The 88,784-nt window shown below is 39.0% G+C and carries 65 protein-coding genes, 4 pseudogenes, 1 riboswitch and 3 other annotated features; of the genes and pseudogenes, 46 read left to right on the top strand and 23 right to left on the bottom strand.

What is annotated here, in order from left to right:
- Positions 1 to 115: 115 nt before the first annotated feature.
- The 11 genes from V7150_RS02285 to lacD all read left to right on the top strand — a co-directional run bounded on the left by V7150_RS02285 (position 116) and on the right by lacD (position 14,760).
- Positions 116 to 847 carry a GntR family transcriptional regulator gene (locus V7150_RS02285; protein ID WP_335513229.1) on the top strand — a complete coding sequence of 244 codons (732 nt, stop codon included), beginning with the start codon at positions 116 to 118 and terminating at the stop codon, positions 845 to 847.
- Positions 848 to 1,546: 699 nt separating this feature from the next.
- Entirely contained in the window at positions 1,547 to 5,968 is a 4,422-nt protein-coding gene (locus V7150_RS02290) for a discoidin domain-containing protein (protein ID WP_335513231.1), read from the top strand.
- 322 nt (positions 5,969 to 6,290) lie between these two features.
- Positions 6,291 to 7,016, top strand: a complete 726-nt coding sequence (locus tag V7150_RS02295) for a GntR family transcriptional regulator (RefSeq protein ID WP_335513232.1) — start codon at positions 6,291 to 6,293, stop codon at positions 7,014 to 7,016.
- A gap of 217 nt (positions 7,017 to 7,233) precedes the next feature.
- Positions 7,234 to 7,707 (top strand): PTS N-acetylgalactosamine transporter subunit IIB, encoded by a 474-nt coding sequence (gene agaV / locus V7150_RS02300; RefSeq protein ID WP_335513234.1) that lies wholly within the window; start codon positions 7,234 to 7,236, stop codon positions 7,705 to 7,707.
- A gap of 16 nt (positions 7,708 to 7,723) precedes the next feature.
- Positions 7,724 to 8,497, top strand: a complete 774-nt coding sequence (gene agaW / locus V7150_RS02305; RefSeq protein WP_335513236.1) for a PTS N-acetylgalactosamine transporter subunit IIC — start codon at positions 7,724 to 7,726, stop codon at positions 8,495 to 8,497.
- Positions 8,487 to 9,356, top strand: coding sequence for a PTS system mannose/fructose/sorbose family transporter subunit IID (locus V7150_RS02310; RefSeq protein ID WP_335513238.1), 870 nt, complete (start codon positions 8,487 to 8,489; stop codon positions 9,354 to 9,356). The genes agaW and V7150_RS02310 overlap by 11 nt, the downstream gene beginning before the upstream one ends.
- A 28-nt stretch (positions 9,357 to 9,384) precedes the next feature.
- Positions 9,385 to 9,807 carry a PTS galactosamine/N-acetylgalactosamine transporter subunit IIA gene (gene agaF, locus V7150_RS02315; RefSeq protein ID WP_335513240.1) on the top strand — a complete coding sequence of 141 codons (423 nt, stop codon included), beginning with the start codon at positions 9,385 to 9,387 and terminating at the stop codon, positions 9,805 to 9,807.
- A gap of 572 nt (positions 9,808 to 10,379) precedes the next feature.
- Positions 10,380 to 11,546, top strand: a complete 1,167-nt coding sequence (locus V7150_RS02320; protein WP_335513242.1) for an SIS domain-containing protein — start codon at positions 10,380 to 10,382, stop codon at positions 11,544 to 11,546.
- A 51-nt stretch (positions 11,547 to 11,597) separates the two neighbouring features.
- Entirely contained in the window at positions 11,598 to 12,776 is a 1,179-nt protein-coding gene (gene nagA, locus V7150_RS02325; protein ID WP_335513244.1) for an N-acetylglucosamine-6-phosphate deacetylase, read from the top strand.
- Positions 12,773 to 13,708 (top strand): tagatose-6-phosphate kinase, encoded by a 936-nt coding sequence (gene lacC, locus V7150_RS02330; protein ID WP_335513246.1) that lies wholly within the window; start codon positions 12,773 to 12,775, stop codon positions 13,706 to 13,708. The genes nagA and lacC overlap by 4 nt, the downstream gene beginning before the upstream one ends.
- 62 nt (positions 13,709 to 13,770) lie before the next feature.
- A complete protein-coding gene (gene lacD / locus V7150_RS02335) occupies positions 13,771 to 14,760 on the top strand; it encodes a tagatose-bisphosphate aldolase (protein ID WP_335513248.1) in 990 nt (329 codons plus the stop codon).
- 72 nt (positions 14,761 to 14,832) lie between these two features.
- Here the strand turns inward: lacD and V7150_RS02340 are convergent.
- A pseudogene (locus tag V7150_RS02340) lies at positions 14,833 to 15,022 on the bottom strand (helix-turn-helix domain-containing protein); the annotation flags it as partial.
- Positions 15,023 to 15,629: 607 nt separating this feature from the next.
- Between V7150_RS02340 and V7150_RS02345 the strand changes: the two are divergent.
- From V7150_RS02345 to V7150_RS02365, 5 genes are all read left to right on the top strand, one after another.
- The gene (locus tag V7150_RS02345; protein ID WP_335513250.1) at positions 15,630 to 16,529 is read left to right on the top strand and encodes an ROK family protein; all 900 of its coding nucleotides are present in this window, start codon (positions 15,630 to 15,632) and stop codon (positions 16,527 to 16,529) included.
- 60 nt (positions 16,530 to 16,589) lie between these two features.
- Positions 16,590 to 17,756 (top strand): tagatose-6-phosphate ketose isomerase, encoded by a 1,167-nt coding sequence (gene agaS / locus V7150_RS02350; RefSeq protein ID WP_335513251.1) that lies wholly within the window; start codon positions 16,590 to 16,592, stop codon positions 17,754 to 17,756.
- A gap of 1,233 nt (positions 17,757 to 18,989) precedes the next feature.
- Complete coding sequence (locus V7150_RS02355) at positions 18,990 to 23,312, top strand: discoidin domain-containing protein (RefSeq protein WP_335513252.1); 4,323 nt, start codon at positions 18,990 to 18,992, stop codon at positions 23,310 to 23,312.
- A 30-nt stretch (positions 23,313 to 23,342) separates the two neighbouring features.
- Positions 23,343 to 23,498: a hypothetical protein gene (locus V7150_RS02360; protein WP_335513255.1), complete on the top strand. Its 156-nt coding sequence runs from the start codon at positions 23,343 to 23,345 to the stop codon at positions 23,496 to 23,498.
- Positions 23,499 to 24,088: 590 nt separating this feature from the next.
- Entirely contained in the window at positions 24,089 to 28,465 is a 4,377-nt protein-coding gene (locus tag V7150_RS02365; protein ID WP_335513257.1) for an endo-alpha-N-acetylgalactosaminidase family protein, read from the top strand.
- Between the two features lie 124 nt (positions 28,466 to 28,589).
- On the opposite strand, the gene V7150_RS02370 is transcribed toward V7150_RS02365, so the two are convergent.
- On the bottom strand, positions 28,590 to 29,018 hold the full coding sequence (locus tag V7150_RS02370; RefSeq protein WP_335513259.1) for a MarR family winged helix-turn-helix transcriptional regulator: 429 nt from the start codon (positions 29,016 to 29,018) through the stop codon (positions 28,590 to 28,592).
- A 119-nt stretch (positions 29,019 to 29,137) separates the two neighbouring features.
- Here V7150_RS02370 and V7150_RS02375 point away from each other — a divergent pair, with 119 nt between their 5' ends.
- From V7150_RS02375 to V7150_RS02400, 6 genes are all read left to right on the top strand, one after another.
- Positions 29,138 to 29,725, top strand: a complete 588-nt coding sequence (locus V7150_RS02375; protein ID WP_335513262.1) for an NAD(P)H-dependent oxidoreductase — start codon at positions 29,138 to 29,140, stop codon at positions 29,723 to 29,725.
- A gap of 584 nt (positions 29,726 to 30,309) precedes the next feature.
- Positions 30,310 to 30,585: a binding site (T-box leader), on the top strand.
- Positions 30,586 to 30,738: 153 nt separating this feature from the next.
- On the top strand, positions 30,739 to 31,596 hold the full coding sequence (locus tag V7150_RS02380; protein ID WP_335513264.1) for an SAM hydrolase/SAM-dependent halogenase family protein: 858 nt from the start codon (positions 30,739 to 30,741) through the stop codon (positions 31,594 to 31,596).
- Positions 31,597 to 31,631: 35 nt separating this feature from the next.
- The gene (locus V7150_RS02385) at positions 31,632 to 32,189 is read left to right on the top strand and encodes an ECF-type riboflavin transporter substrate-binding protein (RefSeq protein ID WP_335513266.1); all 558 of its coding nucleotides are present in this window, start codon (positions 31,632 to 31,634) and stop codon (positions 32,187 to 32,189) included.
- Between the two features lie 78 nt (positions 32,190 to 32,267).
- Complete coding sequence (locus V7150_RS02390) at positions 32,268 to 33,980, top strand: ABC transporter ATP-binding protein (RefSeq protein ID WP_335513268.1); 1,713 nt, start codon at positions 32,268 to 32,270, stop codon at positions 33,978 to 33,980.
- Positions 33,971 to 34,801: an energy-coupling factor transporter transmembrane component T family protein gene (locus V7150_RS02395; protein WP_335513270.1), complete on the top strand. Its 831-nt coding sequence runs from the start codon at positions 33,971 to 33,973 to the stop codon at positions 34,799 to 34,801. The genes V7150_RS02390 and V7150_RS02395 overlap by 10 nt, the downstream gene beginning before the upstream one ends.
- Positions 34,802 to 35,179: 378 nt before the next feature.
- Entirely contained in the window at positions 35,180 to 35,554 is a 375-nt protein-coding gene (locus V7150_RS02400) for a protease inhibitor I9 family protein (RefSeq protein ID WP_335513272.1), read from the top strand.
- 284 nt (positions 35,555 to 35,838) lie between these two features.
- On the opposite strand, the pseudogene V7150_RS26545 reads toward V7150_RS02400, so the two are convergent.
- Positions 35,839 to 36,029: pseudogene (locus V7150_RS26545) on the bottom strand (AraC family transcriptional regulator); the annotation flags it as partial.
- 2 nt (positions 36,030 to 36,031) lie between these two features.
- Here V7150_RS26545 and V7150_RS02405 point away from each other — a divergent pair.
- The 5 genes and pseudogenes from V7150_RS02405 to V7150_RS02425 all read left to right on the top strand — a co-directional run.
- A pseudogene (locus tag V7150_RS02405) lies at positions 36,032 to 36,175 on the top strand (helix-turn-helix domain-containing protein); the annotation flags it as partial.
- A gap of 250 nt (positions 36,176 to 36,425) precedes the next feature.
- Positions 36,426 to 37,598, top strand: coding sequence for an NAD(P)/FAD-dependent oxidoreductase (locus tag V7150_RS02410; protein WP_335513274.1), 1,173 nt, complete (start codon positions 36,426 to 36,428; stop codon positions 37,596 to 37,598).
- A 41-nt stretch (positions 37,599 to 37,639) separates the two neighbouring features.
- Positions 37,640 to 38,497, top strand: coding sequence for an RNA polymerase sigma-70 factor (locus V7150_RS02415; protein ID WP_335513346.1), 858 nt, complete (start codon positions 37,640 to 37,642; stop codon positions 38,495 to 38,497).
- A gap of 122 nt (positions 38,498 to 38,619) precedes the next feature.
- Positions 38,620 to 38,851, top strand: a binding site (T-box leader).
- Between the two features lie 47 nt (positions 38,852 to 38,898).
- Positions 38,899 to 39,131: a binding site (T-box leader), on the top strand.
- Positions 39,132 to 39,250: 119 nt separating this feature from the next.
- Positions 39,251 to 41,011, top strand: a complete 1,761-nt coding sequence (locus V7150_RS02420) for an aromatic amino acid hydroxylase (RefSeq protein WP_335513276.1) — start codon at positions 39,251 to 39,253, stop codon at positions 41,009 to 41,011.
- Complete coding sequence (locus V7150_RS02425) at positions 41,005 to 41,322, top strand: 4a-hydroxytetrahydrobiopterin dehydratase (protein ID WP_335513278.1); 318 nt, start codon at positions 41,005 to 41,007, stop codon at positions 41,320 to 41,322. The genes V7150_RS02420 and V7150_RS02425 overlap by 7 nt, the downstream gene beginning before the upstream one ends.
- Positions 41,323 to 41,473: 151 nt before the next feature.
- Here the strand turns inward: V7150_RS02425 and V7150_RS02430 are convergent, their stop codons facing one another.
- The 3 genes from V7150_RS02430 to V7150_RS02440 form a co-directional block, all read right to left on the bottom strand.
- The gene (locus V7150_RS02430) at positions 41,474 to 41,953 is read right to left on the bottom strand and encodes a glutathione peroxidase (RefSeq protein WP_335513280.1); all 480 of its coding nucleotides are present in this window, start codon (positions 41,951 to 41,953) and stop codon (positions 41,474 to 41,476) included.
- Between the two features lie 13 nt (positions 41,954 to 41,966).
- Positions 41,967 to 42,638, bottom strand: coding sequence for a lysoplasmalogenase (locus V7150_RS02435; RefSeq protein ID WP_335513282.1), 672 nt, complete (start codon positions 42,636 to 42,638; stop codon positions 41,967 to 41,969).
- Positions 42,639 to 42,780: 142 nt separating this feature from the next.
- A complete protein-coding gene (locus tag V7150_RS02440) occupies positions 42,781 to 43,392 on the bottom strand; it encodes a TetR/AcrR family transcriptional regulator (protein ID WP_335513284.1) in 612 nt (203 codons plus the stop codon).
- A gap of 178 nt (positions 43,393 to 43,570) precedes the next feature.
- Between V7150_RS02440 and kynU the strand changes: the two genes are divergently transcribed.
- Positions 43,571 to 44,857 (top strand): kynureninase, encoded by a 1,287-nt coding sequence (kynU, locus tag V7150_RS02445; RefSeq protein WP_335513286.1) that lies wholly within the window; start codon positions 43,571 to 43,573, stop codon positions 44,855 to 44,857.
- Between the two features lie 321 nt (positions 44,858 to 45,178).
- Here the strand turns inward: kynU and V7150_RS02450 are convergent, their stop codons facing one another.
- The 3 genes from V7150_RS02450 to V7150_RS02460 form a co-directional block, all read right to left on the bottom strand.
- On the bottom strand, positions 45,179 to 45,559 hold the full coding sequence (locus V7150_RS02450; RefSeq protein WP_335513288.1) for a hypothetical protein: 381 nt from the start codon (positions 45,557 to 45,559) through the stop codon (positions 45,179 to 45,181).
- Positions 45,560 to 45,791: 232 nt separating this feature from the next.
- Positions 45,792 to 46,190: a hypothetical protein gene (locus V7150_RS02455; protein WP_335513290.1), complete on the bottom strand. Its 399-nt coding sequence runs from the start codon at positions 46,188 to 46,190 to the stop codon at positions 45,792 to 45,794.
- A gap of 1 nt (position 46,191) precedes the next feature.
- A complete protein-coding gene (locus V7150_RS02460; RefSeq protein WP_335513292.1) occupies positions 46,192 to 46,395 on the bottom strand; it encodes a helix-turn-helix transcriptional regulator in 204 nt (67 codons plus the stop codon).
- A gap of 809 nt (positions 46,396 to 47,204) precedes the next feature.
- On the opposite strand from V7150_RS02460, the gene V7150_RS02465 reads away from it, so the two are divergent.
- From V7150_RS02465 to manA, 5 genes are all read left to right on the top strand, one after another.
- Positions 47,205 to 48,071, top strand: coding sequence for an ROK family protein (locus tag V7150_RS02465; RefSeq protein WP_335513293.1), 867 nt, complete (start codon positions 47,205 to 47,207; stop codon positions 48,069 to 48,071).
- Between the two features lie 22 nt (positions 48,072 to 48,093).
- Positions 48,094 to 48,237 carry a hypothetical protein gene (locus V7150_RS02470; RefSeq protein ID WP_335513295.1) on the top strand — a complete coding sequence of 48 codons (144 nt, stop codon included), beginning with the start codon at positions 48,094 to 48,096 and terminating at the stop codon, positions 48,235 to 48,237.
- A 172-nt stretch (positions 48,238 to 48,409) separates the two neighbouring features.
- The gene (locus V7150_RS02475; protein WP_335513296.1) at positions 48,410 to 50,338 is read left to right on the top strand and encodes a BglG family transcription antiterminator; all 1,929 of its coding nucleotides are present in this window, start codon (positions 48,410 to 48,412) and stop codon (positions 50,336 to 50,338) included.
- A 233-nt stretch (positions 50,339 to 50,571) separates the two neighbouring features.
- A complete protein-coding gene (locus tag V7150_RS02480; RefSeq protein WP_335513298.1) occupies positions 50,572 to 52,524 on the top strand; it encodes a PTS fructose transporter subunit IIABC in 1,953 nt (650 codons plus the stop codon).
- 97 nt (positions 52,525 to 52,621) lie between these two features.
- Complete coding sequence (manA, locus tag V7150_RS02485; RefSeq protein WP_335513300.1) at positions 52,622 to 53,581, top strand: mannose-6-phosphate isomerase, class I; 960 nt, start codon at positions 52,622 to 52,624, stop codon at positions 53,579 to 53,581.
- Positions 53,582 to 53,671: 90 nt separating this feature from the next.
- On the opposite strand, the gene V7150_RS02490 is transcribed toward manA, so the two are convergent.
- Positions 53,672 to 54,199, bottom strand: coding sequence for an NUDIX hydrolase (locus tag V7150_RS02490; protein ID WP_335513302.1), 528 nt, complete (start codon positions 54,197 to 54,199; stop codon positions 53,672 to 53,674).
- Positions 54,200 to 54,401: 202 nt separating this feature from the next.
- On the opposite strand from V7150_RS02490, the gene V7150_RS02495 reads away from it, so the two are divergent.
- Positions 54,402 to 55,481: a nitric oxide synthase oxygenase gene (locus V7150_RS02495; RefSeq protein WP_335513304.1), complete on the top strand. Its 1,080-nt coding sequence runs from the start codon at positions 54,402 to 54,404 to the stop codon at positions 55,479 to 55,481.
- A gap of 218 nt (positions 55,482 to 55,699) precedes the next feature.
- Positions 55,700 to 56,515 carry a protein phosphatase 2C domain-containing protein gene (locus tag V7150_RS02500; protein WP_335513306.1) on the top strand — a complete coding sequence of 272 codons (816 nt, stop codon included), beginning with the start codon at positions 55,700 to 55,702 and terminating at the stop codon, positions 56,513 to 56,515.
- Positions 56,516 to 56,677: 162 nt separating this feature from the next.
- Here the strand turns inward: V7150_RS02500 and V7150_RS02505 are convergent, their stop codons facing one another.
- The 5 genes from V7150_RS02505 to V7150_RS02525 form a co-directional block, all read right to left on the bottom strand.
- Positions 56,678 to 57,499: an arylamine N-acetyltransferase gene (locus V7150_RS02505; protein ID WP_335513308.1), complete on the bottom strand. Its 822-nt coding sequence runs from the start codon at positions 57,497 to 57,499 to the stop codon at positions 56,678 to 56,680.
- Positions 57,500 to 57,513: 14 nt separating this feature from the next.
- Positions 57,514 to 57,969, bottom strand: a complete 456-nt coding sequence (locus V7150_RS02510; protein WP_335513310.1) for a DUF2269 family protein — start codon at positions 57,967 to 57,969, stop codon at positions 57,514 to 57,516.
- A gap of 89 nt (positions 57,970 to 58,058) precedes the next feature.
- Entirely contained in the window at positions 58,059 to 59,216 is a 1,158-nt protein-coding gene (locus V7150_RS02515) for a LuxR C-terminal-related transcriptional regulator (protein ID WP_335513311.1), read from the bottom strand.
- The gene (locus V7150_RS02520; protein WP_335513313.1) at positions 59,206 to 59,688 is read right to left on the bottom strand and encodes a hypothetical protein; all 483 of its coding nucleotides are present in this window, start codon (positions 59,686 to 59,688) and stop codon (positions 59,206 to 59,208) included. Before V7150_RS02520 ends, V7150_RS02515 begins: the two co-directional genes overlap by 11 nt.
- A gap of 363 nt (positions 59,689 to 60,051) precedes the next feature.
- Complete coding sequence (locus tag V7150_RS02525) at positions 60,052 to 60,882, bottom strand: TetR/AcrR family transcriptional regulator (RefSeq protein WP_335513314.1); 831 nt, start codon at positions 60,880 to 60,882, stop codon at positions 60,052 to 60,054.
- Between the two features lie 99 nt (positions 60,883 to 60,981).
- Between V7150_RS02525 and V7150_RS02530 the strand changes: the two genes are divergently transcribed.
- The 3 genes from V7150_RS02530 (at position 60,982) to V7150_RS02540 (ending at position 66,873) form a co-directional block, all read left to right on the top strand.
- On the top strand, positions 60,982 to 64,068 hold the full coding sequence (locus tag V7150_RS02530; RefSeq protein WP_335513315.1) for an efflux RND transporter permease subunit: 3,087 nt from the start codon (positions 60,982 to 60,984) through the stop codon (positions 64,066 to 64,068).
- Between the two features lie 402 nt (positions 64,069 to 64,470).
- The gene (locus tag V7150_RS02535; RefSeq protein ID WP_335513317.1) at positions 64,471 to 65,853 is read left to right on the top strand and encodes a beta-propeller fold lactonase family protein; all 1,383 of its coding nucleotides are present in this window, start codon (positions 64,471 to 64,473) and stop codon (positions 65,851 to 65,853) included.
- A 522-nt stretch (positions 65,854 to 66,375) separates the two neighbouring features.
- On the top strand, positions 66,376 to 66,873 hold the full coding sequence (locus V7150_RS02540; RefSeq protein WP_335513319.1) for a PTS sugar transporter subunit IIA: 498 nt from the start codon (positions 66,376 to 66,378) through the stop codon (positions 66,871 to 66,873).
- Between the two features lie 224 nt (positions 66,874 to 67,097).
- Here V7150_RS02540 and tagU read toward each other — a convergent pair whose 3' ends face one another.
- Positions 67,098 to 68,027, bottom strand: coding sequence for a polyisoprenyl-teichoic acid--peptidoglycan teichoic acid transferase TagU (tagU, locus tag V7150_RS02545; RefSeq protein WP_335513321.1), 930 nt, complete (start codon positions 68,025 to 68,027; stop codon positions 67,098 to 67,100).
- 344 nt (positions 68,028 to 68,371) lie between these two features.
- On the opposite strand from tagU, the gene V7150_RS02550 reads away from it, so the two are divergent.
- Complete coding sequence (locus V7150_RS02550; RefSeq protein ID WP_335513323.1) at positions 68,372 to 70,807, top strand: putative bifunctional diguanylate cyclase/phosphodiesterase; 2,436 nt, start codon at positions 68,372 to 68,374, stop codon at positions 70,805 to 70,807.
- A gap of 280 nt (positions 70,808 to 71,087) precedes the next feature.
- Here the strand turns inward: V7150_RS02550 and V7150_RS02555 are convergent, their stop codons facing one another.
- From V7150_RS02555 to V7150_RS02570, 4 genes are all read right to left on the bottom strand, one after another.
- Entirely contained in the window at positions 71,088 to 71,921 is an 834-nt protein-coding gene (locus V7150_RS02555; protein WP_335513324.1) for a glycerophosphodiester phosphodiesterase, read from the bottom strand.
- 157 nt (positions 71,922 to 72,078) lie between these two features.
- Positions 72,079 to 72,522: a flavodoxin domain-containing protein gene (locus V7150_RS02560; RefSeq protein WP_335513326.1), complete on the bottom strand. Its 444-nt coding sequence runs from the start codon at positions 72,520 to 72,522 to the stop codon at positions 72,079 to 72,081.
- Positions 72,519 to 73,565 carry a ribonucleotide-diphosphate reductase subunit beta gene (locus tag V7150_RS02565; protein ID WP_335513328.1) on the bottom strand — a complete coding sequence of 349 codons (1,047 nt, stop codon included), beginning with the start codon at positions 73,563 to 73,565 and terminating at the stop codon, positions 72,519 to 72,521. The genes V7150_RS02560 and V7150_RS02565 overlap by 4 nt, the downstream gene beginning before the upstream one ends.
- A 72-nt stretch (positions 73,566 to 73,637) precedes the next feature.
- On the bottom strand, positions 73,638 to 75,947 hold the full coding sequence (locus V7150_RS02570; RefSeq protein ID WP_335513349.1) for a ribonucleoside-diphosphate reductase subunit alpha: 2,310 nt from the start codon (positions 75,945 to 75,947) through the stop codon (positions 73,638 to 73,640).
- 467 nt (positions 75,948 to 76,414) lie between these two features.
- Positions 76,415 to 76,614: riboswitch (cobalamin riboswitch) on the bottom strand.
- Positions 76,615 to 76,917: 303 nt separating this feature from the next.
- On the opposite strand from V7150_RS02570, the gene V7150_RS02575 reads away from it, so the two are divergent.
- The 3 genes from V7150_RS02575 (at position 76,918) to V7150_RS02585 (ending at position 79,353) form a co-directional block, all read left to right on the top strand.
- Positions 76,918 to 77,277 (top strand): hypothetical protein, encoded by a 360-nt coding sequence (locus V7150_RS02575; RefSeq protein ID WP_335513330.1) that lies wholly within the window; start codon positions 76,918 to 76,920, stop codon positions 77,275 to 77,277.
- Between the two features lie 61 nt (positions 77,278 to 77,338).
- Entirely contained in the window at positions 77,339 to 77,764 is a 426-nt protein-coding gene (locus V7150_RS02580) for an OsmC family protein (RefSeq protein WP_335513331.1), read from the top strand.
- Positions 77,765 to 78,090: 326 nt separating this feature from the next.
- The gene (locus V7150_RS02585) at positions 78,091 to 79,353 is read left to right on the top strand and encodes an ATP-binding protein (protein WP_335513333.1); all 1,263 of its coding nucleotides are present in this window, start codon (positions 78,091 to 78,093) and stop codon (positions 79,351 to 79,353) included.
- A 104-nt stretch (positions 79,354 to 79,457) separates the two neighbouring features.
- Here V7150_RS02585 and V7150_RS02590 read toward each other — a convergent pair whose 3' ends face one another.
- A complete protein-coding gene (locus V7150_RS02590; RefSeq protein ID WP_335513334.1) occupies positions 79,458 to 83,570 on the bottom strand; it encodes a phosphodiester glycosidase family protein in 4,113 nt (1,370 codons plus the stop codon).
- Positions 83,571 to 83,940: 370 nt separating this feature from the next.
- Between V7150_RS02590 and V7150_RS02595 the strand changes: the two genes are divergently transcribed.
- A complete protein-coding gene (locus V7150_RS02595) occupies positions 83,941 to 84,504 on the top strand; it encodes an MOSC domain-containing protein (protein WP_335513336.1) in 564 nt (187 codons plus the stop codon).
- A 117-nt stretch (positions 84,505 to 84,621) separates the two neighbouring features.
- Positions 84,622 to 85,050 (top strand): hypothetical protein, encoded by a 429-nt coding sequence (locus tag V7150_RS02600; protein ID WP_335513338.1) that lies wholly within the window; start codon positions 84,622 to 84,624, stop codon positions 85,048 to 85,050.
- A 68-nt stretch (positions 85,051 to 85,118) separates the two neighbouring features.
- Here the strand turns inward: V7150_RS02600 and guaD are convergent, their stop codons facing one another.
- Complete coding sequence (gene guaD / locus V7150_RS02605) at positions 85,119 to 86,486, bottom strand: guanine deaminase (RefSeq protein ID WP_335513340.1); 1,368 nt, start codon at positions 86,484 to 86,486, stop codon at positions 85,119 to 85,121.
- A 156-nt stretch (positions 86,487 to 86,642) separates the two neighbouring features.
- Positions 86,643 to 86,792, bottom strand: a complete 150-nt coding sequence (locus V7150_RS02610; protein ID WP_335513342.1) for a hypothetical protein — start codon at positions 86,790 to 86,792, stop codon at positions 86,643 to 86,645.
- A 174-nt stretch (positions 86,793 to 86,966) separates the two neighbouring features.
- Between V7150_RS02610 and V7150_RS02615 the strand changes: the two genes are divergently transcribed.
- Both V7150_RS02615 and V7150_RS02620 read left to right on the top strand, forming a co-directional pair.
- Entirely contained in the window at positions 86,967 to 87,992 is a 1,026-nt protein-coding gene (locus V7150_RS02615) for a hypothetical protein (protein ID WP_335513344.1), read from the top strand.
- Positions 87,993 to 88,031: 39 nt separating this feature from the next.
- Positions 88,032 to 88,784 (top strand): annotated as a pseudogene (locus V7150_RS02620) (hypothetical protein); the annotation flags it as partial.

Raw genomic sequence — 88,784 nt, forward strand, 5'->3', positions numbered from 1 at the left:
TCCATCGGAAGCACAAGAACCGTCCCCACTGCTTACTTGTTGGGTTGACACTACAATAGGCGGTGATATAATTTGTTAAAAGAATGTAAGTATGCTTGAAAGGTAGGATTATTATATGAAACCACTGCAGCCTGAAAGTGTGATCCCACTTTATCATCAATTAATGGAAAGGCTTAAGGATTCTATTGAAAAGGGAAATTGGACACCTGGTGATAAAATCCCATCGGAAAATCAATTGATGGATCAGTTCAGTGTGAGCCGGAACACTGCTAAAAAGGCAATTGAGGAGCTAGTTCAGGATGGGATCCTTTACCGAATTCAAGGAAAAGGTACATTTGTGGCAAAACCAAAATTGCAGCAATCATTGATGGGGTTTTACAGCTTTAGCAAAGTATTAAAAGAAAAGGGAATGAACCCTAAAGATATCATTTTAAAAATTGAGGAAGCTAAACCAACTTCAAAAATCCGAGAAGCGTTGCAGCTTGGTGAAGATGAGAATGTCATTGAAATGAAACGCCTTCGTTGTGCCAACAATGAGCCTTATATTTTGGAATCGTCTTTTATTCCGAAAAACTTGATTTCGAATATGGAACAGCTAAAAAAGGTTGGGGAAATATCATTATATGATTTATTTACACAAGAATATAATATCGTGGTAACTAGAGCTAAAGAGGCGTTTGAACCAGTTCTGATCCGTTCTGAAGAAAGTGAATATTTACAAACGGAAGAAGGTCTTCCGGCACTGTTGCTTGAACGAACAGCCTATGATGTCAATGGTGTGCCAGTTGAATTTTGTCGATCCATTGTCCGAGGCGATCGCTGCCGCTTTTACACAGAACTAACGTAAACTTTTTCTAGAGTCATTCAAAATGATTAGACTCGAAATGTTCTACCATAAAACGAACCTAAGCGGTTCTTTTTTTTATCTAAGGTTTTTTCTCTAGCTGATAGACAAGTATTACTTTTGTAGGATATTTATACAATTGTTTTCTCTATTCGAAAGGGAATTATTACTTTTGTAGGATATTTATGTAACTGGGTTGACCCATCAACCCAATTCGTTATATATTGATTCTGTAAGAAAATTGCTTAAATTAAGACTAAAAGGTAGGAGGGGATGGAACTAATATTAAAATAAAAAGGGCAACGAAGCACTAAACTGGTAATGACAACATAACCACTCATCATTCATCAACGATCAATTTGCAATTGCAAATTCCACATCAACATAGATTTTACGTGATCTGCTAAATACCAAATTTCATTTTTCATATACAAATACTACAAAATAAAGCTCTATAAAGGTCTTACTTAAATACGCTTATATATTTAGATATATAAATATATAAAAAATATAGAAGGGGTGGTGGAGATAAAGTATCCATGAGTAGGATAAATTGCAAGTTTTAGAGTTTTTAAGGGGGCTGTCTTTCTTTTCTTCCAATTGGATTCACTAGGAATTGTATAAGCCAATCATCCATACGAAGAGGTAAAGACAATCGGAAATTCATTTTCAGAAAACCATTATTACATTCGGAGGTAGAATATGCTAAGACGTCAAGCTAGATTAAAAAAACTGGTAAGCTTGTGCTTATCAGCGGGTATGTTGCTTTCTATGCTTCCAACAGCATCTGCTGCTGTAACTGAAAAGGAGTACTCAATTAATAATGTTTCTACCAATCAAACCTATAAGACTATAGGAAAAGTAACTAAGATTACGAAAGAAAGTAATAACGTGTACTTTGACTTAGAAACAGGAGAAAAAATAAAAATTAACTTCCTAAAAAATAATGTTTTTCGACTCCATTTGGACCCAGAGGGTATTTTTGAAGAATATCCAACTCCTAACGAACCTGAGCATGTGACAAAAATTATCGACAAAAATGTTAGCGATTACAAAAAGGAATATGGAGAAATTGACATTAACGTCGATGAAAGTGATAACAATGTCTATAAAATATCTACTGATGCTTTAGAATTAAGAGTAGATAAAACTACTTCAAAGATGAGCCTGTACGATAAAAAAAGATCAAAGATTCTTTGGAGTGAAAGTGAACCGCTAAAACATTCAAACGGAGGTACAGTTCAAACCCTTGATACAAAAGAAAAGGAATATTTTTATGGTGGAGGTCAACAGAATGGGTTTTATGCCCATAAGAATAACTCCATAAAAATTGCAATCGGGGGAGGTTGGGATGCAGGAGCTGCATCAAGCCCAGTCCCTTTCTATTTAAGCACTGAAGGCTACGGAGTCATGCGAAATACCTTTAAGCCAGGAAATTATGATTTTACAAAAACGGCTGCCTTTACTCACAATGAAGACAGATTTGACGCTTATTATTTTGTAGATAATTCAATTCCAAAAATCATTAACGAATATACAGAATTAACGGGGAAACCGGCCCTAATGCCAAAATACGGTTTCTATTTAGGGCATGCTGACTGTTTTAATGGAACTCATAATGGTCATAAGGACCAACGAACACTCTTAACGAATGGAATAAATACTTTAAATCAATATGTAGATAACGATATGCCTTTAGGATGGTTTTTACCAAATGACGGTTATGGATGCGGGTATGGCGGACTGGGTAATTTGGAGCAATTTGTTGATAAAGCAAATGATCAAAAAGTAGAGGTAGGCTTATGGACACAAAGCAATCTCTATCCAGACCCAAGTTTACCTGTAGATAGCCCTTTACGCAGAGACCTTGACGGGGAAGTTAAAGCTGGTGTAAGAGCAATAAAGACTGATGTTGCATGGGTTGGGCAAGGATATTCCATGGCCTTAAATGCAACACGCCAAGCGGCAGAAGGGATTCAAAAAGAAGATAATTCAGGTGGTGCACGTCCATTTGTTATTTCACTAGATGGATGGGCTGGTACTCAGCGTTATGCTACATTATGGTCAGGCGACCAGTATGGTGGTAATTGGGAGTACATAAGAATGCATATTCCTACTTACATTGGCTCGGGGCTATCAGGAAATCCAAACGTTGGCTCAGATATGGATGGTATATTTGGCGGAGATCCAAAAGTACAGACACGTGATTTCCAATGGAAAGCATTCACTCCTATCCAAATCGATATGGACGGCTGGGCATCGGGTGGTACTGATTATAGTAAGTCTAAAAATCCTTGGAATTATGGTGAACCCTATGCATCGATTAATAGAATGTATTTAAAATTAAAGTCACAAATGATGCCTTATATCTACACGATTGCTGAGGAATCAACAGAAAAATCCATGCCAATGGTTAGAGGGATGATGTTAGAATATCCTAATGATCCTTATACGTACGGGACTGAAACACAATATCAATATATGTGGGGGCCAAATCTATTAGTGGCACCAATTTATGATGGAAACTCTAATACTGATGAAGTAAGGAACGATATTTATCTTCCAGATAAAGATCAGGTTTGGATCGATTATTTTACAGGTGAGCAATATCAGGGTGGTTCGGTTCTTCATAACTTTAGCGCTCCACTATGGAAGGCTCCCGTATTTGTTAAGGCTGGCGCAATTATTCCAATGGCACCAGAAAACAATTCTATTAATGAATTAAATGGTTCTGAAAATAGAATATTTGATGTATATCCATCGGGAAAATCAGAGTTTACTCTATATGAAGACGATGGTAAAACTGTTGAGTATAAGGAAAAGAAAAATACAAGAACGAAGGTCACTTCAAAGGTAATCAAGGAAAAAGCTGTTATAACCGTTAATACCGCAAAAGGAAAAGGCTATGAAGGTATGGTTAAAAACAGGGGCACAGAAGTGATTGTTAATACACGTGTAAGCCCAAGGGATATAACGGTAAAGGTTGGAAATAAAGATGTTCCATTAAGACAAGTTACGAATGAAGAGGAATATAAAAACTCAGAAAACGTGTACTTCTATAATGAACAGCCAAACATGAACAAATATTCTACAAAAGGCTCACCATTTGAACAGACTGACATTATTACATCACCAAAGCTATATATTAATGTTGGGAAAACAGATATCACGAAAAATAAAATAACTTTTACAGTAGATGGCTTCGATAATACTCAAAAGAAGGATGTAGTAGATAAAGAAGTACCAACGATTCCATCAGGGCTAATGGCTGATGACGCTAATATTACAGATCGAAATATTAAATTAAATTGGGATAAGGTCGATGGTTCGAATACAACATATGATTTAATGATTGATGGTATTGTTCATACAAATGTGTTTAAGTCAAGTGATAGTGAGCAAGCACCATTCTATCTTCATTCAGGATTAGTGTCTGATACAGAGTATTCTTATCGAATAAGAGCAACGAATACAAAAGGATCTTCAGGCTGGAGTGATGAGATCAAAATAAGAACGAAGCTTGACCGATACAGAAATGTCCCTAAGGATATGACGGCAACAGCAGATAGTGAACAGCCAGGGGAAGAAGCATCTCTAGCTGTCGATGGAAAGGATCAAACAATGTGGCATACTAAATGGGGAGAGGAGGGTAATAAACTGCCACATACCTTTGAGATTGATATGAAGTTAGCTTATGAATTAGATAAGCTTGAGTATATTCCAAGACCAAATGCAGGGAATGGTACGATATTAAAATATAATTTAGACGTAAGTCTAGATGGAAAAACTTATAAAAATGTCATCACTGATGGAACATTTGAGAGAAATGACGAAACGAAAGTCATTGATTTTCAGGAAAATATTACTGCAAGATATATTAAGTTGACCATTACAAACTCTGTAGGTGGCTTTGGAAGTGCAATGGAATTCAGGCCATACAAAAAGGATAAAACTGAAGGAACCGTTGTAGGTGAGAATATACCGAACGGAGTCATTGATGAAGATGACCTGCTCTTCTTTGCAAGCTATATGGGTGTTGATCAAACGGATACGGCGTGGGGGCAGGTATCAAAGGTTGATATTAATTTCAATGGTGTAATTGATGGCTACGATTTAATGTATGTAGCATCACAATTGGGTGAAAATCCACTTCATGCAACAGGCAGACCAGTTGCCGGATTATTGGATATTAGACCTAGTAAGCAGCAGTTAAAAGCAGGAGAGGAATTTTCAGTCGAAATAATAGGGGCAGGATTAAAGGATATCAATGCATTCAACTTAGAGCTAAAGCTGGATCCGAACAAATATGAAGTAGTAAAAGAGTGTAAACCTGATGGGACTTGTGGTGGAAATATTGTTTCGCCTGCTAATGAAACCGCCAATATGTTAAATTACTCCTCACTTGCGGGTATTGGAAAAGCTGAACAACGAATTATGGCTTCATTTTCTAACAAGGGAACACAAAATACATTAGAAGGTACGAAGACATTAGCTACGATTAAGTTAAAGGCTAAGAAAGACATTGATTTCGATATGCCGATAACAAGATCATTATTGATTAATACAGCTTTTGACACAATTGATAAAATAGGAGAGGTATTAAAGCCTGGCCAAGAACCACAACCACAAGAGCCAAAGGAACTGCAATTATCGAATAAAGATATGGCGGTTACTGGTGATGGAGCAAAGATGCAAGGCGGTGCAGCAGCTTTTGACAAGCTGATTGACGGTGAGATAAGTGAAAGTTCATTGGCGGAATTGAAATGGAGTCTCACTGAACAAGATGGAATTTCACTACCGTTAACCGTTGATTTTAACTTTAATAAGCCACAAGAATTGACTAAATTTATTGTTTATAATCGCCCGCAATATACAAACGGCAAAATAAAAAAACTACGTGCCAAAGCATATACTGAAGCTGGAATTGGATATGATTTAGGTGCAAAAGATGTTGCAGTTAACGATAAATCGGTTACATTCAATCTTGCGGAAGCTGCTATACCGTCTGGTACTAAATTTACAAAGATAACGATCATCTTTGAGGAATCACATAGTGGACCTCTTATGTTGTCTGTTGCAGAGGTTGAATTTTTTGCAAAGAATCCTGCTTATGTAGAAAATTAGAACTAAAAAACTAGCAGGCTATTAAGAAAGAAGAATACACAGAAGAAACAGAAAAAGGGAAGCAGACCAATGTGGTTATGCTTCCTTTTCATCCTAAACTTCAACTTTATACTTTTCTTTGGGCTTGAGATTAAGCATTACACCTTCATACCCCATATTGAAATACCATTCTCTCTCTAGTTCTAAGCGTCAATGAATACCATCATTTCCTCCAATGCATAAAATATTCCTAAAATATTTTGTTGAAAACCTTTACAAAGGGTTGCAAGGGAAGTATACTGGTAATGACCACACTACCACATGCAACTATGGAGGTGAGACATTGATTCGTATTGATAAGACTAGCAGAATTCCACTTTATCTGCAGTTAATGGATATTTTAGTTAATAAAATGGAAGATGAAATAGGAGAAAATGGGCAATTACCGTCTGAGAGGGAAATATGTCAACAGTACGATTTATCTCGGACAACCGTTCGTCAAGCGATAAACGAGCTCGAGAAAGACGGATATATCTATAAAGTGCATGGAAAAGGTACTTTTGTCTCACCGAAAAAAGTTAGTCAAGAACTGGTCAAATTTTATTCCTTTACAGAAGAGATGAAAAAGTTGGGTAAAGTTCCTATCTCAAAGGTTCTATCGTTTGATGTTCTTGAGGCCGATCGAAAGATTAGCAATAAGCTTTTAATTGCTGAGGGCAGTAAGGTATACTGTTTTTCGAGATTGCGGATTGCTGATGATATACCAATGATGCTTGAAACTTCTTTTGTACCCTATGATTTATTCCCGGGTATAACAAAGGAAGACCTGGAACATACAGCATTATACGAGATTTTCAGAAATCGTTTTCAAACAGAAATTACATTGGCAGAGGAGTTATTTATGCCAGTAATGACAGCTGAGAAAGAGGCAAAGCTGCTAAAGATGCATCCATCACTGCCTTCTTTACGTATTGAACGATTAACACATGGGGTAGACCGAGTGATTGAGTATACGAATACCATCGCGAGGGGCGATAAGTTTAAATACCATGTTCGCCTAGAAAATTAATCTAGGTGCACCTTAACTGGTAATGACGTGCCTACGTAATTATGTCGTGTTGGCCGTGTCTTGAACTTTTTGCTTTATGGTCAGCTTTTTAGATTATTCAATCTCATTAATTTGGGAATAGCTCCAGATAACCTATCACCATTTGGAAGGGTAAACCGGGTTGTTAAGGAGTTAAAATATATCCATTCCATCAATTATTTTACTAGGGGGTAATATCATGCCGAATATTTTGCTAACAAGAATCGACAACCGATTAGTTCATGGTCAAGTAGGGGTTACATGGGTTAATCATTTAGGTGCTAATTTAATTGTAGTCGCAAATGATGAAGTGTCTGAAGATGAGGTACAACAGGATTTAATGGAAATGGTTGTTCCTGGTTCAATCGGAATTCGCTTTTTCTCAATCCAGACTACCATTGATGTGATCCACAATGCAGCGGATGATCAGTATATCTTTTTAGTTGTGAAAACACCACAAGATGTATTGCGACTTGTCGAAGGCGGCGTGCCAATTGAAAAAGTAAATATTGGGAATATGCATTTTTCCCAAGGAAAAACGCAATTATTTTCTACCGTTTCCGTAGATGAAGATGATAAAAGAGCCCTTAGGAAGCTGCGTGACTTAGGAGTGAACCTCGAAGTACGCCGCGTTCCGGATGAAAGACCAGATGATATTTTAAAACACTTATAGAAAGAAGTGAGAATGAATGGATAATCATATGCTGCTTCAAGCCTTATTAGTTGCCATTTGGGCTGGAATTGCAGGAATAGACCTGTTTAACGGGTTGTTCCACATTCACCGGCCAATTGTAACCGGTGTCATTATTGGCTTAATTTTTGGGGATTTAAAAACAGGAGTTATGACAGGTGCTGCCATTGAGTTAGTGTGGGCAGGTATGGTGCCGCTCGCTGGGGCACAGCCGCCAAACGTTGTTATTGGGGGTATAATCGGAACGTCGTTTGCGATTCTGACAGGACAAGAGCCACAAGTGGCAATCGGTATTGCTGTTCCGTTTGCAGTTGCTGTTCAGGCGTGTATCACACTTATGTTTACTGCTTTTTCGCCGGTTATGCATAAAGCTGATCAATATGCACAAGAGGCGAATACAAAGGGAATTGAACGAATTAATTATTTAGGAATTCTTACATTATTTGTATTCTATTTTGTTATTGCTTTTTTACCAATTTATTTTGGAGCAGATGCTGCCAAAGGGGTCGTAGAGACTTTACCAAAATGGCTTATTAGCGGCCTTGGTGTTGCCGGTGGAATGATGGCCGCAATTGGTTTTGCGATGCTGTTAAAGATTATGTTGAAAAAACAATATGTTGCCTTTTTAATCGTCGGATTTATTTTAGTCACATATATGAACATGCCAGTCATTGCTGTTGCTTTAATTGGGATCGCCATCGCGCTTTACGATTACTTCAAAGCAACTACTGGTGATGGATCAGTAAGGGGGGTTCCAAAACGTGGAATCTAAACAAGCAGTAGAAACGACAATCAACCATACGAGCAGTCCGGATTATTATCAAGATGGTGCCACAAATCAGGTCATAACTAAAAAAGATTTAAATAAGATGGTGTGGCGATCTCTATTACTACAAGCGTCATTTAACTATGAAAGAATGCAGGCCGCAGGATGGTTATATTCGATCTTGCCAGGTTTGAAAAAGATTCACAAAAACAAGCACGATTTAAGTGAATCAATGAAAAGTCATATGGAATTTTTCAACACGCATCCATTCCTTGTAAACATTATTATGGGGATTGTCCTCGCAATGGAGGAAAAGAAACAAAACCGAAATACGATTAGAGCCATTCGAGTAGCCATGATGGGACCACTTGGCGGAATTGGTGATGCTCTTTTCTGGCTGACCCTCCTTCCTATTTGCGTTGGTATAGGTGCCTCGCTTGGGCAAGATGGAAACCCTATGGGGGCAGTGATATTCTTATTAATCTTTAACGTAGTTCATTTTGGGCTTAGATTTGGATTAATGCATTACGGTTATAATGTCGGAACAAATGCAATCAGTTCTCTAAAGGAAAATACTAAAAAAGTAGCACATGCTGCATCGATTGTAGGATTAACAGTTGTCGGCGCATTGATTGCCTCATTCGTAAAGCTAGAAACAAATTTAGTGATCCATGCTGGTCAGGCAAAAATTGCCCTGCAAAAGGATTTACTTGATAAAGTCATGCCAAATCTATTGCCTTTAGCCTATACCTTATTAATGTACTACCTATTAAAAAAGGGACTTTCTCCAGTTAAGCTAATTATCATTACCGTTATCGTCGGTATTATTGGTAAAATTCCATTTCCTTTTGGAACCATTTTATAATTTTTAGCATGTTAGGAGGCATTTTAAAATGAACGGTTTGATCATTAGCGGTCATGGATCGTTTGCAACGGGTCTTCAATCTTCTGTAAAACTAATCGCTGGAGATCAACCCAATGTGGAATACGTGGATTTTCTTGAAACCGATTCAACAGGCGACCTTGAGAAAAAGCTGCTTGAGGCTTTTGCAAGATTACAAGAATGTGAATCTATCTTAGTCTTATGTGATTTAGTTGGCGGTTCTCCGTTTAAGACGGCCGTTTCGCTTACGAATGGGAAGGAAAATTCTGCTGTGGTTGGCGGAACAAATCTTGCTATGGTCATCGAAACTGCTCTATTAAAGGATGGACTTCAGATTTATGGTTTAAGAGATTTAGCAATCAATACTGGTAAACAAGCTATTAAAGGTTTTCAAAAAACGGAGCGTCCAAAATCCCAAGGGGCGGGCATTTAATGAAAGTGATTAAGGGTAGAACAATTGGTGCCTGCCACGCCCCGTTAAGGAATCTGTTAGAACGGGGTTACAACTGAATATTGTAAGGGTGGCTAGGGTGTCGATCTTCTTCCCCTGAATATTAAAAACATTTAATGCGGAAGGATTCGGCCGCATTAAATGTTTTTCTATGTTGGGTTGACCCTACAAGTTAGGGTGATATAATAGAGTTGCTTACAACAATCAAACTATTATTCCCATAGTCTAGTTTCTATGAATTTTTCTTCAGGCCAACTTGTACCAACAACCCAATGTTAGAAAATATAAGGAAAATTGAACGACTTGAATGTTGTTGATACCGGATTACGGGCATTCGAACAGAATTAAAAATCAGACTTGTTTTTATTGATTTACCGATAGACTGGGAAAATTAGCTAATAAAGTGATTAAATTCGCTGATATACTAGCAAAAATCACTGATAGCTTGCATATATGTTGTGATTTTAAACTATATTATGATTTTTTAAGAGTTTAAACGTAGTTAAATCAACTATTTTAGGAGAACACCCAAAAAAATAAGAGGAGTGTTACATTTGTTTACAGTAAGTCAGGAAAAATTAATGTCGTTAGGGGCATCGATTACAACAGCGGAAATTAAACAACAGCCTGAATTATGGGGCGAAACACTTGTATTGTATAAGGAGAAGAGTCAGCAGGTTGAAGCGTTTTTGCAGAACTTGACAGAAAAGCATGAACGAGTACGGGTTATTTTTACAGGAGCTGGAACCTCCGCCTATGTTGGTGACACCGTTACCCCCTACTTAAAGGAAAAAGTCGATGAAAAACAGTGGGACTTGATGAGTGTTCCAACAACAGCAATCGTGTCAAACCCTTACCAATTTTTAAAAGCAGACATCCCGACATTATTAATTTCATTTGCTAGAAGCGGGAACAGTCCGGAAAGCGTTACGACAGTTGAATTAGCGGAACAAGTGGTAACGGATCTCTACCAGATTACGATCACCTGCTCTAAGAATGGGAAGTTGGCACAACGGGCACAAGGGGATGAGAGCAATCTCTTATTATTGATGCCTGAAAGGTCCAATGACCAAGGTTTTGCGATGACGGGAAGCTACACATGTATGGCTTTAACCGCACTGCTCATTTTTGATTCGCTGCCAATTGAAGAAAAATTGAATATTGTCGAAACGATTCAACGAATGGGTGAAAGTGTCATTAGCAGAGCAGCTGATATTGAAAAAATGATTACTACCGACTTTGAACGGATCATTTATCTTGGTTCAGGAGGCTTTGAGGGCTTGGCGAGAGAAGCGCAATTAAAAATATTGGAGTTAACTGCCGGAAAAATTGCCACTTCTTTTGACTCATCACTCGGATTCCGCCACGGTCCTAAATCATTTGTGAATGAAAAAGCTGTCGTATTTGTGTTTGTTTCCAACCAACCGTATACACGCCGTTACGATCTTGATATGTTAAATGAATTGAGACAGGATAACATCGCCAGCTATATTTGTGCCATTGCAGTCGATGGAGACACGAATTATGCCGGTGATACATTTTTATTTGACAGCGATGCACGCGCAGTGCCGGATGCCTACCTGTCGCTGCCGTACGTCATGGTCGGACAAACGCTCGCTCTACTCGCTTCGATTAAAGTGGGGAATACACCGGATACTCCTTCACCAAGCGGAACGGTCAATCGTGTTGTAAAAGGTGTAACGATCCACGAATACAAGTAATTCAGTGGGAAAGGGATGTTCATTTCTCTTTTCTAAACAGAGGTGCAGATTATGGAACTATTTGTTTACGCAGACAAGTTTTTTCTTGAGGATGGGGTTTCAGGTCCTGGTTATCTGGAAATAAAAGACGGGAAATTTGGTACCTTTTTTGAGACATTGCCAAATGAAACGGCTGAGGTAATCGATTATGCCGGACAATGGATTGCTCCTGGTTTAGTCGATACGCACATTCATGGCTTTAAAAATCATGATGTCATGGACAATGATTTAGAAGGATTGATGGCAATTTCCGAGGGGCTGCTTTCATGTGGCGTGACGTCGTTTTTACCCACTACGTTAACCTCTTCGGCCGAATGGTTAAACGATGTGGTGGCGATGATTGGAGAAAATTATTCGAAGGTGAAGGGTGCCAAAATAAAAGGAATCTTTTTAGAAGGGCCATTTTTTACAGAAAAACACAAAGGGGCCCAAAACACGAATTATTTTTCTGACCCTTCGGTCGAAATGCTGAAAACATGGCAAAAGAAATCGGGTCATTTTATTAAAAAAATTGCGCTTGCTCCGGAAAGAAAAGGGGCAGCGGAATTTATTGAGCATGCTGTGAACGATCAGGTTACGGTAGCGCTGGCCCATAGTGACGCGACGTATGATGAGGCAAAACAAGCGGTTGAAAAGGGAGCTTCGATTTTTGTTCATACGTTCAATGGTATGAGCGGGCTGCACCATCGTGAGCCTGGAATGGTGGGCGCAGCTATGAATCTGCCAAATGTGTTTGCCGAGATTATTTGTGACGGACATCACGTTCATCCTGCTGCCGCAAATATTTTAATGAATGCCCGCGGCAGGAAGGAAACTGTGATGGTGACCGATTGCATGATGGCAGGCGGCATGCCGGAAGGTCGCTATCAGCTCGGAGAATTCCCTGTCGAAGTGAAGAATGGAGCGGCTCGTTTGGAAAGCGGAAGTTTAGCGGGCAGTATTTTGCAATTAAAAGATGCTGTCAAAAATGCCGTCGCTTGGGGGATCGCGACCCCGGAGGAAGCCATCTATATGGCAAGTACAGCACCTGCGAACAGTATTGGTATGGATAGGGAATGCGGAAAGATTGCGATTAGCCATGATGCGGATTTTATCGTACTGACGCCGGAGCTCGAATTAACGGCGACATATCTTGATGGTGTTTGCCGGTACCAAGCTGAAAACTTGATTGGGAAAGAGGGAGTGCGATGATTTTAACTGTCACGATGAATCCATCCATGGATATTTCCTATCCGATTCAAGAATTCAAATTGGATGATGTAAATCGTGTAAATAATGTTTATAAAACCGCCGGTGGAAAAGGCTTAAATGTGGCCCGCGTTGTCAAGCAGATGGGCGAAGATGTCCTGGCGACAGGTGTACTCGGCGGAACTATTGGCGACTACATTGTTCAGGAATTGACGAAAAGCGATATCGGAAATAATTTTTTTAAAATCAATCAAGAATCAAGAAACTGTATCGCCATTCTCCATGATGGTAAGCAGACGGAAATTTTAGAATCCGGACCGACACTTTCAACGGAAGACGGGACAGCTTTTTTGGAAAAATATCGTGAATTACTGACTGGTGTTTCACTTGTAACGATTTCAGGTAGTTTACCAAAAGGGCTTGAGCCTGGGTTTTATCGGGGGATGGTCGAAATGGGCCGAGAGATGGGAATTCCTGTGATTGTTGATACATCAGGGGAGCCGCTCCGACAGGTTTTGTTACAGCCGGTAAAACCATTTGTAATTAAGCCGAATATCACGGAGCTATCTCAGCTGCTAGGTGTAAAAGTGGAACAAAGCATAGGTAGTTTGAAACAAGTATTAACCAATGAATGGTTTCATGGAATTGAATGGGTTGTCGTTTCGATGGGCGGGGATGGTGCCTTTGTTAAGCATGGTAAGGATTATTATCGGGTTACCATTCCTTCGATTGACGTGGTGAACCCTGTCGGCTCCGGTGATGCCACCGTTGCCGGATTAGCAGTTGCTTTAAAACGAAAGCAGTCAGTTCCAGACGTTCTGAAAACAGCCATGACGACAGGTATGCTTAATACGATGGAAACAGGAACAGGTTATATTGATTCTGCTAAGTTCGGCCAATTTTTTGAGTTAGTAGAGGTTACGAAAATAGATTAATTGAAACCAAATTTTTCAAACTAGATAAGGTTACGAAAATAGATTAATAGAGGTGAATGTCGATGTTAGAATTAACGAAAAATAAAGTAGCGGCACTTAAGCGTTTATCAGATGAAAATGGGATTATCGGGGCTTTGGCGATTGATCAGCGCGGTTCATTAAAGAAAATGATTGCAGCAGGAAGTTCAAGTTCTGTCGGAGATGAGGGAATCATCCGCTTTAAAGAATTGGTTTCAGAAGAGTTAACACCATATGCGACATCAATCCTATTGGATCCGGAATATGGTTTGCCGGCTGCAAAAGCCCGCCATTCGGAAGCTGGATTATTGGTGGCATATGAAAAAACAGGCTATGATGCAACCGCTGTTGGCCGTCTGCCTGATTTATTGCCGGAATGGTCTGTTAGACGATTGAAGGAAGCTGGAGCAGATGCGGTTAAATTTTTACTGTACTATGATGTGGATGAAGATGAAAAAATTAATGACTATAAGCATGTATATATGGAACGGGTCGGCTCTGAGTGTGCAGCAGAAGACATTCCGTTTTTCTTAGAGATTGTGTCATATGATGCCAAAAATGATGATGTGAAGAGTTTAGAGTACGCCAAAGTGAAACCGCATAAGGTTATTGAGGCAATGAGAGAATTCTCCAAACCAGAGTACAAGGTGGACGTTTTGAAGGTAGAAGTTCCTGTGGATATGAAATTTGTAGAGGGATACGCGGAAGGCGAAACAGCCTATAGCAAGGAAGAAGCGGCTGCGTACTTCAAAGAGCAAAGTGAAGCATCAGATCTGCCATTTATCTTCTTAAGCGCCGGCGTTAGTGCAGAATTATTCCAGGAAACATTGAAGTTTGCTAAAGAATCCGGCTCCACCTTTAACGGTGTTCTCTGCGGCCGGGCAACATGGAAAAATGGTGTTGCTCCATTTGCCGAAAATGGGGAACAAGCCGGACGTGCATGGTTACAAGATACCGGCAAAAAAAATATCGAAGAACTAAATATTGTCTTGAAAGAGACAGCAAGCTCGTGGTTTGAAAAAATCTCAGAGTAAGGAAGCAAGGTAAGGAAGTGTGGGGGAGGTTCTCGCGCTTCCTTATTTTTTTGCTTTACTTTTCTTCGTGTTCTAGGCATTTCGGTATTGTGAAGGAGATAGATTGGTCATTGTGTAAAGAATGACTGGGAAGAAAAGCAGGTAATGGTTGGGATATCTGAAATTGGGTAGTTGGTAGTTTCAAGCAAAATTATGCTTTCATGGATATTAAGTATTCTATTGGTAAAATACCGACGGATTTCTCGAAGGATTGGGCAAGATATCTAAAAAACAAAACAAGATGTTTATTGTGATAACGCTTTTTCATTTGTATACTTTTCCCGTAAATAGTAAAGAAAGAGGATGAAAAGATAAAAGATAGTTTTGTTGGCAGGAATGTCGGCCTTGTTATCTATTAGTTTAATAGCTTGTTAAGGTGAAAAAACCTCGTGGACGGTGGCTTATGAGGCTTCTAAACGACCAAAACGCAAACAAAACTACCAGAAGGGTCGCTTAAAGGACTTCTAAACGCCCGAATTGCTGAAAATCATCGAGGCCGGTTTATAAGGCTTCTAAAACGACTGAATTACTGAAAAGACCTCGTGTACGGTCGCTTATAGGACTTCTAAACGCCCGGATTGCTGAAAAATCATCGAGGGCAGTCGTTTAAAGGGCTTCTAAACGCCTAAAGCGCAAGAAAAACAACCAGACCGGTCGCTTATAAGGCTTCTAAACGATCAAAACGCAATAAAGCCTACCAGACCCGGTCGCTTAAAGGGCATCTTAACGACCATAAAGCAAAGATAAGGAAGCGGAACGTTTCTTCATTACAGTTTTTTTTAAAAGGAAAATGATTCTGTGATTCAAATACAAATTTTGAGGTGTGGACAATGAAAAGGGCAATTGGTATTGATATTGGCGGGACGAAGATTGCAGCGGGAATCATCTCGGATACGGGCGAACTGCTTGAACGTACGGAAGTAAAAAGTGATCCTTCAGACCGGGAAAATATGTTTGAGAGAGTTGTAGAAGCGGTGGAACAGGTTCTCGGAAAATCCTCGGTTTCAATCGGTGACATTGAGGGCATTGGTGCTGGAGTACCAGGAAAAGTGGATCGTGAGAAGGGAGTCGCTGTTTTTCAAAACAATTTGCCATGGAAACAGTTTCCCGTTACGGCCCGTTTACAGGAACGATTTGGCATCGAGCGGATCACGATTGACAATGATGTTTATATGGCGGCTTTTGCAGAATGGAAAGCGGCACAGGTAAAAAGGGCAGAGACCTTTGTCTACGTGACAATCAGTACAGGAATCTCCTGTTCGATCATTCATAATGGTTCATTTTTCAGGGGAGCTGGATTTGCTGGGGAGCTTGGTCTGATCCCCGTCCTTTCGAAGGGAGTCAATGAACGGTTAGAAAAAATTGCTGCCGGACCGGGTATCCAGAAATTAGCCGAAAAGGAATTGAAGGTAGATACCATTTCAACCAAGGAAGTCTTTGAGGGTTATCTAAATGGGAAACAGGAATATCAGCCAATTATTGACGATGTGACCGACCATTTAGCTCAAGGCCTTTATGCGATTTCTAGCTTATTGGATCCGCACAAAATGGTTTTCGGCGGCAGTGTCATCGTAAATAATCCTTTTTTGCTTGAGTTGATCAAAGAAAAGCTAAAATCACATCAGCTTCCTGAACAACAACATCTTTTAGGCCAGATGAGTATCAGTACATTGGCGCAGAAAAATGGGGTTGTTGGTGCAGGATTACGGGTTTTTGAAGGTATGTTATGAGGAATCACTGGCTTTCGTTTGTAAAGGGAATGTTGGGAAGTAGGAAGAGGAGCGTTAGATATGTTTACTTTTAGTCAAGAAAAATTAGTGTCTTTAGGTGCATCGATTACAACAGCAGAAATTAAGCAACAACCAGATTTATGGGATGAAACCTATTCATTGTATACGAAGAAACGAGTAGAGATTCAAGCGTTTTTGCAAAAACTGGCTGAACAACATGAACGAATCCGTGTCATTTTTACAGGTGCTGGAACCTCTGCCTATGTCGGTGATACGGTCACTCCTTATTTAAAAGGAAAAGTGGATGAAAAAAAGTGGGAATTGCTAAGTGTTCCAACAACCACTTTGGTGTCTAATCCCTATGAATTTTTTAAAGCAGATTTCCCAACTTTGTTGGTTTCATTTGCTCGAAGCGGCAACAGCCCCGAAAGTGTGGCTGCCGTAGAAGTAGCTGAACAACTAGTAAAGAACTTCTATCAGCTAACGATTACCTGTGCAATTGATGGTGAGTTAGCGAAAAGGGCAAAAGGAGATGAAAACAATCTTTTGTTGTTAATGCCCGATAGAGCCAATGATCAAGGATTTGCCATGACAGGAAGTTATTCGTGTATGACGCTAATGGCATTACTCGTTTTTGATCCGCTGTTAGTAGAAGAAAAATGGGCGATTGTCCAAACGATTCGCCAAATGGGTGAAAGTGTCATTCTTCGTGAAGAGGATATCCAAACTATCATCGATTACGATTTTGAACGGATCACTTATCTTGGCTCAGGAAGCTTAGAAGGTTTGGCGAGAGAAGCACAGTTAAAAGTATTAGAGTTAACCGCAGGCAAAATTGTCACTGCATTTGATTCATCCCTCGGTTTTAGGCACGGTCCAAAATCATTTGTACATGAAAAATCGTTGGTGTTTGTGTTTGTTTCAAACCAATCATATACACGTCAATATGATTTGGATATATTAAAAGAATTGCAGCAAGATAGAATTGCAAACGGCATATGTGCGATCTCAGTGGACGGAGAAACGAACTACGATGGTACCACCTTCTTATTCGACAGTGATGCCCATGCTGTACCGGATGCCTATCTGGCACTACCGTATGTCATGATTGGCCAAACGGTCTCACTGTTAGCTTCCGTAAAAGTTGGTAATACACCGGATACCCCTTCACCGACAGGAACAGTTAACCGTGTGGTAAAAGGCGTCACCATCTATGAATATAAGTAAATTGACATAAAGGATTAGAAAATATTTTGGGCCTCAGGATGAGGTCCTTTTTTTGTGTAATGACGTAGGTTAGGTCCTTTTTACCGATTTTACTAAAATAGGGAATTCGTACCGATTGCATTCTTTCTATGGGCGAAATAATTATTGTAAGCTTAATAGAAAGGAGAAGAATCAGGTAGAATTTTGTAACTAAGTAGACGAAGGGTTTTATTCCAATCTAGATAAATATTGGGTTGACCCATCAACCCGTTTGGTTTATATTTAAATTATTAATATTACATATTTTTACCGATTGGTTATTCCTAAAAGGGGAAATATGCACCAAAAGAAAAGCCGCTTTTGTTACCTCTCTGTTCCATCTTATAAAAAGTCACTTCGATTAAGTTTCAACATCATGCCAACTTCGTTAATATGTGCTCTAGATAAAAATGAATATGGAACTACAACAGTTTGCCATCTAAAAGACCATTGATGCGTATGTAGAGACAGCTCCGGGTGTCTAAGTGGATAATTCAGTAAAGACATATCTAAGGGAGAATGCTGCTTTAAATAAGGACACGTGGACCTTTAGACAAGTGAGACGTAGTATTGACAGAAATATTTTGAACTAGGAAAAGTAAAAAAACTATTTTTAGAAAATATTGAAATAAAAAATATTCCCAATAATGAGGAGAGATGAAAATAGAATATTTGGGGAGGTGAGTCCTTTTGATTTCTAGATAAAGGTGTAGGTCGTTGTCGGCAGCTCTAGAATTGAAATCCATGCAATTGAACAAGGAGGAATTTAGGTGTTTTAGTAGATAAGTCAGAATTAGAAGCAAAAATTGCGGAAGCAGAGGTAATCAATCCGGATGAATATACGGATGAAAGTGTAATAGCATTGAAAGAAAAGATCTCAGCTGCCCAAGCTGTTGTAACAAATGTAAACGCTTTATAAGGGTGCTACATCTATGTTTAACTGGATTTTTCTCGGCCTGCTTTTTTCTAGTTTGGGGTTAGTTGTGGCATATCTTTCTAATAAAAGAAAGAGAATAACGGAATAAAATTTTTCTCGTACCTTCAGGTTCAGGTGTATTACCACAAAGAAAGTTTAAGAGATTAATAGTAAGTGTAAGTAGGTATTAAGGGATGCTCAGGAAAATCCTATTAAAACCGTGGTGTCAGGATTGACCCATCAACCCTAACACCAAACCTTTATTTAGTTCAACCTTACTTTTGACTGGAGGAGAATATATGAAAAAGGTGCTATCCATGTTCTTAACTATGGCACTTATGGTTAACATTATGCTCCCAACCGTAATTAACTCAAATTCAACAAAAGTTTCTGCGGCTGGGTCAAGCTTTGTAAACATAGCGAAGGACAAAGTGGAAATTGGGAATAATTCTATCAAAAGAGTTATTGATGTATCCGATTCTAAGTTGAAAACAAAAGTAGTCTCTAACAATAGAATTGGAAAGGACTTAGTTCCCAAAGAAGGTTCGGAGGATTTCGCTATCAATTTGGTCTCAGAGAGTCAAACACCTGAAGAGCCCGCAAAAGATATAAATGCGGGAATTTCTGATGCACAGAAACCTAAAATTCAGATTGATAGACAGAATTGGACAGCAACTGTTTACGATTCTGCTGGAAAATCTATAGACGGAACAAAAATGCTTGATGGCAATGACAGCACTTTTGTGGACTTTTGGGATGGAAATAAGGCATGGCCTTATGAAGTAGTTATTGACTTAAAGGAAGAAAAAACTATAGGATCTTTTGGTTATCAAAAAAGACCAGGATACCAGGACCAAAAATATGGGATCAATGGAACAATAGGAAAATATGAAATTAAGGTTAGCAGCGACGGAGAAAATTGGACAGATGCAGGCATTGGAGAATTTTCATCCAAAGACTATAACTTACATAAAGTAGATAATCTCTACAATATTGGAGATATGGTCTATGGAAATTTAATAGAGGCCAAAACAGCAAGATATGTTAAGATTGTTCAATTAAGTGGTGCATTATCTGATGATACTTCATTTACTGGAGCTGAAATATACTTATTTGAGGATACATTAAAAAGCAATCCACAGGATGACATTGAAAAAAGAGCAATTAAAGCAAGTGATTTAACAATTAAACAAGTAAAGGAAGAAGAATACAAAACCGGGAAACGGGTTCAATTTGTGTTTGAGGATTATAAAAAATATAACTCCGTATGGACCATTAAGTACAATGTATTTGTGGAGAATGATGCTCCATATTTAAGAAGTAATATGGAAATATTATCGTCAAATAAAGATGTTGCTATCGACTATATCGATGTGGATAATTTCGTATTGCCTGATCAGGTTGAAGGACTTTTCCATCACCCGCCGCTAAAGGATATTTCCTCCATGTGGATTGGTAAAAATGAACTGGTTTTGGGACAGCCAATTTTTGCAAATGGTATGTTCTTTGGATCGGAATTTCCTGCATCTGACACTGATGTAGTAAATAACACGATGCAAGTGAGGTATTACTCAGGCAAAGATTTCAATAAGCTGGCAGAAGATAAACAGCTCAATTCGGATGGAAGTTTTACTACTTGGAACAGCGTTATGGGTGCAGCCGCCGGTACGGATAAAGACGTCGTTCAAACGGATTTATTTGCCTATATTGATGATATCGCTACAAAGACAGAATTCAGAAAGCAGTACAATTCCTGGTATGACAACATGATGGATATTACGGATGAGAGTATTGCTAATTCGTTCTATGGAACGGAAAAAGAGCTGAGCAAAAATGGAGTAGAGCCTTTGGATTCCTATGTTGTGGATGATGGCTGGAATGCCTATGAAACTGTTAACTCCGCTGGACAGGAAACGAAAGCGCCATATGATAACAAAACAGGATTCTGGGAATTCAACAACAAATTCCCTAATGAATTATATCCGGCCAGTGATATGGCAAAGAATTTTGGTTCAACGTTTGGACTGTGGCTTGGCCCTCAAGGCGGCTACAATTACTTTGGCGGGTTTGCCGAATTTCTTGAAAAGAATGGCACAGGCCATGTGACCAATGATTATTGGAAAAGCGTAGACGTGGGCTCCAAGACATATGTAAACAATCTTACAAAGCTCTTCCTTGATTATCAAAACAGATTTGATATTGAATATTGGAAGCTGGATGGATTTGCAGTGAGACCTTCAACCGACCAAGACAATGGTCACATGGTTGGCGGAGACCGCAATATGTATTATACATCAGACCTTTGGGAAACATGGGTTGATACATTTGAAGCTATGAGACAGGAAAGGGAAGATAAAGGCAGAGGTCTATTTTTAAACCTTACCTGCTATGTAAACCCAAGTCCGTGGCTGCTGCAGTGGGCAAATACGATTTGGATTCAAGACTCTGGGGACAATGGATTTTTGAGTACCTACGGCGGTACTCAGGCAGAACAAATGATGTCATACAGAGACAACGTTTACTTTAACATTTTCAAGAAAAATGATCTGCAGTTCCCATTGAAAAATGTATATAATCATGATCCGATTTACGGGGTTTCCGCAGGGATTGAATTTACAGATGATGATTTTAGAAATTATCTGATGATCAATGCGACAAGAGGAACGGCATTCTGGGAATTGTATTTTTCACCGAGTATGATGAATGATGCCAAGTGGAGAATTACTGCTGATGTATTGGAGTGGGCTGAGAGCAATTCGAAGACTCTTGAAAAAGCAAAACTATTTGGGAAGCGGCCAGATCAAGGTGGAGTTTATGGCTATTCAGCTTGGAACAATGGCGAAGGAATTGTTTCATTTCGAAATGCCGGCAATAAAGAACAAAGCTATACGCTAACATTAGATAACACAGTAGGCGTTCCAACTGACTTAAAAAATGCAAAAATGGTCCAGATATTACCAAGAGTTGATGAATCAAAAGTGAAGGATATGAGCTATGGGGATACGTTGACGGTGACATTAGCCCCTCATGAGTCAAGAATTTACCAGTTTACTAGCAAGGAGAAGGCGCCTGCAAAGGTGATTTCTGTGAAAAACACAGAAGAGAATACTGTAAAAGTAAAATTTGATCAGAGAATTCAAAATCCAAACATTACAGTAAATGGGGAGCCGGCAGATGCTACTATTTTAGAGGATTATAGAACAGTTGAGCTTACCACTTCTAAAAAGATTGCAAAGAAAAACAAAGTAGAAATCAACGTTGAAAACATCTGGGGCACTCCTACTATCACAAAAAAGGAATTCCTTGGATATACAAATGGATATGCGGCAAAGCTGTTTAAGAATACTGATGTTGATGGAGAAAAATTAAAGGCTGTGCATTTTAAGGAGCCAAATATTGACTTGTACAGTATAGAAAATAAAGAATATAAATTTACTAACCAAATACCATTAGTTGGAACAGAAGACTTTTCCATTTCATTTAAGTTTAGATCTACAGGTAATAACCAGTTAATTTTAAACCAGGAAGGTGCACATTCCATCTCGATTGACGAAAATGGATATCTCAACTTTACTGTTGGAGACGATGTTGTCAATTCAAAGAAGACTGTAACGACTGTTGCTGAAAAGGCAACTGGAACTTTTGGAACAAAGAAATACAAACCAACCACTACTATTGAAAAGGTTAAAGGGAAAGTTAACGATGGAAACCTGCACGATGTGAAGGCCGTTAGAGAAGCAAATGGGATGATTAAGCTCTATTTAGATGGAGAACTCATGTCATCAAAATACGTAAAAGATATATTTGCATTGCCAAAAGGAAAAATCACGATCGGTAGTAAAAAAACGAATCTGCAGGTTGCAGACGTAGAAATTAAAAATGAAGCAGTAGCATATGACGAGGCAGAAAAATCCTATGAAGATCTGAATTTAAGACCAGGATATAAGGAATTAGACAGAACAGGATATAAGGCATATGCAGATTCAGAAGAAAAACAAGCAGGGGTAAATGAAGGACCAGCAGAGAATGTATTAGACGGAAAGAGTTCTACATGGTGGCACACGCAATATAATGGAGCAATGCCTACAGCACCTCATTGGTTAACAATTGAAATGCCGGAGGTTGAACCTGTTGGAGCTTTTGAGTATGTAAGCAGAAACGGGAACGGCAACGTGAAAAAGTACGAATTACAAGTGTCTAATACGAATGAGGATGACAGCTGGAAAACAGTGAAATCTGGAGAAATGGAGAATGGCGGAACCACTTTGATTGAGTTCGATGAAGCGGTTGAAGCCAAGTTTTACAGGCTGTTCATCACTGAAACTTATGGTAATCCAGCTAATACATTTGCATCAGCTGCTGAAATAAAATTGTATAAGAAAATGGAAGGAGTTTCTGATTTTTCCAAATTAGCGGTTGCTTACGAAGAAATTAGTCTTTTTGATGATAAGCTCTATTCAAAGAAAAGTTTGGAAAGCTCAGGGTTTAATGCTTTAAAGGAAAAAATAGTAAATGTGTATAATAATCCAAATTCATCACAACTTGAAATAGATGAAGTTGTTTCTGATTTCACTCAAAACTTTGAGGATATTTTATCGAGGTTAAAAGCAAAGAGTCAATAAAAAACCTTAGAAGCTGTAATTGCAAAAGCTGTGGCGATAAAGCTTGGTGCTGAAAAAGCAGTTGCTGCCACTACAAATGCTACACAAACTGAGGTAGACAAGACACTGCAGAAATTGCAGAAAGCCATTAATGGTTTACAAAAAAAAGCACAATCAGGCGATAAGGTTAATGCCACGGAGATATAAGCGTTAATTAAAAAAGCAAAAACTATTTTAAAAGAAACAGCTATATCTTGCTAATAAAAGAAAGAGAATAATTTAATGATGTGACCCACTGGCAAGTAGACAGTAAAAAAAGCGAATTAAGCAGCCTGAGTCTTCTAAATTCAATAGGACTCAGGTTGTTTTATTTTTTCTGGAACCGTTTGTGATTATAGAATTTTCTATATTGTTTTATACTTCTTCAGCTGTACGGAAAAAGTAAAGCGTTTTTGCCATTGAAAATTAAGTAGGTAATGTCGGTTAACCATTTTTCGTTCGGTTTTGAAGCTAGGAAATTCCTGGTTAGATGATTGTCCGAAACGATGTACGCTTTTTTCTTCCCGTAATATAGTTTTTCTTACACCTAATAACTGCTTGGATACCTAACTCGACGCAATTCACTAAAAAAACAATATTACTAAAAATTTGGACAATATCTTTATTGTGTAAGCGCTTTAACAAAAGTAATCTTGATTACAGTAGGCGGCGGTATTTGCTGTTATTTTTGCAATATTTTTTAACAGCTTACCGGTATCGCCTTCTATCAAAATAGTATATTTAAAGGAGGAGAGGATTTGCGTAGTAAGTATTACAAAAGGGTTACCAATGCCCTGATTGCCTTTATATTATTTTTGCCAACGTTTTTGACGGGTTTTATTCCGCCGTTACGTGCAGAAGCAGTAGTGACGAATCCCTGGGCTACTATTTCATCTGGAGGAAATGAAGTGAATGAAATTGTCAACCAGAATGGGAAGGCATATGTAAGGCTTGGAGCAGGAGCGGGAAATGACAATGGAGCTAAAGCTGCTATTTTTCAAGAAAAAGGTGCAGCAGCTCACATAACAGGAACGATGGAATATACCTTTATTCCAGAATTGAAAGCGGAAGATACCAGATTTGGTTTCTATCCTCATTATATTGATCATAACAACTTTGTATTTGTAGGCTATGACTCCATAGGGTGGTTCTATGAATACAAATATCAAGGCAGCGGAACCTGGTTACAAACTAGACCAAGCGTTCCTCTCCCAGAAGCAGGGACCGAACATTCCATTAAAATAGATTATAACGGAACCGCTTTGAAGGTTACATTAGATGGAAAAGATTTATTTGGATCGGTTACTTTATCAAATGATGTAAATAACCTTCTTTTAGGTAAGGAAGCAGTTAAACTTGGTGCTTTTGGAGGTAAAAACAGCCAAGTACTCCTTGAATTAGGAGTTGCACCTGGCGGTGGAGGCACCGATCCAGGTAATGGAGGAACAGAGCCTGGAGATCAAGAACTTGTCGACATTACGGATAACCAACTAGAAGAAGGAGACTTTAAAGTTATCTCAGGTGACGGAAACGTTACCTATAATGAAGATGGTTCAGCTACTTTCCATGTTACATCTACCCAAAAAAATCGAATTGTCTACAATAAAATGAAACCAATTAAGAATGGTATTTTTGAAGCTGATATTACGCCGGGAACTAGCGCCATGAACCGTTTTGGCCTCATCTATCGTGTTCAGAATCCATCTGCATATACCTATGTAGGAACAGGCGATCAGAACAATCAATATTTTGGAGAAATTTTTGGTCCTGCTAACAGTTGGACGGCGATGACCTCAGACGTGCCATTAGAAGCAAATAAAACCTATCATTTACGTATAAAAATTTCGGATGATTTAGCTACTTTATACATTAATGATAAAAAGGTGAATACCTTTACATTGTCAGGCGGTGTCGATCAAGCAGGGTTACTTGGATTTGAAAAGAGCCGTGGTGCTGCCAACATTACGATTTCAAACATCAAAATCAAAGAATATGTTCCGCCTAAAGCACCAAATACGCCGCCAGTAGAGGATCAATTAAGCTCAGACTATATGGATGTTATTATTGACCAAGTATTCCCGCGTGTCATCGAATACCGGGTTGGCGATAAGGTAATGGATGGACAAAAGACTCCTGTTTACGGATTAAAAGTGAACGGCACTCTTTATTATCCTGAAGTAAGCTTTGAAAAGCTAAGCAAAAGTAAAGCACTATATACCTTAAAGGTAAAAGATGAATTTGAAAACCTTGATGCTGTATTTAAAGTTTCTTTAAAAGTCCAAAAAAATAAAGTGATCTATACCTTTGAAGAAATTACCAATGCCGGTAGTGCAAAAATTGAAACGGTTGAACTGGCCGATCTGAACTTTATCTCAGTCAATTCAGCTCAAACCAATGCTAAAGCCAAATTAACGAATCTTAGCAGTGATGTGACCAAACCTGGGGATGTTGATGTCACTGTCGATTCAACTTTGGGAGGCGTTGGAACTTCAGAAAGATACTATACTGCTTTCCTGTCAACGGACAAATTGAGTGCAGGTGTATGGTCCAGCTCAGAAGTCAATGGCTATCGTAACCTTGTGGCAAATCGTTATCAAAGTAAAGATGGCACGAAAGCCATCGGTATCGGTTCAAGTTTGCTTTATTATCAAAGAGAATTTATGCCGAAGCCGCAATCAACTAAACCTACTGTAAAAATTGCAATTGCGGATGATTTGAATCATGATAATGAAATTGACTGGCAGGATGGTGCGGTTGCTTACCGTGAGATCATGCAGGACATTCCAGGCTTTAACGATGTAAACAATCTGGTAGGCCAACGGATTGCCATGAATTTTGGCTCACAAGCACAACAGCCATTCTTAAAAACATTGGATAATGTTAAAAAGGTGGCTCTCGCTACAGATGGATTGGGTCAGTCTGTACTGTTAAAAGGATATGGAAATGAAGGGCATGACAGTGCGCACCCGGATTATGGCAATGTCGGTGAACGGATCGGAGGAGCTGACGATTTAAAAACACTAATTCGTGAAGGGCATAAGTACAATTCTGAATTTGGTGTCCATATCAATGCTCAAGAAACGTATCCTGAAGCCAAAGCTTTCAATGAAGATTTTATTGACGGTCCTAATTCAAGAGGCTGGGGCTGGTTAGACCAATCTTATACTATCAATAAATTAAAGGATTTGTACTCAGGAACACGTGCGAAAAGGCTTGACGAATTAAAAGCAGCTGCACCAGGTCTTGACTTCGTTTACTTAGACGTTTGGTATCAAGATCAATGGGAATCTGATCGAATTTCAGAGCAATTTATTGATCGAGGCTGGAGGGTATCAACGGAGTTTGGTACGTCAGTTGCCAATTATTCTACATGGCAGCACTGGGCTACGGATAAGAACTACGGTGGACCATCCAGTAAAGGAATCAACTCTGAAGTCCTTCGCTTTATTAGTAATCACCAAAAAGATTCTTGGGTGTTAAATTGGCCTGAATCAGGCGGAACGGCTGATCATCCGTTGCTTGGCGGATTTGAATTAGCTGGTTTCGAGGGATGGCAATCTGATAAGAACTTTGACCAATTTATCCGGATGACATTCGATACAAATCTACCAACGAAATTTTTACAAAAGTATTATGTCACCGATTGGACAATTGTTGAAGGTGACAGAAGTAAAACAAACTTAGAAAAGGAAATTAAATTGGCGGACCCAAGTAATGGTGATGTTGTTGTTGTCACTAGGAAGGACAATTCCAGAGAACGTGTGATTACACTTAATGGAAATGTCGTCCTTGATGAACATGCTTATTTAATTCCTTGGGTGGAGCAAGACTTTAAAAATCCAACTCCGGATTCTGAAAAACTGTACCACTGGAATTTGGAAGGCGGAACAACTACTTGGACACTTCCAGATGAATATGCAGGTGCTTCTAAAGTTTATGTTTATAAATTGACCGATCAAGGCAGAACAGATGTGCAGAAAATCAAGGTTGTCAACAATCAGGTAACCTTGATGGCTGAGGCAGCAACTCCATATATTGTTGTACCAAAGAAAGAGAAGGGTTTACAAGTCGATGACTGGAGCAAGGATGCTCATGTCTATGACACAGGATTTAATTCGGGAACAGTTAAAGATAACCATACAAAAGTTGCTGGAGATAAGGATGCTGTAAGTGTCAACCGAATGAATCAAACTGGAAATGACCGTAATGTAAGCAGCGGCGACTATTACTTGAATATCGACAGTCCGTCAAAAAATACATCCGTATCCCGTACCATTACTGGTCTTGAACCTGGCAAAGATTATGTGGCAGAGGTCTATGTAGAAAACAATAGTGATGTAAAAGCCGGAATTAAAGTGATTGGCGGAGTAAAAGATGCTAGCAATTACACGCTGCGCAGCCTGCAAAAGAACTTTGTAAAAGCAGACTCACATGCTTCGAATGATGGATACAATAGCAAAATGCAAAGAATGCAAGTAAGCTTTACAGCTGCATCTAATAAAGCTGAATTAGTTCTCAGCCGTGAGGCAGGTGAAGGAATTACTAAATTTGATGACATTCGGGTAGTGCAAAAATCTTTGAAAAATGAAGTATCACCAAAGGTATTTGAACAAGATTTTGAATCGGTCGTGCAAGGAATTTACCCATTTGTTATTGGGAATACGGAAGGTGTAGAAGACAATAGAATTCATTTGTCTGAATTACATGCTCCGTATACACAAAAAGGATGGGCAGGTAAAAAATTAGTAGATGATGTTATCAAAGGAAATTGGTCCGTTAAAGTAAATACTGGAAACAAAGGCTTAGTGTATCGTACCATTCCGCAGCACTTCCACTTTGAACCAGGCGTAACCTATAAAGTATCCTTTGACTATCAAACTACTGCCAATTCCTATCGCTTTATCTCAGGGGATCAAGAAATTGATATTCACGATATTGCCGCTGCCAAGGGTCTGAGTATAAACAATACACTTACTGCATCTACCGATACCAAAACTGCTGAGTTTACAGTCACTGGTTCCGAGAATGGCCAAACGTATATTGGAATTTTCGGTGATGGAACTAGTTTGAATGGAGATACTGGGGCAGGAACATTTATTTTAGATAACCTTCGGATTGAACAGATCACCAACTGAAGTTTGTCGAGTGGAAATGACTAATAGAGTACTAGAGAGAAGTGGAAACACTTCTCTCTTTTTTTAACGGTGCAAAGCCCCGACTAATTTTTACGAATTTTTTACCATGAAAAAATGGATAGATTTAAAAAAATAGTTTTGTCTGAAGAATATCTAGGGCGCTGTTAATCTCCTCTAAATCTTCTTTTGAAGCATTTTGTATACGATGTAGGAAACGTGATTCTACATGGGCAAAGGCTTCGTTCATCATGGTTTCTCCATCTTTAGAAAGACGAATATACTGTTTTCGTCGATCTTCGGGATCACTTATTTTTTCTATTAAATTTTTTTCACTTAATTTTTTCAACTCACGACTTGTATTTGGCATCGACATATGCTGACAATCACTAATTTCACTAAGGGTAACGGGCTGGCTAACGGTTATATACTCAAGAATGTTATATTGAACGGGTGTTATGGAATCAGATTTTGCGTTTTGGGTTAATTCGTGTGTCACACGATGAACCGAAGTCGTAAAAGACACTAATTTTAAAAAAAGCGCTTTTTTGTCCATCTCTCTCACCTCTTATTGTGAAGATAACAAATTTGTTATCATAATACAATTATCATTTGACAACAAAAATGGTGACTGCTATGATTTAGTTATCAAATGATAAGTAAAAGGGGTGCGTCATGAAAATTCTTGTAATTTACACACATCCTAATCATCAAAGTTTATGTTACTCATTTTTACAGAAGGTCATCAGAGGAAGTCATGAAAATCCGAATATAAAGGAAATACAGGTGCTAGATCTGTATGAGGAGGGCTTTAATCCACTGCTTGTGTTTAATGAGCATAAACGAAGACGTGATATGTATCTTGATCCTCACCTTGAAAAATATCGACAGCAAATTTCTTGGGCTGACAAGATTGTTTTTGTCTACCCCATTTGGTGGGGAAGACCTCCAGCCATGTTGCTGGGATACATTGATCAATTATTTGCTGCAAATTTTGCCTACAAGGATAAAAAAGGACTACTGACAGAGGGACTATTGAAAGGAAAATCAGTTGTATGTGTGTCCACTATGAAGGGACCTGCAAACTATCCACTTCTCTGGTTAAATAATTCACATAAAATATTGATGAAAAAAGCCTTATTCAGTTTTGTCGGAATCAAACAAGTAAAGTTTTTTGAATTTGGAAATATGGAAAGTCCAAAGGGGAAACAAACCAAAAAACTAGAAAAGATTTATCGTTATTTTAAAAAGATAGATCGTTAAACGTTCCGAACTTACGGTCCTATGGCCGAATAATCTAGTTTCATAGAATTGTTTCACAATATAACCCGATGGGGGCCTTATTTAAAAAATGGCTATGTTACATTTGAGGGTTGATTTTAGTCAATATCGTTAACTTTGTTATAAATGAAAATTGGGCTGGAATAGAGACAGCTTTTCAGTATTAAGACCTAGTTTTGTCTCCAATCGACCTTATTGGAGAATTTTACCTTTAAATAGAGCCAGTTTTGTCTTTAATTGGCCTTATTGAAGACATTTTTCCAATAAATCTAGCCAGTTTTGTCTTCAATCGACCTTATTGAAGACAGTTTTCCTATAAATAGAGCTAGTTTTGTCTTCAATCAGCCTTATTGAAGACATTTTTCCTATAAATAGAGTTAGTTTTGTTTTCAATCAGCCTTCTTGGAGACATTTTTACTATTGTTAGAGCTGGTTTTGTTTAAACGCTCGCCATAATCAACCAGCTGTTTTGTGTTTTCCATATTAAAAAAATTTCTGATATTTTATTGCTTGACTATTTCGATAATACGAACTATAATTTTAATAAATTTTCAAACAATATATGTTTTATAGCGTTGAAGAGGGAAAGTACGATTACGTTATTTTACACAGAGAGCTTCGGCAGCTGAAAAGAAGCAAAAATACTAATCCGAACAATGGCCTCAGAGCTTCGTGCTGAAACAATCTAACTAGATTGGAGTAGGTTCCGACGAGATTTGGTACTCGTTATCCATACCACAGTATAAAGAGCAGCATTACGCTCTCGTACTTGCAGAGGCTGTTTTGTGTGAGCAAACAGTAAATTAAGGTGGTACCACGTGGAGATCAACCACGTCCTTATCTATTTTCTTGAATAGATAGGGGCGTGGTTTTTTTAATTCCGTAAATAAGAGAAGTGAAGCGAGGAGACGGTTCTTTTGTATCTCGTACATTATAAGCAGGAGAACTGTCCCCCTGCTTCATACCTAGAATAAAAAACGAAGGAGGAAAATATAATGAATAATCATCTCGTGTTACAAACTGATTTTGGTACAAGTGACGGTGCCGTAAGCGCCATGTATGGTGTGGCCATTTCCGTGAATCCAGCTATCCGTGTATTTGATTTAACCCATGACATTCCCCAGTATCATATTTGGGAAGGCTCCTACCGATTATATCAGACGGTTTCCTATTGGCCCGAAGGAACGGTGTTTGTTTCGGTTGTTGACCCAGGTGTCGGTTCTGAGCGGAGAAGTGTTGTCGCGAAAACGGCTTTGGATCAGTATATTATTACTCCGGACAATGGTACGCTTACCCATATTAAAAATTGTATTGGTATTAAAGAAGTAAGAATTATTGATGAGACCGCCAATCGCTTGCCGAGCTCCGGTGAATCCTACACGTTCCACGGTCGTGATGTCTATGCATATACCGGGGCAAGACTCGCTTCCAATTTAATTACGTTTGAACAGGTGGGTCCAGAAGTGCCGGTTGATTCCATCATCGAACTTCCCAAGGAGGAGCCGAGTATTACCAATCATGTGCTCACAGGCCATATTGACATACTTGATATTCGCTTTGGTAATTTATGGACAAATATTGATCGTGTACTCTTCAAAAATTTATCAGTGGAATATGGTGATTCCTTTGAAGTGACGATTGATAATAATACCCGCCAAGTCTATAAAAACATTATGACGTATGGCCGGACATTTGCTGATATCCATTTAGGCGAGCCATTGCTTTATGTGAATTCGCTTGATAAAATTGGCGTTGCGATTAACCAAGGTTCTTTTGCCAAGGCATATCATATTGAAACAGGTGCATCATGGAAAATATCTATTCGCAAAGTGCCGAAAATTGTTTACAATTAACTTTATGAAAAAGAACTTTTTTGGGGGTTGAGGAAATGAAAGGAAATCAGTTATCAGTAAAAACGATCGTGGCTATTGGGATTGGCGCAGCCGTATTTGTAATATTAGGCAGATTCGCCGTTATTCCAACAGGAGTACCAAATACGAATTTTGACACATCGTACGGCTTTTTAGCGTTAATGGCGATTGTTTTCGGACCGGTTGCCGGAGGGTTGATTGGGTTAATCGGCCATGCCTTAAAGGATGCCATCTTCTACGGAACTCCGTGGTGGAGCTGGGTGATCGTTTCTGGAATCGTCGGTTTCTTAATTGGCCTTGCAGCGAAGAAAATCAATATTGAATCAGGCATTTTTAATACGAAAAAAATCATTTTGTTTAACGTGGTTCAAATCGTCGTCCAAGCAATCGGCTGGTTCGCGATTGCTCCAACCTTGGATGTTCTCATTTATGCCGAACCGGCAAATAAAGTTTATTTACAAGGCGTGGTTGCCGGAGGGCTAAACATGGTAACTGTTGCTGTCCTTGGTACGCTTTTGCTTAGTATTTATGCAAAAAGCCGCAGTCAAAGCGGCAGTCTGACAAAGGATGTTTAAGTAGTAGATACAGTCTGTTTTGCAAAGAGAAGAGTAAGTTATTAAACAGAAGAGCATTGATTCACTAGGAGAAATTTTATGAAAAAACCGGTTATACAATTTGAAAACTATAGCTTTCAATACCGCAGTCAGACGGCACCAACATTACATGAGATAGACTTAACGATCTATGAAGGGGAAAAGATTCTCATTGTTGGTCCCTCTGGATCTGGAAAAAGCACACTTGGCCATTGTCTCAATGGCCTTGTTCCCTTTTCTTATAAAGGGGAAGTATCAGGAAGTTTGAAAATCTGCGGCCAGGATGCTAAGGATTTAGACATTTTTTCCTTATCTAAAAAAGTCGGTACAGTTCTCCAAGATCCTGATGGTCAATTTATTGGGCTTACGGTTGCTGAGGATATCGCTTTTGCGCTCGAAAATGATTGTACACCACAAACACAAATGTTTGATAAGGTGGCCGAGGTATCGAAAATGGTGGAAATGGAGGATTATTTGGACTCCTCGCTGCACCATCTTTCCGGAGGGCAAAAGCAAAGGGTCTCACTTGCTGGTGTAATGGTCGATGATGTCGAGATTCTATTATTTGATGAACCGCTTGCCAATCTTGATCCGGCAACAGGAAAATATGCAATTGAACTCATTGACAGGATCCAACAAGAAACAAATAAAACGGTCGTGATTATCGAGCACCGCTTAGAGGATGTCTTGCATTGTCCTGTTGACCGCATCATTGTCGTTGATGATGGCAGGATTATCAGTGACATGACTCCAGATGAACTATTAGCTTCCCCCGTCTTGGAGCAATGTTCCATCCGCGAGCCCTTATATGTGAAAGCAGCGAAATATGCAGCCTGTGATATTACGCCAGAAATGAAGCCCGCTCATCTCGATACCTTTCAAGTCGAAAGCTGCAAAGGTCAGTTAGTAGACTGGTTTACAAAAGTGGATAGCCCGCAGCCTAGAGAGAAAACAGAATCTGTTTTGGAATTAAAGGAAATCAATTTTGGCTACACACCGGGAAAAAGAACGATTCACGGTGTTTCTTTTTCGATCGAAAAAGGTGAAATGGTCAGTATTGTTGGAAAAAATGGTGCCGGAAAGTCGACGCTGTCCAAATTAATTTGCGGCTTTGAAAAGCCTAGCTCGGGAAGAATATATTATCGCGGGCAGGATATTACCGAAGATACGATTAAAGAGAGGGCATCAAGGATTGGCATGGTGATGCAAAACCCGAATCAGATGATTTCGAAGCAGATGATCTATGATGAAGTGGCGCTTGGTCTTGTCATCCGCGGTGTACCGGAAGCCGAAATAAAAGAGCGCGTAATAAAGACATTGAAAATTTGCGGATTGTATCCATTCCGTAACTGGCCGATTTCGGCGTTAAGCTTTGGCCAGAAAAAGCGAGTAACCATCGCCTCTATCTTAGTATTGGAGCCAGAGGTAATCATACTTGACGAGCCAACCGCAGGTCAGGATTTCCGCCATTATACCGAGATCATGGAATTTTTGGTGAAACTCAACAGTCAAGGCGTAACAATCATCATGATTACCCATGATATGCATCTCATGCTTGAATATACGCCGCGGGCGATTGTGATTGCCGGCGGAAGAAAAATAGCCGATGACTCTGCTGTCAATGTACTGGCGGATTCTACTATTATTGAAAAGGCAAACTTAAAGGAAACCTCCTTATTTGAATTGGCACACCAGGCAGGAATTAGCGAGCCAAAGCAGTTTGTCGAGCGGTTTATCGCTTATGATCGCGAGGTGAGACAGAAATGGCAGTAGAAATGCTTTCATACATTGAGCGGCAATCGCCGGTCCATCGGCTGACAGGTGTAACCAAGCTGATTTGCTTTATGATCTGGTCATCGATTGCGATGCTCACCTATGATACGCGAGTTTTGGTCTTCCTCTTCTTATTTAGTATCTGTGTCTTTATCGTTTCTAAGGTGAAACTTGAGGAAGTGGCCTTTGTCCTCCTATTTATATTACTCTTTCTGATGATTAATAATCTTGCAATCTATGTGTTTTCGCCGCAAGAAGGGGTAAAAATCTATGGGACAAGCCATGTGCTGTTTGAAATCGGAGGGCGCTATTCGATCACGCTAGAGCAGCTGTTTTATCAATTGAATGTTACGCTTAAATATTTCACCGTCATTCCGGCGGCGATTCTATTTATCGTGACAACCAATCCAAGTGAATTTGCCGCATCATTAAACCGCATCGGTGTCAGCTACCGAATTTCTTATGCTGTTGCACTTGCATTACGCTATATTCCCGACATTCAACGAGATTTTCGTAATATTTCGCTTTCCCAGCAAGCCCGTGGGATTGATATGTCGCGCAAAGAAAAGCTGCCGAAGCGGATAAAGAATGCTGCATCGATCATCATCCCACTCATCTTATCAAGTCTCGATAAAATTGAAATCATTAGCAATGCCATGGAGCTCCGCGGGTTTGGAAAAAACAAAAAGCGTTCTTGGTACCGGGCACGCCCATTTCAAAAAATCGATGTATTCACCCTAATCTTATTTGCTTTTATTCTATTGGTCTCACTCTATGCAACCTTTTATGATGGAAATCGTTTCTATAATCCGTTTCTTTGATCTTTTCACTTAATTACATAGATATGTATTAATCCGCTGCAAAGTTCTTTGCAGCGGATTTTCATGTTTACTTTATATTTTGAATGATTAGGCTAACCCAATTTTAAACATTCAGTAAAAAAGGCCTACAAAAATACCCCAATAGCAGATTGTGAATAAAAAAATTATAATTTTGTCGACTATATATTTTTACCCTTCTAGAGAATTTGATAAGGATAGGTTAAAAAGGGAATCCTTGAAGTATTCTATCGAAGGAAGGATGATATAGTAATGGTAAGGTGGTATCCAATTTTATTGCTTACTTGTCTTTTATGTCTAGCTAGATATGACAATCATGATTACATAAGGGAACGGGGAGAAAACAGGGGGAAAGAAGTAATGACTTCAGCTATACACATTGACCCAGAAGTTGATATGAATAGTGAAAAGATGGTTGAAATCATCATTCACTTTAAAACGCAGCCAGCAAAGGTTGCAGTCGCCATTGCAGAAATGAGTGGAGTACCATTAACATTGGAACAAGCAAAACAGGACGTAGAAGAAAGTCATTCACGCTTTAAGAAGGATATAGAACGATATTTAGGCCAAAACCAAATTCCTTATTCGATAAAGCATACCTATAAAATGGCGTTTAACGGGGTGTCGATGAAACTTCCAGGGAAGGAAATTAAAAGATTATTACAATCTAATGAAATTGCTACTATTTATGCCAATAAGGAAATCAAGCTAATTCCACCACCAAAACCTAAATAACGTACTAATAGCGGGCTTAATCGTCCGCTTTCTTTTTTTCAATAATATAAAACAATCAAAAAGGGTACCAAAATAATGGTGCCCTTTTCGATTGTTTTATAAATGGAGATAAATTACCCCAATTTACAAGTTTGGTAATTTTTAAAAAATATAGGTATGAATGCCTATCAAAAAACCCCAATTGCTATATGAAAGCAAAATAATATAATGTTCTTAATATTACAATTTTAGGAAAGGAGTCTTTTTTAACTAGTTTTATTAATAAATAGAAAGTAGGGAGCAGATGAAAAAGAAATCAGCTTTTTTGCTTCATCTACTCGTTGCCGTTGAATATATTCACTTATAGGTATACCAACCTCTTTTTTAAAAGGGATGATAAGTAATTGGGACTTAAACGACACATTTCTGCAAGGTTATCAAGTGTTATGTCTCCATAAAGATAGTTATAAATATAATGTTGACAAGCGGTTATGAGTTTTAACCAATTATTCGATTTCAGACATCAGCACGTGGCTAAATTTCACCGATCAAAGTTATTTCATAAAAATCTTTAAAAAATACACAGGTTTAACCCCAAGGCAGTTTAGAAATGACCATTCATCTGATCAAACATCGACATGATGGAAGAAGGTATGAATATTAATAGGAGTGCATAAGTAGGGTAGGCGCACCCGAACCCAATAGAATAAGAGGAACCCGATCACGTAGGAGGGATTTTTGTGTTTGTCCCTACCACCAATAAGCTTAGATTTCTATAAGCCCAGCTCCCCTGCCACCAAGCCTATAAGATAATAAAATTTTTTATTTTCATGTCACAAAATGAGCTTATATTTCGTTATATGTGCAAACCAACTAGGAGGAGTGGATTTGTATGAAAGAACGAACATGCATAATAATCGGCGGCGGATACGCTGGAATTAATGCCATAAAAGCCATTAAAAAAACCATGAATGGGACACCATTGCGTATTATTCTGATTGATAAACAGCCTTATCACCTCAGAAAGGTGCTGCTATTTAAGCCGGCTGCTAAAGGTGAAAGTATCACTATTCCTTGGTCAGAACTATTTTCTGACGATATCTGTTTCCTTCAAGGTATGGTTACGGGGATTAAAAGTGAGGAAAAACGACTGCAATATGAAGACCAAAAAGGGAATATACATGATATAAACTACGATATTCTAGTCGTTGCAGTCGGTAGTGTTATACGAAAGCCAGCCCACGATCAAGGCGGAATCGCCTTATCAGACTTGAATGCTGCGACAAGCATTCGACAGCAATGGAAGGCGAATTTGCTAAAGGCTACTAAGGAGACAGACAAAGTTGAACGCCAACAACTGCTGACCGTCGCGGTGGCGGGCGCGGGTATCAGCGGCATTGAAACTTCCGCAGAGCTAGCCTCCATTATAAGGAAGGAGGCTGGTGCTCTAGGAATTGATCCTACAGAGATCCGGATTTTCCTCATTAATGGAAGGGATAGACTTTTTCCAGAAGGCCCTGCTAAGGTGGGGAGAAAACTAGAACGAGCACTTAAAGAGAATGGAGTAACCGTTCTTCATCAGTGTAAAGCAGTTCAGGAGAAGGATGGTCTGCTAAGAATGACTGGAGGCAAGACGCTACCTGTCGGTTTATGTGTCTGGACACTTGGTCTATTGCCAAATCCGGTACTCCGTAGCTTTGGATTGCCACTCACGTCCGATGGCCAGGTCATTGTGGATGCCAGTTATCGAGTCGAAGGGGTTCCGGGAGTCTACAGTATAGGGGATTGTGCACATATTGCCGATCCGGTAAGCGGGCGATCGGACAGAATGACATGTAAGGAAGCCATTCCTCAAGCAGTACGGCTGGCAAAAGTTATCGCAGCAGATATAAACAATCGCCCTGCCCCTTCCCACCAGGCGTTTATGGATCTTTTCTGTATCAGCTTGGGGCCAGAACGAGGAATGGTATGGATTCATCAATGGGGACTAGATTTCCTGTTCACAGGAAAAATTGGTTGGAAAATACGAAAATTCACTTGGGATTCTGCAAGTCTAGTAAAATAGAGGGTAAAAAGGAAAGTACAGGAGAGAATTGAATGATGGAAATGACAGAACTTTACGAGGAATATAAAAAACTGTTATTTACGCTTGCATATCAGTTGACCGGTTCGGTTGCCGATGCAGAAGATGCGGTTCAAGATGTATTTGTGAAGTTTTACCAGTTGAATCATGACCATCTCCAAGAGCCGAAAGCATATTTGTGCAAAATGATGACCAACTACTGTTACGATCTGCTTAAATCGGCTCGTTGGCGGCGGGAACAGTATTTCGGCCCGTGGCTTCCTGAACCGATACCGACGCCAGATGACGATACGTTTGAATCGGTCGTCCGTAGTGATTTGTTGTCGTATGCTATGCTCGTCCTGCTTGAGCGATTATCTCCAGTAGAGCGAACGATATTCGTCCTTCGCGAAGCGCTTTGTTTTGACTACCCTGCCATTTCCGAAATTGTCGACAAAACCGAGGCAAATTGCCGTAAGCTGATGAGCCGTGCCAGAGGGAAAATGGGGATTTCCGAAGAGGAGTCAATTAGTAGCGAATTGGCGGGAGAGGAATGGGTACAGCGGTTTATTACGGCCCTCGAACAAAATAACATTAATTCGGTATTGGCTTTGCTTGCTGAAGAAGTTGTTCTGATTGCGGACGGCGGTGGTAAAAAGTCTACTGCAACTCATCCAATCCAAACACCTGAACGTGTGGCTAGATTCCTGCTTGGGCTGTTCAATCAGGTATCCAATCTCGGAGAAAGCGTTCAAATCGAGCTGACACCTCTAAACGGCCAAACGGGGTTGGTGGTTCGGACGGATGGGGTGATGGAGACCGTATTGCTTATACATGTGGAGAACGATGAAATCGGAAGCCTTTACTTTGTACGGAACCCGGATAAATTACAACATATTTAGGTGTCAAAGGGAATTATAAAATTCAAAAGCCTATGTAGGATTATATATCTATTAATATTTAATCCTTGACAATTTATTTAATCTCCCTTTATAATTCGTTATACTAAAAAAATGTTATATATTGTAGAACGTTGAACGGAATATAGTAGTGCTTAGCATTTTGTCTACAGAGAGCTGATGGTTGGTGCGAATCAGTACAAACGTAAGCATGAATTACACTCCCGGAGTTTCTTTTTCGTAGTAAAGACAGCAGTCTTTATGAAGGGGAAGACGGCAACAAAGCCGTTATCAGAATGAAGTGGTGAGCGTATGCTCGCAACTAGGGTGGTACCGCGAAGTCTATTCGTCCCTACTGGTTTTCCAGTAGGGACTTTTTATTTAGTTTTTAAAAATTTCATAGGATACAAGCATGGAAGGGAATACATTAGTGCTTAGCGTTTTGTCTACAGAGAGCTGATGGTCGGTGTGAATCAGTACAAACGTAAGCATGAATTACAGTCCCGGAGTTTCTTTTTCGTAGTAAAGGCAGCAGTTCTTTATGAAGGGGAAGACGGCAACAAAGTCGTTATTAGAATGAAGTGGTGAGCGTATGCTCGCAACTAGGGTGGTACCGCGAAGTCTATTCGTCCCTACTGGTTTTTCCAGTAGGTTTTTTTTATGAAAAGGAGGAGAGCAAGGATGAAATGTAGAATTCGATTACCTTAATAAGAGAATTCACAACTACATTAAAAAATAGAAAGGATTGAATCTAATATGAACCAATTATCAAAACCTACAAAACAGATTCCAGTTCATTTGAGACAATTTGTCTCAGAGCAGCACTACGAAGAGTACACACCAATCGATCATGCGGTATGGCGATATGTTATGAGACAAAATCATCATGTCCTAAAGGATACTGCTCATCCGGCCTATGTAGAAGGTCTCCGGGCATCGGGGATTGACATAGAGGCAATTCCAAATGTATCAGACATGAACGAGCGTCTTGCAAAAATTGGCTGGGGAGCTGCAATTGTAGATGGATTAATTCCAGGTGTTGCTTTTTTTGATTTTCAAGCTCATGGTATTTTGCCAATTGCCGTGGATATTCGAAAAGTTGAAAACATTGAATATACACCAGCACCGGATATAATCCACGAAGCCGCAGGGCATGCACCGATCATTTTTGATTCTCAATATGCTTCATATGTAAAACGATTTGGAGAAATTGGCGCAAAGGCATTTGCAACAAAAGCAGAACATGAAGTATTTGAAGCAGTAAGACATCTTTCGATTGTAATGGAGGCCCGCAATTCCACGCCTCAACAAATTGAAGAGGCAAAACTTTTGCTAAGTGAAAAGCAAAAAGCTGTAAAAGGTATGTCAGAAGCAGAACAAATCTCGCGAATTTTCTGGTGGACAGTGGAGTACGGCCTAATAGGTACGCTGGAGAACCCTCAAATATACGGTGCAGGTCTGTTATCTTCTGTAGGGGAAAGCAAGCATTGTTTGTCTAAAGAAGTAGTAAAACTTCCTTTTTCTGTAGAGTCTTGTATTCAGACAAGCTACGATGTAACGACCATGCAGCCGCAATTATTTGTTTGCGAGAGCTTTGATCAATTGATAGAGGCTATCGAAGAGTTTTCCCAATCAATGGCCTTTCGAAAAGGTGGAACCGAGAGCTTAGATAAGGCGCTCCAATCAGGCAGTACGTCGACATTTGTATTGAACTCGGGCATACAAATTACAGGAACGATCGAAAAAACGCTTAAAGATTCAGATGGCGAGGCCATTTATGTGAAAACAGCAGGACCAACAGCCTTAGCTATTAATGATAAGGAGCTTCCTGGACATTCGAAAGCAATTCATTGTGATGGTTTTGGAACGCCAATTGGTTTATTAGAAGGGGACATTTCTCTTGAAGAATGTAACAAGGAACAACTTCTGGCTTTAGGAATTGAAAAAGGACGAAAATCGACTTTGACATTCAAGAGCGGTATTCAAGTAGCGGGAATTGTTACAAATATAGTCCAAAACAAGAACAAAATAAATCTCATTTCCTTCGAAAACAGTAAAGTCACATTAGGAGATCAAGTGTTATTTGAAGAGACATGGGGCGTGTTCGACATGGCGGTAGGATCAGCCGTTACTTCTGCTTTTCCTGGAGCTACAGATGCAGAAGCATTCTTCGGTATAGAAGAAATACCTAATAAAGAATTAATAGAACCAAGACGGTTAACAGAATTAGAAAATCTCTACCAAACAATTAGAGAAGTTCGTGAAAAAGAGTCACTGGATGAAAATAGTATGGTTACTGTTCAAACCGTTCTTCAAAATTTGAGAAGCTCTTATCCAAAGGAATGGCTGTTGCGCTTAGAAATTCTGGAGTTGTTCTGTGGACATGGTGTGCAAACGATGGAAACAGAACAAGTGCATCAAGAATTGCTCAACCTCAGCAAAATAAAAGAGCTTCAACGCCTAATCAATAATGGATTAGCTTTACTTCCGCTTCAAAAGGAAGGTCAAGAATGTTAACAGCATTAACCCCTTTAGAAATACAATTGGAGTGTGCAAAACTTCAAAACTGGAAGGTAAAGGACGATAAGTGGATCGTAAGAAAATATATTTTTAAAGAATATCTGCAAGGTATCCAGTTTGTTTCAGCAATCGGCCAAATTGCTGAAGCAAACCAACACCATCCATTTATCAGCATCCAATATAAAGCTGTTAATGTTTCGCTCAGCACCTGGGCTGCAAAAGGAGTAACAGCTTTGGATATTGATTTAGCAGTCGAATTCGAAAAAACGTATGAACATATAAAACATACTAATTCACCCACAGGGTGATTAGTATATCGGAAAAATGATTTTATGTACAGACGAACTAAATTCTTGTTTTTTAACAAATCGTTTTACTGCTTTAATTTACGAAAAATAATGATTGAACGGATAAAAACCACATTTTTTTAGGATGTGGTTTTTATCTGTTCATATACGATTAAGACAATAATTTTATTAAATCATCTTCCATTCTGCTTGGATCTGTCGTGGGTGCATAGCGCCCAATTACCTGACCGTTCCGGTTGACAAGAAATTTTGTAAAATTCCATTTGATTCGAGGGGATAAAAGTCCTGTCTTTTGTTCCTTTAAATATTTGAATAAAGGATCGGTGAACGGACCATTTACGTCAATTTTTGCAAAGATGGGGAAGGTTACCCCGTAGTTAATCTGGCAAAACTCCGTTGTTTTTTCAATTTGTTCAAATTCCTGGTTGTTGAACTGGGAACATGGAAAACCTAGTATTTCTAACCCTTGATCCTTGTATGTATCATATAAGTTCTGCAGTCCTTTAAATTGGGGAGTAAACCCGCATTTGCTGGCAGTATTGACAATAATTAACGGCCTGCCCTCATATTCATGTAATGATTTCTTCTCGCCATTAGGCATTTTTACCTGAAAGTCATACACGGTTTTCATTTTAATCACTCCTTTATAAATGACTACTCGTTTTAACAATCGTCTGGCTGGTATCGATTGCAAACGATCGAAGGCTGTGTGCAATCAGAAATTGAGCAGTGTAATAGGTTGTCATGATAAGCTGATCTGAGAATGCGATATCGGAAACAAACATATTCCAGGATAATATCGAATCCGACAAAACAAATAAAATGCTGCCGATTATAGCCCATTTGTTCCCCGTCATGATAGCGGACCAGGCCATTAAAGATATGGCGAGCATATAGATCAAAACCGGAACGATCAGGACATTGTTACCGTCTCGAAGTAAGGCAGCGATAATCTCCCTGCCAATCATAAATGCATACAAAGAAATTGGTAATATCATCGCAAACCGGACCTTTGAAAAGTGCCATCTACTCAAGAAACCTGCCAGATAAAAGAGATGACCAATGAGAAAGGCACTTAGACCAACAACAAACTCACCAATTAGGCCATCGCCGAGCATACAGAAAAACAAACCAATGAGGATTAGCCAATGGGTAATTGTTTTTTTGGCGGAAAATTGCAAGTATGCATAACGAATAATTAACAGCATTGGGATCAGCTTGAAGAAAATCTTAACAGCGTACGGATTATCAGGGATAATGAAAATGTACAATAAGCCCGTTAACAAAATTAGCACAGGAAGCCAAGGAATTTTCATCAGAATCAGTTCCTCCTATAGATTTATAAAGAGTGTGAATTTTTGGATAAATGCACCATTTATCCAAGTATAAACTATCTTTTAACTTTTTACCTTTATTTTTTCGAAGCAAGTGGACGGTTCTTGTGCTCCCCTTGCTTTCTTACAGAATATACAGCCCGGTGACATAGACTGCAGTGATAGTTTTTGCAATCTCTTCAACAGAAGCATGATGTTCGTCTCGGACAATTTCCCATAGGTACATTTCATTTGTAAAAAACCAGCCTCGTGCGACGAGAACATGGTTTAATTCTACTCTCGCCAGTCCACTTTGTTGGGCATAGGCAATGTCCATTGAGATCCGCTGAATAAATTTCTCCCGAATCGCTTTCCATTTATCTGAAATTAAGGCAGAAAAACCGATTGCCTGTTCAAAGACTTGCATCATATCCCGTTCAGCTTCTGCCATTAATAAAAAAGCTTTCGCCTGCTTGTGAATGATTTCCTCTGCTTCTTGTTTTGATTTTGGCAGGAAGGAGATCTCGGCAATTTCATAAAAACGTTCCATTACATCCTCCATCAATACGATTAAGAGATCTTCCTTTCCTTCAAAATGGACATAGGCAGTTCCGTAACCGATGTTCGCTTTTTTTATCATTTGCGAGATTGTTGCTTTTTGGAAGCCTTCTTGAAGAAAAACCTCCTTTGCAGCTTCTAATAATTTTTGCCGTGTTATGATTGAGCGTAAATGTCGTTTATCCTCTGTTTTTTTCATACCTATTCCTCCAATACCTCTAGAATATATGGATTGTTATCAAAATAAAAGCTGTAGTTGCTATAAGGTTGTCGATGTTTTAACAATTAGAATTTTCAAAAATATAATATTGACATCATGTCATATTGCTTGCTATGCTTTTTTTTATAAACGATTTCATTAAGGAAAAGGGAGGATTATGATGGTATCGAATTTCTTACCGACATTAGATTTCGCAAAACAATTAGATAAAGAAGATACTCTTTCGCGTTTTCGAGAAGAGTTTTATTTAAAGCCTGGTTCTATTTATATGGATGGGAACTCCTTAGGACTTCTTTCGAAAAGAGCGGAAAGATCTCTCTTAGAATCCTTAAATGATTGGAAGCAATATGGGATTGATGGCTGGACTATGGGCAATCATCCATGGTTCTTTATGGCAGAGAAACTGGGCGAAAAGCTTGCGCCGTTAGTAGGAGCTGCTGCTGAAGAAGTCATTGTAACAGGTTCTACCACCGTCAATTTGCATCAGCTTGTATCAACGTTTTATCAGCCAGAAGGAACTCGTACAAAAATTTTAGCGGATGAACTAACATTTCCATCCGATATTTATGCGCTTCAGAGCCAAGTAAAGATTCATGGTTATGATCCGGATACACATCTCATCCGTGTGAAAAGCCGTGATGGGCGCTTTTTAGAAGAGGTAGATATTATCGAAGCGATGACCGATGATATTGCCTTAATTGTCCTGCCGACTGTTCTATATCGCAGCGGGCAAATATTAGACATTAAACGATTAACCGATGAGGCACATAAACGAGGGATTTTAATCGGGTTTGACGGCTGTCACTCCGTTGGTTCCATCCCGCATTCCTTCAGTGATTGGGATGTTGATTTTGCTTTTTGGTGCAATTATAAACATTTAAACGGCGGACCTGGCGGTGTGGGCGGCTTATTTGTTAATCGCAAACATTTTGGAAAAATGCCTGGACTTGCCGGCTGGTTTAGTTCAAATAAAGAGAAACAATTTGATATGGAGCATACATTAATACCGGCTCATTCAGCTGGAGCGTTCCAAATTGGAACTCCTCATGTACTTAGCGTTGCACCATTAATCGGTTCATTAGAAATTTTTACAGAGGCTGGTATTGAAAATATCCGCGAAAAATCGCTTAAAATTAATCGCTATTTAATGAATTTAATTGATCATGAATTAGCAGATATGGGCTTTTTCATTGGAACGCCAAGAGAGGATACACGCCGCGGCGGACATGTGAGCCTTGAGCATAGTGAAGCAGCGCGAATTTGTAAGTCATTAAAGGAAAACGGCATTATTCCTGATTTCCGAGCACCTAACATTATTCGTCTTGCACCTGTTGCCCTATATACTTCCTATGCAGAAGTTTGGGAAGTCGTTCAAATTCTCAAAAAGATTATCACTGAAAAACAGTATGAGAAATTTAAGAATGAACGTGAAGTAGTCGCTTAGGAAGCGAAGGGACGGTCCGATTGCTTCTTTTTTGAAAAAGAGGCCGGATTCATAGAGTTTTATTAAAGGTCGCAAAAAGTAAGTTTTACCGATTATCATAGGAATGTCAGACAATATAATAAAATTGATTAAGGGATAGAAAAGACAGAATAATTTCAGCTTAATCTATCCCTTTTTGTATTTAACCAATTGGACTTCAAAAATTTTTTTCTTTTTAAATGAGAGCCTAATATTTTTGGCTTTCTAAAAACATCTTTTTAAAAACTTCCATCATTATTCAACTTTAAATTATAATGATCTACGCTTTGTCAGTATTCCGCCTCAATGAGAAGATGTTTGATTAACACCTACATGTTGAATGAGTATGCCACAAGCGATGATAAATATAATTGCATTAACAGAAAGGGCAATGAGATTAGCAAAATCTGTGACATTCATCAAAACAATGATAAGAGAAATTATTGTAGCAATAAGTGGAATGAATTTATTTAAGTTAGTCACTTTATAATTTTTTTGAAGACGGTGGAAAAAGAAAAAAATGGCTAGCAATATTGGAGACGTGAATAAGATTCCAGCATATCCAAAAGCATCTTCAATAAACCAAGGTAAAAAGCTCATTCGTGACGTAAAAATAAACAAATTTAGCAACAATGTTCCGATTAATAATACATTTAGTATGGTGTACTTCGTTTTTTGCTTCAATTTAATTCCTCCTGATAACGTCCCTTTTAATAAAATAATATTCCACTTCGGATCATTTAGTGTAATATTACACTAAATATAACATTGTGACCGAGGTTTGGCAATATATATCACATTTTTTCATAAATAACCTGGAACCGATATTTGGAGAGGGATTAGATGTTCTTTTTCATTGTAATACTTATTTGAGCATTCATAGTCAGTCATGAAGCTTGTTTCACTACTACGTGCTTTACTGTCTTTTAACAACTAATGTTCCAATCACTAATAACATAAATAACGCTAATAAATAGATACTCAGTGCGCCTAACTCGATGGTTTCTACACCTAAAGCAAATAGCACACATACAAGTAACATACTGCCAAATAACGATATATATAAGGAATATGCATAGAAGTTTTTAATATTGATCCATGTTCTTTCATCTACATCAGGTACATTATGGCTTTTTCGACTTTCACGAAATTTTGCGGTTCCAATAGCAATTCCTACACCTAAAACAGAACCAGAGATACCTGCCGTAACTGTTCCAACAGGTAAATCAGGAACCAATAATTTAACTAGGTAGAAACCAATACTCATTGAACAAACAACCGTAATAGCCAAAATGATGGGCCACTTCTTTTTCATTCTACTCCTCCTCCAACGTAAATATTTCATCAATTGTCACATTAAAATACTTCATCAGTTTTAGTGCCAGTTCTAAGCTAGGGTTATATTTGTGATTCTCTACCGCGTTAATCGTTTGCCTCGTAATCTGAAGATCTTCTGCCATTTGAATTTGACTAATTCCTTTTGTCAAACGGATCTCTTTAATTCTATTTCTTACTTTCAAAAGCACTTCACTTCCTTTATTGATAACGATGTAAAGATATCTTTACATTGAGTATAAAATAAAAACAATGCAATGTAAAGATATCTTTACATTGCCGTGTCCAAACATTTGGTTCTAAAAAACAGCAAAAGGTTGAAATAACCTAAATTCGGTATCACGGCTCGGAATTTTTTTTAAAAAGCATTTATTCCATGATAATATGAAAAGGTCACTTAATAGAATTTATCAAACTTAACCTTAGGGCATTCCCTTGTTTTTTTAGCTTTTTGTGAGAATATTCCTGGCCGTTAGTGAGAATAGTCAGGGAATCTGGGATTGGTGTCAGCACGTTAAGAAAAGTATTGCTATCTAACATAGCCGGGCATGACGCCTAGCTTTTCAACCCTTTAGAAGGGGATTGACGGGTAAAATAGGAAAAATGACGGGTAATTCGGCAAAATAGACGGGTAAAATTGAAAAATTAACGGGTAAATTTCCACTTTAGACGAGTAAATCATTCAAAGTGATGGATAAGAGAAGAAATTTCCCAAAAAGGTATCTTAATGAGGGCACTATTGAAGAAATCCACTCAAAAAATTAGTAACTTCTTACATAAAATAAGAACTCCGTTCGTGAGAATAGTGTTTGTTTCGTCTTTTGTTCAAAAATCTCTAGGGTTTGATGATTTCGCGGCCGGTTTTTTCATTTTCAGTTAGTTTTTCCCCGTTTTGATTAGCAAGACGATAATACAGTATTGATTTTATTTTGCCTCGATTACGATCTTCACTTTATGGGAAATTTGTCGAAAGATGAAAAGGAGGAATTTATGTATGTTAGGTGCAATTGAAGCAGGTGGGACAAAGTTTGTTTGTGCTGTTGGGGATGAAAAAGGAAACATTGTTGAACAAATTCAGATTCCAACAACGGTACCAGAGGACACCATTCCTAAGGTCATTGACTTTTTTAAAAGATATCCGCTAAAGGCTATCGGAGTTGGCTCGTTTGGTCCGATTGATGTAAATTCCGAAAGTCCTACTTACGGTTTTATCACGTCTACACCAAAAACGGGTTGGAGGGGTTTTCCGTTTGTCCAAACGTTAAAAGCAGCTTTTCCTGTTCCGATTGGTTTCAATACGGATGTCAATGCAGCTGCATTGGGAGAGGTAACATTCGGTGCTGCCAAAGGTCTAGATAGCTGCTTATATATTACTGTAGGTACAGGAATTGGTGCGGGGGCGATTATTCAAGGTAAACTTCTTCAAGGTCTGTCACATCCTGAAATGGGGCATATCCTCGTAAAACGTCACGCAAATGATAAGTATAATGGGAAATGCCCATATCATAATGATTGCTTAGAGGGTCTTGCAGCCGGTCCAGCTATTGAAGAGCGCTGGGGTGATAAAGGTGTTAATCTTGTCGATCGGGTGGAAATCTGGGACTTGGAAGGATACTATCTTGCCCAGGCTCTGATGCAGTATATTTTAATTCTATCTCCGAAAAAGATCATCCTTGGCGGAGGGGTTATGAATCAGAAACAGGTATTTACTTCAATTTTTAAGTATTTGTCAAAATTCATTAGTGATTATGTGGTGCTCCCGGAGCTTGATGAATATATTGTCAGCCCAGGTCTAGAGGATCGTGCGGGGATTATAGGATCCCTCTTGCTGGCGCATCGAGCACTCGAAGATACAATCTAAAGTAAATGTACATTTTTTCTCAGTGTTATTAAGGGGAAGGGGAAGAGGAGACTTTTTCGCCAGTGAGAAATATGAATTGAAGAAAGGAATCCACCTTATCATCCCAGTAGGTTTTGGAACATTTAAAGTTGATGGGGATTGCGAATTGATTGTATCCCATACATAATCTGTGGGAGTATAGAACTATCACCGAATAAAAAAAGCGTAAAGGTTCTTCGTTGATTGAGCCCTTTACGCTTTTTTTTAGAGAATCGAAACCATTTTGTATTATTATTCAGTTGAATAGGTGCCAAAATAAAGATAAACTCTTAATATTGTTAGTTAGAGCAGGTGTAAGGATGAATAATAGACAAAAGGAATTATTGAGAATATTGCTTGTTAATGAAGAAGGGACATTGCACATTAAAGATTTGTCGGAGAAGCTTGATTGTGCGGAGAAAACGGTACGGAATGATTTAGACCGGCTGCAGGAGTATCTTCTTGATTTCCCTAGTGCTAACCTGACCCGTAAGCCTGGTTTTGGCATATCGCTTGAAATTGATGAAGAAGATCGGTCAATGATTTTGCGCAGTCTCCTTACTAACGAGCCAAAAACAAATGAAGAGCGGCTGATTGAAGTAGCCTATCGGTTTTTAACTAGTAATAAACCTATTACATTTCAGTATTTGGCTGATCAATACTTTGTGCCTAAAACGACGATTAAAAAAGACATGGAGACCTTTACGAACTGGCTTCAGCGTTATGAGCTTGAACTCGTATGCAAGCAAAGAATTGGAAATGTGATTCAAGGATTAGAGTTGAAAAAACGAAATGCATTGGCACACTTGCCCGAACTCACTTCATCTATTCCCCATGTCAAAAATTATGTGTTGGATTTGTTTTTGCCTTATGAAATTACGACAGTCCGAAAAGTGTTGGGGGAAATGCAGGTTAAGTTTTCAATTGCATTAACGGATGGGGCGATAGAGAGTTTGCTCGTTCACGCTCTGATTATGGTCAAACGGACACGGCAAAGGTCGCCTGTATTTGTACAGGAGTCCGAAAAGGAATCGGCATTGAAACGGATAGAATATCAATATGCTAGTTGGTTTTTCGAACAGCTCGAATCAGCATTCCGGCTAACCTTTCCTGTAGTGGAGCGGGTGTATTTCACTTGGCATCTCATTAGCAGCAAGCGAACAAAAGAGGGATCTGAACAAGTTTTGAAATATGATGAAGATGCAGCAGAAATTGTAAGTGCATTCATTAGTAAAATGGGAAAGCTGGCATTATTTCATTTTGAAGCCGATTCGATTTTAACAAATGGTCTCACTGTGCATTTGCACTCTGTCATTAATCGGATCAAATACGGTTTTCCGATTACCAACCCGCTGCTTTCTACTATTAAGAAAATGTATCCTTATATGTTTAATATGGTGATGTTGACACTGGAAGAAATTAAACATACCTATCATTTGGAAATTCCTGAAGATGAGGCTGCTTATATTGTCCTTCATTTTCAGGCCTCGATTGAACGGATGGAAAATATGAGAGATAGTAAGAAGAAAGCACTGATTGTTTGCCATATGGGAATTGGCATGTCACATCTATTAGAGGCGAAAATTGAGCAGCAATATCAGGAAATTGATATTTTAGCTTGTATTGGTAAAGCAGAAGTTGGGGAGTATGTAAGACTTCATCAACCGGATTTTATTATTTCAACCATTCCTCTTGAAAAAATAAACATCGAGCACATCGTCATTTCTCCGCTATTTGGACAGGAGGATAAGAAAAAATTAAGCCAATTTGTTGAGGAACTGAAACAGAAAAATACGGGACTTCATAATCAAAATGTCCTTTCCCAATTCTTGACCGAAGATCTTTTATTTTGCCATGTAGAACAAGAACACCGGTATGAAGTAGTGGAAATGCTTGCAACTGCACTTTTTAAAAAAGGCTGTGTAAGTAAAGAGTTTATCCATAGTGCTGTGAATAGGGAGAGGAAATCTGCTACAGCAATTGGCGGAGGAATTGCAATTCCGCATGGAAATCCTTCCATGGTCCAAAGGTCTGCTATCGCAACGGCTATCATGAAAGAGCCGTTAGAGTGGGGTAATGAAAAGGTTTCACTGGTATTCATGCTATCCCTTGCAAAGGAAAATCATGGAGATATTCGCGGTGTTATTGGAGAAATTGCTTCCCTGAGTGAATCTCCACTCATTGTTCATGAGTTAACGGCCGCAGAGAATGCTGAGATGTTTTTACGGATATTAGAAGAGAATCAGTAAGTCGGAAAGAGTGGATGTAATGTCCACTCTTTTTTTGGCTAATTAGGAAAGTAAAAGGGCTGCAACGCCTCTGTCTTTCCTTAAGGGGCAAGCTAATCAGCGAGTTTTCTTTATTCTAATAAATTTTTTTTACCGCAACTTCTGGTAAAAATAAAAAAAATTAAATGGACAAGTTGGATTTATTATATAGGTAAGCGATTACTTATTTATTTTTAACAGTAGGAGGGAACATGATGGGAAAAATATTAGCTGTTACAGCTTGTCCAGTTGGTATTGCTCATACGTATATGGCTGCTGAAAATTTACAAAAAGCAGGCGAAGCGTTAGGCGTTGATATTAAAGTAGAAACACAAGGTTCGATAGGCGTAGAAAATGCGTTAACAGAAGAAGAGATCGCGGCAGCAGATGGGATTATTATTGCTGCAGACAAAGAGGTTTCGAAAGACCGTTTCGTTGGCAAAAAGTTAATTGTAACCGGTGTCCAAGACGGAATTCGTAAACCTGAAGAACTCATTAAACAGATTCAAAGCGGAAACGTTCCTGTTTATAAATCAGAATTAGCATCTGCTAATGGACCGAAGAAGACTAAATCAAAAGAAAATCCAATTTATAAACATTTAATGAATGGTGTATCCTATATGATTCCATTCATCGTTGTAGGGGGATTATTGATTGCCTTGGCGTTAGCGCTTGGAGGCCATCAGACTCCTGGTGGAATCGTAATACCAGATGATTCAATTTGGAAGCAAGTAGAAAAGCTTGGCGGTACGTCTTTCATGTTCATGGTGCCAATCTTGGCTGGTTTCATTGCGGTAAGTATTGCTGACCGTCCTGGACTTGTACCAGGTATGATCGGCGGTTATATCGCAGCTAACGGTAGTTTTTATGGAAGTGAAGCTGGTGCTGGATTTATTGGTGGAATTATTGCTGGTTTCTTAGCAGGTTATGTGGCCCTTGCAATTAAGAAAATTAAAGTGCCAAAAGCGATTCTGCCCGTTATGCCAATTATTTTTATCCCTATTCTTGCATCTGTAATTGTTGGGTTATTGTTCATTTATGTCATCGGCTCTCCGGTTTCACATGTGTTTGAAGCCTTAACTGCATGGCTTGCTAGCATGCAAGGCGGAAGCTCGATTGTATTAGCGATGATTCTTGGTGCGATGATTGCAGTTGATATGGGTGGCCCATTCAACAAAGTTGCCTTTTTATTCGGTTCCGCGATGATTGCCGAAGGAAACTATGAAATTATGGGACCGATTGCGGTTGCCATTTGTATTCCGCCAATTGGGCTTGGACTTGCAACATTTATTAACAAACGAAAATTCAGTCAAACTGAGAGAGATGCAGGAAAAGCATCATTCACCATGGGATTATTCGGTATTACAGAAGGGGCAATTCCATTCGCAGCACAAGATCCGTTACGAGTAATTCCTAGTATCGTTGTCGGTTCAATGGTTGGTTCTGTTATTGCTATGCTTTCAAGTGTTGGGGATCGAGTGGCCCATGGTGGTCCGATTGTTGCTGTATTAGGTGCTGTCGATCATGTCCTTATGTTCTTTGTTGCTATCATTATTGGGGTGGTTGTTACGGCCTTTATGGTTATTGCCTTGAAGAAAAATGTGGAAGATGCTCCAGTTGCAGCTGGTGTTGGCCCTGTATCTGGTGCTGCTGCCCCTGAACGGAAAGAGGTTGTTAATTCGAAGGAGGAAGCCACTAACAACACTGAAATTCATAAATTGACGGAAATTACAAGTTTAGAATTAATTGAAACAGATTTAACTGGATCCACTCGTGATGAGGTCATTGATGAATTAATTGCGAAATTTGATGCAAAGGGAATTTTAAGCTCGAAACAAGCATTTAAACAAGCTATTTTGAATCGTGAAGGTGAAAGTTCAACAGGACTTGGTATGAGTATTGCGATTCCACATGGAAAATCAAGTGCGGTTACACGGCCAGCTGTTGCCTTTGGTATTAAACGTGATGGTGTAGATTGGAAAAGTTTAGACGGTAATGATGCAAAATTGATCTTTATGATTGCTGTACCGGAAAAAGCTTCTGGAGATGCCCATCTGAAGATTTTACAAATGCTATCAAGAAAATTAATGGATGATAATTTTAGAGAGCAATTGCTACATGTTACTTCGAAGGAAGAAGCTTTTAAGTTGCTGGAAACCATTAACTAAGATGGAATAAGTGCTAATGCTAATAAATAATGAGAGATATAATTGAAAGAGAGCGAAAAATGCTCTCTTTTCATATATCTAGAAAATGGAGGTCAACATGTACAAAAATGAACCGATTTTTTTACAGCCTGTTTTTCAAGAAAGAATTTGGGGAGGACAAAAATTAAAGACAGAATTCCATTATGATATTCCCTACAAGCAAACAGGAGAAGCATGGGTAATCTCTGCCCATCCCCATGGTCCAAGCGTGATTAAAAATGGTCCGCTTGCTGGAAAAACATTAGCTGATGCATGGAACGAACATGGGAATCTTTTTAATAAAAAGTCCGATCATCAAGGGGAATATCCATTACTTGTTAAAATCTTGGATGCGGCCGATGATCTATCTGTTCAAGTTCATCCGAATGACCAATTTGCCCGTGAGGTAGAAGGTGTCCCGTATGGCAAAACTGAATGCTGGTATGTCTTAAGTGCTGAAGAAGATGCCGAGCTTGTGTTAGGCCATCATGCAAAATCACAAGAAGAACTAGTACAAATGGTGGATCAAGGTGAATGGGACAAGCTGCTAAGAAGAGTGAAAGTGAAGGCGGGAGATTTTGTCTATGTTCCAAGCGGTACGATTCATGCCATTGGAAAAGGAATCGTTATCCTAGAAACGCAACAAAGCTCAGATATAACCTATCGTGTTTATGACTATGACCGGACAGATTCAGCAGGCAATAAACGTGAATTACACCTGGAGCGTGCAAAACAAGTGACAACCGTTCCACATCAGGATGCCACTGTAGAGCAAACTGAAACAGTTATTGGTGATTTAGTCGAAAAGAAACTTGTGAGGGAGCAGTATTTTTCTGTTTATCATTGGCAATTAAACGGGAAAGCATCTTGCGGATTAACCAAGGACTTTTTACAAGTGAGTGTAATCGAGGGGAAAGCCGAAATAACGATTGCTGGTAAGACCTTTGCTTTAGAGAAGGGCAGCCATTTTCTGTTACCTCACGGAGTTCATGAGTATACCATTGAAGGACAAGCTGAATTTATTGTTTCACATGTTTGATGTATGAAAGATGAATTTGAAGCACTGAACATAAGATTAATAAAAACAAGCGTAAAGGAAAAAGTATAGAGATCCTTTACGCTTCTTTTATTATTCAGTAATAAATTTGTACCTTAAAATTGCTGCAAGTCCTGCACCATGCTTGAAGTCGCCTTGTTTAATCAAAGTCTTCAATTCTTCCATTGTCAGTTTATGAAGTTCAATTTGCTCGCTGTTTTCTAATTTTTGTTCGGAAGGATTTAAGCCAGCTGCTGCAAACAAGAAAATCTCCTCCGATGTTGAGCCGGGTGAAGGGTAAAAGCTTCCTAATTCAAGCCAATGTACGGCCGAATAGCCTGTTTCTTCCTCAAGCTCTCTTTTCGCTGTATCCATTGGAGAAGGGTCTGTTTTGTCAATCATCCCAGCAGGCAGCTCCCATTGCCAGCTTTTTAGCGAATGACGGTATTGTTTTAAACATATTACTTCTCCGTCCTTCGTTATCGGGAGTATACAAACTCCTTTGGCAAAGTCTAAATAGGAAAAGGTCTTTTCCTCTCCATTTGGGAGAATTACCTCATCAACCGTAATCCCAAAGCGATCCACTTTTTTCTGAATTGAACTGTGTATCTTCCAAACCATTTCTTTCACCTCTCTAAAAATACTAAATATATACCATTTTAATCGAATGCTAGACTATATTAAACTTTAAGGAATTCTAAAGCCAAATTTTATAACCTCCTAGCTATGAGAGAGATCTTCAAGGTGTTATTCTGTCATTTGTCTCCACTATGATATTATTAAGTTATCAGGATATCACTTATCATTGGAGGAGGTTTTTACTTTGAATAACGATTTATTTAAGGAAGCAAAGGAATTTATTCGTTCCTGTTATAGCGAATTAAATAAAACGGAGCAGGAACTAGAAAATAGGTTGCATGAAATTAATAAACAGATACTAAGTCAAGGTTTTTATGAACACACAGCTGTGGAATTAGAATATGGAGCAAAAGTGGCTTGGCGTAATAGTAATCGTTGTATTGGAAGGTTATTTTGGGATCAATTAAACGTTATCGATAAGAGACGCTTAAACACAGAAGAGGAAATGGCTGGGGCTTTATTTGAGCACATTGAGTATGCAACGAATAAGGGACGGATCCGGCCTACTATCACAATTTTTCCACAGAAAACTCCTAACCGAACGGTACGTATATGGAATCACCAATTAATCCGCTACGCCGGATATAGTACTGAGCAAGGTGTTTTAGGGGACCCCGGCTCCTTAGCTTTTACCGAGGAGTGTATAAAACTAGGATGGGAACCAAAGTTTGGGAAGTTTGATATTTTACCATTAGTAATACAAATAAATGATAATAGTCCAAGTTTGTTTGAAATTCCAGATCATCTTCCACTTGAAGTTCCACTTCGTCATCCTCAGTACAAATGGTTTGAAGATTTAGAATTGAAATGGTATGGAGTACCCATTATTTCCGAGATGATGCTTGAAATCGGAGGCATCACTTATACTGCTGCTCCCTTTAATGGCTGGTATATGGGTACTGAGATTGGGGCAAGAAACTTGGCTGATGAATCGAGGTATAATTTACTCCCTCAGATCGGAACTTTAATGGGGTTAGATACGAAAAGTAGTATATCTTTATGGAAAGATAGAGCATTGTTAGAATTGAATACAGCCGTCTTACATTCTTTTAAAGAAGATGGAGTTAGTATCGTTGACCATCATACGGCTGCTCAACAGTTTAAAAAATTTGAAGAAAAAGAAAAGGAAATAGGAAGATCCGTCACTGGTGATTGGACTTGGCTCATTCCACCAATGTCACCTGCTGCAACTCATATTTTTCATGCATCATATAATAATGAAATTTTAAAGCCTAATTATTTTTATCAACCTAAACCATATTGATTTTTTGTAAAGCCAACAGAGATGTTGGCTTTTATCATGAAACCACCTTTTTTAGGAGAATAATATACATACGGGAAGAATAAAAGGATTAATAAACATTTTTCGTTGCGATGTCACAAGAGCAGCTTATCAATAAAACATTATTACTTTTTGGTTAACTTCTATGGAGCCCTCAAAAATATTTTAATTTATTCTGTTAAAAAAGAAGGTGAACAATAATGAAGGTTGATTCTTTTTTTAAGGCAGCTCCTTATAAAAGTGTTAGTGAAGATGCCATTTTAATTAATGAAAGGGTAAAGGTCTATGGGGTGTTTGATGGGGCAACGCCTTTAACACCATTTAAAGATGAAAACAATATGAATGGTGCCTATTTAGCATCTAATATATTTAAAGATTATTTCTCCAGACTCTACCAAGAGAATCTTTCATTAGTTGAAGGGATCCAAGCTGCTAATAGGATGCTGCGAGATCGCATGGAAAAATCCATGGTTAATCAAGAGAAATATGAACAACTTTGGTCAACATGTGCAGCCATAATTAAGTTTGAAAATGACGGGAAGATATCTTATGCTCAGCTTGGTGATTGTATGATTATTGCAGAATATCAAAACGGAGTGATAAAAGCTCTAACCAGGGACACAGTAAAAGGGATAAGTTATCGAGCAAAGGCATGGCGTGAGGAACAAAGGAAACAAGGAGTTACGGTTCCAGATGAGGACTTTTATCAAGATATTACTCAACAGCGTATCTTTAATCGTTCATTAGCGAATAAACCACATGGATACACTGTAGCGAATGGAAGGGAAGAAGCTGTACATTTTATTCAGCAAGGTCAAGTAAATATCAGTGAAATTAAAGCACTATTAATGATAACGGATGGTCTATTTCACCCCGATTATTTACTTGAAGAAACATTTAAAATGATCCAGAAATCTGGTGTTTCTTCGTATTCTATTGAGTTAGAACAATTTGAGAGAAGGAATAACCTTCGTTCAGATGATAAGTCTGGGATCATGATTCGACTTGTGAATTGAAGGGTATCTTCAAAATAGCTTTCAACAATATTGTTATAAATTCCAGGACAAAAATGATACGTAAGCAGAGGATTATGTTCTCCATAGGGTTATTTAGACAAATGAGTCAGAAATAGAAAACCTGTCCCCATAAAAGAAATTGGCGACAGGTTTCCTTTTTACCTAAGACTGGTTTGATTCAACAAAAATGCTCACATTTCTTTCTTCTAAAAAATTCAATCCAAAAAGGAGGTCTTGTTTTTGAAGATTGAAAGTCTTTTCCATCATCTGAATCCAGTCCTCTTTATTCACAAAATCTGTAACGTGAATGTCGCTGTCGGATTTTACAATCAATTTTGAATTTATGACGGCATAGCTCACTCGGTCTTTAAATATCGTTGCTACAATCCTCCGCATAAATGGATTCTCGTCTTTATCCCGATGTGCATGGATGATATCTTCAGTAAAACTTTCAACCTCTACTGGAAACCATTCGATTGTTTTGGCGACAAAAGTCTGTCCTCCTGACCTTCTATCAAACAAATACTCACGTCTACCGACCTTCTTGATGATCATTTCTTCACCGCAGCGAATTAAATATGGTTCCTCCTCAATTGGCAATGGTTCAAATAAAGGTGCCATGAAGCCTACATCTGTATAATAGGATTTTCCGTTCATCGTAACCATCAAACCAAGATGGGTGTTTCCCCCTTTAGCACGGACAATTTTAACATCAAACCCAAGGGTGTAGAGCAGTTTTCCAAAATGAATATTGAGAATATAACAGTTTCCTCCCCAGCCCTTTCCAAGTAAATTTTCAAGATACTCTTCTTTACTAGGAATCAAATCATTGCGATCCCGTGTAGTGTAATAATGATATTTACTAATAATCTCGAATGGTACACGATGCAAATGTGCCTCTACTAACCTTTGCAAGTACTTATAGTCAGGTTCCAATTTCTCGATACGTAAAAAATCCAAATATTTCTCTTCCCAACGATCCATCTGTTATTCACTTCCTATATTGGTTTAACCACCATAAAAGCAATAATTACAACTACAATCACACAAGCGATAATATGGTATTTTCTGACTTTTGTAAGCAATCCTTGAGAATGATCATCCGTTTCGGATGCCCCCTGTTCACGTAACTCTGATAATGCAGCAGAAAGCTTTTTGGCAGCTGGAGTTAAGAAGGCGATAATAACGACTTCAGCTAAAATGAAAAGAACTAATGCTCCACCAATCCATAAAGTAAAATATGTCCCATAATTCCCAAGCCAAACTAACAGTAACCCTGATAATAAGGTCAATCCTCCGAAAATTTTCGGGAGAACTTCTAAACGAGCCACCAGATCGACCATCCTTTTTACCTCAAAAAGTGACTTTTCCTTTTTTAATATCAGAGGAAAAGCGTAGGCAGGACCAAGACCGACCACCGCTGCAACGACATGTAAAAATACAAGCCATTCCATAAAAAAACACCACCTATTCATAAGTCTTAAACTTATCATAAGTGGTGTGGTCCATTTAAAATATCGGTTGAAATACGTATTTTTCTTAATTACGGAGAATCAGAAAGTCCATTTTCAATCACGTAGCTTGCTAAGGCAGTCCGGGAGTTAATGGAAAGCTTTTGAAAAATCCGTTCTAAATGTGTTGTCACTGTACGTTTACTTAAAAAAAGAGCCTTGGCAATTTCTTCATTGGATAGACCTTGTGCAACTTGGAGTGCTACCTGTAATTCACGAGGGCTTAAGACGGTATTTTTGTCCCCTGTTCGTTTGGATCCTTCTAGAAGAATCCGATCCAATGCTTGCGCAATCATTTTCTGACGTTCTTTATCATCTTCAAGTCCATGAAGTTTTTCAATTAACTGAGATAGAATTCGTGAAGCTATATGAAGAAGGTCCTCGTTGAATTCACTAAAGAAAAGTTCATCATTACTTTGACTGCCTATAACAGCCATTATTTTTTTATCTTTATTTCTAACTGGAATCGCAACATAGTTTTGATTAATATTTCGATAATTTTCTACTGAAAACTTCTCTTTTTCCGGCAGTTGGTTAAGAAAGGTTGTAAAAGCATATTGATATTGGGAACGGATATTATTAATGAGGACAGGTTTTTCCTGCTGGGAGGACCATTGTGCTACTCTCTGGAGAACTTTTTGGGCTGACTCCTCATCTAGTCCATGCACTATCGCTAAATGTAACTGATTGACAAAGTCATCTGTGATCCAAACAGCCGAGCGGTCCCATCCGAATTTCTTTTCAAGCTGTTCTAATAATGGATGATAGGTTTCTGTAAGTAAACGTAAATGACTGTTCTCCTCTTCACAAATTCGTGCAGACACGACGGTGAACAATTCCGCACAAATGACGGTAATGGGCATCTCTGATTCTAACATCATCGACAGCACCTCATATTGCGTTTTCATTTCAGCAAAAATCTCACCTTCTGTCCTAAAGCCTATATACTCTAATTCAAGCTCCCATGTAGAAAAATTCGTAGTATCGATCGTACGAATAAAGGCATAAGGGTTTTCCTGCAAATTTTGCACACTCTTTTTCAACATGTGATTAGCGACTGCGACATGGTTTGAATCTACATACCATACGCGAGAAATATTGGTAATATTGGGGATTCCTTCTTTGCTGCTTGTAATTAGAGTTGCTGGAACAACACCCATTAGTGCTGGCATCATTTCTTCAGGAATCATTGGTGGCTTCCCCCTTTTGATACTTACTCCCTGCGTAAGGTCCCGGTGTTTGGACAAAGATCTCTTCTGCTTTGTATGAAATAACATCACAAATAGCTGTTGAAAGTGGGAATTTCGCATACATTTTTGGAAACAATTTAAGGCTGCTTTTTCGATATCCGGTTAATATTTCAAGATCTTCTCTAATTGAAGCTTTATAGTTTATGAACCTCCCTATTATTTGATAGGATTCGTTTGAAAATCCATCCGTAAATAAACAAGCAACCACACCATTGCCTGATGATAAATAGGAGAGTACCTTTTCTGTCTGTGCTTTAAGGATATAGATATTGAGACAATCTATCCTATCATCAATTTTCACTCCGAAACCACGTACAGAAATAGGATGTCTGTCAACATTTGAGACGGCAAGATGAATAAATAAAGGTTCTGTTCTTTTTAAAAATTTGACGACAGTATGATCCGGTATCATATAAGCCCCCAGATTTGTTTTTATTTCAAATTCAATTAACAAGTTTAAAGCAGTGGTTGGATTAAAATTTTTATCGTTTAACAGGTGTCTTTCTATTATCTAGAATATTCTAGATTTCCTATAATTTGACCTCCGAGAAATTTAAAAAAACATACCTCATTTTCGGTATAGAAACCGAGACCTGGATCGAAAAACGAGTTGTAACATGGATCATTATAAAAATCGAGATTGAATCCATAGGAGTGGCTTTGATAATATATTCGGGTTCTAGTATGAAACCAGATCCCAGGGACCATCTAGAAATTTGCGAATTAAAAAGAAGGCAGAATGCTATAAGTAATAGCGTTCTGCCTTTCTTCCTTTTTAAATCTCAAAATACCGCCGAAGCAAATAAGAAATCCACTTACAATGAGGATGATTTCGAATATTTTCGAGTAGTCCTTTCACGATAGCAGGGCTTAATGTCGGTTCGAGAAGATGCTGCTTTAGTAAGATTAACGATTCTTTTTCAATTGACTCTTCCATTTCATCAATTTTTTGTACGATGATTTCGAGGATCTGTTCTTTCGTTACTTCTTCATTCATCGGCTGCTTGACCAGTTGACTAAGCTCTTGTGTAACAAATGGAGCAGTCGTATGCTGCGCCAGTAAAGTTGTTTTTTCCACAAGCGACTCCGCCAGCAACTTTAAATCCAACGGAACATTATAGAATACAAATAACTGTGAATACGTATTCATAAAGCCTTTAATACAATAAATTAAATCATATTTAATTTCTTTGATCCTATCACCATATAACCGTTCAATCATCGATAAGATCGCGTTCTCAATTACTTTTTCGTAATATTGCATTTTTAAGATGAGTTCTTTACTAAATGCGTGCGACTGCTCTTTCAGGAGAACTTTGGCGAAATCAGAATGCTTATGAAAAGAATGATAGATTGCATAATAAAATTCATATAAAAGATCCTCATCTTTTGTATTTCTGACTATGTAGTCAATGTCAGAGGTGATTTGCATCATAAAGTCGTCAATTAATGCGGTAATCAATTCTTCCTTTGATTTGAAGGATAAGTAAAAAGCACCTTTGGAAATCCCGCAATGCTCGGTTATCTGTTGGACGGATGTAGCTTCAAACCCTTGCTTTGCAAAAAGCTCTAACGCTTTTTCCATAATTAATTGTTTTTTAACCATTTATTGTATCGCTCCTATGGCCTTTTCGTTGACAAATGACTTATTGGTCATTATTATAAATAATTGAGCGCATGAAGTCAATTAAGGGTAGGTGTAATAGTGAAAGGTTTAGTTAATTTTGTCCTGAAGAATAAATTAGCAGTATGGCTGCTTACCATCATCATTACGGTATCTGGTATTTATTCGGGTACACGAATGAATATGGAGACGATACCGAATATCTCGATTCCATACTTAATGGTCATGGACGTCTATCCGGGAGCTACTCCTGAGAAAGTGATGAAAGATGTATCCATGCCGATCGAGAAAGCGGTAGAAGGCCTTGATCACGTAAAAGCCGTTTACTCCAATTCTTATTCTAATATGTCCAGTATTCAAGTGGAATACGAATACGGGATCGATATGGATGAGGCGAAACGTGAATTAAAATCGGCGCTAGATTCCTTGAAACTGCCGGAAGGTGCACAAAAGCCAACAACGACAGCGATTAGCATGAACATGATGCCGGTTGTGGCTCTAAGTGTAAGTAGTTCAAAAGAGGATATTGTTGAATTAACGTCAACAGTAGAGGAAAGTCTGCTTCCAAAAATCCAGAAAATCGAGGGTGTTGCGTCTGCTACGATTGCCGGCCAGCATATTGAAGAAGTAGACCTTACGTATAACAAAGCCAAAATGGCTGAGTTCGGTTTAACCGAAGATAATGTTAAGCAAATGATTCAAGCAAGCAACATGTCAGTTTCCTTAGGACTTTACGAGTTTAAAGAAGGTGAGCAGGCAGTCGCCGTCGACGGCAAGTTCATGACGGCTGATGAATTAAAGAATATGCTGATTCCTGTCACACCATCAGCAGCAAATCCTTCTCCATTTGTAAAGCTTAGCGACATTGCGACAATTGAAACAGTCGGTAAAGTACAATCGATTTCCCGGACAAACGGAAAAGATGCGATTGCGATTCAAATTGTCAAAGGTCAACAGGCGAACACCGTTGATGTTGTAAACAAGGTGAAAAAGTTAGTAAAAGATGAAAAGAAAAAGTATGACGGTCTTGACATTGATGTCACCCTTGACCAAGGTAAACCGATTGAAGATTCGGTCGCCACGATGATTGAAAAAGCGGTATTTGGCGGTTTAATAGCCGTATTAATCATCCTTCTATTTTTACGTGATTTTAAATCTACGATTATTTCAATTGTATCGATTCCAGTTTCGATTTTCATGGCATTACTGCTGCTGAACTGGATGGATATTACGCTGAATATTATGACGCTTGGTGCGATTACGGTTGCGATCGGGCGGGTCATCGATGACTCAATTGTCGTCGTGGAAAATATCTATCGAAGACTGCATTTAAAAGAAGAAAAATTAACCGGCCGCGCGCTTATTCGTGAAGCGACGATTGAAATGTTTAAACCGATTATGTCCTCCACATTAGTAACGGTTGCGGTATTTGCACCACTGATCTTTGTTAGCGGCATGGTTGGCGAGCTGTTCGCACCGTTTGCCTTAACGATGGCGTTTTCTCTTGGGGCTTCATTACTTGTAGCGATTACTATCGTTCCGGCCCTTTCCCATTTCTTATTTAAGAAGAAGTTATATGGTGAGAAAACAGCAAAAAGACATAAAGAAGCTGGTGAACTGGCAAAATGGTATAAGTGGTTCCTGGAAAAGGCTCTTAACCATAAAGTGATTACTTCGATTCTTGCTGTTGTTTTATTAGCTGGAAGTTTGGCCTTAACGCCATTAATCGGCTTTAGCTTCATGGGCAGCGAAGAGGATAAAGTGATGTACTTAACGTACACACCAAAAGCCGGCGAACTTAAAGAAGATATAGTAGCGAATGTCAAAGTGGTCGAAGATCAGATGCTGAAACGGGACGATATTGATATCGTTCAGGTATCTGTAACTGATGAAGGCGATGAGATGTCTGCCATGATGGGCGGCGGCTCAAACGGTGCCATAATGTACTTGATTTTTGACCCAGACATAAAGAATTTCCCAGAGGTTAAGGAAAAAATTGAAAAGTATGTTACCGGCCTTGATCAATCAGGCAAATGGAAGAGCCAGAACTTTTCTTCGATGTCAGGGGCGGAAAATGAAGTCAGCTACAACCTTTACAGTGAGGATTTAAACAAGCTAAATCAATCTGTGAAAAAGGTTGAGTCGGTTTTGAAGAAACAGGATGACTTGAAAGATGTGACGACCAGTGCGGAGAATGCCTATGTCGAGTACACTTTCAGGGTTGAGCAAGCTAACTTGCTCAAGTACGGTTTAACAACCGGCCAGCTTGTGATGATGTTAAGCCCGCAAAAGACACAAGATGTATTAACAACGGTTGAAAAGGATGGCAACTCCTTAGATGTCATCGTCCAGCAGGAACAAGCTGCCCAGCCTGAATCGATCGATGATCTTTTAGCAAAACAAGTACCAACTGCAATGGGTACAACAATGCCTCTTTCTGAACTTGTTACTGTGAAGAAAGGGACAACACAAAATACACTTGCACGTAGTAAAGGCGAGTACTACGCAACCGTTTCTGGAAAAATTAAATCTGAAGATATTTCAAAAGTGACCTCTAAAGTGGGTAAAGAAGTAGATAAATTAGATTTACCAAAAGGTGTATCCGTCGCCGTTGCCGGGGTACAGGCAGATATGACGGAGACATTTACACAGCTTGGTGTCGCTATGCTAGCGGCAATCGCCATCGTGTACTTCATCCTTGTGGTAACCTTCCGTGAGGGTGTCGCACCGTTTGCGATCCTATTCTCGTTACCGTTTGCGGTCATCGGTTCATTTGTTGGTTTGTTAATCGCTGGGGAAACCATCTCTGTCTCTGTCATGATGGGGCTATTGATGTTAATTGGTATCGTAGTCACGAACGCTATCGTGCTGGTAGACCGGATTATTCATATGGAACGTGATGGCTTGGGTATGCGTGAAGCGGTTCTAGAAGCGGGTGCAACACGGTTACGCCCGATCCTCATGACAGCCATCGCAACGATCGGTGCGTTAATTCCATTAGCACTTGGTGCAGGCGGCGGTGGAGGTTTAATCTCCAAAGGTCTTGCTATTACCGTAATCGGTGGTTTAACAAGTTCAACATTATTAACGTTGATTATTGTGCCAATTGTTTATGAAATCTTGTCTAAGATGTTTAAGAAAAACCGGCGAGAAGTGGAAGAAAACTAGTACTTTCACGCTCGGAATAATCTTGGTTCACGACTTGACCTTAAAGGGTATCTTAATAGAATAGATCAAAAATAACCGAGGGATACTCCCTCGGTTATTTTTGTTTATATGAAAGTATAACTTTTCTATCAGGTATAAGTGCAACTACGCCACATTCTTCCCACTTAGGGGCTCGCCAATCTGATGTTTTTTTATTTCTTTTTGATAGTGGAATGTTACTTTATCATCGATAGTTTAATAGACTTATCTAGCAGTAATGCGGAATTATTCGCCGATTGTGTAGTGCCAACTGCCAATAGGACAGTACTTCTTGAAAAAATTTTTTAAAAAATATCAAACTGAAAAGAAGAACGCTTCGTTTACTACAATGAAAAGCAAAAATACGATTAAGGAGTGTAAATAATGAAACGTTGTTCTTTGAAAAAAATGAAATGGAGAAGTGTTTTGGCGGCAGTTCTAGTATTTCTTTACATGCTTCCAGCTACGATTTTTGCCTCTGGTCATGAAAATAACCAAGAGAAGCCTGAAACTGGTTTTGACACCCACATTACGAATAATTCGCTGGCAGTAAGTCCAGATGAAAAGACCGGGGTTGTCTCAGATAGCCGTGAACACATCATCCTCGTGTTCGACCTTGTAAAAGGCACTTTGAAAAAAAAGATCGAGGGCTTTGTCACACCAAGGAATATCGTGTTCATTGGGGGTGGGGCACAGTTTGTCGTCTCGGACAGTACGCTGGGTTCCTTACGATTTTATGATACAAAAACACTAAAACTGAAAGATGAGATAGTGGTTGGGCAAGGAGCATTTGGAACAGCGGTCAGCCCTGATGGACGTACGATGTACGTTAACAACCAGGCTCAGAGTTCAGTAACGGTTGTCGATCTTGAAAAACGCAAGCCTGTTTCCGTTATCACCGGGTTTTCTCAGCCGCGTCAAGGGATAGTCGTCTCACACGATGGAAAATTTGTATTTGTTACAAATTTTAAAGGTGACAAGGTATCCGTAATTGATACGGCTGCTAATAGTATCGTTCGTGAGATAAACGGATTTTCTATGATTCGCGCGATATCTGTAAGTGCTGATGGAAGTACGTTGTATGCAGCAAACAGCGGCCGTGACAGTATTTCTGTGGTAGACCTCGCTCGGGGTGAAATCGTTGATGAAATAAAAGTTGGACGCGAGCCATATGGGGCAGCATTGTCGCCAGATGGAAAGCTCCTATTGGCCAGCAACAAAGCAGACAACACAATCAACGTTATCAACGTTTCAGACACCCGTATTACCGGGACGATTAAAGGATTTTTGGAGCCGCGCCAAGCAATCGTCTTCAGTCAGGATGGGGCCCGTGCTTATGTACTTAATCGTGATCTGTCCATTTCCCAAGTTGATGTGAACAGCGGCACGATCATAGATACGATAAGTGAGAACCGTTCCTACAAGCTTCAGGTATTAAAATCCGCTGAAGTTGGAAAATATCTAGCGGACCAGGAAGGAATGACGCTTTACTATTTTACAAAGGATACACCGGGCATCAGCAATTGTTCAGGAAAATGTCTTGAGATTTGGCCGCCGTTCTATGCAGAAAATATAAAGGCTTCGGAAGGGTTTCATAAAAAAGATTTTGGAACGATTACGAGGGAAGATGGGCAGAAGCAAACAACCTATAAAGGGTATCCTCTTTATTACTTTATCAAAGATCAACAGCCAGGCGATATAAAAGGACAAGGCGTAAACAATATCTGGTATATTATTAACAAACATTTTATGGAAAAAAGTGAATAATGTAATCAAGGGGAAATTTATCTGAGCCAGGCACTACGCCTGGCTTTTTATTATTTTGGAGGGGGTGAAGAGGTGAGAGATATCCATCATTGTGGGCAGCTCTTTCTTTTGTGTTAGCATTGCTTGTATCTTCACAACCCTTTATCATTATACAAATGAAAAAAATGGTAGTAAACTATAGGAGAATGACTTAGCTTTTTACAAAAATATACTTAAAGAAGTGTCCATTCCTGTCATAGCGGAAGGAAATATTATGAACCCTTATATGCTGAAAAGAGCTTTTGAAATTATGGTGTAAGTTTTCTAAGTATTTACTCATCCTTATCTGATAGATAAATATTTCAAACTATAAAGCATGTGGGCGGTTCTATTGCTTCAAAGAGGGCCTGACAACAGTCTTGTTGTCCAACTTTGACTTAGCATTTCTAATTACAGAATGGACAGGATACCGTTTGAAGTAGCGGTATCCTATTTCTGCAAGGTTTTCTATTTAAGTAAACGATCCAAAAGGAGATTATTATGATGTTTAAAAAATTATTTGGTCTAAATTCAACAAAAAAACAAGAAACTCTTTTATCCCCGGTAACTGGCCGGTTAGTCCCAATTGAAGAAGTGCCGGATCCAACGTTTGCTGAAAAGATGTTAGGTGATGGAATTGCCATCATACCATCAGAAGGGGTGGTCGTTGCTCCTATTGATGGTGAAGTTATCTCCATTTTTCCAACTAAACATGCCATAGGGCTCAAATCCAAACAAGGGCTGGAAATCCTGATACATATTGGTCTTGATACGGTCAATATGCAAGGGGAGGGATTTGAAACGTTTGTTAAGGTTGGGGACAAAGTATCAGCCGGAACAAAGCTCATCAGCTTCTCTATTGAATTGATCCAACAAAAGGCTGCCGATATCATTACCCCTGTGGTTATAACGAATTTCGAGGTAGTGAAGGAACTGAACCGCGCAAACTTTTCAGAAGTGAAAAGCGGGGAAACAGAAATTATTCAGGTGGAACTCAATTAAATTCATTGAAATTTAATTTAACCAAAGCTAAAACAATTGCAGTGTTATTTTATCTTATCATTCTTAAACTCTCGAGAAGAATGGGGACAGTTTTGTTGCTTCAGAGCGGTGTCTGTAAACAATAGTAAGCTCGTTTTGAAATGGCTTTTAATTATATACAAAGCAAGTTACAAATGAAATCAAAAAAGCTGATTAAAGATAAATTAATCAGCTTTTTATATTCCTTAGTTTAATTCTAATTGTGCTTTTAATTCATTTTGTACTCTTTGTTTTTCTTCTGGTGAAACCAATCCATAGTAGATTTTATCTATTTTTGTTCCTTGTTCTTGTATTTCCATTTGCTGGATATTTTTACCTGCTTCTTTATAATTTTTTTGTATGTCCATCAGTTGATCAAACGTTAGATTGGTTTTTACATTTTTTCCAAGTGCTGCAAATATTTCAGAGAAATTAGTCATGCTTGAAACACTTAATCCTTCTTGAATGACTCCTTCTATGATTTGTCGCTGTCTTGTTTGGCGGCCAAAATCTCCCCTTGGATCTTCGTAGCGCATTCTAGTATAGCTTAATGCTTGTTCGCCATTGAGATTCAATTCTCCCTTAGTAAAATGGAATCCATCTTGGGTAAAGTCTAAATCATTGTTGACCTTTATACCTCCTACAGCATCAACGATATCCTTAAATCCTTCCATGTTTACCTGCATATAATAATCAATAGGAATATCAAGGAAATTTTCAACTGTATCCATTGACATTGGGACTCCACCAAAAGCATACGCGTGGTTTATCTTATCTTCTTTCCCTTTCCCTATTATTTCAGTACGGGTGTCACGTGGAATGCTGAGCATTTTTACTGAATTGTTGTTTGGATTAACGGCCAATACGATAATTGTGTCAGAACGACCTTTGTCTCCTTGTCGTTCATCCACACCTAACATTAAGACTGAAAATGGATCCTTTTCTTTGAATGTTACTGGTTCTTGACGTTTTTCCGATTTTTCCCGTTTAATTGGTTGGTGCATCGTTTCGACAGCATTTTTAAAAGAATTATATACTGTGTAGGCATAAGCGCCACCGGCAATTAGCAAAACCAAAAGGATAATTCCAGTTATTTTAAGCCATTTTCCTTTGCGTTTTCCTTTTTCAGACCTCATTTTTACAAATCCTCCAAATAAAATTATATATTTCTAATTAATAGAATAACAAAAAAGTGGTAAAGAGGATATTAATAAATTGTTGAATTTTGGATATATATTCAATTGTAATGCAACCAGAAAGAAAATAGTGAATAGAGACAGTCTCAAAATGGGTGTCACTATTCGTATGCTGTGACCGTAGGTAAGACCGCCTTATCCCAGTGAACCCCCTGCCAACCGCCAATTGGACAGAAAATTGTATTTGGTGGAATTAATTTGTTTTTACTCCAATATTCGACAAAATATGCTAATATCAAAGAGTATTAATCTCCATTTTTACCTCATCAAGGGGGACAGATTAAATGTTAAATGCAGCAACAAAGGTTTATAGAGAAATACCGTTTAAAACCTGGATAATAATAGTAGTATTCTATTTGTTCCCTCCCTTAATTAATTACATTGATATCCGAGATCAATATTTTCATAATGTTCCATGGTTTTTTTATCTAATTCCAACATTATTAATTGCTAATAAAAAAGGAACAAAGTATGGAGGAATAGCCACAGGTGCATCTTCATTATTGTTTCTTGTCATCGAAACGCTCGAGCCAAGTGGTATCAGCAGGCATGAAATGATCATTTTTTTTGAATTGACAACAATCAATTTACTCGTCTCCATTCTTGTTGGTCTTCTTTTTAAAAACTACCTACAAAAACAAAGGGAATTATCGCTAACAAAAAATTTGCTAGAAAGTGTGTTTCACCATCTTGATATTGGGATTTGGTCTATTAATAAAAGTAAAAGTAAAAGTTTACTCCTATCAAGAGGAATTGAGAAAATTTATGGGTTATCCCGTAAAACGGATTTACAGAATAATCATTTTTGGAAAAAGTCCATCCACCCGGAGGATTTGGCCATCGCTGAAGAAATTGATAGGAAGTGGGAAAGTCAAGAGGACTATGAATATGAATACCGGATCATAAGACCAAATGGAGAGATTCGCTGGATACGTGACAGTGGCTTGCCTGTTTTTAATCAGCACGGCGAGCATGAAAGATACGACGGTACAAATGTGGATATCACCAGACAAAAAGAACTAGAAATTTTTCTGAAAGAATCAGAAGAAAGATACAAACATTTGGTGGAGAACTCTATTGTAGGTGTATTTATGATTCAAGAGAAACAATTGGTCTATGTAAACCAGTGGCTTGCTAAAACACTTGGCTTAACGCAAGAAGAATTACGGGGAACAAGTTTGTTAGATTACTTTAAAAAAGCGGATCGGGTACGAGTCGGTAATCATTTTCAGAAATTAATAGAGGAGAAAGAATCGTCTTTTGTCGATCAGATCCAAACAGTGGATGCAGTGGAAGCCGCTGCATACCTTGAGATTCAAGCTGCGTTAACCAAAATAAATGGATCTTCGGCCATTATTGGAATTGCGTTAGATGTATCTGATAAAAAGAAGGCAAAAGATGAATTAGAATACTTGGCCTATCACGATACGCTAACAGGACTCCCTAATAAACATTATTTAATGAATGAACTGGCGAAAAAGTTTTATCATTCAAAAAGTCTCGGCCTACAGGTTTATATCTTATATCTCAATCTCGATCGGTTTAAATTAATCAATGATTCCTTTGGCCATAGATCAGGTGATCAATTAATTCAGTTGGTTTCAAATAGATTACTAGATTCTATTACGAATGGGATGGCAATTCGCGCCGAAGGGGACGATTTTATCATCTATTTACCAGACGCGAATGAGAATCTTGCTTTGGAAATGGCTCGCTCTTTATTGAATGCCCTTTCAGAGCCTTTTTATCTAATAAACCAGGAGATTCAAGTCACAGCCAGTATTGGGATTGCCACATTTGAAGAGGATGATGATTTGGAAGAGCTTGTTCAAAAGTCAGGTTCAGCGCTGCATTTTGCAAAAGATTTTGGCGGGAATCAATATCAGCTGTATTCTTCTGAAATTGGCCAGCAAGTGAATAGGAAACTTCAACTGGAACAGCGTTTACGAAAAGCGCTGGAGCAAAACAATCTTGAAGTGGTTTATCAACCGAAATTACATGTATCAACAAATCGAATTTCTGGGATGGAAGCCCTCCTTAGGTGGAAAGATCCTATTCTTGGAGTAGTATCGCCTTCGGAATTTATCCCAATTGCTGAAGAAACAGGGATGATTATTTCCATTGGGAAATGGGTTCTGGAAACGGCATGCCGGCAAAATCGAGAATGGGAAAAAAGTGGGTATCCTCCTATCCTTGTCTGTGTAAATATATCCAGCAAGCAATTTTTGCAGGATGATTTTGTCAAAATGATTGAGCAGGTATTAAAGGAATCTGATTTATCTCCTGAGTATTTAAATTTAGAAATTACAGAAAGGATTGCCTTATTTTGTATTGATGATGCGATCGAAAAATTGCGGCAATTAAAGCAACTAGGTGTTAGTATTTCTTTGGATGATTTTGGCACCGGCTATTCGTCTATGAGCTACTTAAAGTTGTTGCCAATTGATTTCTTAAAAATAGACCGTTCTTTTACGAATGGTATTATTGAAGATAAACAAGATTTGGCAATTATTGATTCTATCATTTCATTGTCCCATTCCTTAGGGATGAGTGTGGTCGCAGAAGGAGTAGAAGCTGAAAATCAGCTGAAAGTCTTATCGGACCTGGGTTGCGATGAAATTCAAGGATATTATTATGCAAAGCCGTTGCCTGTTCCTGAGTTTAAACAATTTTTAGATAAAACAATGGTGGGCATTTGCACCCAGATCAACAACGGATAAAATCGCTTGTTCAAAGGGCAAAGAACAAAATGAGTTAAGTATAAAGTGTGAATCGTTTCGGGGAATGACTAAAATGATCTTGGGGCTGTGTATGGTAGTGACAGACGATTAAGACAAAAGGATAGAATTATTTGATAACAAAGGGTAATATTATACCTAACACAAAAGGCTGAATTTCTAAGTTGTTAATGCTAACACTTTGAAATTCAGCCTTTCTTTTATTCCTGTGTATTGTTTTGTGAATAATCTCCAGCTTCAGCGCTTAGGTGCTCGTAATAATTTACTTTACGCCCATCCGCGGATCTACATAATCCGGATAGTCAGTGATGATGGCGTCTACTTTCATATCAATTAAAAACTGTGCAGCTTCACGGCTTCTTACAGTCCAGGATGATATCTTCATTCCGTGTGCGTGAACTTTATCGACCAATTCTTTTGTAACAATCCCATAACTTGGGTTAAAGTAATCTGCGTATGTGGCAAATTCCTTCAATGCTTGATCTGTTGTGTGAGTAGTGGAGGAAGTAAGGACACCCATTGGAACCTTTGGAAGAAGGTCATTCATTTTTTTCACGGTGTCAAAGTTGAACGATTGGATGATGATTTTATTATTTTGCGGTTTATCAAGATTCCGTGTCTTCAACTGTTGGGCTACCTCTTCTTCTATCCCGGGATAAAGCTCTGGTGCCTTCATCTCTATTAAGATACCAATTTTCCCATGATATCTATCCAGCACTTCTTCGAATGAAGGGATTTTTTCACCAGCAAATTGTTCCCCTTTAAAACTTCCGGCATCAAGGCTTCGCAGCTGTTCAAATGTTAGATCCTTTACACGCCCAGTACCGTCTGTTGTTCTGTCCACTGTTGTATCGTGAATAATCACTAATTTCCCGTCCTTACTGCGCTGAACGTCAATCTCGATGTAGTCAGCCTTCATGTCGAGTGCTTTGTCAAAGGCTGCAATGGTGTTTTCTGGAGCATATCCTGATGCTCCCCGATGGGCGACATTATCAAATTTCCTTAATTCTCCGGTCGTTTCTGCCGCAAAAGCCTGTTGGAAAGGACTAAGCAATAGTGTTAGTGCGAAGCCGGCTCCAAGTAATGTTTTCTTCATTTCTCCATCTCCCTTGTCAAATAGTTTCGAACAAGGTTAGTTTATAAAAGAATTATTAAGCTAGTTTATCGTTCTTGTTTAGCTAGAGTTATAATATTCTAAAGAAAAAAACGTATTTTTTCCTAGTTTTGTTTACATTTGGAATTGGACTAATTCCCTATATTGCCATTTTCAAATTTTTTATAAAAATATCCACAAATCTCCGGCATCGTTCAAGGTCTTGCGTTTGTAGGGTGATTTCAATCTTAAGCGTGACTGCTAAACGGCTGTGAACATAGAGCATATCCCGAAACGCATCAACTGCTCCGCAAAACTTGGGATAAAAACTATCTCCTGTGCCGACTACTCCGGTCACAACGTGATTGACATCCTGGATTTCGAAAGCGCGATACAGAACGAGCATTTCTTTCGGAATTTCTCCATCTCCCCATGTATAGGTTCCAATAATGATGGCATCAAATGTGGTGATCTCATGTATAGGGAAATGATCCATCCGAAACAGATGTACCTCTATTTTTTTCTGTAAAAATAAGTCCTTTATGAAATGGACCAGTTCTTCTGTATTCCCCGTTTTTGAGGTATACACAATTGCAAGATTCATAGTTCATCGAAACCGTTCGATTGGGTTACCTTCGCATAGGCACGCGACTTTTGTTCAAAGAAATCCGATTTGGTTCCATTCAGCATTTCATCGCTAAAAACATGAATCCATGGCATCGGATTGGTTCGGTCTTCATAAAGATTCTTTAAACCAAGCTGGCGCAATCGTTTATTTGCCAGATACTCCGTATATCCATCGTACTCGTCCAAATCAATACCTGTTATATCTCTGAGTATGAAAGCGGCCCATTCTTTTTCCAGTTCGACGGCTTGTCCGATTGTTTTATAGACATACTCGATATTTTCTTGATGATTTAATTCGGGATTTTCTGTTAACAGAATCCGAATAAACTGGGCGATGAAGTAAGCGTGCTGCATTTCATCCCGCTGGATATAGCTGATCATCGTGCTTGTTTTGAGCATTTTTTGTTGACGGGCAAGATGATAGAAAAAGGCAAATCCCGCATAAAAATAAATCCCCTCGAGATTAATAGAGTTCACCGCTAATTGAAATAAATGCTGCGGTGTGGGATTTTCGCGAAAGCTTTCATAAGCCTGCAAGATCAGATGGTTTCGTTTTTGAACGATGGGATCACTTTTCGCCTGATTGAACCGGGCATTCTGTTCGCTTAAAGGGACAAGCGAGCTTAGGATATAAGAATAAGATTCATTATGAACCGCTTCCTGCTGGGCAATAACGGCAAAAATCGCCTTAAAGCTGGAATCAGTCACGTAATCCATTACTTGCGTCATCGTTGGTGTTTGCAGGCTATCGAGAGAGGCCAACTGGGTATTAATTCGTAAAAATACATCCTTCTCATTCGCACTGAGCAGGTCCCATTGTTTAATATCATCCTGCATATTAATTTCTTGTGCCTTCCAAAAATTTGACAATAATGTTTGATACAAATCGTACATCTGCGGGTAGGCGATATCATTCCAATTCAGCAGGCCAGAAGACTCGCCGTTGATGATTCCTGTTGATTTATTAGGAAACTCCGGGTTTAGTAATTTTATTTTTGATAATGGTGCATGAATATCCATCTTAGTCTCTCCTTTAGCTTTGGCACGCTTCGCGTTCTGCTAGTTCTTTTATGTTGCAAGTGTAAAAAGCGATTAACTTTGGCACGCTTCACATTCTGCTATTTCTGCTTGGGATGTGCTCCTTACGTAATACGTCGTTTTTAACCTATGCCTCCAGGCTTCCAAATGCAGGTTCAATAAATCTTTTGCTTTAATATCATGGCGAACATAAAGGTTAAAGCTAATCCCTTGGTCAATGTGGCGCTGACGGGCTGCATTTTGTTTAATGCTCCAAACCTGATCCAATTCATGTCTCGCTCGGCGATAATAGTTATAAGTTCGATGATTCAAGTCTGGTGCGGTTACTTTGAATTTGAAATTTTTCTTCTCTTCGGCATATTCAACAGAATAAATCGGGTCAATCCCATCTGTGGAGCCGCCGATTTTTGCCGTAGATGAGTTAGGAGCAACAGCCATTAACCAGCCGTTTCGGATACCATGTGCTGCAATCTCCGTTTTTAATGTTTTCCACCGATCAGATTGATAATTTTTTCGGTTAAAATACATGCCAGTTTGCCACTCGGAGCCTTGAAATTGGCGGTACGCTCCTTTTTCGATGGCCATCTCCTTGGAGGTACGGATGGTATAGTAAGCAATGTCCTCATACAACTGGTCGGCCAATTCTACAGCTTCATCTGACTCCCAGTGAATGCCTTTAAGGGCGAGAAGATGGTGCCATCCGAATGTTCCCAGACCGATGGCTCTGAACTTTTGATTGGTTACCTGGGCTTGACCTACCGAGATGGTATTTAAATCGATCACGTTATCCAACATCCTTACTTGGATGCGAATCAATCGCTCTAGAACATTGGCAGGGACCGCATTTGCCAGATTAATAGAAGACAGGTTACAAACCACGAAATCACCGGGTTTGCGAACGATGACAATGTTCCCATCTTCATCCTGATATTCGTTCACAATCGTTGTCGCGGACATATTTTGCGCGATTTCCGTGCATAAGTTGCTGCAATAAATCGAGGTGCGGCCCGCTCCTGCTAGATGCTTATTAGGATTTTGCCTGTTCACTTCGTCACGGTAAAACATATAAGGGGTACCCGTTTCTAACTGGGACACCATGATTCGCGCCATTACATCCATTGCTCGGTATGTTTTCCTCGGTAGAAGCGGATGGTTTACGGCTTCTTCGTATTTTTTTGAAAAATAAAGATGATCGGTTTCATCATAAAAATCCTCGAGTCCGAGCGGATTTCCGTGTTCATCCTTCCAGCCCATATATTGTTTTACTTGGTGTGGGCAAAACGTGTGCCACTTGCCAATACTTCTGCCGCTCTCGTCGGTTTCTTGCAATTTTTTCATAAAAAGATCGGGTATGGTCACACCGGTAAAAATATCATGTGCTTTGCGGCGTTCATCGCCATTATTTGTTTTCAAATCAAGAAAGCCGTTCATGATATCTTTATGGAACACATCTAAATACACAGCAATGGCGCCTTGTCGCTGCCCTAACTGATCGACACTAACGGCTGTATCATTGACTAGTTTAATCCACGGAACAACCCCCGAAGAGTTCCCTTTAAATTTTTTTATATCGGAGCCCAGTGCGCGGACTTTTCCAAAATAGATGCCAATTCCGCCGCCATCTTTACTTAATCTTGCGATATCCCAATTGTTTAAATAAATGCCGTCAAGAGAATCGTCAACGGTATCGATAAAACACGAAGAAAGCTGGCCAAAGCTTTTACCCGCATTCGCTAATGTCGGAGTGGCAACCGTCATGTAGAGATGACTTAGTGCCCAATAAGCTTCTTTCACAAGGTGCAATCGTTTTGAGGGACACTCATTCTGCATGATGGTCATCGCAATGATCATAAAGCGCTCTTGCGGCAGTTCATACACATTTCGCTCATGATCTTGGGCAAGATAGCGATCCGCTAGTAAAAATAAACCGATGTAAGTAAATAAGGAATCTCGCTCCGGGTCGATCTCTTTTGCTAATTCATCGATTTCGTCTTTTGTATAGATGTTTACTAGATTACTAGAATAAATGCCGATTTCGGTTAATTGTTTAATTAGGTCGAAAAAATCTCCGTACTTTAACGAACGGTTATATCCCCGGTTATTGGCCGCCTTTCGATATAATTCATTCAAATAAAGATGAGCAGCGACAAAGGTCCAATCGGGCTGGTCCATTGCAATCTGATTGACGGCATAAAATAGCGCTTGCTGGTTGGCCTCTGCCTCATCTAAATCTCTAAGTTGTTTTTCTAACATCGTAGTATCCAACTGATATTTCGCCGAAGCTTGTCTGATAGAATCTATTACTAAATGAAATTCATCTTTTACTTTTGTGGTCATGTTCTTATTCCTCCTGCAAAAAAATATTGTTTTCCTTCCTTGACTAATGGTACTCTGAAGCTCTTTTTGTGTCTGTAGCTCGTTTTTTTGGGGTAGACGGTAACAATTCCCCCATTTTTGTGCCCGTGAACTTGCTTTTTTGGGGTAGACGGTAACAATTCCCCCATTTTTGTGCCCGAGAGCTCGTTCTTTTCAGGCAGACGGTCACAATTAATCCTTTATTGTGCCCGAGAGCTCGTTCTTTTCAGGCAGACGGTCACAATTAATCCTTTATTGTGACCGTGAACTCGGTTTTTTCAAGTAGACGGTCACAATCAGGCCCCCTTATTCCCGGATACTCGGCTTCTTCCGGATTAAGGTCACTATTAACACCCTAAACAACAAAAAATCCGCTCGGGATAACCGAGCGGATGAAACGGATCACTAAGCAAAAGGAAAAATAAGACTTCATGCCCTTTGCTGCCACCGTTCATCTCCTCAATCCCCGAAGAAGTGAAACTACTTAAGAAAGACAGGTCTCCTGACTTATGCGTCATTCTACTTTGAGCCCTTCCCGTATAAGCGCCTATTTTCATAAACATTCTCATACAGTGGCTTGCTCATTTCGTCAGCATTTACAGTTGCGGGGGCAGTTCCGGATTTACACCAGATTCCCTATTAAGCCGATCACGGCATCTTTACCTAAAGCAAATACAATATATAGTTGTACTTTTAAAAAACAAAACAATATGTAGATAAGAAACTAAAATCAATCATAGTATAAATAGTTTACTATTTCAAGTATTTTTAATGAGGGCAGACTTAACTCAGCAGTTATTGGTGACTGTAATTAGAGTAAGAGGTCTTAACCGGTAGCAAACAAGTTATGTAAAATTGTTTAAGAGGATAATATGATGGAAACTCATTCTAATTATGGTAATATAAACAAAAACATGGTGGTAAAAGTACAGGAGGTTAGTATTATAAAGTTCCTTTTACACTTTTTTGGAGGGTGCGTATGTACACATATGATTCGTTTGTAACAAATGGTTCCTTTACCTTATTAAGACCCATTTTCATTTCATTAATCATTATTTCATTATTTCTTTCTTTTCTAATTATCTTTCCTAAAACTAAACAAAAATTAATTAATGGGTTTACTGTTATTAGTTTATCGTTAGTCTTCACAATAGTCTCTGTACAAGTAATTTATTATGATTCCATTATAGTTGATGAAATTGGCCTTGGAGGAGATGGAGTTAGTACAATAATGTGTTTAGCAATTATAGCTTTAAGCTTGTTGAATCCGATTATCTATTTCGGTATTAATAATCGCAAGGAGAAGATTAGTACCAAGTGCCAGGCACCATCTAAGTAATTGGAAATAAAAATAAGAAAGGACTTGATTGGTTAGAATAAAGAGTGAAAGGGGTATGAATATGGAGTTTACAATTAACTGGAAAGAGAAAATGGCATTTTCAGGAGTTACTCCCTCAGGGCATGAATTTATAATGGACGCAGCTACAGAAGACGGGGGAGGGAATTCAGGCGCCAGGCCTACTGAACTGCTTCTTCAGGCTGTTGCTGGTTGTACAGGAATGGATATTATCTCGATATTGCATAAAATGCGTCTACAGCCTTCTGCCTTCCAAATGGATATAAAAGGCGAACGTGCCGAAGACCATCCCAAGAGATTCACTACTATTTCCATACATTATTCATTTGAAGGTGAATTGCCAGAAGATAAGGTCATACGAGCTATACAGTTGTCCAAAGATAAATATTGTTCAGTCGCCCATTCCTTAAATTCAGAAATAACCGTAAGTTACTCCATAAATGGTACTAAAGGAAAACAAGATATATAAGTTTGAAAGAAGTAACAGCCTCTATAGCAAAAGGGTAGTTACTTCTTTTTTGTTCATATTTGACCACCGAACGTTCTATGTCAATTACGACCCCCGTATAATGTTGTTTTCTGTATCTTGAATAACAGAACATTAACTCAGAAGCTAGTTTTGTCTTTTGTAAAAATTTACACAATTCATATAAATTAATATAATAGAAAGATACTAGTATATATTACCTGTGATTTTCATCCTCTTAAAGCGCGCTTGCTATGTTAATAGGCTATATGGAGGGAAATATTGCAGTTTAGTTTATGTCTTGATTAATAAAGTCAAGGAGTTTTTCTATGAATATAGATATTGAAGTCGTTTTATATCAGGTAGTCGCTGTTCTCTTGCCTATCTCCGTCTACCATTTATTTTTTTATGAAAAAGACAGCCAGCGAAGAAAGCCTCATTCTAAACTTTCCATCATTTTGATTTTTATCCTAGTTCTTACCATGTCATTACCAGTGGAATTTTCCGACGAGTATGTGTATGATTTTAGAATTGTGCCTTTTATTATTGCTTTTGTGTATGGGGGGACAGTGCCAGGGTTATTAGCAGCAGTGGTTGTGTTAGGGTACCGATATCTCATTGGCGGGGATGGCTTTTATGTCGTTTTAGTTAATTATTCCGTCACTTGTGCGGTTTTCATTTTAATGCGCAATCAATATGAATCATTTAAAAAGAAAAATAAGCTGATGTTTGTTAGCTTGGTGTTTTGGGTTAACACGATTATCGTGATCCTTACTCTATTTACAAAAAATCAAATAGAGCAAATTCCCTTCATGTTTGCTTTTTATTTCATCACCTGGATTTGCTTAATGATGGTTGTATTTATAATGGAAAATGTTAATCAGCAAATAGAAATGCGTGAGAAATTACAAAAAGATGAACGGTTAAATGTAATTAGTCAGCTTGCCGCTTCTGTTGCCCATGAAGTGAGAAATCCTTTAACATCTGTCCGCGGTTTTTTACAGTTAATTCATGATGACGAAGATTTAAAAAGTGCACAGAAGCATTATATTGATATTGCTTTAGCGGAGCTAGATCATGCCCAATCGATTATTAATGATTACCTATCCTTAGCTAAACCGAATACGGAAGGTTTGACAACCGTCAATATTTCCGACGAGGTTAGGAAGACAGTTGCACTCATGACCTCTTATTCCAATATCCAAAACATTGCCATCCAAATGAATATTCAAGATTCCCTTTATATAAAAGGAAATAAAAGTGAAATTAAACAGGTTTTAGTCAATATTATTAAAAATGGCATTGAAGCGATGGGGACAGGCGGTGATCTACATGTTGATACATTTGAGAAGGATGGGGAAATCATTATCAAAATTACTGACAACGGTAAAGGAATGACTAAGAGCCAGCTTGACAAATTAGGGACGCCATTTTATACGACAAAAGAAAAAGGAACAGGTGTTGGACTTACGATCTCGTTTCAACTACTTCAAGCAATGAAAGGGTCGATTTCGGTAGAAAGCCATATAGGAAAGGGAACCACTTTTACCATTAGATTTCCGTGCGTGACACACACCGAAGTTGTTGAATAAAACTTCTGTAAGTGTCACTTCCCAAATAAACTTATTTAACATGGCTATTCAATAAAAAAATGCCAGTTCCCACCCATTGGATGGACCTGGCACTTTTTTATTTTCTACTTTTGATCTTCATAATAATCTTCATTTTTAACAGTAAATTGATCTATGGTTTTTCCGTCAGATGTAATGGTGGTGATAGTGATTTGATCTTTGTCAACTTTGGCTTGTAAGGAAACGGCGATGTTTTCCATGTTGACGAAATCAAATTTTTCATCTGCCACAGCGTCATAGTGTTTTTTACCTGTTGTACCGGTAACCACATATACCGTTCCGTTCGGATCTTCTTTCCCATCTTTTAGCTTTTTCGTTCTGCCGTATGAATGATCATGGCCGGAGAACACGACATCTATCCCTAATTCATCAACGACCGGCGGAAGTTTTTGTTTCATGATTTCATTCCCGCCGAACGGATTTGTGTAATAAGGAGGTTTGTGTGTCACAAGGATTTTCCAAGGTTTGTCGGAATTGTTAACATCCTGTTTCAGCCACTCCAACTGCTTGTTCAGTATCTCGTTATTATCTGTGTAGCCTAATACGCTAATGTGCATGTTATTGTAATCAACCGAATATGTCCCGCCTATGTCTGACTCAGGTCCATTTTCAGGGGAGTTAAAGATGGCTTTTGCCAGTTGCCCATTTGGATCTCCCATGTATTCATGATTTCCAAGCGTCGAAACAAGATCGGTTGAACGAATGTTGCTGTATTGGCTCATGACTTTTAATACGTCATCCCATTGTTTAAATTTTGACGATTCATCGATAAGATCACCTACATGGATCATAAACGATAAGTCTTTTTTATCGAGATCCCCTAGTATTTTCGTAAAGTCACTTAAATCAGATGGCGATTGCGTATCACCCAAAACGGCAAATTCAAAGCTTTGCTTTCTGCTTAATGTCGTAAACTCTAGGAGCTCTGACCAGTTCTCTCCATCTCCAACACGGTAAACATAGGTTGTACCTTGTTGTAAATTCTTCAATGTTACTTCATTTGCGCGGACGATTCCATTTTTCATAGGATCTTGCTCACCAGAGAATACTTGGTTACTGGATGATCCGGTGATTGTTTCAAGTGACTGCTCACCTTTTTTGTCAAAATCCTTTTTTCGTGCAAATTGAATCGCGGTTTTTTCTTTAGCTAAAGGGCTCGACATCCATGTGAAACCTTTTTCTTTATAAGGGTCACCTGTTGGAGTAGAAATAATGTTTTTTATTTCAGTCGCAGCTGCAAGAGGCGGATAGGTCTGTGTGTTCACTTTAAATGAGTACTTCCCATCCTTGACAGCAAATAAATCGATTTTCTTCACTTCATTTGTGATGGTATCCACACGAAGGGTACCTTTTTCATCTGTTTTTCCTAGGAGAACGGGTTCTTTACTGTCATCTATGACGGCGAAAATTTCCACGTTACCCATTAATTCATTATTGGTATTTTTTACAGTCATAACAGCTGGCTTTCCAATTAAAATAGGCTCTACCGTTAGCTCAAAAGCACCTTTTACTTCGTAGCTGGCTGGATTTATTGAATACGTTGAAACGAAGTTTTCTTCTTTTGGCGTCGTGTATCTTAAGCTAGCTTCTATCATTTCATAAGTAACTTTGCTGCCTTCTTTTGTCGATGCAGGGATTCGAATCTGAATCGTTGCAGCATCATCGGCTGCTGTTGTTTCGCCGCTATTCACTAGATTCAATGTTAGAACTCCAGTAGTAGCATCATAGCTTGAGGTACTTGTGTTAAACCCATTAGAAAAAATAACATTTTCCACTGGGAAGTTTTTATCCATTTGCAGTTTAATAGAAGAGCCTAAGATCTCAGATGGATTAGCAGCCTTCACTACTAGGTCAACTACATCTCCCAGTAAGGCTTGCTCTTGTTTTTTGACTATTTCAATCTTTGCTGAACCAGTGTTCACTGTAAAATAGACCGATTTAATAGCTTGGTTTCCAAATTTATCAGGGACCATAAGGGTTACCTGATGTGTTCCATCCGCCCATTTAAATCCACTTAATGAGACAGACCCATCCATATCAAATGAAAAATGGCCTTCGGATTTGGAGTAGTCTTTGCCATCTACTAAAATTCTAATTTTTTCCCAATCAATTCCCGTTTTAAAAGGATCGTCTTCATATTCACTCACGTTCGCTTTCAGATTGACCGCATTTGTCTTGAAATCTTTCCCTTCCACGTTAATCGATTGAATCACCGGTGGATATAAGTCATCCACTTTTTCGCCATATACGGCTCTAATATTATCAATATAGATGTTGCCTTTTGTCATAGGTCCGGTGATTCCTGATTTCGTGGACATTAATCTTATTGCTTGTGTTCCGGAAATTTTGAACGGACCTGTAAAGGAAGCTGGTATTTCTGCCTCGATGTATTTCCAGCCTGTCCAATTAATCCCTGGTTTTTCCTGATTAAGATTAATCGTTTGAGTTTTGCCGTTACCGTCGACAATATTCATTCTCAGCCAATAACCTTGTGCTTCCGGAGTTGCGTAGATCCACATTCCAATGCTTGAGGGATTATCCGGTATGGCGATGTTCGATCCAGGACCTGCATAGGCTCCTAGAGTGGTTCCGGTTTGGGCACTAGTAAAATCAAAATCCAGTTTTAAGGATTGATTGCCAAATCTTACTGGTGCGGGATAGGTGGATAAACCTAGTGACGCTTTTTCACCGCGGCCGACAACGGATGGTTTCCATCCTTCAAGCCCTGATTCAAAATCAAATAAAACTTCAGGCAGCCTGCCAACAGAAACTTTTGTTTGTGCTGTAAGACTTGTGCCTTTCAAGCGAGCCGTGATATTCCCTGATACCGTTTTGTCTCCTGTGTGGAGGACTCCAGATTCAGCAATGGTCCCCATTCCTTCAGGGATGTCAAACTCGATATCTTGAGTGTTCCAGTGTACATTTCTCTTTTGAAACTTTGTTATTAAGTTTAAATGGGTTTCACTGTTTTTAGCTGCGGTTATCTCCGCTCCAGTAAAAAACATCTCATCAGGCTGAGCAATTTCGATGATACTTTTTCCAACCTCATTTCCCTGATAGTTCAAGATGATTTCGAACTGACCGGTTTTCCCATTTGATAAAAACTTTCCGTTTCCATCGATGGTGCCGAAGGATGAATCTGACAATGACCAAGTTAGACCGGAAGCTGGCAATGCAGCTGAAGCCATGGATTTGTCTCTTCCTTTGGCAGTGAAGACAATCGTTGAACCTGGGGTAAAGGATTGGTCATATGGTTCGATATGAGCCGAATCAAATTGATGATCAGATGGTTCTTTTGAGACAATCAACCAAGAGTTGGCTACACTTCTTTCTGAACGGTCAGAAGGTTGATTGTCTACCTCAAGGTTATCGCCGCCTAGTTCGCGGGTTGTGAAGGTAGATGACCCGCCGCCATCAAGGTTAAGTGCATCAACTGCCCCTAAATCTATCATTAATTGAGCTAAATCAGGCATGGATATCCCACTTGAATAAGGCTCTTGTCTTCCATCCACAACGACAAAAAATACATCACCGTCTGCTTTAATCCCAACTGCTGTTCGGGGCTCTTTATCTGCTCCAGTTTGTGGAGTTTGATAGATTTGTCCATTTTTTACGAGGATGGCATTTCCACCCAGCGCTTCTTGCAATTGATCTTTCATTCCCTCATATACAGTTGCGTCACCAATGACGGCTTCGCCGGATTTTTTGATTCCGAAAAATTTTTGTGATGCTGAATACTGAGCTTTCACTGCTTGTCCATCTTTGTACACAACTCCGAGAGGTTCACCTGTGGCCATATTGTAAAAATCGGCATTCACAGCCGCCACTACTTGATGATTGGCGCTACTTGCTGCATTGGCTTGCTGTCTAACGGGCTGCAGGCCAAATGCTGTCCCATCATTCGGTGTACCTGCTTCAATAGATACACTAGGATTATGTACATCAACGTCCACTACGAAACTCTCAATCTTTTTCCCGTCTTTTCCTTCAAAGCTGTAGTGCTTTTCCAATACACCCGGGGCAAGACTAGCCTGAAATTCATTAATGGGTGTTTGAATTAAGGGTGAGTTTAAATCGAAACTGCCCAAAGCTGATGTAAGACTTGGAGATATAATACTGCTTGCTAAAGCAAATGACAGGGTGATCGGTAAGATCCTTTTTTTCCAATTTCTCCTCATATGTACCTCCCAAAAATTTAGTAGCATCGACAAATTGTAAGCCAATATTCCAATTAACGACGTCAATTTCATATTATTGAAAGAATATTAATCTTTCATTGATTTTATGTAAAGAATTTTCAGAATTAAATAGGATGAATGTCATAGGGAAAAGAAAGGTGCATTACAGAAAGATTAGATGGTCATTCCCCGCTCACTAGATTTTTGAAAAGTAGATATAGAAAGGTTCTTTAAAAAAGAGCTGCACAAGTTTAGCTCGACAATTTTTCAAAAATAGGCCTTTATGTAGAAATATGGAACCAAGGGCAGGAGAGTATCATATTTTTCTAGAATAAAAGAATTACCTAATCAAACATTGAGGTGGAATAGGGTGGATAAATGTAAGGATGATGTGGTTTGTGGAAAAGTAATAGCAGTAAGTTTAAGTGATCAGCATACATTTAGTAAAGAAAATTACAACTGTATTAAGCTGGTGGAAGGATTTGGGGTTGAAGGTGATGCCCATTTCGGTGCGACTGTTAAGCATCGCTCAAGAGTGGCACAGAACCCTAATCAACCTAATTTACGACAAGTCCATCTCATTCATTCTGAATTATTCGATGAGTTAAGAGACCGCTATGATCTTAAACCTGGACAAATGGGTGAAAATATTACAACTTTTGGGATTAATCTTTTGGAACTGCCTACTGACGCCATTTTGTATATTGGTGAAAAAGCAAAGATAAAAGTAACGGGATTACGGAATCCCTGTGCCCAAATAGATAATTTTAGGCCTGGTCTTATGAAAGCTGTTCTAGATAGAGATAAGGAGGGGAACCTAATCCGAAAAGCAGGAATCATGGGAATTGTTTTAGAAAGTGGGGAGGTAAGGCCTGGTGATTCCATTCGGATCCAATTACCGCCTATGCCCTTTAAAAAACTAGAACGCGTTTAAATTAATTTTTTTCACTAACGGGGCAATGATTAAATACCAAGGTTTACTCAATAAATATAAGTTACATCCGCATTCAATATGATGAGTGTGCATTAGATGAAGGGGAGGAAAATGACCATGATCAAACCTAGATACTCAAAAATACTAGGAGCGTTCTTAGGCACTTTAACAATCATTGCCGCCTCAGGCTTTGGACTTCTGTTTCTCATTGGAATGGGGTTACAGCAAACATTTTCTTCAGAAATGGATCATGCCTCAACTGATCAATCTATTTATCTAAATCTGATTATCATTGTCATGCTTATTATTTCTGGTTTCATTACCGCGATCGCCCCTTTTACTCTAAAAAAAACGGCTGGGAATTCTATCTTCGTTGGATACTGTTTTATCCTCGGATTCATTGCTCTTGTTGTCTTTTTTATTTCAATAGGAGCATTGGGCAGCGCCTTTGAATATGTCATTTTAGCTATTGGAATTGTTTATTTTTTGTTAGGTTATTTAGTCATAAAAGAAAACAATCTTTTCAGCCGGCGGAAAAAAGTTTAATAAACTATAGGGTATGAAAAATGAAAACAAGGCCTCTTTGAGAAAGGCCTTGTTTTCATTTTGTGAAATTACATCCGAGTGTGAACTTTTTCGCCTTGTACCCAGACTTCACGTATGTTTTCCGGCCGAATAAGGTACATGATTTTTTGGAAAATATCCTGTAAATCTTCATTTGCATCATATAGGGGCAGTTTAGCCGTCTCAATTGTCGTATCGATAATTTGGACATCCCACGCATAATTTTCAGCTATGCGGCCGATTGGTAAGCTTACACTTTCACCACCGCCGGCAGTTGCGAAATAGAACGCTTCATTAATGGTGATGCGGGAATTTGGCACACCGCGCTCTTCTGCAGGAAGGGCTGTATTCACACCATCCTCTAACATTCTCGATGACATCACAGCTTGTCTGACATTATCGAAAAGGCTGGGTGAAAAACCGCCAGAAATGTCGGACCCTAAACCAATCTCAACGCCTTTTGCATGCAAATGAGCGATGGGAATGACGCTATTGGCAAAATAGGCATTTGAGATGGGGCAATGGCAAACGGCAGTACCCGTTTCAGCAAATAACTCTGCGTCATAATCATCTAAGAAATTACAATGCGCCATGACAGACTTATCACGTAATAGACCAAAATCATGTAATGCAAACGCATCATTTTTATTGAAACGATCTTGCACATACCCATGCTCCCAATCACTTTCGCTGCAGTGCGATTGGACATAAGTATCATGCTTAGCTGCTAACTCCCCTAAACCTCTTAACGCATCGTCGGTACAGCTTGGAATGAAGCGCGGTGTCACAACTGGGTAAACGCCCTGTTTCGTCCTCATAGCTAATTCTTTGACTGCTAAAATAAATTCCTCCGTATCCGCTAATGCTGTTTGCGTATCAGCATCACGATAATAGTCGGGGGTTTGTTCAGGATTATCCATCACCACTTTGCCCACTAATCCCCTCTGCCCTTTTTCGGCACATATTTCGGCGAGCAATAAACTTGCTTCTTTATGAACCGTTGCAAAATAAAGCGCTGTTGTTGTTCCGTTCGCGAGCAGGGTGCTTACGACATCTTGGTAGACATTTTTCGCAAAATTTAGATCCGAAAATTTAGACTCAATTGGGAAGGTATACGTGTTTAACCAATCATAGAGCGGGATATCTAATGCCGTTCCAGCTTGAGCCCACTGCGGCGCATGAACATGCAAATCGACAAAGCCGGGTAAGAAATACTGACCTTCAGCTAAACGATGAAAGTTTTCTCCACCTTGATAAGCATCCAGTAAAGGTTGATAGTCGGCATCTTCTGGGGCAACGATTTTTTCAATCATTCCGTTCGCATTTATACAGAATAGATGCTCTTTTAAAATTTGTATTTCTTTTGGTGACTTGCTCGAAAAAGCAGTCCCTTGGAAAATTCGCGTATATTTTTTCATGAATGTCACCCTAATGTTCGTATTTTGGATAGTATACCTGATATTATAGGGAATTTAATATGTTAAGTCTATTTAGACAAATTGTCTCAAATAAGTATCCTGGAGTAAGTGTTTCAAAGCTAAAAAAAAGACCATTCCCTAAATAGATAACGGTCTTTAACCTACCTTTTGTACCTCAGATTCATGAACTAATTCTATATGAAATTTGTTGTCTTTCTCCCTAATTTCCCAATATCCGGAAGTATACTTATAAATGACTGTATAAAGCTTTCCATCGTATAGCACTTCTTCTAATTCCATTTCCAATTTCATACCACCCTATCAACTATTAAAATGAGTGATATTATGTATATTCATTAACTAGCTTTTTATTCCGAATACCGATGCTAGTCACGATCCGAAATTTATCTAAGAAGTACCAAGAAAACGGGCAATAAGAATCATTGGATAGTAGGTGAAAAGAATCGTTTTTTGCGAGTGATGGAGAACACGGTCAAAAATTGTTTAATTGGCTCGAATGCTGTCCATGAAAGTGACGATGAGACGAAAGGGGGTGAGATGTTGCACTTCCGCCATTTTCTTATACCAGCTCTTATGGTTGGAGCAGCCCTGTTTGTACCGGGCAATGCCTTCGCTGAGAAGAATGAGCTTAATGGACAACCAAATTCCCAAAAGGAAATGGTACAAGCGAATAATCCTTCAGAAAGAACTGACAATACAGCTCCACAGGCTAACGTTCCGGTAAAGGCTGAGAACACAGCTGTTGAGTCTAATGGTCAAGGAAAAATCGAGAACGCAAATCCAAGTGGAAAACCTGTGACAGTAGCTGAACCTGCTAGAAAAAATCAGAGTGGAGTAAATCAGCCGGCTTCCAATGGTGCTCCTAAACCAGCAGTTTCCCAAAAGCCTCCTGCTGCAACCCCGAAAGCTTTGCCAGACCAGGCAAAAGGGAACGGATACGGTCTGTCTGCTTTAGACAAGGCAGAGAAAACCGGTAAGGCCCCTGGCCAGGAAAAAAATAATGCTGCACAGGAAAACATAAGAGGGGTAGAAAAGAATAAACCAACTACTCACGATATGGCTGAACATAACGCTGATATTACTGTAAAAGATAAAAGCAAATCGACGAGATTGGTTCCAAGATTCGAACCTAAAGGGGAGGGTTTAAACCCCAAAAAGGTAGAGCGAATCGAACCACAGTTGCCGGTGCCTTTAGAAAAGGGCAATGTCCCTGACAGTAAGAATGGGGTTCCAAACGTCGATCTGGCCATTAACCCAACTCAACGGTCAAACAGTACAGGCAGCCAATCAAATGAACGAGTCAGTACGGGGTTAAGCACCATTAGCTTGTTAGATAAGTGGTTTGAATGGAATAAGTACTATGAAATTAAGCTTGTCCAACCTTACCTTTCTCGTTATGCATTAATAAATACTCAATGGGTGAATGCTCCACCCTCACCACCACCACAGGAAGCTCCTTTTTTTAAAACCGTTAACCGCAGCTAATTGCCACGGAACACGAAAATAAAAGGAGCGAATATTAAAATGAAACATTATTTAAACCCTAATAAAGTTGTAAAATCTTTTGTATTAGCCGGAGCAGTGTCTTTTGGAGTTTTTGCAGGAGCACATTTTACTGAAGCTGCTGGTCCTGATAAGGTAAAAGCAGAGCACTCCGTTCAGGTAAAAGCAGAAAATACGGTAAAGGCTAATGTGAAAGAGCAGAATGTACCGTCTTCAAAACCTGTAGTTCCTGTAAAACCAGCGGCACCTGCAGTTAAGGAACAGCCGAAAGCTGAAAAAGTGAACAAGTCTCAAGCGAGTGTGCATGCCAGTGAAACGGCAAAAATGCATGCTGCGCCAAACTCAGCCGTTCAAGGCAAGGGTGAAAAAGCTGAAAAGAAGGTAACGGAGGAAGCTCCGGTTCAAGAACCTGCAGCGGAAGAGGCAGTAACTGAGGCAACTCCTGTTCAAGAACCTGCAGTGGATGCGGTTGACGTTACAAAAGAGGAAACAACTACGTCAACGGAAGTTGATTCCGATGATGCTGTTAAAGTTGAAGATGAAGAGGCAGTTAAAGAAGATGAAAAAACGACAGTTGTTGATTCTGATTCAGCAATAAAAACTGAGGATAAAGAAGATGATGACCGTGATTCTGATTCTAAGAATTTCGTTACTGATCATAATGCTGTAGTGAATCCTAAAGATGATGAAGATTCAGAGTCAACAGAAGAAGATACAGACTCAGACAATGACGCAAAGGTAAATCCTTCTGCAGGTAATAAAATAAAATCTCAA

It is taken from the genome of Neobacillus drentensis, assembly GCF_036965245.1.
In the GTDB taxonomy this organism is placed as follows: Bacteria; Bacillota; Bacilli; order Bacillales; family Cytobacillaceae; genus Neobacillus; species Neobacillus drentensis_G.

Coding starts and splice junctions, on each gene's coding strand:
- V7150_RS02285 (WP_335513229.1), top strand. CDS start 116: ATGAAACCACTGCAGCCTGAAAGTGTGATCCCACTTTATCATCAATTA.
- V7150_RS02290 (WP_335513231.1), top strand. CDS start 1,547: ATGCTAAGACGTCAAGCTAGATTAAAAAAACTGGTAAGCTTGTGCTTA.
- agaV (WP_335513234.1), top strand. CDS start 7,234: ATGCCGAATATTTTGCTAACAAGAATCGACAACCGATTAGTTCATGGT.
- agaW (WP_335513236.1), top strand. CDS start 7,724: ATGGATAATCATATGCTGCTTCAAGCCTTATTAGTTGCCATTTGGGCT.
- agaF (WP_335513240.1), top strand. CDS start 9,385: ATGAACGGTTTGATCATTAGCGGTCATGGATCGTTTGCAACGGGTCTT.
- nagA (WP_335513244.1), top strand. CDS start 11,598: ATGGAACTATTTGTTTACGCAGACAAGTTTTTTCTTGAGGATGGGGTT.
- lacC (WP_335513246.1), top strand. CDS start 12,773: ATGATTTTAACTGTCACGATGAATCCATCCATGGATATTTCCTATCCG.
- lacD (WP_335513248.1), top strand. CDS start 13,771: ATGTTAGAATTAACGAAAAATAAAGTAGCGGCACTTAAGCGTTTATCA.
- V7150_RS02345 (WP_335513250.1), top strand. CDS start 15,630: ATGAAAAGGGCAATTGGTATTGATATTGGCGGGACGAAGATTGCAGCG.
- agaS (WP_335513251.1), top strand. CDS start 16,590: ATGTTTACTTTTAGTCAAGAAAAATTAGTGTCTTTAGGTGCATCGATT.
- V7150_RS02355 (WP_335513252.1), top strand. CDS start 18,990: ATGAAAAAGGTGCTATCCATGTTCTTAACTATGGCACTTATGGTTAAC.
- V7150_RS02370 (WP_335513259.1), bottom strand. CDS start 29,018: ATGGACAAAAAAGCGCTTTTTTTAAAATTAGTGTCTTTTACGACTTCG.
- V7150_RS02375 (WP_335513262.1), top strand. CDS start 29,138: ATGAAAATTCTTGTAATTTACACACATCCTAATCATCAAAGTTTATGT.
- V7150_RS02380 (WP_335513264.1), top strand. CDS start 30,739: ATGAATAATCATCTCGTGTTACAAACTGATTTTGGTACAAGTGACGGT.
- V7150_RS02385 (WP_335513266.1), top strand. CDS start 31,632: ATGAAAGGAAATCAGTTATCAGTAAAAACGATCGTGGCTATTGGGATT.
- V7150_RS02390 (WP_335513268.1), top strand. CDS start 32,268: ATGAAAAAACCGGTTATACAATTTGAAAACTATAGCTTTCAATACCGC.
- V7150_RS02395 (WP_335513270.1), top strand. CDS start 33,971: ATGGCAGTAGAAATGCTTTCATACATTGAGCGGCAATCGCCGGTCCAT.
- V7150_RS02400 (WP_335513272.1), top strand. CDS start 35,180: ATGACTTCAGCTATACACATTGACCCAGAAGTTGATATGAATAGTGAA.
- V7150_RS02410 (WP_335513274.1), top strand. CDS start 36,426: ATGAAAGAACGAACATGCATAATAATCGGCGGCGGATACGCTGGAATT.
- V7150_RS02415 (WP_335513346.1), top strand. CDS start 37,640: ATGACAGAACTTTACGAGGAATATAAAAAACTGTTATTTACGCTTGCA.
- V7150_RS02420 (WP_335513276.1), top strand. CDS start 39,251: ATGAACCAATTATCAAAACCTACAAAACAGATTCCAGTTCATTTGAGA.
- V7150_RS02425 (WP_335513278.1), top strand. CDS start 41,005: ATGTTAACAGCATTAACCCCTTTAGAAATACAATTGGAGTGTGCAAAA.
- V7150_RS02430 (WP_335513280.1), bottom strand. CDS start 41,953: ATGAAAACCGTGTATGACTTTCAGGTAAAAATGCCTAATGGCGAGAAG.
- V7150_RS02435 (WP_335513282.1), bottom strand. CDS start 42,638: ATGAAAATTCCTTGGCTTCCTGTGCTAATTTTGTTAACGGGCTTATTG.
- V7150_RS02440 (WP_335513284.1), bottom strand. CDS start 43,392: ATGAAAAAAACAGAGGATAAACGACATTTACGCTCAATCATAACACGG.
- kynU (WP_335513286.1), top strand. CDS start 43,571: ATGATGGTATCGAATTTCTTACCGACATTAGATTTCGCAAAACAATTA.
- V7150_RS02455 (WP_335513290.1), bottom strand. CDS start 46,190: ATGAAAAAGAAGTGGCCCATCATTTTGGCTATTACGGTTGTTTGTTCA.
- V7150_RS02465 (WP_335513293.1), top strand. CDS start 47,205: ATGTTAGGTGCAATTGAAGCAGGTGGGACAAAGTTTGTTTGTGCTGTT.
- V7150_RS02475 (WP_335513296.1), top strand. CDS start 48,410: ATGAATAATAGACAAAAGGAATTATTGAGAATATTGCTTGTTAATGAA.
- V7150_RS02480 (WP_335513298.1), top strand. CDS start 50,572: ATGGGAAAAATATTAGCTGTTACAGCTTGTCCAGTTGGTATTGCTCAT.
- manA (WP_335513300.1), top strand. CDS start 52,622: ATGTACAAAAATGAACCGATTTTTTTACAGCCTGTTTTTCAAGAAAGA.
- V7150_RS02490 (WP_335513302.1), bottom strand. CDS start 54,199: ATGGTTTGGAAGATACACAGTTCAATTCAGAAAAAAGTGGATCGCTTT.
- V7150_RS02500 (WP_335513306.1), top strand. CDS start 55,700: ATGAAGGTTGATTCTTTTTTTAAGGCAGCTCCTTATAAAAGTGTTAGT.
- V7150_RS02505 (WP_335513308.1), bottom strand. CDS start 57,499: ATGGATCGTTGGGAAGAGAAATATTTGGATTTTTTACGTATCGAGAAA.
- V7150_RS02510 (WP_335513310.1), bottom strand. CDS start 57,969: ATGGAATGGCTTGTATTTTTACATGTCGTTGCAGCGGTGGTCGGTCTT.
- V7150_RS02515 (WP_335513311.1), bottom strand. CDS start 59,216: ATGATTCCTGAAGAAATGATGCCAGCACTAATGGGTGTTGTTCCAGCA.
- V7150_RS02520 (WP_335513313.1), bottom strand. CDS start 59,688: ATGATACCGGATCATACTGTCGTCAAATTTTTAAAAAGAACAGAACCT.
- V7150_RS02525 (WP_335513314.1), bottom strand. CDS start 60,882: ATGGTTAAAAAACAATTAATTATGGAAAAAGCGTTAGAGCTTTTTGCA.
- V7150_RS02535 (WP_335513317.1), top strand. CDS start 64,471: ATGAAACGTTGTTCTTTGAAAAAAATGAAATGGAGAAGTGTTTTGGCG.
- V7150_RS02540 (WP_335513319.1), top strand. CDS start 66,376: ATGTTTAAAAAATTATTTGGTCTAAATTCAACAAAAAAACAAGAAACT.
- tagU (WP_335513321.1), bottom strand. CDS start 68,027: ATGAGGTCTGAAAAAGGAAAACGCAAAGGAAAATGGCTTAAAATAACT.
- V7150_RS02550 (WP_335513323.1), top strand. CDS start 68,372: ATGTTAAATGCAGCAACAAAGGTTTATAGAGAAATACCGTTTAAAACC.
- V7150_RS02555 (WP_335513324.1), bottom strand. CDS start 71,921: ATGAAGAAAACATTACTTGGAGCCGGCTTCGCACTAACACTATTGCTT.
- V7150_RS02560 (WP_335513326.1), bottom strand. CDS start 72,522: ATGAATCTTGCAATTGTGTATACCTCAAAAACGGGGAATACAGAAGAA.
- V7150_RS02565 (WP_335513328.1), bottom strand. CDS start 73,565: ATGGATATTCATGCACCATTATCAAAAATAAAATTACTAAACCCGGAG.
- V7150_RS02575 (WP_335513330.1), top strand. CDS start 76,918: ATGTACACATATGATTCGTTTGTAACAAATGGTTCCTTTACCTTATTA.
- V7150_RS02580 (WP_335513331.1), top strand. CDS start 77,339: ATGGAGTTTACAATTAACTGGAAAGAGAAAATGGCATTTTCAGGAGTT.
- V7150_RS02585 (WP_335513333.1), top strand. CDS start 78,091: ATGAATATAGATATTGAAGTCGTTTTATATCAGGTAGTCGCTGTTCTC.
- V7150_RS02590 (WP_335513334.1), bottom strand. CDS start 83,570: ATGAGGAGAAATTGGAAAAAAAGGATCTTACCGATCACCCTGTCATTT.
- V7150_RS02600 (WP_335513338.1), top strand. CDS start 84,622: ATGATCAAACCTAGATACTCAAAAATACTAGGAGCGTTCTTAGGCACT.
- guaD (WP_335513340.1), bottom strand. CDS start 86,486: ATGAAAAAATATACGCGAATTTTCCAAGGGACTGCTTTTTCGAGCAAG.
- V7150_RS02615 (WP_335513344.1), top strand. CDS start 86,967: ATGGAGAACACGGTCAAAAATTGTTTAATTGGCTCGAATGCTGTCCAT.